Source organism: Nonomuraea africana (genome assembly GCF_014873535.1).
Lineage (GTDB): Bacteria > Actinomycetota > Actinomycetes > Streptosporangiales > Streptosporangiaceae > Nonomuraea > Nonomuraea africana.
In genome coordinates, this window is record NZ_JADBEF010000001.1 from 343,315 (window position 1) to 456,716 (window position 113,402).

A 113,402-nucleotide genomic window follows, 5' to 3' on the forward strand; every position below is an offset into this window, starting at 1 on the left:
CGCGTGCAGCACGTGCGCCTTCGGATCGAAGCCTTCCGGTGGGGTGAACCGGCGTGGCAGCTCGGTGGCGTCGGTGATCCGGTCCAGGCGGAACATGCGGATGGCGTCGCGTAGGTGGTCGTGGCCGACCAGATACCAGTGGCGCGTATGAACCACGAGCCCATAGGGGTCCACGTCGCGGACGCGATGGGCGTGTTCGATCCGGACGGTCTGGCGCGCGTGCACGGCTGCGGCCAGCGTCAATGCCAGCTCTGGCTCCGGCGCGAGCGGGCTCGCGCTGGAGACGGAGGTTGCAGCGGCGAGCCTTTGCACGCGTTCACGAAGTGCCACGGGCAGGACGCGGTTGAGTTTGATGAGCGCGCGGTCGGTCGGGGTGGGTTCGCCGACGTTCTCTCGCCGGCTTGCGGTGGCCAGTGCGACCACCACGGCGACCGCCTCTTCGTTGGCGAGCATCAGCGGGGGCACGCGGTAACTGCGGGAGAGCCGGTAACCGCCGTACCGGCCGCGAACCGACTCAACGGGGATGTCGAGCTCGCGCAGGGCGGTGATGTAGCGGCGAACCGCTCGGGCGTCGACCTCGAGCCGCCGGGCGAGTTCGTCGGCGGACACCAGTCCGCGATCCTGCAGGAGCTCGAGCAGCGCCAGAACGCGGGTCGCGGGTCGGGACACGAGCGGCATTCTAAACAGGGCAGAAAGCGTCCACAATTACTTCTAGCCTTCCTCCCATCGAAACTTGATCGAAAGGGAGTCGGCCATGTCCACCATCGTTCTCGTCGGTGGCTCGTTCCTTGGCGCCTGGGCGTGGGAGCGGGTCACACCGGTGCTGACCGCAGCCGGTCACGACGTCCATCCACTGACGCTCACCGGGTTCGGTGAGCGCGCGCACCTCGCTTCGGCGACGACGACCCTCACCACGCACGCCACCGACATCGCAGCCGCGATCGAGGTCGCCGGGCTGCGGGACGTCGTACTCGTCGCACACTCCTACGCCGGCGCTCCGGCGACGATCGCCGCCAACAGGATCGCCGACCGCATCGCCCGCATCGTCTACCTCGCCGCCGTTCTCCCGCAGGCGGGTAAGACGCTGTTCGACATCGCCCCGCCGGGTGTCGAAGAGGCGATCATGCAGACCGTCGAGGACGGCCGGATACCCGTGATGAGTGACGAGGTCATCGACGCCAACTTCGGCGAGCACGGGCTCACCGCCGAGGATCGGGAGTGGCTTCGGGCCAGAGGAGTCGGCCAGCCGATCAACACCTACCGCGACCCTGCGCCGGCCGACCTCGGCGCGGTGGAGGGGCTACCGCGCACCTTCATCGCGTGCCTGGGCGATCTTGGCGACCCGCCCCACCTGCCAGGCCATGACCTGGTCACCATCGACACCGGGCACTGGCCGATGATCACCAAGCCGGTGGGGCTGGCCCAGCTGATCGACAAGGCGGCCAGGACGTGATGCGGCCGTTTCGCGTGGAGATACCGCAAGCCTGCCTGGACGACCTGGCCGATCGCCTGGCCCGGACCCGGTTCACCCGTCCGCTGCCCGGCAAGGATCACGGCGTGCCCGCCGACCGTCTCAGGAGGCTGGTGGCGTACTGGCGCGAGGAGTACGACTGGCGGGCATGGGAGGCGCGGATCAACGCCCACCCGCAGTTCACCACCGAGATCGACGGGCTGGACGTTCATTTCCTGCACATCCGCTCAGCCCGGCCTGATGCCTTCCCGCTGATCCTCACGCACGGCTGGCCCATGTCGGTCGTGGAGTACCTGCCCGTCATAGCGCCGCTGAGCGACGCGTTCGACCTCGTCATCCCCTCGATCCCCGGATTCGGGTTCTCCGGTACGCCGCGTGAGCCGGGCTGGAACCGCCGTCGTATCGCCAGGGCGTGGGCCGAGCTGATGCGGCGGCTGGGCTATGAGCGATACGGCGTACACGGCAACGACGTCGGCTCTCTCATCTCGGTGGAGCTGGGCCGCCTCGACCCCGAGCACGTCGCCGGAGTCCACGTCACCCAGATATTCTCCCTACCCTCCGGCGATCGGGCGGAGCTGGCGGCACTAGGGGAGGACGATCTGGCGCGAGTACGCTCCCTGGAGCGTTTCATGGCCGAAAGGGGCGCCTACCTCAGGCTGCAGTCCACCCAGCCACAGACGCTCGCACACGCGCTGGCCGACTCGCCGGCCGGTCAGCTCGCCTGGAACCTGCAGTTGTTCGGCGATTCGGTGAGCGACGACTACATCCTGACCAACGCGACGATCTACTGGCTGACCGATACCTCGGGCACTGCGGCCTTGACCGGCTACTACGGAAACGAGCAGCCAGCCGAGCCGACATCGTTCCCGCTCGGCGTGGCCCACTTCGCCGACGACTTCTTCCCTTCCATCCAAGCCCTCGCCGAGCGTGATCACAAAGCGATCGTGCACTGGAGCGAATTCGATCGAGGCGGACACCATGCCGCGCAAGAGGCGCCCCAACTCCTCGCCGACGACATCCGCGCGTTCTTCGCCGCTGCCGAGGGGTCCCGGTAGCAATGCAGAAATTTCCCACGGAAATACCGCTGACCTGCGCTAATGCAGACAGGAGCGCGGCCAGGAAGGCGCGATCCTCAGGAGCAAACCTCACTCTGGTGTCCGCGCCGAGCTGCCGTTCAAGAACGGTGATCTGGTGGCGCAAGGCGAGAATCTCGACGTCTTTGTCTCGATCTCCCAGCGGTAGTAGCGGCGTTCGAGACGGTCAGGTAGGCCAAGCGAAGAAGCACAAGCGATCATCTTGCCGCGACTCTGTACCTTCCGAGCCGGAGCCAACGACGACGAGAGCAGTCAGGCAAGCCGGATGACCTGCACGGATGGCATTATCGGCAGGGCACTCTTCCGGGGCCCCCCTTTGACTACCTCAGCCGAGGCCTTGAGAAAGCCTGTTCAAGCGCGTTGGGAAGATCACATGACCGTGAGGTCTTCGACCAGTGGATCATGGCGCAGCTCGGCAGCGGTGGCATCCGGATCCAGGATTTCGGCCGCCAGGTGGACGCCGGCGGGCACGGAGCCGGTGAACACGGCGCGAGTGGCGAGCGCCATCACCACCCCGCTCAGCGCGTAGGAGTCGATGGCTGTGAGTACGATCCGGCCGGGACCGGGCGACGTACCCGGTCGGGGGCGGGCGGTGAAGAGCATGACGTAGAACGCGCCGAAGTCGGCGTTGTCTTGTAGTGAGGCGCGCACTACGGAGTCGGCGTGCGGGGTGAGCGTGGCGGGATCGATGCCGTCCACTTCGGCCCAGGCCGCCGCGAGGGCTTCGGGGAGCCGGTTGGAGACGAAGACGTTGTAGGAGCGCACCTCGTCGGCGCAGGTGTCGACGGCCAGGGTCTGCGCCTCGGTGGTGAGGTACGGCCAGGCGTGCACGGGGACGGGGAAGCCCGGCAGCCGCACTGCCTGCAGCGGTGCGAGCGCGTTCGGCTCGACCCGGCCCTCACGCCAGGCCGCCATCGGCGTGCCGAATTTCGGCCCTCTGGTCAGTAGCGCGTCCACTGCGGACAGGGGTGTGAACACGGCCGCGCCGCCCACGTACACGTCGAGGCGGCGCAGCGGGCGTCCCTTCGCCAGCAGCCTGGGCAGCAGCCCGGACAGGCCCGGCATCACTCCGGCGGAGAACACCGCGGTCCGGTCACCTGCCATGGCGCGGCTGATGAGCGCGTCCTTGGCGGCCAGCTCGCCGCCGATGTCCACGTAGTCGGCTCCGGCGGCGAATGCGGCGCGGGCCACGGTGTCCAGTACCCGGTACGTGGGCCCGGCGCAGTTGACCACGATCCGGCACCCGTCGCAGAAGGCGGCCAGTTGGCCGGGATCGTCGAGGTCCACGCGCACGGCGTGGGCCGTACCGGGGAGGGAGCCCGCGACGTCGGCGGCGGCTGCCACATCCCTGCCACCCACGCGCAACGGGCCGAGGCCGTAGGCCGCGATGCGCTGCACGGCCGTCCGTCCGACAGCACCGGTGGCGCCGAGCAGCCCGATCACCGCTGGTCTCCGAGACGGGCGCGGACGGCCAGCGCCACGCCGGCCACCGTCGGATCGGCCAGGAATTCGCGCACCGGAACCGGCGTTCCGGCCTCCTTGGCGAGGCGCACCACGGCCCGCACCGCGAGCAGGGAATCCCCGCCGAGGCCGAAGAAATCGGCGCCGCGGTCCAGCACGGGGACCTCCAGAAGTTCCTCGAAGACGTCGGCGACCGCCTGTTCCAGGTCGTCGGCGGGCGGTCCCTCCTGGTGGCGGACGGCCGTTTCGGGCAGCAGGCCGAGACGCAGCATCTCGTCCCGCTCGGGTTCCGCGGCTTCGGGCAGGCCCGGTACCCGATCCCAGCCTGAGCCGTCGGCGAGCGCGTCCACCAGTTCGACGAACTCGGCGAAGGCCGCCGTCACCTGATCGGGTTCGAAGAGCTCCTCGACGAGGGAGAAGACCGCGACCATCTCCGCGCCCAGCTCGAAGCAGCGCACCTCGATCGCGACCTGCGGGGTGCGCAGCTGGTGGAAGTAATCGGAGGCGACCACCCGGCCCAGCGGCCCCGCCTCCTCCGGGGGGTGGCCGCCCATGGCGGCGTCGACGCCGAGCACGCTCTGGAACACAACCGGCCCGACCGGCCGCCAGCTGCCGCGGCGGCGGGCCAGCTCCCGGCCGACCTCTACTCCGGTGACCAGGTTGTGTGCCGCGTGCTCGCCGGACGCCGCCTGCGCGGTGGTGGCGAGCTCGGCGAACGTGCCGGCCGGGTCGAGGTCGAGGGGGAGCAGCATGGTGGCGGCGAAGGCGCCCACGACCCGCTGCACGTCGGGGTGCAGCGGCAGCCGGTTGAGCTGCAGGGAGTTCAGCACCATCCGGCGGTGTCCGGCCCAGCGGGCCAGTACCACGCCGAACGCGGTGAGCATGGCGGTCGACGGGGTGACGCCGCGGCTGGTGCAATGCTGCCGCAGCGCGCTCCAGCGATCGGCGCTCCAGCGATGCTCGCGGTTGCCCATGGTGACCGGCCGCACCTGCTGAGGGTCGGCGGCCAGCGGCAGCGCAGGCGGGCCGGGAAGCGCGTCGAGGCGGGACCACCACCAGTCCCGGTCGGCCTTCCACGCCTCGGTGGCGGGCAGGCCGGCGAGCGAGGCCACGTAGTCGCCGAAGTGGATCTCCAGTGGTGGCAGGGCGGCGTTCCAGTCGGCGACGAAGGTGAGCAGATCGCGACTGAGCACGCTGGACGACCATCCGTCGAAGATCAGCAGGCTCAGGCCCAGGTGGAGCCTGCCCTGGCCATCCGGGAGCAAGGTCAGCCGCACGTCCAGCCCCGGGCCGCGGACGGGGTCGGGGCCGCTGGTGCTCATCTCCTGCCGCACATTTCGCAGCGTGGTGGCGATCTCGTCGGCGTCCGCCTCGCGCAGGTCGTACACCCGTACCCGCGGTACGGCGCCGGGCGCGTCGGCGGGCAGGACGTGCTGGCGGCCGTCGGGGGTGACGCGCGCGCGCAGGGTGGGCTGGTGCGCGGCGAGCCGCTCGATCGCGTCCACGAGCGCGTCGGCGGCCTCGTCGCCGTCGACGCCGGTCAGGGCATAGTCGAGGTAATAGTGGGCCGAGTCGTAGGACAGCTCCCAGCCGTCCTGCTGACCGACGAAATACCCCTGCTGCAGGGGTAGCAGGGGGAATTCGGCGTGCGGGTCCGGGCGTGGGGTGACCGTGATCGGCAGGGCCCGGGCCTTGGGGCCACCGGCCGCGCGCCGCCGGACGAGCTCGGCCAGCTCACCCAGCGTGGTGTCCACGCGCACGTCGGACAGGGCGAGCGCGACGCCGAGGCGCTTGCGCACCAGCGCGGACATGCGCACCGCGAGAACAGAGTCGCCGCCCAGCCGCAGGAAGCCGGTGTCGTGCGGGATCTCCTCGGGTGGCAGGTCGAGCAGCTCCGACCAGATCTCGGCCAGTTCCTTCATGGGCACTCCCATCGTCAGTGATCAGCGGGTGGCGACGAACAGGCGCTGCGACAGCGCGGTCAGAGGGTCCCCCTGTCGGGGCAGGTCCACGTCGACGCGCAGCCCGCTGCCTCCCAGGGCGGCCAGCCACTCCTCGCGGCGCAGGTAGGTGCGGGTGGTGCCCGCACGGGCGTCGTGCCGCTCGGGCGGGCCGCCGGCGGTGGACAGCGCGAACGGCATGGAGGTGAGCGACTGGGGGTGTTCGCGGACGGTCTCGATGAGCAGCACCCGGCCGCCGGGCGCGAGCAGTGCGGCGACCTGGTCGAGCAGGCGGCCGACGTGCGGGGCGTTGTGCGCCATGGTCGCCGCGACGACCAGGTCCAGCCCTCCCGGCTGGTGCGGAAGGTCGCGGGCGATGTCGAGCAGCGCGTAGCGCAGGAAACCGGCGCCGAACCGGCGACGCGCGGTGTCGAGGAAGAACGGCGACAGGTCGGTGAACAGGTAGAACTCGACCGGATGGCCGGCCAGCGCGGGCAGCAGGTCCGCGGTGGTCGCGCCGACACCGGCGCCCAGTTCGAGGATCCGCAGGGGGCGGTTGACACGTTCGGCCAGGTCTCTGAGCACCTCGGCCGCGGCGGCGTTGAGGTAGCGGCTGATCAGGTTGCCGCGGTACACGGCCTCGGCGGTCGTGAGCTCGCCGTCGGGGTAGAGCAGCGCCTGCACGCCGACCTCGTCGCTCAGCAGGGCGGGCAGCAGCCGCAGTGACCGCAGCATCAGCTCGGCGAGTTCGGCCGGGTAGCCGAGCGCCGCCCGGGCGGACCCCATGCGTGTACGGGCCTCGGCCAACTCGGCGCGGCGCGGCGAGTGCAGGCCGTGGTAGCCGCCCGCACCGTTCCGGCTGACCAGGCCGTTCTCGTGGAGGGCGGCGAGCCAGTGCCCGGCGATCCACCGGTGGCGTGGTGCGGCGCCGAGGTCCTCCGCGACCGCGCAGGGATCATGCGATTCGCCATCGCGCAGCCGGGTGCGTCGGTGCAGTTCGGTCGCGATGCCGAGCAGGATCAGCCGGTCCAGGTGGTGGACGGCTTCGGCGGCGCCGCCGGTGCCACATCCGGCGATCGCGGTGTGCCCGGCGCGGTCCGCTCGGTCGTTCAGTGGCGACATGAGGCGAGATCGTATGAAACAACGGTAATCATTTTCAATATCTAGACAAAACCCCCTAGGGCGTGTAGCAATGAAAATCGTTTTCGTCCTGCAGTCTCCGTGGAAGGGGTCTCCCTTGGGTTCCGCCACTGTCGAAGAAGTGCTGGCCTGTTTGGCCGACGTGCTGGAACTCCGGCCTTCGGACCTGGACCCCGACGCCCCGCTCACTGCCTTGGGCCTGGAGTCCTTCACTGCTGTGCGCCTGCGGCGGCGGCTGCTCGAAGACACCGAGCTGAGCCTGCCGCTGACCGCCTTCCTCGGCAACGCGACCGCGCGCACGGTCGCCGCCGGCATCGTGCCCGAAGAGCCGGAAGAAAGGGAGAAGTCGTTCCCGCTCACTCCCATCCAGGCCGCCTACCTGGTCGGACGGGACCCCGCGTTCCCGCTCGGCGGGGTGGCGACCTTCTACTACTTCGAGTACGACCGCACGCCCCAGGACACGCCCGAGGCCGACCTCGACCGGCTGCAGAGCGCCTGGAACCGGCTGGTGCGGCGGCACCCGATGCTGCGCATGGTCGTCGACTCCGACGCCCGGCAACGCGTGCTCGACGAGGTCCCCGACTACGTCATCGCCTGTACCGACCTGCGCGGCGAGTCCCCCGAAGGCGCCGCCGAGGCGCTGGGCACGCTGCGCGCCGAATCCTCACACCAGGTGCTTCCCGTCGATCGCTGGCCGCTGTTCGATCTGCGTGCGGCGTTGCTGCCGGACGGCCGCACCCGGCTGTTCGTCGGTGTGGACGTGCTGGCCCTGGACCTCATGAGCTGGATGCGGCTGATGAGGGAGTGGGGCCTGCTCGTGGCCGACCCCGCCCTGGAGTTGCCCGCTCCGCCACTCGGCTTCGCGGATCTCGTACGGCGCCGGTCGGAGAACCCCGCCGAGCGGCGGAGGCGCGAGACGGACGCGGCCTACTGGGCGCGCCGTGCGCCAGGTCTGCCGGACGGCCCCGCGCTGCCCTGGACCCGGGGCCCGGCGGAGTTCAGCGGGCACCGGCTCACCCGGCATGCCGCCGAGCTGTCCGCCGAGGACTGGACGCAGCTGCGCAAGCAGAGCGCGGCGCATGGGCTGAGCCCGACCGGACTGCTGCTGGCCGCCTTCGGCCTGGTGCTCCAGCGATGGGGCGCCCGCGAGCCTTTCTGCCTGAACACCACCCTGTTCGACCGGGACGACCTCGCGCTCGGCGACGACACCCCCGGCCTGGAGAGCGTCGTCGGTGACTTCACCAGCACGGTTCTGGTGGAGATCCCGGCCGCGGATCCGGGCCGCTGGTACGGCTTCGCCGGCTATGCCGCGTCCGTCAACCGGCAGTTCTGGACCGACCTCGACCATCGGGCCGTCTCCGGCATGGAGGCGCTACGCGCCGCGATCGAGGCCGGGGAGCGGCCCCGGGTGACCGATGCGGCCACCGGCCTGCCCCTGCCCACGCACACCGTGGTCTTCACCAGCGGTGTCGGGCTGGCGGGGGCGGGGGAGACGCCCGCGGCCTGGCTCGGTACGGAGGTCTTCGGCGTGTCACAGACGCCGCAGGTGCTGCTCGACCACATCGTGTGGGACGAGGACGGCCGGCTTCGCATCGCGTGGGACGCCGTGGACGGGGCGTTGCCCGTTGGGTTCGTCGACGGGATGCTGGCCGCGCACGTCCGCCTGCTGCGGCGGCTGGCCACCGAGCCGGAGTCGTGGACCGATCCCGCCCTCGGCTGGGACCCGTCGTTCATCCGTGACGAGGACGTGCCCGGCGAGGCGTTCGGCGAGGCCGGGCCGCTCCTGGACGATCCGATGCGCGCCGCCGCCTCGCGGGACCCCGCCGCGCCGGCCCTGCTCGATCCGGCTCGTGACGTCCCGGCGGGGGAGCTGGCCGAGCGTGTCGCGCGCAGCGGCCGGGCGCTCGCCGCCCTCGGGCTCGGGCCGGGGGAGCTGGTGGCGGTGGCGGCGGACAAGGGCATCACGCAGGTCACCGCGCTGCTCGGGGTGCTCGCCGGGGGAGCGGGGTACGTGCCCGTCGAACCGTCATGGCCGGCAAGCAGGGTGGCCTCGCTGTGCGAGCAGGCGTCCATCCGGCATGCGTTGCTGGCCCCGGAGGCCGACGCCACGCTGTGGCCGGAACAGATCACCGTCCACCGGCTGGACGACGACGGAGTGCTCGTCGGCCCCGAGGCCGAGCCCCGGCGTCCCGAGCCGGACGACCTCGCCTACGCGATCTTCACGTCGGGCTCGACCGGGCGGCCCAAGGGCGTGGCCATCGAGCACCGCGCGGCCCGCACCACCCTCGACGACCTCGCCGAACGCTTCCCCCTCAGCGCAGGAGACCGGGTACTCGCCCTGTCCGCGTTCAGCTTCGACCTTTCGGTCTACGACATCTTCTCTGTGCTCGGCTCGGGCGGCGCCGTGGTGCTGCCCGAAGCCTCCCGCCAGCGCGACCCCGGCCACTGGCTGGAGTTGATGGCGCGCCACCGCGTCACCGTGTGGAACACCGCTCCGGCCCTGCTGGAGATGCTGGTGGAGTACGCCGAGCTGGAACCGGAGGCGACCCGCCGGGCGCTGGCCACGCTGCGACTGGTGTTCCTGTCGGCGGACTGGATCCCGGTGACGCTGCCCGATCGGCTGAGGGCGCTGGCCCCGCATGCCGAAGTGGTCAGCCTGGGCGGGGCGACCGAGGCGTCCATCTGGTCGATCTGCCACCCCATCGGCGAGGTCGATCCGGCCTGGCCGAGCATCCCGTACGGCAGAGCGCTGCGGGGCCAGTCCTTCCACATCCTCGATGAGCACGGCCGGCCCTGCCCGGTCGGCGAGCCCGGCGAGCTGCACATCGGCGGAGACGGGCTGGCCCGCTGCTACGTCGGGGATCCGGCACAGACGGCCGAGCGCTTCATCACGCACGCGATCCTGCGCCGTCGCCTCTACCGGACCGGCGACCTGGGGCGCTGGCGATACGACGGGACGATCGAGTTCCTCGGCCGGCTGGACCGGCAGGTCAAGATCCGCGGGCACCGGATCGAGCTCGGCGAGATCGAGGCCACCCTGGACCGGCTTCCCTCGGTCCGGCAGGCCGTGGCCCGCGCGGTTCCCGGTCCCGACGACCGGCCAAGGCTGGTCTGTCACGTGGTGCCCGCAGATCCTTCCGCGCCGCCGCCGGACGACGACCTGGTAGAGGCGCTACGAGCCAGCCTGCCCGCCTTCATGGTGCCCAACAGATTCCTGATCACGAACGCGCTGCCGATCACCGACAACGGCAAGATCGACTACAAGGCGCTCGCCAACCCGTACCGGCGATCGGACGACCGGCCCGAAGACGCCGCGCCGAGCCTGCCGCCGCGGCAGGCCGCCCCTGCTGCCCAGGTGGGCGGCGCGGGCGGCAGGGAATCGACCGTTCACGAGATCGCGTCGGCCAACCAGGGCGAGGCGAACGGACGCACGTTCACCGCGACAGTGACGCGCGGACTGCGGCTCAGCCTGACCGTGTCCGCCGACGGGGTGATGGAGCTGGTGGTGGAGGGCGGCGCGGGCGGTGCTGCACAGACCGTCGCCGCGACCGCCGAGCCGGAACGGGAACCGCTTCCCGCGCCCCCGGCCTACGGGCCGGCTCCGCTTCCCGAGTCGCCCCGCGCTCAGGGGCAGGCAGAGCCGGATCCTCAGGTGGAGCGGGCCGTGGCCCGGGTGTTCAGCGAGCTGCTCAAAACGCCGGTCGACGTCACCACGCCCTTCTTCCGGCTGGGGGCGTCCTCCCTGACCATCGTCCTCGCCCACCGCATGCTGAGAGCCGAGGTGGACGAAGGGCTCACCGTGGTCGACATGTTCGCCCGGCCCACCGTCCGGGAGCTGGCCGCGTTCATCACGTCCCGTAGGGAGGCATCCCGTGCCGCCCCAGCCGCCGCCCCCGGCGGGCCGAGACCCGGATCGGAACCCGATCCCACCGCCGGTCGGGCCACCGCTCGCCGGGCGGCGCGGGCACACGCCGTGGAGCTGGCCGGATGAGCGCCATGCCGGACACCACCGCCTCCGCGGGTGAGCCCGGGCCGATCGCCGTCGTCGGCCTCGCCTGCCGTTTTCCCGGCGCCCCGGATGCCGACGCCTACTGGAAGCTGCTGCGCGACGGCCGCGCGGGGCTGACCAGGTTCACCGAAAGCGAACTGGCCGAGCGCGGAGTGCCCGGGCGGTTGCGCACACATCCGGGTTTCGTGCCCGTCGGCGGGATCATCGACGGCCAGGCGGACTTCGACCCGGAGCCGTTCGGGTTCAGCGACGCCGAGGCGGCTCTCCTCGACCCCCAGCAGCGCCTGTTCCTCGAATGCGCCTGGCACGCGCTGGAGCATGCCGGTCACGGTGGCGGAAGCGGCGCGGGCGCGGTGGGAGTCTTCGCCGGTGCCATGCAGAGCGCGTACCTGGCGAGCAACCTCGCGGGCCGGTGGGATCCGACCGGCGCCGGCCGGGATCCGCTCGGCAGCCTGCAGACCGCGATCTCCACCCAGGCCGACTACCTGCCCTTGCAGACGGCGTACCGGCTCGACCTCACGGGGCCGGCGGTGGCGGTGGCGACCAGCTGCTCGACCTCGCTGGTCGCCGTGCACCTGGCCGCGCAGTCGCTGCTGTCCGGCGAGTGCGACACCGCCCTCGCCGGAGGGGTGTCGCTGATCGTGCCTCAGGGGCAGGGGTACGTGCACGTCGCCGGCGGTGTGTACTCGGCGGACGGCATGGTGCGGCCGTTCAGCGAGCACGGCACCGGCGTCGTCTACAGCCAGGGCGTCGGCGTGGTGGTGCTGCGCCGCCTGGCCGACGCGCTGGCCGACGGAGATCCCGTGCTGGCCGTGCTGCACGGCTCGGCGATGAACAACGACGGAGCCGACAAGGCCGGGTTCACCGCACCGTCCCTGCGCGGTCAGGCCCGGGCGGTGGCCGAGGCACTCGCCGTCGCAGGCGTCTCGCCACGCGAGATCGGTCTCATCGAGGCGCATGGCACCGCGACCGCGCTGGGCGACCCCATCGAGGTGGCCGCACTGCGGCGGGTGTTCGGGGACAGCGGTCCGGCGTGGTGCGGGCTCGGCTCGGTGAAGGGCAACATCGGTCACGCGAACTCCGCGGCCGGAATCGCCTCCTTCATCAAGGCCGTCCTGGCCGTGCACCACCGCGTGTTGCCCCCGACGCTGCACGCGCACCCGCTCAACCCGCTCCTGGGCCTGGAAGGATCGCCGTTCGAGGTGATCACCGCAACCAGGGAGTGGGACACTCCTTCACTGGCCGGGGTGAGCTCGTTCGGCATCGGCGGCACCAACTGCCACGCCGTGCTCGGGCCCGCCCCGCACCGCCCGCCGGTCCCGGCCGATCCGCGACCTCAACTGCTGGCCGTATCGGCGGCCACTCCTGAGGCGGCGAGCGCCACAGCGCAGGCCCTGGCGGCCCGGACGGAGCCCGACGAGGCCGACGTGGCCTACACGCTGGCGGTCGGCCGCTCCCAGCTGGCCTACCGGGTGGCGGGGGTGGGCCGGGCCAGGCTCGCCGTGGCGGCACCGTACGAGGCGGTCACCCCGGCCCCGCGCGTGGTGTTCGCCTTCCCCGGCGCGGGCAGCGCCTATCCCGGCATGGGAGGCGGGCTCTATCAGGACGAGCCGGTCTTCGCCCAAGCCGTCGACGAGTGCGCGCGCCTGCTGCTCCCGCTACTCGGCGCCGACGTCCGTGACGCCATGGACCCACGGATCCCCGAGGAGCGCGTCCGCGACGTCGCCTTCGGGCTGCCCGCGCTGTTCACCGTGTCGTACGGTGTGGCTCGGCTGCTGCAATCCTGGGGCGTCCGGCCCGACGCCCTCGTCGGGCACAGTCTGGGTGAGTGCACGGCCGCGGTGGTGGGCGGCGCGCTGCCCCTTGCCGAGGCCGCCAGGCTGGTGGCGGCTCGATGCGCGGCCGCCGCCCGCGCGGCCGGCGGCGGCGCGATGCTGGCCGTGCCGCTCGGCGAGGACGACGTCCGCGAACTGCTGCCGCGTCATCCCGAGCTCGACCTCGCCGCCGTCAACGCACCGGTCGCCTGCGTCGTGTCCGGTCCCGCCTTGGCCGTTGACCGGCTGACCGGCGAACTGCAGGAGCGTGGCGCCGCGGGGACGAGACTGCGGGTGACCGCCGCGATGCACTCCCGGCTGATGGAGCCGGAGCTCCCCGGCCTGGGCAGGTTACTCACCGGGCTGACCGGCGGTGTCCCGGCCATCCCCGTGTTCAGCACGGTCACCGGCACCTCGATAGGCGCGGAGTTGGCCCAGGCCGCCCACTGGATGCGGCAGTTGCGCGAGCCGGTGCTGTTCGGGCAGGCCCTGCGGGCGGCTGTCGGCGACGAGGGGGAGGCTCTCGTCGTCGAGGTCGGCCCAGGAGCCGCCCTGTCGGCCCTGACCCGCCGGAACACCCTCCCCGGCGTGCGCTCGGTCATGACCACGCTGGCACCCGACGAGCCCGAGAGCGCAGGAGTACGGCAGGCGGCCGGAACCCTGTGGGCGCACGGCGCGCCGGTGGACCTGGCCGCGCTGTCAGCACCGGGCAGGCGGCGGGTACACGCACCCGGGTACGCCTTCCAGCGCCGCCGCCTGTGGATCGATCCGCCAGCCTCCGGCATGCCCGGCGAGCATCCCGACGTCACCGCGGACGAGCCGCTGCAACTGCCCCTCTGGAGTCAGATTCCCCCTGCCGAGCCCGCCGCCGTGCCGAATGGCCGATGGGCAGTGACCGGAACGGGCGCCCTGGCGGACGCGTTGCGTGCGGAACTGGCGGCGGACGATCTCCCGACCGTCGGTGAGCCTCTGACGGGGCTGATCGTCGTGGTCACGGAGAACGGCGACGTCTCCCCGGACGGCGTCTCCGCTGCCGTCCTCGGCTTCGGAGCGGTCGCGGGTGCGTCGGCCGCACAGGCTGAGCAGCCGGTCCTGTTCTTGGTCACGCGGTATGGCGAGCAGGTGGCAGGCGATCCAGCGCCCGATCCGGCCCGGGCGGCACTGAGGGTGCTGCCGCGTGTGCTCGGCCAGGAACAACCTGGATTGCGGTGGGCCACGCTCGACCTCGGCACGCCCGCCGACCCCGGAGCCGAGGCGGGTGCGGTGCTGCGCGAGCTGGGCGCACTGGTGAGCGGGACGGAAACGGGAACCGAAACGGCCCTGCGGGGCGCGACCCGATGGCGGCGCAGCATGGTCTCCTGGCAGCCGGTCGGCACCGGCGGAGCCGTGCCGAACGGCGGGGAGGGGTCGACGTCACCCGGCACCGTCCTGATCACCGGCGGGCTGGGGGCGGTGGGGCAGTTGTTCGCCAGGCACCTGGCCAGGCGCGGCCATCGGGTAGTGGTCACCTCGCGCACGGCGGCCCGGGGCGGCAGGACACTCAGCGAGGCCGGCGTGGACGTGCGCGTCTGCGACGCAACCGATCCCGCCGCCACGTCGGCCCTGGTCGAGGAGCTGTCCGCCGACGGGCCGCTCGAACTCGTCGTGCACGCTGCCGGGGTGGTCGCCGGCGCGCGGCTGGACCCCATGCGATCCCTGGACGCCGAGCAGGTCGCAGGACAGGTGCGTGCCAAGCTCGGGAGCGCAGTGGCGCTCCGGGACGCGATCGCCGCGCTGCCCGAGGCGAGGCGTCCCAGGACCGTACTCCTCATGTCCTCGGTGACCACGCTGGTGGGCGGCGTCGGCATGGGCCCCTACGCGGCGGCCAACGCCGCGATGGACGCCTTCGCCCGCGCCGCGACCGGCCCGACCCAGTGGGTCAGCGCGGTCTGGGACGGCTGGCGGGTGGCCCTCGACGACGCCGAGACGGCCGTGGTGCTCGCCGGCGCGCTGGACGCGACCACAGGCACCAGAGCGCTGGACCGGCTCCTGACCGCACGGGACTCCGGTCACCTGCCCTCTACCGTGATGATCGCGGCGACCGACCTCGATTCGCGGATCGCCGAGGCCGGCCGCCCCAGGCAGATCGCCGCCGGTGACGCCACGCGACTCAGTACGAGCGAGCGGGCGGTGGCCGAAGTCTGGTCGGAGCTGTTCGGCGCTCCCGTGGCCGATCCGGACGCCGACTTCTTCTCGCTCGGCGGACACTCCCTGCTGGCCGTGCGGATGCTGGCCGCCCTGGGCGAACGCTTCGGCGTCCAGCCCGGAATGCGGGACCTGCTGGCCTCACCCACCGTGGCCGGCATCGCCAAGCTCATCGAATCCGCGCGTCCGCAGGAGAGGACGGCAGAGGAAAACCTGCCGTCCGGGATGGTCGTCGATCCCAGCGGCACCTTCCCGATGACCCGCGTGCAGCACGCGTACTGGGTCGGACGGGACGGCGGCTACCGCTGGGGAGATCTGCCCTGCCACTTCTACCTCGAATACGACTGCGCCGGCCTCGACCTCGACCGCTACGAACAGGCCTGGAACCGGGTCGTGACCCGGCATCCCATGCTCCGCGCCGTGACCACCCCCGAGGGGGAGTTCCGCGTGCTGGAGAGCCTGCCGCGGTACCGGATCCGGGTGCACGACCTGGCCTCGATGACGGAGGAGCGCAGGGCGGAGCGACTGGCCGCCCTGCGGGAGCGCTTGTCGACCAAGCCCGGGCCGCCCGACCGCTGGCCGCTGGCGCAGATCCAGGCCGCCCGGCTGCCCGGAGGCGTGGTGAGGCTGTTCATCGGGGTCGACGTGCTCGTCTGCGACGCGGCCAGCTGGTGGATCATCGAATCTGAGCTGCACACCCTCTACCGGGACCCGGACACCACCCTGCCGCGACTCGACCTCCACCCGGCGACCTGCGTGGCCGCCCTGGAACGACAGGAGGAGCGTGCCGCCCTCTACTGGCGAGAACGGCTCGACACGCTTCCGGGCCCGCCCCGACTCCCGGTCGGCGACCCGGCCGACACGTCGCCCCGATTCGTGCGGCGTGCCGTACGGCTGGACCGCGACGAGTGGGCCGCCCTGCGGACGGCCGCCGCTCATCACCGGGTCACCCCGGCGGCGGTGCTGCTGACCGTCTACACCGACGTGCTGGCCCGCTGGGCGGGATCGTCCGGATTCTGCGTGACGCTGACCCTCTTCGACCGGCCGCCCATCCACCCGCACGTCAACCGCGTCGTCGGCGACTTCACCTCGTTGCTGCTGCACGAGGTGCCGGCCACGCCCGCCGCCACCTTCGCCGAGCGGGCGGCCGCCACCCAGGCCCGGATGTTCGACGACCTGGACCACCGCGGCTTCTCCGCACTGGACGTGCTCACCGAGCAGGCGGCCAGAACGGGTGAGCTGCGGCCGGTGCCCGTGGTGTTCACCAGCGCGCTCGGTGTCGCCGACATGGTGGGGGGAGAAGAGGGCCTGGAATGGGCCGGCGAGCAGGTGTACGCGGTCTCGCAGACCCCGCAGACCTGGCTCGACCACCAGGTGCTGGAGCACGACGGCGAGTTGCGGCTGCAATGGGACGCGCTGGACGGCGTCCTGCCCGGCGACGAACTGGAGGCCTTGATCGCCGAACACGCCGCACGCGTGCGGGAGCTGGCCGATAGACCGGCCGCGTGGACCGGCGCCCGGCCCCGGCAGGCCGCCACCACCGTCCGGCCGGACTCCGTGCGGGACATCGTGCTGCCGTTGCGCGCCGAGCCCGGTGGAGCACCCAGGCCCACTCTGTATCTCGCCCACCCTTCAGGTGGCGACGTGCTCTGCTACGCCGAGCTGTCCCGGCTGCTGGATCCCCGCGTGGACGTGGTCGCGCTGGCCGACCCCGAGCTGGCGGGAGCGGCCGGGCCGGGCGCCGAGACCGTCGAGGGAATCGCCGAGCAATACCTGACGGCGATCGAAGCGGCCGGCGGCCCAGGCGCGGGCCCCTGGTTGATCGGCGGCTGGTCCATGGGCGGCACAGTGGCCCAGGAGATGGCCCGACAGCTGCACGCGGGCGGTCGGCATGCCGCCCTGCTGGTGTTGCTCGACTCCAACGATCCGGCGCTGATCCGCGACGTCCCCGGCCGCGACGCCGGAGAGGTCGCGTGGCAGGTGGCGGTCCGGCATCTGCACGCGCTGGAGGCGTATCTCGGCATCGACCTGGACGTCGGCGACGCGCTGGCCGCCGTCCCCCCGGAAGGGCGCATGACCGCGGTCGCCGAGCGCCTACGCGAGCACCGGCTGCTGGGCCGCGGTGAGGACCTGACCGCCCGCCTGGCCGTGTTCGCCAGGCATCTGCGCGCGCTGGCCGCCCACACCCCGCGTTACCTGGCCGATCCGGACACGACGACCGTGCTGATCAGGGCAGACCGCCCATCTCCCCGCAACTCCGGCATCGGGATGGGCGTCGACGACACCCCGCCAGGCCGGCCCGACCTCGGCTGGGGACGCCACCTCGCCGGAGCGGTCCAGTCAGCCGGTGTCGACGCCCACCACTACGGCATGCTGCACCCTCCGGTGCTGCCCGCCGTGGCCGACCTGATCAACGCCGCGCTCGACAGGGCGCTGGCGCGACTTCGCGAAAGGTAACCATGCACTCCCAGTTCCGCCGCCGGACAGCGGCGGTCGTCACCGCGGTCGCCCTCATGACGGGCTGCGCCGGCAACGCGCCCGCCGCCGCTCCCGCGACCACCGGCTCACAACCGGCGACGACTGGCAGCGGGGGCGACACCGTGCGCTACGCGGCGCCCGGCTCTCCTTCCAATGCCGTCACCGACCCGCACGGTCTGCTGCCCGGCGAGAGCGACATGGTCAGGATGGCCCTGACCTACGACGTCCTCACCGTCCCAGGAGCCGACGGCTCCACCAAGCCACGCCTGGCGACCGAGTGGCAGCCCGACGAGACCCTGACCAAGTGGCGGATCACCATCCGCGGCGACGCGAAGTTCTCCGACGGCCGGCCGGTCAAGGCCGCCGACGCGCTGTTCTCGCTGCGCCGGATGGGCAAGAAAGCGGCGGAGAACTTCGGCCGCATGGCCATGTTCGACCTCGACGCCTCCAAGGTGATCGACGACACCGCCTTCGAGCTGATGACCAAGAAGCCTTACGCCGAGGTGGGCAAGGCGCTGGAGGGCGCGACCTTCGTCGTGCCGGAGGGCAGTGACGACTTCGGCAAGCCGGTCCCAGGCTCCGGCCCGTTCCGGCCGACTGCCAAGGGCGGGGCGCAGGCGGTCGTGTTCGAGCGGAACGACGACTGGTGGGGTCCCGAGCCGCCGTCCAGGTTCATCGAGGTGCGCGCCGTCCCCGACCCGCAGGCGCGCGCTCAGGCTCTGCTGTCCGGCCAGGTCGACCTGGCCGGAGGCGTGCCGGCCACGCTGGCCAAGCAGCAGGAGGGCAATAGTGCGGTACGCCTGCTGCGCAGGCCGGGCGCCACGCTGTACCCGCTGGTCATGCGGATGGACACCGAACCCTTCGACGACCATCGGGTCCGTGAAGCCGTCCGGCTCGCGTTGGACCGCAAGCAGCTCCTCGACACCGTCTTCCTCGGATACGGCGAGGTCGGCAACGACCTCATCACCCCCAAGGACTCGTCCAGCCCGGCGAACCTGCCCGAGCGCACCCGCGACCTCGACCGGGCCAAGAAGTTCATGGCCGATGCGGGACTCGCCGGCGGTGTCGATCTCACGCTGCACACCACCACCGCCTACCCGGGCATGGACAGCGCCGCGACCCTGATCTCCCAGCAGCTCGCCGACATCGGGATCAGGGTCAAGGTGAGCCTGGAGCCGGCGGACACGTACTTCTCCGAGATCTACGGGCGCAAGCCGTTCTACCTCAGCTACCTGGGCGGCATCCCCTTCCTCGACGTGGTCAGGGTGGCGCTCACGCCCGGCTCGCCCACGAACGAGACGGCCTGGAAGGATCCCGCCTGGTTCGCCGACCTCGACGAGGCTCTGGCCGAGCGGGACGACGCCAAGCGGAGCTCCCTCCTGGCGGACCTGCAGGCCAAGCTCCGCGACCAGGGCGGCTACGCGATCTGGGCGCTGAGTGACCGGCTCGACCTCGCCAAGGCGGAGCTGAGCGGCGTGCCCGAGGGGATCGGCTTCGCCTCGGCGTTCATCGACCAGGTGAGCCTGGACGGTTGACGTGCTCCAACTGCCACGGCCGGTCGGCGCGCTGGTCAGAGCAGTGCTGCTGCTGGCCGCCGCGTCCGCGGTGATCTTCCTGTGCACGGCGGCGCTGCCCGGCGACGCGGCCGACGTCCTCGGCGGCGGCCGCGCCACCGCCGAGGAGCTCGCCCGGTTGCGTGAGGAGCAGGGGCTGGACCGCCCCTTGCACGTCCGCTACCTGGACTGGCTGTCGGGAGTGCTGACCGGTGAGCCCGGGGTCTCACTCATCACCGGGCGGCCGGTCGCCGAGCTGGTCGCCGAGCGGGTCGCGGTGACTCTAGCCCTGGCCGTGGCCGCCCTGGCGGTGAGCATCCCGCTCACGACGGCCGTGGCCTGGGCCGCCGTGCGTGGGCCCAGATGGGCGCGGCCCGCCGCGAACACCTTGATCGTCACTTGTGCGGCGCTGCCTCAGGCCGTGGTGGCCGCCGCACTGGTCGCCTGGCTGTCGGCGGCGTGGGGGATGTTCCCGCCGGTGTCGATGCTGCCGGCCGGAGAGCGGCCGTGGCACCGGCTGGACCTGCTCGTGCTTCCCGTCCTCACGCTCGCGCTGCCGACCGCCGCCTACGGCGCCGCCCTCCTGCGCGGGGCGATCGCGGACGTGGTCGCCCGGCCGTACGTGCGCGACGCGGAACTACGCGGTCTGTCACCCGCGGCGGTCCTGTTCCGGTACGTGCTGCCGATGATCGCCGCGCCCGCCACCCGCCTGTTCGCGGTGCTCCTCGGCGGGCTGGTGGCGGGAACCGCGGTGGTGGAGATCCTGTTCGGCCTGGCCGGGCTGGGCGAGCTGCTGGTGACCGCCATCTCGACGCGGGACGTGCCCGTCGTTCAGAGCGTCGCCCTGCTCGCCGCGGCCGTCGTAGTCGCCGGGCTGCTCGTCGCCGATGCGGCCGCGCCGAAGGCGGCCCGTTCGTGAGGCGGCGCCGCACCGGGCTGCTCCTCGCCGCTTCGGCGGGAGCCGCGCTCCTGGTGGCGCTCGGCGGCCGGACGCTGGCCAGGCATGACCCGGCGCGCATCGCGGCGCCCCCGTGGTCCGGTCCCGCTCCCGGGATGCTGCTGGGCGCAGACGGGCTGGGACGGGATGTGCTGTCCAGAGTGTTGGCCGGCGGGCAGGAGTTGACGCTGACCGCGCTGGCCGCCGCGCTGATCGCCTCGGCCCTGGGCGTGACAGGCGGGCTGTGGGTGGGATGGAACCGCGGCCGGCTTTCCCGCGCCGTCGCGGGGGCGGCGGACCTCCTGCTGGCGCTGCCTCTCCTGCTGCTCGCGCTGCTCGCGGTGGTCGCCCTGCCAGGACCGGCCGCAGTGATCGTCGGTACCGTCCTCGGCGGTACGCCGCTGACCCTGCGTGTGGTGGCCGATGCCACCGCGGAGGCCAGATATGCGGGATACGTCGAGGCGGCGCTGTCGCGCGGGGATCGTGGGGGATCCGTCCTGGTGCGCGAAGTCCTGCCGGCTCATGCCGGGATCGTCAGCGCCGATCTCGCCCAGCGGTTCGTGCTGTCCGTACAGCTCGCCGTCGCCCTCAACGTGCTCGGCTTCGGTCCGGCGCCTCCGGCGCCGGACTGGGCCGCCATGCTCCGAGAGAACATTCCGGGCCTCGGCCTCAACCCTGCGGCGATGATCACGCCCGCTCTCGCCCTGGCGGTTCTGACGGGCAGCGTCGCCGCCCTCTCCTACGCCCTGACCGTCCGGGACGGCGCCTCGTGAGCGGGCGAGGGCTGACCGTTTGCGGTCTGACCGTCGCCGACAGGGCGGGGACGGTCATCGTGGACCGGCTGGATCTGCGCGTCGCCCCGGGAGAGGTGCTGGCCTTGGCAGGCTCGTCCGGAGCCGGCAAGACGACGGTGCTGCGCGCTGTGCTCGGCGCGCTCCCAGAAGGGCTGTCGCGTACGGCCGGCCTGATCGAGTGGCACGGTGCTCCCGTACGGTCGCCACGTCGCTGGCGGCGGCGGACCGTCGGCTTCCTCGGGCAGGATCCGGCCTCCGCGCTGCATCCCTTGATGGAGGCGCGGGCCTCGGTGGGCGAGGTTCTGCCCAGAGCCGCACGGGAAAGCGGCGCGGAGCGGGCGCTCGCCGGGGTCGGCCTGGACCCGGCCGACATCGGCCATCGACGTCCGCACCAGCTCTCGGGCGGTCAGGCACAACGCGTGGCGCTCGCCCGCGCCCTGGCGGCCGATCCCGAGTTGCTCGTCCTCGACGAGCCCACCAGCGCGCTGGACCCCGCCGCGCTCGGCCTCGCGCTGGAACTGGTGCGCCGCCGGCGTGGCGATGGCCGGTCGGTGACGCTCATCGTCTCGCACGACATGGGTGTGGTGACCGAGCTGGCCGACCACGTCATACGGCTGGGCGCAGAGAGAGCCGGGGGTCGTCCCACCATGCGTGACCGCCGGCACGTGGGTGGGAACGCGGGCTCGCCGGGAGTGTTGCAGGTGCGCGGGCTGACACTCGCGCAGCCGCCCGGCGGCGCGCCGCTGCTCTCGGACGCCGACCTCACGGTGACGGCGGGAGAGTCCGTGGCGGTGCTCGGGGCGTCCGGCTGCGGGAAGAGCACGTTGCTGCGCGCCCTGGCCGGGCTGCACCCTGCTGAGCACGGTCATGCCACCGTGCTCGGCGAACCGCTCCCATGGGCGGTGGCTCACCGGAATCCGGCCGCGCTGCGCGCGCTCGCTCTCGTCGGCCAGAACCCCGTGGACGCGCTCAATCCGGCGCGCACTGTCGGAACGGCACTTCTTCGTCCCCTGCGCACGCTGCGCGGGCTTTCCCGGATAGCGGCCCGCGCTGAGGCCCTCCGGCTGCTGGCCGCCGTCGGCCTGCCGCGGGAACTGGCGCGCCGCTATCCGGCCGCGCTGTCCGGCGGGCAACGTCAGCGAGCCGCGCTCGCCAGGGCGCTCGCCGGTGGCCCGGCCGTGCTGCTGGCCGACGAGATCACCGCCGCCCTCGACGACCGGACCGCCGACCTCGTCCTCGACCTGATCGACACGCTCCGCCGCGATACCGGGCTGGCGGTCCTGACGGCCACCCACGACCCCGCCGTGGCCGCCCGCGCTGACCGCGTGCTGCGGGTTGAAGAAGGCCGGCTGCACCACTCCCTTGCCCACCACGACGATCGGAGACCTCCCGTTGACGCCCTATGAACTCCTGCTCGCTCACCCGTGGATCGCCCGCGTGGACCACACCGGCGATGGCGGCCTCGTGGTCACCGCCGAGCCCGCGGCACTGACCGTACGACACGAGCCGGGACACCCGCCCGTCCTGGGCGACCTGGTGGCCGAGCACCTCGAACACTGGGGCGAGGTCTACGACTGGACCTACCGATCCAGCCGGGACACCCACCGGCCAGGCCTCGACCTGTCCGGCTGGCGAGCCACGGACACCGGCGAGCCACTGCCCGCCGAGCACATGGCGGAATGGGCCGATCGCACCGCCGAGCTGGTGCTGCGGCACCGGCCTTCCCGGGTGCTGGAACTCGGCTGCGGAACCGGGATGCTGCTGCACCGCCTCCACCCCCACCTCAAGGGCTACGTGGGAACCGACATCGCCGAGCCGGTCGTGGCCCGCCTCGACGGGCTCGGGCTGCCTGGCGTCAAGGTGGTGCGGGCCGCCGCGCACGAGATCAACGGCGAGGCGGTTCGCGCCGCCCTGGCCGGCTTCGGCGAACGGCCCGACTGCGTGCTGCTCAACTCCGTCACCCAGTGCTTCCCGAGCGTGGAGTACCTGGCCGCCGTGCTTCGCGACGCGATCGACGCCGTGGCCCCCGGAGGAGTCGTGGTCGTCGGCGACGTACGCCACTCGGGGCTGCTCGGAGAGCACTGCCGCCGGCTGGAGGCCACGGCGGTCGCGGCGGAGCAGCGCGCCGCCGCCGACACCGAGCTGCTGTTCGACCCGGCGACGCTGGCCGCCGTCGCCGCGGGCGCGAACCGGCGGGTCACCATCAGCCTCTTCGCCAAAACCCTGGCGGCCGACACCGAGCTGACCCGGTACCGGTTCGATGCCGTCCTGCACGTGGATGCGCCGGCGAGCCCGGCCGCCACCGTTCACGCATGGGACACGCTGAGGCCTGACCGGGCGGCTGCTCTGGCCACTCTGGCGGGCGGGGACGATCCCGTCCGGATCACCGGCATTCCCAACGGCCTGCTCCGGCCCGCTACGGGAGCGGAGTCGGGGGCGAGTCTGCGTGCGGTGCTGGAGGGCACCGACGGCGCGGTGCTCCTTGATCCCGACGACCCGACGCTCCTGCAGGTCGCGGTTCCCGCCGCGGCCGCCGCCATGCCCGTCGACGCGCTGGCCGGGGTGGGCAGACCGCACGAGCCGCTGGGCGCGTTCGCCCGCGCGAGGCTCGTCGAGGTGGCCCGGCGAGAGCTCCGGCGCGCGGGACTGCCGGTTCCCGGGGAACTGGCCGCGCGGGTTCCCGACGGTGCGGGCCGTGACGCCGTCAGCTTGGCTGAGGATGCCGCGGAAGCCGACCGTGCCGGACGCCTCGCGCTCGCCCGGACCGGCAGAACCGGAGCCCCCAGGCCCGCTGACCTGGCCGCGGAGGCGGTGCCCGACTCCGCGCTCGCCCACCTCCCGCACGCCATCCGGACCTTCGACGAGATCGCCCTGCGGGCACTGGTCAGTCTGATGAGCGGTGTCCTGCCCCTGGGCGACTCACGGACGGCCGAGGAGCTCATCGAGGCACTCGGTACGGCGCCACGGCATGGGTGGATCGTCAGACGCTGGCTGGAGGTCCTCCGCGTGGAAGGGCTCGTACGACGGCACTCCGGCGGCCGGTACGAGGCCGCGGCCGTTCCGGACCGAGCTCGGGACGACGGAGCCGAGCTTGATCGCGCCTGCGCCGCGCTCGGTTACCCGGACGAGATGGCGGTCTTCTTCCGCACCGCTCTGGCCTGCCTGCCCGAGCTGCTGCGGGACGAGATCATGGCCCAGGCGCTGCTCTTTCCCGACGGCGACCTGCTCACCTCGCTCAGCAAGGACCAGCACAACGTCAGCAACACCTATCTGAACGCCGCCCTGGGGCACGTCCTCGCTCGTGCCGCGGCCACCCGCGCCAGACCACTACGTGTCGTGGAACTCGGAGGGGGAGCGGGAGGGAGCACCACCGCCGCGCTGGACGGGCTCGGGAGCGCAGAGGTGGACTACCTGTTCTCCGACGTGTCGAGATTCTTCACCATGGCAGCGGAGGACCGGTTCGGCGACCGGCTGCGCTACGCGCTGCTGGACATCAACGCCGATCTCGTCGCCCAGGGGGCGGAGCGCGGCGGCGCTGACGTGGTGATCGCCGCCAACGTCCTGCATTGCGCCCGGCACGCGGGACGGTCACTGCGCTGGATCGGGGAACTGCTGGCCCCCGGCGGCCTGGTGGTGGTGACCGAGGCGATCCGCGAGCACTACCTGGTGCTCGCCACGATGCAATTCCTGATGTCCCCGCGCGAGGGGCAGCCGGACCTGGGCGCGGGTGACCGCCGCGGCGGCACGGGCCGGGTCTTCTTCACCGGCAGGGAGCTACCGGCCGAGCTGGCCGAGGCAGGGCTGCGCCCGGTCCTGGAACTGCCGGAGGCCGCTTCCCCGCTGGCCGCCCCCGCACAGCACCTGTTCGTCGCGGCGAAGCTCTGATCCGACAGGACGGGCGGCTCGCGGTAACCCCGCCCGTCCTGTCGCTCAGCCCAGCGCCACCGGCAGCCCTGCACGGAACAGCTCCTGCTCCAGCCACACGGCCGCCCGCACGCCGTCGGCGGCGCTCGGCCCCACCAGCGTCACCGGATCCGGCACCGCCTTCAGATGAGCTGCGTCCCCGGCCGCATAGACACCGGCGACGCTGGTCCGGCCGTACTCGTCCACCTCGACACAGCCGTCCGGCAGCAGCTCGCAGCCGAGTTGCACGGCCAGCTCGGTGTTCGGCCGGGTTGGGGCGCGGTGGTAGACGGCCTCCCGCGCCAATGTCGTCCCGTCGGCGAAACGCAGGGTCAGCGCGTCAAGCTCGCCTTCGATGCCTACAACGGGCGACTCCTTCACCGGGATGCCGCGGGCCTTGATGACTTCGGCCACAGGCTCCGGCATGGCGGCAGGGCCGTTCGTGCACAGGACCACGTCGTCGCTGTAGCGGTCGGCGACGTAGGCCGCCAGCATCGCGTCGGCCCCGTTGCCAATGACGGCGAGCACCCTACCGTTCGTCTCGTAACCGTGGCAGAAGGGGCAGTGGTACACGCTCTTGCCCCACCGCTCGGCCAGTCCGGGAACATCGGCAGGCTGGTCGGTCAGCCCGCTCGCCAGCATCAGGCGGGACGTCTCGACGCGTTCCCCGTCCGCCAGGGTCACCGTGAAGCGGCCGGACTCACCCTCGGCCGAGGTGACGCGTCCTTGCCTGAACTCGACCGTCGGATACACCGCGAGTTCCGCGCGGCCGTCGGACAGCAGAAGCGCCGGGGAGCCGCCGTCCCTGCCGAGGTACATGTGCATCTCCGTGGCGGGCGCGTTGCGGGGCTGCCCGGCGTCCACCACCAGGACACGGCGCCGCTGGCGGCCCAGCACCAGCGCCGCGCTGAGGCCGGCCGGTCCACCGCCGACCACGACCACCTCGTACATCACGCGTCTCCTCTGCGGATGAGATACATGCCGAGCTCGGCCGGGCCGGTGCGCGCGGGCTTGAGGTCGTGCCCGGCGAGCTCCGCAGTGAGCTGTTGCTCGTTGAGGACCCACCAGTCGTAGCTTGCGGTCACCTCGTCGGTGAGCCGGTCGTCGTGGTAGGTGCGGTAGGTCATGTGCCAGGTGATGCGGTCGGGGCCCGCGGGCTCGGCCCGCCCCCAGCCCTCGTACCGTCGCCGTCCCAGGCGCACGTCGGCGGACCGGGTCTCCGGCACCGTCGCAGGTTCGGTGGGCGGTTGCAGGTTCAGCACCGCCCTGCCGCCTGGGACGAGGCGCTCGGCGAGCAGGGTCCAGATCCGTTGCCGGTCGGCCGGGGCGAAGTGGCCGAGGACGTTCATGGCGACGACGGCGCCGAGCCGGTGCGGCAGCTCGGCGTCGAGCAGTCCCTCCGGCAGCACGGTCACCCGATCACGCAGCTCGGCGGCCTCGTTCACCCGCGCCATCAGGACGGACCGCAGTGCGGGAGACGGCTCGACGGCCACGATCTCGGCTTCGACCGCCTTGGCCATCACCCGGGTGCCATGCCCTCCGCCGGCGCCCACGTCCACCACCGGATCGGTGATCCCGCGCAGCGCCTCCTCCAGCGGTGGCCCCAGGACCGCCCAATGCGGGGCGATCATCACGTCGATGAACTCCGCTGATCGCTCGTACTCGTCGGCCACGCGCACCCTCTCGCCTTGTAGTGATAACCATAATCATTTCGTGAGGTTACGGACAGAAGGAAGCGAGCGTCAAGAGTGGGCGGGTGGCCTGGTTTCGACGATGTGACCGCTTTCGAGCAGCACGGGCCGAGGCGTTCAACAGCACTTTCAAGATCGAGTACGTGCACCGCCACCGGTTCCGCACCCGGGCCGAGGCCCGCCTGAAGATCGCCGCCTGGATCTGCGCCTGCCGACAATGCCATCCGCGCAGGTCATCCGGCTCGCAGGCTTCTCTTGGCGTGCGCCCGCTCGGGTCTGGGAGGGGATCGATCGCGGCAGAATGATCGCTCGTGCTCTTTCGCCTGGCTTACTTGACCGTCACGAATGCCTTCGCCGCACTGCGGTTGCTGACGATGGGCGATCGGGACAAGGATGTGGAGATTCTCGTCCTGCGTCACCAGATTGCTGTGCTTGAACGGCAGCTCGGAGCGGATACCAGGGTGAGGTTCACTCCGGAGGACCGGGCCTTTCTCGCCGCACTCCTGACGTCGCCGCCCCGCGAGGTCCTGCGCCGGCTGCGGCTTCTGGGGCGGGCTGCCGGGCGCGATATCTGATCCGTGACCGGGATGGAAAGTTCCCCGCCCTCATGGATCAGATTCTCGCCGAGGCCGGCATTCAGGCCGTGCTCACCGGTATCCGGATGCCCCGCATGCTCTGCGGCCCGGCCCGGCATCACCATCTCATCTGCCAGGTCTGCCGGCTGGTGATCGAGCGCTCACAGGAGAAGGGCATGGAGGGCATTCACGCCGAAGAGATCTTGTACCGCGTCAAAACGTCATTGCGGCGCCTCTGAGCTGTGGTTTGACCGACTCCGGTGCCGCAGACAAGATCACAACTTGTGTCTGTTCGCCTGCTCTACCTCACCATGGTTCGGGTGTTCGGCTGGCTGATGTTGCTGGGCCGCAGCCAAGCGTCGAAGAACGTGGAGAATCATGGTGCTGCGTCACGAGGTGGCGGTGCTACGGCGTCAGGTCGCCCGCCCGAAGCCGGACTGGGCCGATCGGGCCGTTCTCGCAGCGTTGACCCGGTGGCTGCCGGCCGTCTTGCGCGGTCATCGGCTCGTTACTCCGGCGACCTTGCTGGCGTGGCATCGGCGCCTGCTCCGACGGGCCTGGACCTATCCGCATCGTGGCGGACGGCCGAGAACGAGCCCGGAGATCCGGGACTTGATCGTCCGCCTGGCGAGGGAGAACCCTGGGTGGGGATATCGACGTGTGCATGGCGAACTGGTGCGGCTTGGCTACCGGGTCAGCGAGGCGACTGTGCGGCGCATCCTGCGCTCGTGCCGCTTCGGCCCGGCGCCCCGGAATCTCGAACCTCCTGGCGGGCCTTCCTGCGGTCACAGGCCAAGGGACTTGCTGCCTGCGATTTCTTCCACGTTGACACGATCTTTCTGAAGCGCCTGTACGTGTTGTTCGTGATGGAGGTCCATACGCGGCGCGTACACATACTGGGCGCGACCTGCCACCCGACCGGCGCGTGGACCGCTCAGCAGGCCCGCAATCTCCTGCTCGACCTCGGCGAGCCAGCGGTGTCATTCCGCTTCCTTACCCGCGATCGGGACGCCAAGTTCACCGCCGTCTTCGATGAGATCTTCGCCGCTGCGGGCATCACCGTGTTGAAAACACCGCCGCGGACTCCACGGGCAAACTGCTATGCCGAGCGATGGATCCGTACGGTGCGAGCCGAGTGCACCGACCGGATGCTGATCTACGGTGTACGTCACCTGCGTGCGGTCCTGAACGAATATCTCGATCACTACAACGGGCATCGGCCGCACCAAGCGCGCGGACAACGGCCACCCGATCAAGGTGAGCAGGTGGCGCTGCCGATGGAAGGCCGGATCGAACGCCGCCGGATACTCGGTGGAGCGATCAACGAGCCGAGCCGCATGACTGCGCAGGAGAAACCCAGCTCAGACCGTACGCGTGAGTTTTGACGCAGTACACCCTCTCGGCGACGTCACCGACGCCGAGATCCGCGCCGCCCGCCACCGCGGCCGCCGCTGACCGCCACCCAGACGAAGATCGTTCTCAGCGCCGACGGCTGTCCGCAGGTATCGCCAGTGAGGTAACCCCGCGATCGTCCGCTGGACCACCGACCCCACCGTTACGACCCAGCCGAATGGAACAACCAACGCTAGTCCTACGTCGAGACCACGTGATCAAGAGCCTGATCGGTGCATGACGGCATCGCCCTCTACACCCAGTACCTGAACCCGGAGCGGATCGCTGCGATCGTCTACCGGTGGCCGACCCCGCCCACGATCCGCTCTGGCACGCCTGCGGCATGGCCTGCCTACAGATGATCCTCGACCTCGTGCGCGGCTGCCGCGCCTACGGCGGCTACCGCGAAGAAGCCTGCGGGGCGATCAAGGGCCTGTACTACGTGCGCGCCGGGCACAACGTGGACGCGCGGGTGCTACCGCACCTGGTAATCCGGCGGTCATCAGATCGGTACCGCCGCGGGCCGTTCCGTTGTTTGTCGTGACGCCCTGATCGAGCTCGCCCTCTCGTCGAACGATCTGCTCACTGCAGTGTTCGGCGGTCGGCCAGGACCGCGGCGCCACCCACGTAGACGTTGCGGCTCTTCCCCTTGGTCACGGTGAGGACCGCTGAGCGTCCGGCCCGGGTGTACTGGGCGATCTGCAGCTCCTGGCCGTCGCTGACGTGCGGGTCGGCGCTGACCTGGGCAGCGCTCGAGACGCCGGTGGCCCGATCCACGACGAGGCTCCGGCCGAGGTAGGCATTCACCTGGATCACGTGCTCGGGCGACGATGTCGTGCTGTTGCGGCAGAACAGGTGGATTCCGTTGATGTCGAGCTCGCGCTGCAGGGCCATCAACCGGTCGTAGTTCAGACTGTCCAGTTCCCGGCGCAGTCGAGCGAAGGTGGCGGGTGTCACTTCGATGGTCAGCTTGGGTGATCCGACGGACAGGACCGGCAGACCGTCGGCCAGGGATGGCAGTGGCAGGTGGAAGATCCTCTCCAGCGCCTGTTCGTGACCGTACGCAACCCAGGGCTCCTGTGAGACGAAGTGCAGCATGACCGTTCGGGCACGGGGAAGCGAGGCGCGTGCGGAGCCTCCGGCCGACGTGGTGATCAGAAGATCGCGGCCTGGCACGGTGAGCCCGGCCTCGGCGAGCGTGTGTGCGGCGCCGATGAAGCCGTGGGCGCACGCGCCGAGTGTTCTGCCGGTCGGGGTCAGGACAGTGAGGTTGAGCTCGTACCCGTAGGGGTCGTCTGGCCCGCGTGGCTCGCGGACGGCGTCGATGAACACGGTTTCGGGGGTACCAGTGCGGCGGGCCAGCGCCTGGCGCTGTTCCACGTCCCAGGTTCCGACGTCGGCGCCCATGACGACGGCGAAGGGGTTGCCAAGCCCGTTATGCGGATCGCGGATGTCGACGAAGGCCGAGCCGAACACGACGGAGGTCCGGTACGGCAGCGTCACCAGCCGCCCCATAGGCATCGCGGCAGGGGACGACGTCGCCTCGGGCAGTCGGCCCGAGGCGTTCGTGCTGCTCATGGATTTGGCCAGAGGACGAAAAGGGGGTAGGCGCGCCGGCTGGGCCGGTCGCCGATCTCCTTGATCGCCGCGCGGATCTCGTGCAGGTGCCCGGTGGTCATTTGCAGTGGGGGCTCGTCGGGCTGGTAGGTGGTGCGGATCGGGTAGTCCACGCCTGGCTGCCTGGTCATCTCGATGTGGCAGCCGAGCACGTGGGTGACCAGTCGGCGGTCGGAGAAGTCGATCAGGCGGTCGATGGTCTGGGCGAAGGCCGACCAGTCCTGAATGTAGAGACGGCCCGGGTAGACCGTGTCGCCAGTGAGCAGGAACCCGGTCCACCGGTCGTAGAACGTAACCGCCGCCTCGTGGTGGCCCGGGGTGGCCAGGCACTCCAAAACACGGCCTCCCAGGTCGACCTGTGCCACGGCGTCGGGATCCTCGCTGAACCCGAAGTACTCCCAGGCGGTGGCCAGGTCCGCGCCGACCACCGTGGTGTCGGGGCGGTCGGCGAACTGATCGTCGCCCGCGATGTGGTCGCCATGCGGGTGGGTGTGCAGTACCAACAGGTGGTACTCCTCCCGGGGGTGACGGGCGAGCCAGCCGGCGACGAGCCCATCGACCACCCGGCGCAGGGGGAAGAACTCGGCGGATGCCGTGGCTCCGGTATCGATCAACACCGCACGTGCGTTTCCCAACAGCAGGAACAAGAACGGCGCCTCGTAGTCGATCGCCATATTCTGCCGCAAAATGAACGTGTGCTCGTCGTACGCGTGGATTTGGATGTCCGGATCGGTGTTGTGCTTGGCCGACGGTGAGCCGTGAATCCACCGGACATCCAGCGCACAAGGCTGTGGAGTCACTCCAGTGAAATCGACGAGGGGTGTGCCTGCATTCATGACGTCTCCTTCGAGTGCGTCGTCTTTGCAGGCCGGGTACGGCGCACGTCTCGTCCGGGGCAAGCACTTGCGGGCTTCCACGGCGAAACTACCACGACAACGATCAGCTACTCTTCGCCGCCATGGATCGTCCTGGCTCAGTGCCTGTCGCCGCGGCACAGCAGCCCCTGCCGCGTTGGAACCCCTGCGCGGTGGGGGCCAGCCGAGCACTACTCCTTGGGCAGCAAGGCCGCCCTTGCATGTGTGGCCGCAGCGAGTGCGCAGCCCGAAGATGGGAAGCCGCTTCGGTGTCCTGCTGCCCCTCACCGGCCGGAATATCGGAAGTCACATCGGGAGCATGCTTCTGATATTCAGCACAACGCAAGGGTCTCGGCGTAGGCACCGCGGTGCCGGGTGCGGCGCGGTGGCGCTCCAGAAAACAGGCGAGGGCCTCGCCGCAAAGTACGTCAGGTGAACGATCCCTCGCGCCAGCACGACCCCAGACATCTCGCTCACCTTCACCGGCGAGTTCGCAGAAACGGATCCTGCGCTCATCACCGTGAGGATCGACTCCGCGTCCCACCAGATCTCCCAGCGCAGGCGGTGCGTACGTGACTTCCGAACACCACGAGGCCATGGTCCTGTGGGCGATGATCATCCTCATGGGACGACGGCTCGCGCGATCTGCCTCTTCCAAGTCGCCCTAACGATCAGTTTGTACACGCGCACTCAAGCATTGCTCCAGTCCGGCATAGCTCAGGCTTACCGCAAGCCGCCTGCCGAACGCCTCACCCTGGTGGACCGCTGGTCGTCCTCGAGTGGCTGCAGCGGTGGCATTAGCGTCGCCCGCAGACCTGGCCGAGGCATACCGTCTCAGCAACGGGCGCGGAGCGGTGGCCGATCTGCTCGGTGGCGGCCCTCATGATGTGCCGACCGGGACGCGGCCACCGACCCGAGCGCATTCGGCGCTCCACAGGCACCGGTCATCATCGTTCACGGCGACCAACGCCAGGTGCTGCTGGTGGACATGGCTCACCGTTACCACAACGCCCACGGATCCAAGCTGGTCGAGCCGCCGGGCGCCGACCACTTCGACCTCATCGACCCCAGGTCCGCGGCGCCGCCCTTGTCCTGGACGCATCGCGCCGACTCGTCGGCCGAGCGTCACCCGCGTCGAGTTTGTGGCTGCAGCCCCGCCCCAAGCCAGACGAAGGAGGCCCCCATCCCGCCACCTGATCTACGGACATGTCTACAAGTCGGACCTGCGCAGCCCGCGGACTACTGCGGCACATTCGGAGGGTGCCGTATTCCTCTCACTTCATGAAACGGGTGGCTTGCTGGCTCAGACGGTCAAGGCGTAGTTCGGCGACACCGCGAAAGGCGTTGCTCAGGACGCGGGCCAGGGGCCCCTGGTGCTGGAATTCGTGGGTGACCACGGTGCCCCCTTCGTGTGGCCGCAGCCGCCAGGTACCGGTTTCCAGAAACCCGGGGACTCGCCAGGTCGTGTCGATGTGTTGTTCGTCGATGCGCGTGTACTCCCAGCTCCCACTGAGCCCGCCGCGGACGGTAGTGGCGTACTGGACGCCGGCGGAAGCTTCGGCGGGTCCATCAATGAATCGGATTGCCGGGTTCCAATCAGGCAGCGCCTGAGCATCGAGCAGCAGCTGACGAACCCGGGAGGGCGGCGCGTCTACAAATCTCATCGCTCGCTGAATGGTCATGGTCTCTGTCTCCGTTTCTCTTGCTTCGTGCGGCGAGCCACGGCCTGGTCCGCGGGGAGATTGCTGACGAAGGCCCCGGGGAAGCTGGTGATCTGGTCGAGGCCCCGGCCTTCTGCCGCGGTGTTGATCAACGAACTCTTCCTCGATCACGGCAATCTGTGCGACCTACCGGAGCCCGTCCTCGGTGAGGGTCATCTCGATGTGACGGCGGTCGAGCGCGCTGGAACCACACCAGGCTCGATTCGCGGCTCATGGCAATGTAATCATCAGCCCACATTCGGCCGCCTGGCCACCGCCATAGCCGGTGACGGGTGTGGGCAGCCCTGCGGGAAACCCCCTACGGTGAGACGATCACCTAGGTCAGCTTGCCGACCGGATAGGGAAGCCAACCGCAGCCCGAGCCGTGGGCCTGGTCAACGGCATCAATCCGAGCGGCATCATCATTCCCTGCCACCGCGTCGTCGGCGCCACCGGCCAAAATTCCTCCCCGGGTCGCATCTCGCTCAGAGCGGAGCGTGGACAGCGGCGGCCAGGGTGGCGGTCGCGCCCGGGTCGTGGGCGGCCAGAACGGCCAGGGCGGGATTCTGCAGGCGGAGCTCGTTGACCATCTGTGTCGTGCCAGCCAGCTCGCGCTTCTCACCGACCCCCGGCACGATGCCTTTCTCCAGCAGATCCGAGTCGTAGGTCAGGTCGCCGACCATGAGCAGCGGTGTCCGGCCTGGTCCGCGGACTAGCATCGACAGCGACCCGGGGGTATGACCGGGAGTGGGCAGCAGCACCATGCTGCCATCGTCGAACAGGTCATGGCCGGTGGTGAAGGGGGCCAGGGCAGGGTCGGCAAGGGGCTCCGGAGAGATGTGGCGCCAGCGCAGTCCGGGCAGGTCGATGTGGGAGCGCAGCAGGCCGCGCAGTTGCGGTGCCGGCTCCTCGAGGGTCTCCCACTCGTGTCGGCTGACCACGATCTGGGCACCGGTCAGCTCCCGCAATCCGCCGATGTGGTCTTGGTGCAGATGGGAGATGACCGCGGTGTGGACATCGCCGATGTCGTAGCCGATGGCCGCCAGCTGGGCGGTGAGGGTCTGCTCGGGACCGATGTCGAAACGGGCCAGCCGGTCGTACATCACCCCGGTGATGCCGCCGGGGAAGTAGTCGGGGTCGGTCACCGACGCGCGGTCCTGTCCGGTGTCGAAGAGCACCAGCCCGTCGCGGTGCTCGATCACGTAGACGTTGATGGGCAGTGGCTGGGTCCAGCGACGCGAGGTGAACAGCCACCAGTACATCGGCTTGCGGGTGGCGGACACGTGCTCAGGGTGGATCGACACCGATCCGGTGCTGACCATCGATACCCGCTTGATGCCTGCTTCGTTCGTCACGTTCATCTCCTTGATCGAATTAATGCGGAATACCGACGCCGGTGAGCACGGGATGGATGCCGGCGCCTGCGACGATCGCGCCTCGTCGTGTCCTCGATGAAGTGGCAGCCCAGCAGCGCCTCCGCCGGGGACCCCAGGGAGGCAGCCCACGTCGTGGCCGCCCGCTCGGGGCATTGAAGCCAGCCGTGCGGTCAGGAGGGCCTCATCGAATCGCGCCCGGGGCCTTGGCGTCTCCGAGGTGAGTGGCGGGAAAGGTCGACATCAACCTCCTCGGTCTGATGTGGACCATCCACTCCGTCGGCGAACTACTGATCCGCCTGACCGAACACGTCTAGCTTGTTTCGAGGAGCGTTTTGAGGTCGGCCAGGAGGCGTGGCCAGCCGTTGGTGACGGCCTGCAGGACGGCGCTGCCGGGTTCGAAGTCGTCGTGGACCACGGTCAGTTTGGCCGTCTCGCCAAGGTCCTCGATGTCGAAGGTCACCTTGGAGCGGCGCTCGGCGGAGAAGCGGGCCAGGAGTTCGTCGCTGAACCCGCTGACCGCCGCCCATTGCGGGGTGAAGGTGTGCCAGGTGTAGGACAGCCGCTTGCCGGGATCGGACTCGAGCACGACCTGGGCCGGGTCGGCGATCGTCACGTCGTGCTCGGGGTAGCGCACGGTCACGGTCGAGCCGGGCTTCCAGTCCGACTCGAAGGTCAGCCCGCGCCAGCAGCGCCGGGTGATGGCGGGGTCGGTCAGCCCCTGCCAGAGGCGCTCGGGGGTGGTGTTGATGTAGGTCGTGTAGACGAACTCGGGTTTGCCCATCGAGGTGTCCTCCAAAGCTGTTTCCAGGTCGGACAGGGCGCGGACCGGGCGCCGATGGTCGACAGGAACGCGTCAGCGGGCCGCGCGAAGAGGATCACGTCACCCGGGCCGCGCTCGGCCGGGGGACGGGCTTTGTTGGCTGCCGCCGGCGACGGATCGGTGTGCTACCGCAGCCGCTCGGTCAGGAAGTCCTCCCACGTCCGCTTGCCCGTAGCAGCCCCTTCGAGAGACAGATTCTCGCCGGCCCGGTAGGCGCGGCCGGCCTTGCCCGGAATCCGGACCGGCATCATCAGCCGGTGCTTGCCGCGCGCCTGCAGGTATCCGCGGCTCAGCTCGGCCATCCCGTACACCTTGGGCCCGGCCAGGTCGGGCACCAGGCCGGCCGGCTTGTGGAGCGTCAGCTCCACAAGCCTGGCCGCCACGTCGCGCGCATCGACCGGCTGGAACCGCATTCCGCCCGGGACGGGTATCACCGGCAGTTTCGCCATCGCCTGCACGGTCTTGAGGGCAAGGTCATGGAATTGGGCGGCCCGCAGCGTCGTCCATGGCAGGCCGGAGCCGGCCACGGCCCGTTCCGCGCCCAGCTTGGAGCTGAACCAGCTCAGCGGGATCCGGTCCGCCCCGATGACGGAGATGTACACCAGGTGCCGCACCCGGGCTCGTGACGCGGCCCGCACCAGATTCTCGGTCGCCTCGGCATCGCCCTTGCTGCTGCCCGCCAGATGCAAGATGATCTCGACTCCGTCTACCGCGGGCTCGACTCCCTCGCCCTTGCGTAAGTCGCCGCTCACGTACTCGGCGCCGTCGCCGGCGTCGCGGCCGCTCCGGCTGAGCACCCGCACGTCACAGCCGGCATCGTGCAGGAGCGGCAGGATCAGGCGCCCCAGCGTGCCGGTGCCGCCGGTGAGCAGGATGGATGAGGTCATGGCTTCTCCAGACTCGTGGGATCCGGGAGTCGATCTCCCAGTCGGGGTCGGACTCGACCGAGCGTCTGGAAACGCACGCGTTGTTCCCAGTGAGGCGAAACGTAACGGAACGTTCGGTTGAACGTATTAATGCAGTTGGTGGCGCCGCTGTCAAGAACGAAACGTCACGTTCTCCGTGGTACGGTGTCCTGGTGACTGGAAAGGCTGGCGGTGCCGCACGATCGCGCGCCGTGATTCTTCGGGCCGCCCTTGATCTGTGTGCGGAACGGTCCTACGCCGCCGTGACCATGGAAGCGATCGCCACCCGCGCCCAGGTCGGCAAGCCGACGCTCTATCGCTGGTGGCCGTCGAAGGGCGCGTTGTACCTGGATGCGATGACCGAACGGGTGGGCGAGCCGTACTTCCTGATCCCCGACACCGGCGACCTCGCAGCGGACCTGCGCACCTGGGTCCATGCCGTTACCAAGGTCTTCACCGACGGCGCGCTTGGTGAGCTCCTCGCCGGGGTGGTCGGATCGGCGCAGCATGACCCCGAACTCGCCAGCATCCTCCATGAACAGGTCCACATCCCTCTCTCGGGGCGCAACCGGGAACGGATCCGCGCGGCGCAGGAGCGCGGGCAAGTGGCCGACCTCGATCCCTACCTGCTCGAAGACATGCTCGTCGCACCGCTGTGGTACCGGCTGCTGATCACCGGCCAGCCGATCACCCCGCAGTACGCCGACATGGTCGTGAACGCCGTCCTCAGCTTGAACCCCACGCCGACCGGCAATGACTGAGCCGAAAGCCTGTGGGTGCCAGAAACTCGGCCAACGCGGCTGATCTGCGGCTCGACGCTCGCGCGTGCACTGTGCATGATCGTTGCTCATGGCGCTGCGGCTGCTCTATCTGATCTTCCTCTGACTCGCGGGCTGGCTGGTGCTGCGGGTCCGTTCCGAGACGTCGAAGGACGTCGAGATCCTGATGCTGCGCCAGCAACTCGCGGTGCTGCGTCGTCAGGTGGCCCGACCGCGATTGTCGTGGGCGGACCGGGCGATGATCACCGCGCTGGCGCGGCTACTGCCCACAGCCGGTCGGCTGCGGTTGTTCGTGACGCCGGGCACGCTGCTGCGCTGGCACGCTGACGTGGTACGGCGCCGCTGGACGTTCAAACGCCGCAGGCGGGGCCGTCTTCCCACACGGGCCGCGGTGCGATCACTGGTCCTCCGGATGGCCCGGGAGAACCCGCTGTGGGGATATCGCCGTATCGCCGGCGAACTCGCCGGTCGGGGATACCGCGTTGGTGCCTCCACCGTGTGGCTCATCCTGAAGAAGGCCGGCCTCGACCCAGCGCCGCGACGCACGGGGCCGACCTGGAGTGAGTTCGTGCGTGCGCAAGCCTGCGGGATCCTGGCGTGCGACTTCTTCCACTGCGAGACGGTGCTGCTCAAACGCCTGTACTGCCTGGTCGTCATGGAGATCTCCACTCGGAGAGTGCACCTGCTCGGCGTCACTGATCACCCTACTGGGCAGTGGGTCGCTCAGCAGGCCAGGAACCTGGTGATCGAGCCGGGGGATCGGACCGAGGGGTTCAGGTTCCTCATCCGTGATCGGGATGCGAAGTACACCGACATGTTCGACGAGGTGTTCATCGGCGCGGGCGTTCGGGTCTTGAAAACGCCGCCTCGGGCCCCGCGGGCGAACGCCTGCGTCGAGCGGTGGATCGGCGGCCTGCGTCGGGAGGTCCTCGACCGGATGCTGATCGTCAACGCTCGCCATCTGCGCCGGGTGCTGGCCGCGTACGAGGCTCATTTCAACCAGCACCGTCCGCACCGGTCCCTCCGTTGCGAGCCTTGCCCGCCTCGGTCGGAGCCGATATCGAGGTCATCCGCCGCGATCGTCTCGATGGGCTGATCCACGAGTATGCGCAGGTCGCGTAGGGTGGCCGAGTTTCTGGCATCCACAGGTACAGGTGATGTCGAGCATCCAGGCATTGGTTCACTACTCTGTGTTACTGTGTAGTGGTACTCGGTAGTACAAAGTACCAGGAGACCGAAGAGGACCCACGATGGACGACCTTACGGAGATGCTGAAGGGCACGCTTGAGGGCTGCGTGCTTGAAATCATCGGCAGCGAGGAGACCTACGGGTACGCCATCACGCGTCGGCTGCACGAACTCGGCTTCGCCGACGTCGTCGAGGGGACGGTTTACACCATCCTGCTGCGACTGGAGAAGAACGGGCTCGTCCAGGTGACGAAACGACCGTCCGGGCTGGGCCCGCCACGCAAGTTCTATGCGCTCAACGACGCGGGGCGCGAAGAACTCGCGACGTTCTGGGCGAAATGGGAGTACATCACATCACGGATCGACAAGCTCAAGGAGGGCGGGAGATGAACTTCTGGGAGACCATGACAGGCAGCGATCTCACCAGGGAATGGAAGGCGTTCGAAGCTCGGGCCGAGGCATTGCCGGCCGACTACCGGGCGGCGTGGGAAGAGATCAAGGGTCATCTTTTTCCCTACGCGGACTTCACAGGTCGAAACCTGATGCCGATTCTCGACGGTGCTCTGGGGCTGCTCGAAGAGACAGCGGCCGATGGGCAGAGCATTCACGAGGTGCTGGGTGACGACATCGAGGGCTTCTGCGCGGCGCTGGCCGGCGGAGAAGGGGCTCGGAGCTATCGCGACCGGTGGCGCGAGCAGTTGAACAGGAACGTCGCAAGGAAACTGGGCCGGCTAGGAGGCTGACGTGGGCATCCAAGACATCATCGAGGGCAAGAAGCAGTGGCGGGCGCACATGGCGCGGGTCAAGGCGCTCCCGCCGGACTATCAGATCGTCTACAAGGAGATTCAGAGGTACCTCTTCAAGGTTGGACCGATCGACTTGCCTGACGGGCCCCTCCTCTCAGGGATCATCGATTTCTTCGAGGAGGGCGTCGCGGCCAACAGGGGAGTCCTGGAACTCATCGGCAACGACGTCGCTGCCTTCTGCGACGACCTGATCAAGGACTCGCGCACCTACGCGGACATCTATCAGGAGTCCATCAGCGGGAAACCCGGCACGGCCGAGAAGTAACACCCGTCGACCGGTGCTGGCGGAGTTCTTCGATGGGTGAGCCGAAGGAGAACATCGGGCCCCTGACCGTCGACAGCCTGCTTGCCGCTGCGCGCGCCGAGTTGCGCCGGTTGTCTCCCGCCGAAGCCGCCGTCGCGATCGCCCGCGGCGCTCGGCTGGTGGACACCCGCCCGCACTTCCAGCGGGCGGCCGACGGTGAGATCCCGGGCGCGATCGTCATCGAACGCAACCATCTGAAATGGCGTCTCGACCCTGCCAGCCTAGCCCGCATCCCCGAGGCGACCTGCCACGACGCCGGCATCACCTGGGACGAGCTCGCGCCGGTGCTGCGGATCGGCGACCGCCGCGCCGCCCAGCGCCGCCACGCCCGCCTGCTGCAGGCCGCCCGCGACCGCCAGGCCCTCGACGCCGGCGAGGACCACTTGCGTGTCTTCTGCGAGTAGGCGCCGTCCCCTTGGACGGGCCACCGGGAGGGTGCTGGAACACCCCCTCCGAGGCCGCGCCCGCTACAGCAGAGCACGGCGAACGGAACCCCGATCCGCGAAGACGTCGGGGAGGATCCTGTGGACGCCGAACCGCCCCTTGGGAGGCGTGCCAGGCCGGCGGATGTCCCGGCGGTGAGCAGGCTGCTGCGGTGTCGTGTCGGCGGCCGTGTCAGCACCGCAACGGGCCGGTATCAGCGCTTTCGGTGATGGTGGATGCCATGAACAGTTCAGCGATTGCGCACTCGTGGTCGCGGGCGCTCCCGCCTCGTCCGCGACGATCGAACTCTCCATTGAGCCGACGGAGCCCGTCTTCGCCTAAGGAATGACGGACTCGCTCACGAACAGCGATCAGGCCGCCCGCGCCCACACGCTCAAGCTTCCGCTTTACACCTCAGCTATTCGGTGTTGCTAAGTACAAGTAGTCAGTGTTACTTTGTACTGGTAGTCAGCAACACCAAGTAGCTGAAAGGAGGCGTCCCATGGGCAAGCTCGTGACGGAGATGCTCAAGGGAACGCTGGAGGGCATCGTCCTGGCGATCCTGTCCAGCCGGCCCGCGTACGGCTACGAGATCACGGCGCAGCTACGGAATCAGGGCTTCTCCGACATCGCCGAGGGCACCATCTACGCGCTGCTGGTCAGGATTGAGCAGCGCGGCCTGGTCGACGTGGAGAAGGTCCTGTCGGAGAAGGGGCCGCCGCGCAAGGTGTACTCCCTCAACGACCAGGGACGGGAGTACCTCGAAGAGTTCTGGCGAACCTGGAGCTTCCTGGCCGACCGGCTCGAACAGCTCCGCGAGGGAGGCAAGTAGACATGACTACAGGATCGAACGAGCCGAAGAGCCGCTACCTGCAGTACCTGGAGATCGTCACCGGATCGCTGGAGGAGAAGAAGCGCTACCGGCAGTACAAGGCACGCATCAAGCAGCTGCCCGAGAACTACCGCATCGCGGTCCAAGCCTTGGAGCGCTACCTGATGCACTTCGGGCCGGCCGACGGCGCCGACGCGATGGCGATGTACGAGGACCTCGCCGACCTGTTCGAGCAGAGCGCGGCCGACGCCACCCCGATCCGCGATCTCTTCGGTGACGACCCCATCGAGTTCGTCGAGACGTTCATGGCCAACTACCCCCTCGGCCAGTACCGGGCCCGCGAACGCAACCGCTTCACCAGCGCCATCGCCCGCGCCGCCGGCGACACCACCCCACCACAAGACAGGACAGAGTGATGACGACACAGCAAGCCCCGGCGATCCAGGTGCACGGCCTGGAGAAGTCGTACAAGGAGCTGCAGGTGCTGCGCGGCGTGGACTTCGACGTGGCGCGGGGCAGCATCTTCGCCCTGCTCGGCTCCAACGGGGCGGGCAAGACCACGATCGTGAGAATCCTGTCCACGCTGCTCAAGGCCGACGCGGGCACAGCCCGCGTCAACGGCTTCGACGTCGCCACGCAACCGGCGGACGTGCGGGAGTCGATCAGCCTCACCGGACAGTTCGCCGCCGTCGACGAGATCCTCACCGGGCGGGAGAACCTGGTGCTGGTCGCCCGGCTGCGGCACCTCAAGAACCCGGGCAAGATCGCCGATGACCTGCTCGCCCGTTTCTCGCTGACCGACGCGGGCGCGCGCAAGGTATCGACGTATTCGGGTGGCATGCGCCGCCGCCTCGACATCGCCATGAGCCTCATCGGCGATCCGCCGGTCATCTTCCTCGACGAGCCGACGACCGGGCTCGACCCCCAGGCACGCATCGAGGTGTGGCAGGCCGTCAGGGAACTCGCCGGCCAGGGCACGACGGTGCTGCTCACCACGCAGTATCTGGACGAGGCCGAACAGCTCGCCGACCGGATCGCGATCCTCCACCAGGGCCGGATCATCGTCAACGGCACCTTGGCCGAGCTCAAGCAGCTGCTGCCACCCGCCAAGGTCGAATACGTCGAGAAGCAGCCGACCCTCGAGGACGTCTTCCTCACCCTCGTCGGCACGAAGGCATAACAAACTACGAAGGCATAAGGAACAACGATGAGCAAGCATTTCTTCGGCGACACCGCCGTCCTGCTGGGACGGTCCCTGCGCCACATCACGCGCAGCGTGGACACCATCATCACGACCACGATCATGCCGATCGCCATGCTGCTGCTGTTCGTCTACGTGTTCGGCGGCGCGATCAACACAGGGTCGGAGTCGTATGTGAACTACCTGCTGCCCGGCATCCTGCTCATCACGGTTGCTTCGGGCATCGCCTACACGGCATTCCGGCTCTTCCTGGATATGAAGGGCGGCATCTTCGAGCGCTTCCAGTCCATGCCGATCGCGCGGTCGTCCGTGCTGTGGGCGCACGTGCTGACCTCGCTGATCGCCAATCTGATCTCGCTCGTCGTCGTCGTGCTCGTCGCCCTGCTCATGGGCTTCCGCTCGGGGGCGGGAGTGCCGGCGTGGCTGTCGGTGGCGGGCATCCTGATCCTGTTCACCCTGGCGTTGACGTGGATCGCCGTCATCCCCGGCCTGTCCGCCAAGACCATGGAAGGCGCGAGCGCGTTCTCCTACCCGCTCATCTTCCTGCCGTTCCTCAGCTCGGCCTTCGTGCCCACCGCCACCATGCCCGGCCCGGTGCGCTTCTTCGCCGAGCACCAGCCGGTGACCTCCATCGTCAACGCCCTCCGAGACCTGTTCACCCAGCAGCCGGTCGGCACCGACATCTGGATCGCCCTCGCCTGGTGTGTCGGCATCCTCGTCGTCGCGTACGTCTTCGCCATGAGGACCTACCGCCGCAAGATCTCCTAGGTCGGCCGCGTGCCTGCACATCGAAAGGAAAGGTCATGAACGATTTTGTCCACACCCTCACGGCGATGCCGACGGCGCGTCAGTCCGGCTGCCCCTTCGACCCGCCCAAGGAGCTGATCGAGACCCGCGAGCACGGCCCGATCAGCCGCTTCCCCTTCCCCAGCGGTCACCAGGGCTGGCTGGTCACCGGCTACGACCTGGTCCGGGAGGTCCTGGCCGACTCGCGGTTCAGCTCCCGCAAGGAGCTGATGCTCCAGCACCCGCTGATCGACTACGGCGACATCGAGGTCCCGCCGGCGCCACCCGGCGAGTTCCTACTGATGGACGAGCCGCAGCACAGCCGCTACCGCAAACCCCTGGTGGGCAAGTTCACCGTCCGGCGGATGCGGCTGCTGACCGAGCGCGTCGAGCAGGTCACCGCCGAGCACCTGGACGCCATGGAGAAGGCCGGCCCGACGGCCGACCTGGTGACCGCCTTCGCCAAGCCCATCCCCGCCATCGTGATCTGCGAGCTGCTGGGCGTGCCGTACGAGGACCGGGGCCGCTTCCAGGAGAACATCGACAAGTTCCTCGGCGGAGAAGTTGGCGACGAGGAACTGTTCGCGGCCTACCGGGCGACCCAGGAGTACCTCGCCGAGCTGGTGGCCGCTAAGCGCGCCAACCCCACCGACGACGTGCTCAGCGACCTGCTCGACAGCGACCTGACCGATGAGGAGCTGCAGGGCATGGCCCTGATCCTGCTGTCGGCCGGGTTCGACACCACCGCCAACATGCTGGCGCTGGGCACCTTCGCCCTCCTGCAGAACCCGGAGCAGCTGACCGCGCTGCGCGCCGACCCCACGCTGGCCGACCAGGCGGTGGAGGAGCTGCTGCGCTATCTGAGCATCGCCAAGCAGTTCCACCGGGTCGCGCTGGAGGACGTCGAGCTGGGCGGCCAGACCATCGAGGCCGGCACGACGGTCATCCTGTCCCTCAACACCGCCAACCGCGACCCCGAACGCTTCCCCGACCCCCACAGGCTCGACCTGCGCAGGCAGGACGGCGGCCACCTGGCCTTCGGCCACGGCATCCACCAGTGCCTGGGCCAGCAGCTCGCCCGTGTCGAGATGCGGGTCGCCTTCCCCGCGCTGTTCAACCGCTTCCCCACGCTGCGCCTCGCCGTACCCGCCGAGGAGGTCAGCCTGCGTCCGGGGACCGCGGACATCTACGGGGTGACGAGCCTCCCGGTCACGTGGGACGCGTGACCACTGACCCGGCCGCCACCGCTGTGGCTATTCGCCTGTGTGGCGATCGCGTCCGCGCTGCCCGTATTCCGGTGGCACCCGGACGAGGGCAGCTCAGTCACCGAAACCGCAAAGCCGGACGCTTCACCGCCTTTGCATCACGCGCGCTGCTGACCAGCACCTGTCCCATCCCGCACTGCCCACAGGTCGGATGTCCACTGCGGATTCACCGCGGCTCACGTGAACCTCGTATCTCAGGAATCACAGCATGGCAGACACGACAAGCGGTACACCCGAACAGGGACACGTCGGGCGCCGCACCGTGTTAAAGGGCGTGCTGGGCGCCGGCACGCTCGCCGGCGCACACGCCGGCCTCGCCAACGCCTCCGCGAGCGGTGACGGTGGTGACGATGTCGAGCACGGTGTGGAGCACGGCTGGGGAAAGGTCGCCGACGCGTTCCGCAAGAACTTCAGAAACCCCGGCGAGGTCGGCGCGGCGTGCAGTGTCTACGTGGGCGGCCGCCCGGTCGTCAACCTGTGGGGCGGCCTCGCCGATCGCGACGCGAACCGACCGTGGCGCAAGAACACCATCGTCCAGGTCGCATCCACGACGAAAGGCGCAACCGCGATCTGTGCCCATATGCTGGCACAGCGCGGTGAGCTGGATCTGGACGCCCCGGTGGCCCAGTACTGGCCGGAGTTCGGCGCTGCCGGCAAGGACCAGATCCCGGTGCGCTGGTTGCTGTCACACCAGGCCCCTTCCAGGCTTTCAGGGTCGCCGCGGCGCGTTCTCCGATCGCTCGGATGCGGGCGTGGGCGCGGTTGACGGATTTTTGGTTGCATGACAGGCGTGGACGGTACCGGTGGCGCTTGAACGGGGTGCGGATCACACCTCCTGCGCCCTGGTAGCCCCGGTCGGCGAAGGTCGGTACGGCGGCGCGGGTGAGTGCGTCGATCAGGCCGTGTGGGTGCCGAGAACTGCGTCACGTGCTCTGACCTGGCATGCCTCCCTGGGACAGCGGCGGTATACGAGGTGCTGTCGACTCCCGTCCGGCATGCTTGATCGTCGTGGCCTTCCGTCTGCTCTATCTGATCTTCGTCCGGCTGTGTGGCTGGCTCGTTCTGCTCGGCAGATCTGCTGCAGCTAAGGATGTCGAGATCTTGGTGTTACGCCATCAGGTGGCTGTCCTTGAGCGGCAGGTGCAGCGGCCTCGGCTGTCGTGGGCGGACCGGGCGATCCTGTCGGCCTTGACGAGGGCGCTGCCGAGGGGGCGACGTAGCCGGCTGCGGTTGATCGTCTCCCCGCGCACGCTCCTGCGCTGGCACGCCGATCTGGTCAAGCGCCGCTGGACGTTTCCGCGCCGCCGCCCAGGCAGGCCGCGAACGGGTATGACCCTCCAGCGGCTGGTGGTGCGATGGGCTCGGGAGAACGTGGCCTGGGGATATCGGCGCATTCACGGTGAACTGGTCGTCCTGGGCTACGTGGTCGCCCCATCGACAGTGTGGGCGATCCTCAAGGCCGCGGGGATGGAGCCGTCTCCGAAGCGTGCGGGGCCGACATGGCGCGAGTTCCTTGCCGCCCAGGCCAAGACGATTCTGGCCGTGGACCTCTTCCACGTTGACACCATATTCCTGCGCCGCTTATACGTGCTGTTCTTCATCGAGCACGGCACTCGCCGGGTGCATCTGGTCGGCGTGACGGCGAATCCGACCGGTGCGTGGGTCGTGCAGCAGGCCCGCAACCTGCTCATGGATCTCCAGGAAAGCGCCGGTGGTGCGCGGTTTCTGATCCGGGATCGGGACGCGAAGTTCACCGGGTTGTTCGATGCGGTGTTCGCCTCGATCGGGGTGAAGGTCATCATGACGCCGGTGTGATCGCGGCCGCGCAACTGCTGATGGTGATGGACGGCACCATCGTGACCGTGGGCCTGCCCGTCATCGGAACCGGGCTCGGCATCGCCGAGGTCGACCTGGACTGGGTGCTCACCGCCTACGCCCTGGCCTTCGGCGGCCTGCTGCTGGCCGGCGGCCGCGCCGGCGACGTGTTCGGCCGCCGTAGGATGTTCCGCGCCGGACTGGTCGTCTTCCTGGCCGCCTCCCTGCCCGGATCTCCCAAGCGTGCTCGTACACCGTCTGTTGCCGCCGGGCATAGTCGGCGAAGTGCGCCGGATCCATGGCGAGCTGCTCGGCCATGAACGCGACCGCGCCCGGCGGAAACGGCCAGCGGATCATTGGTCAGGAACACCCCGAGCATCCGCACCGTGCCCCATTGCACGGCCCAGCCGAGCTTGGTCGCCGGGCGTCGCTTGGACGCCAGCGCGTCCAACGCGCTGCGGTCCAGCTGGAAGAACTGCTCCAGCTCCGCGGCCGAGGGTTCCCCAGGGAAGCGGCCATAGCGGGCGATCTGCTCATCAGAGAGAAATTCGAAAGGCATGACCCAGGAACGTAGGCCCCGCAACCAGCCCAAACAGGTGCCGTCACCGAACCGGTACGAAGATCAACCCCCTACCGCTAATTCCTGCACTCAGCCTCCTCGAAGGCCTATCGGGCAGCAAACCACGGGAGACGGGGAGCTGCATCTAATGCAGGCCACCCGTCTTGTGGTGCCGCCGAGCGGGACGCGAGCGTGAGCACGTTTCACACAGTTGGCCCCGAAACTTAGTTGCCAAACGTGGCGCGGGCGGGACGGGTGCGGGAGACTGCCTCGATGGCTGCTGATTACGCCCAGAGTGACCAGTTTCGTGGTGCCCGCATCCACCTGTGCGACCTTGCCGGTCTCGAGATCCGCGATTGCGAGGTCAGCGGTCTGAAGATCGTCGACTGCTATGGGAGCGACGTCTACCTCGGTGGCGACTTCGAGCGTCTCGTCGTCAACGACGTCGACGTGACCGCCTACGTCGAGGCCGAGCTCGACCGGCAGCACCCCACGCGGGTGCTGGCGCGTGACGCCGCGTCCCCCGACGACTACCGGGCTGCTTGGGATGCCATCGAGACGCTGTGGGCGGCGACGCTCGACCGCGCCAGGCTGTTGCCCGAGGCCAAGCTGCACGAGCAGGTCAACGGCGAGTGGTCGTTGGTCGAGACCCAACGACACCTGCTGTTCGCCGGCGATGCCTGGCTCGGCAATGCCGTGCTGGAGGAGGAAGCGCCGTACCACCCGTTGGGCTTCCCTGCCGGCGGGATGCCGCCCGACGCGACGGCGAAGCTCGGTCTCACCCTCGAAGCCACCCCGACGCTCGACGAGGTGCTCGCGCCGCGGCTCGCCCGCATGGCCACGATGCGGCGTGTCGTCGACGGGCTCACCGAGGCCGCGCTCGATCGGGTATGCGGTCGCAAGCCGGCGGACCCGTATCCCGACCAGGAGTACGTCGTGGGCCGCTGCCTCAAGGTGGTGCTGAAGGAAGAGGCCGAGCATCACCGTTATGCGGTGCGCGACCTCGCCGTGCTCGAGGCCGGTGCCTGAACTGGCGCTGACCCGGGCCGGAAATGACCTCCAGCCGCATTGCGTGCTGCTACTCCTGGCTCCTCAACACCCATCCCTGCCCGTTCCGACCTGCGGAAACGACCCAGTGATCGTTATCGCGCCGGACTTATCCCTCGATGTTCGAGCCGTAACCCTCGCGCGCACACCTGCCGCGACCAGAGGACTGCCCCTTTCGCCGTTACTTGGTCTGCACCCCGACGCGGTCACGGCGGCCGGTCCAGGTGCCGGGGTCCGGGGCCGCCAGCAGCGCGTCGATCTCAGGGTCGGTGAGGTAGGTGACCAGTGCCCGGTCGAACCGCTTGGGCGGGATGGACAGCACTCGCTGGATGACCGCGGCCAGGCGGGCGTTGCGGGTGCGGACGCCGTTGCCCCGCTCGTCCTCCAGGTGGCGGAGGAAGTCGCCGATCAGCGGGGCGTCCAGGTCGGCGATGGCCAGCCGGGACGGCTCGATGCCGATGTCGCTGGGAGGCGAAAGCCAGCAGCAGTTTGAACGTGTCGCGATAGGCGGCAATGGTGTGCGGGCTGGCCTGCCGCTGGCGGATCAGCCGGTCGGTGAAGAAGGCCTGCGGGTGGGGGCGAGGCTGCTCATGGGGTGCCTGCCAGGAAGTCCTCGAGCCGGTCGCCAGCCAGGGCGAGCAGTTCCGGCGCGGCCGACAGATACCAGAAGGTGTGCTTGGGGTCGGCGTGACCGAGGTAGGTCGCAAGTCTCGGCAGCATGGCGGGCACGTCCTGGCCGGTCCGGTACCAATCCAGAAGGGTGGCGACGGCGAAGCTATGACGAAGATCATGAATGCGTGGACGGCAGTTCGCCGATCGGGGCCGCAGCCCTGCGTCCTGCCGGATCTGCCGCCAGGTCTTTTGAGCTCGGCTATGGTCGAGCCGGGTGCCCGCGGTGGAGATGAACAGGACGCCGCTGTCAGGCAGCCGGCGCCGTTGCAGGTGCTGGGAGCGGCGCCGCAGGTAGTGGCCTATCCCGTCGCTGCTGGTGGGATGGAGCGGCAGCAGCCGACTCTTGCCGAACTTGCCGTTGCGGACGGTGAGGACGCCGGCGTCGGCGTCGAAGTCATCGGTGTTCAACGCAGCGTTGGGGCCGTCGTAGGTCTGCGACCAGATCCGGTAACCGCCCACGGTGTCCACGCGGGCAACCTCGACGGCGGCGTCGGCCAGGGAGTTGTTGTCGAGGAGCTTGCGGATCTCGGCCAGGCGCGCCTCGACGAATGCGCGGTCGTGCTCGCCGGTGTAGGCCCGCATCAGGGCGATGCCCTCCAGGCCCAGCACGTATGCCAAAGGATGCTCGTAGATCACCGCGACACGCTAACGAAGACCGCCGCGCGGAAGCTACCGAAATTCGAACCGGACGGGCTGACCTGGGCGGATGGCAAGTCGCCAATGCGGCTGAGCTTGGCCTTCACGTTGCTCAAGTCGGAGAGCGTCAGCGCCGACGCCTGGAGTGCGAGGGGGTCTCTTTCCCTCGGTAGCCGCATGGTCGGAGACATCGACAATGTTCGGCTCTACCAGCAGGCCTTGGCCGCGGGTGATATCACGTCGCTCTACACCCTTCCGAGCGCCACCGAGAAGCGCGCGGTCCGTAAATCGCCTGCGGAAGCCGAGTCACGGACTTCGCAGGAAGACGAATCGCAGGCCATTGCTGCCCCCCCTTCCTCCGTTCGACTACGACAGGGTGAAAACCCTCGAAGACTGCGCCAGGGCTCGAGCGAATTCTGGTTCGCCGTATGCGACGCCTGGCTGGGCGGACGTTCGTCCTTACAGTGGCTGCTGGACCCACCTGGCAAACATCAAGGGCTACGACGACGGTAAGGAGACGGGTGACTTCGACGACACGAAGTCACTTCAGCTGGACGTCCAGCCGACCGGCAGCGACGGCACCCAGTGCAAGCTCGTCGAAGGCGAGCCGCGCAGGGAGACGATCCGCAAATGGAAGGCCAACGGCTACAACGAGTGGCTCGTCAAGTCCGACGTCGCAGAGGGCGATTCACACAACTGCACGATTCGCCCCCTGCTCTTCGAGTTCGGCGGGATTCCCTACTTCAACGAGGCGATGCCTCTTTGGAACAAGATGGAATACCAGAACGTCCTCAGCAACATCAAATTGCCCTTCGGGATCCAGGCGATCGGACTCCCCACTGCTCCGGGTCGTGAATATGCACCCACGGTCCGCTGCGACGACATAACCTTCTCCCTGAATTTCACAGATCGCCAGCACAGGGGTGCCTGTATCTTCCCGTTCGCGAAGCGAATCTTCACCATGAAGCGCAGCGACGCAGGCATCGATGAAGTCGTGGAGCACATCGATGCGGCTCTGAAGACTCCGGGTGACACAATCCCCACGCTGCCACCGATCGGAGAGTCTGGCCCCCAGAAGAAGATCATGCCCGGCTTCATCGAAGCGCCTCGGGAGTACAACGACCAGGGAAACATCTACGTTAATCCCGCCATGCTGCCTTTGGTGCGGCATACGGACCCGAAGGACACTCCGAAGAGAGAAACGCTCACGTACAAGAATCGAAAGGCGATCGGGCCGGCGTGCCGCGCACGGCGCGCGACGATGGTCTCGGAAGGGACATGGCCGAAGAATGTGATAGTGAACGGGAAGTCCGTCCCTGCGCTGCAATGCGACGAATATCCGTTCGCCTCCACCAAGAACGGCGCACATAACGCGAAGGGGCATTTCTCGGTCCGGTACGTCGACCGGGACAAGAACCACTGCACGGGCAGTACTTGGCTGCCTTCTACTCCAGGTACCGCGTTGGCAACAACAACCAGTTTTATGTGAGAATCACCAACTAAGGGCGGGGGCGCGGAGGTGGAAGCCTCCGCGCCCTCCGGGCCTATTGCTATTCGAACGACTGAAAGGAGGCGCGGATGGATCACGACAAGGATCTCTGGGAGCTGCTCGCCGCGCACGGCATCGACTTCGACACTCCCTTCCGCTCCGTCTGGTGTGAAGGGCTCGCGGTCGAAGAGGTGGCTCGCCGTCTTGGGGCCGATATGGCCACAGCTCAGCCCGCTGGTTGGCGGGATATCTTGACGGGCAGCTACCGCGAGCGCGGGGACGGGATCATCTGGGTCGGCCCCCATGCGCCCGGCTGGGTCCTGGTGATTCAACTCGATGGGAATCACCTATGGCGCTGGGACTCCTGGGCGCAACTGTCCCGAGACGGAGGCCGGATGCTGTATCTCGGATGGCCGCTGTACGAAATCGAGGGTGTCGAAGATCTCCAATACGTCGTCGACGGCGACGTGGTCACATCCCTGGTCGTAGGTGATCCCGAGGAACGAGATGGTAGTGACCCCGATGCCCTGGATGGCTATCTGTCAGGACTGGACTTCTTCGGTGACTCCGCGCGTGCGGAGATAACCTCGGCTCTGCGCCTCATCGGGCGGATCACCGGCAAAGAGATCGACGATGAATGGCTCGATGGTGTGCACACACGTTACGTCATTCGCGGCGGCGATCAGTAGCTCGCCGTCCCGGATGACCTGGAGAGTGCGGGGGCGTGCCACCGCCGTAGGCTGTGAACAAAAGACCAGTCTGTTCATGCGGAGACAAGACGCTCCAGCGTTCACCGACGCGGAGCGGGCGCGGATCGCCACCCAGCTGCTCGACACAGCCACCCGCCTGTTCTCGACGCAGGGTCTGCGCACCAGGAGCCGTCCTGGCGGGCGGCGATTGCCCGGGAGATCGGCCTCTACCAGGCCTGCGTTGACTCACCGACATCTGTGCGCGTGCCGAACCTCGTCGCGGCAGACCCGGATCAGAGCGTGCTCATCACCGAGCGACTGCCCGGGCACCGGCTGGCGGCCAGCCGCTTCCTGCCCCGCCCGCTGGCCGCGAGCGACCTGACTGCGGTGGTGAACACCCTCACCACGCTCGCCCGTCGGCACCCAACGCCGCACCCGGCCGCCGGTTGGGACTACGCTCAACGGATCGACGACTACTGGCGCCACGTCGTCCTCGATGACGCCGACCGTGACAAGCTCCTCCAGCTCCTCGACCAGGCCGGGCCGATGCGCTGCTTTGCTCTTGGGGATTGTGCCTGCCGGGAATGTCATCCGCGCAGGTCATGCGGCTTGCTCGCTCTTCCTGGTTTGTGCCCCGCCTCGGCTCTCGAAGGCGGCCGATCGCGGCATGATGATCGCTTGTGCTTCTCCGTCTGGCTTACCTAACCGTCACGAACGCCTTCGCTGCGCTGCGGTTGTTGCCGGTGGGAGATAGGGACAAGGACGTCGAGATCCTGGCCCTGCGCCACCAGATCACCGTTCTTGAACGCCAGCTCGGCGCGGACACCAAAGTGAAGTTCGCTCCTGAGGATCGCGCCTTCCTGGCCGCGCTCCTGATGCCGTTACCGCGCGAGGTCCTGCGTCGGCTGCGGCTCCTCGTCCGCCCGGACACCATCCTGCGCTGGCACCGCAATCTGCTCAGGCAGCGTCACGCCCGTACCTGTCAGAGGAAACGGCCGGGCCGTCCACCCACCGTGCGCTCCATCCGCGCGCTCATTCTGCGGCTGGTCCGAGAGAACCCCGCGTGGGGTTACCGGCGCGTGCACGGCGAGCTCGCCACCCTGGGCATCAAGGTCGCACCTTCCACCGTGTGGGAGATCCTTAAGCAGGAAGGCGTAGATCCATCCCCTGAGCAGGCATCGGTGACGTGGGCCGGTTTCTTGCGTTCGCAGGCCGACGCTCTGCTGGCCTGCGACTTCATCGAGACCGTCACTCTCACAGCGGGCAGCGCCAGTACGTCTTGGCGGTCATCGAGCATGCCACCAGGCGTGTTCGCGTGCTGGGCGTCACCTCTCACCCGACCGTCACCTGGGTCATCCAGGCGATCCGGAATCTCGTGATGGATCTGGAGGATGTGGGCTGCCGGGCGCGCTTCCTGATCCGTGACCGGGACGGGAAGTTCCCGGCCCTCACATGGAGGAGATCCTCACCGATGCTGGCATCCAGACCGTGCTCACCGGTATCCGGATGCCGCGGATGAACTCCATCATGGAGCGATGGATCCAGACCTGCCGGCGCGAGCTGCTGGACCGAACCTTGATCTGGAACCAGCGCCACCTTCTGTATGCGCTGCGCGAGTTCGAGACCTTCTACAACGAACACCGGCCCCACCGGGCTCTCCAACATGCTGCCCCGCTTCGACCGCTCTCCGACTCCGACATCGACGCTGCCTCGATCACCCTGTTCGACGTCCGCCGACGTGATCGACTCGGAGGTGTCCTGAAGGAGTACCGGCACGTGGCTTGACCTGGCCGGATGATTAATCGGCACCCGCACTACGACCACGACAAGTACCGTGACCTGGTGCGCGAGCTGCAGATCCGCCCGCTGATCGCCCGCTGCGGTACCGAACACGGCTCCGGCCTGGGCAAACACCGCTGGGTCGTGGAGCAGACGTTCGCCTTGCTGCATGCCTTTCGACGCCTGCGCATCCGTTGGGAGGTCCGCGCCGACATCCACGAGGCCTTCCTCAAGCTGGCCTGCGCACTCATCTGCTGGCGACGCCTCACCTCATTGCGTTAGCAGCTCTAAGGCCACCCATGCACGGTCCTGATGAAGTCGCCGATCTCACGGCTCCAATACAGCGGCGATCAGCCGTCAGCGGTTTGATTAGTGAGTATCTCCGAGCTGCCTAACGCCGAAACGAATCCGCAGGTCAAGTGATGTGCCGCGGTTTTTGGCGCCGCACAGGCGGTGGGGGCCAGGTGCAGCAGCAGATCTGCATCATGTCGAGTACACAAATACTTGACGTTCTGTCCAGTGCTGCCATACCGTCGGAATACCACGGTTTGGGAACCGTTCACCCCCTCGTGACTCTCGGAGGCCCCTCCATGTCTTCAGCCATCCCCGAAATCGACATCGTGCACGTCGGGCTTGGCCCGATCGGCAGACAGGTGCTGTCCTACCTCGCCGATCGCAGCAGGTTCAAGAGCGTCGGCGCTGTTGACCCCGCGTTCGCCGGCCAGGAGCTGACCGACGGGCTGCGCGTGGTTGTCAGCCTTGACGAGCTTCCCGAGTGGGGCACCATGGCGATCCACTGTGCGGGCTCGTCCCTGGAGAAGTCGGCGCCCACGCTGGTCGCCCTGATGCGGGCCGGCCATCACGTGGTCTCGACCTGTGAGGAACTGTCCAACCCCTGGCACACCCAGCCGGAGCTGGCCGCGCAGTTGGACAACGTGGCTCGCGAGCAGGGTGTCGTCCTGCTCGGCACCGGCGTGAACCCCGGCTACGCGATGGACTACCTGCCGGTTGTGCTCGCCGCGTCGCAGCGCTCGGTGCGCGCGGTCGACGTCCACCGTGTGCAGGACGCCGCCCTGCGGCGGCTCCCGCTGCAGCGCAAGGTCGGCGTGGGCCTGTCCGTCGAGGAGTTCGAGCAGCGTGTACGGCAGGGCGACATCCGCCATGTCGGCCTACCCGAGTCGGCGAGGATCGTCGATCGAGCCCTCGACCTGGGTTGCACCGACTTCGTCGAGACCATCGACCCGGTCGTCGGCGACGACGGCATGGTGCTGGGCATCGACCAGCTCGTCATCGGCAAGCGCGGTGACAGCACGCTGATCCGCCTCCATCTGCAGATGGCCGCAGGTCTGCCGGACCCGCGCGACATCGTCGTCCTGGAGGGCGAGCCGGGTCTCACCTCGGAGGTGCGCGGCCTGCACGGAGACACGGCCACGGCGGCCGTGGTGGTCAACTCCCTGGGCAGGGCCATGGCGGCGCCGCCCGGCCTGCGTACCGTGGACGAGATCCCGGCCTCGCCGCAGCACCGATGCTGAGCCTGCTCATCCGCGATGCGCTGGTCGTCGACGGATCCGGACAGCCTGGGCGCCGGGCGGACGTCGCGGTCTCTCAAGACAGAGTTGCGGCCGTGGCCGAACGGATCGATGAGCGGGCCGAGCGGGTGGTGGAGGCGGACGGCCGGGTGGTCTGCCCGGGCTTCATCGACCTGCACAGCCATGTGGATTTGACGCTGCCCGACTATCCGCGGGTAGACGGGATGATTCGACAGGGGGTCACCACCCTGGTGACTGGCAACTGCGGGCTGAGCCCTTATCCGGGGTCGATGGATCTGGCCGGGTTCGCGGCCGTGCTCGGGGGCGTTCCGCTGGCCGTACACGTGGCTCCTTTGGTGGGGCACGGCGCTATCCGGGAGGCCGCGATGGCCGACCCCTCCGGCACCCCGTCGGAGGGGGAGATGACGCGTATGGTCGAGCTGGTCGAGACCGCGATGACGCAGGGCGCGCACGGCCTGTCGACGGGCCTAATCTACGATCCGGGCCGGTTCGCCGGCACGGCCGAGCTGGTCGCGCTGGCCAGGGTCGTCGCCGCGCACGGCGGTTTCTACGCCTCCCACGTCAGGGACGAGGGCGACGGGCTGGTCGAGGCGATCGCCGAGGCGATCGCGATCGGACGCACGGCCGGGCTGCCCGTGCAGCTCAGCCACCACAAGGCCAAGCGCAGGCGGAATTGGGGCCGGGTCGCCGCCACGCTGGGCATGGTCGATCGGGCCCGCGCGGACGGGCTGGACGTCATGCTCGACTGCTACCCCTACACCGCCAGCAGTACCGGCTTGTGGGCTTACGCGCCGAACTGGTGGCGCCCGGGCGACGAGGTAGCGCGCGAGCGCGTCCAGGCAGGGTTGGAGGAGCGCTTTCCCGGCTGCACGGGCCGCGACGGCGCGCGCACCGATCTGAGCGATCTCGTCCTCAGTGGACTGACCGGGGTCGGCCGGCTCCAGCGGTATGAGGGCATGTGGTTGGACGAGGCGGCCAGGGAGGAGAACGTATCCCCTGCCGACCTGGTGATCGATCTGCTCTCGACGGCCGAGCACGTTCAGGTCATCGATCATGCGATGAGCGAGGCGGACGTGTGGCGGGTGCTTGCCCACCCGGAGTGCGCGGTCGGCAGTGACGCCCGGCTCATCCATCCGGACATGCCGGGCGTGCCGCACCCGCGGAACTTCGGAACGTTTCCTCGCGTCCTGGGGCGGCTCCCGCTCGAAGAGGCCGTTCGCAAGTGCACGGGGCTGCCCGCTAGGCGGATGGGCTGGTGCGACCGCGGCCTTCTGCGGCCCGGCGCGGTGGCCGACCTGCTGCTGTTCGATCCGGACGCGATCGGCGATCGGGCCACCTTCGAGGAGCCCAGGCGGTATGCGACCGGTATCGACCTGGTCGTGGTCGGCGGCGAGGTCGTCATCGACGGTTCCGACGACACCGGCGCTGCCGCCGGGCGGGTACTCCTGCGAACGGGGTGCGGCTGATGGCCAGGTTCGTGGCGAATCGCCTGCTTGCGCTCATCCCCGTCCTCGCCCTGGTGGCGTTGATCACCTTCGGCATTCTGCACTTCACCCCGGGTGATCCGACGGTGGCCATCCTGGGCATGGATGCCACCCAGGAGCAGCGGCAGGCGTTGCGTGAGGCTCTGGATCTCGACCGCCCGATCGCGGAGCAGTTCGCGAGCTGGGTCGGCGGCCTGCTCTCGCTCGATTTCGGCCAGTCGCTCTACTTGGGCGTTCCCGTCAGGCAAGCGCTGGCGGAGTATCTGGAGCCGACCGTGCTGCTCGCGGTCTACTCCCTCGTGATCGCGCTGCTGGTGGGCGTCCCCGCGGGCGTCGTTTCGGGGGTACGGCGCGGCGGCTTGGTCGACCGCCTGGTCATGGGCGCCTCGGTGCTGATCAACGCGGTGCCGAGCTTCTTCTTCGGCATCTTGATGATCATGTTCTTCGCGGTCCATCTGGACCTGGTGCCTACCGGCGGTTACGTCTCGCCCGTCGAGGATCCGCTGGGACACGTGAGCTCGATGCTCCTGCCGAGCCTGGTGCTGGGCATCTCGCTCACCGGCTTCGCCCGCATCATCCGCTCCTCGGTCCTCGATGTCATGTCGGCCGAGTACATGGAGACGGCCTACTCCAAGGGCTTGACCCGTGGACAGGTCGTGACCAGGCACGTGTTGAGGAACGCGGCCATTCCGTCGCTCACCGTGATCGGCATCTCCTTCGGGCATCTGCTGGGCGGCGCGGTGGTGACGGAGTACGTCTTCAACCTCCAGGGCGTCGGCCAGCTGCTGGTCGAGAGCATCGCGCGCCGCGACTACCCGGTCATCCAGGCGGGTGTGCTGCTGTCGGCGCTGCTGTTCTGCCTGGTCAGCCTCGCGGTGGACGTCATCTACGCCTATCTGGACCCGAGGGTGCGCTATGGCCGTTGACCTGAACGTCGCCGAGGCCCCGGTCGCGGCCAGGGCGGAGGGCTGGTGGCGGAGGTTTCGCACCTCCAGGCGCGGGATGATCGGGCTCTTTCTGCTCGGCCTGATCCTGCTGATGTGCGTGCTGGGGCCCGCGATCTCAGCTCACGACCCCGCCCAGGTGGACCCGCTGGCCAGGCTCGCCTCGCCGAGAGCCGCGCACTGGTTCGGCACCGACCAGTTCGGCAGGGACGTGCTCACCCGGATGCTCGCGGGCGGCCGCGTTTCCCTGATGGTGGCGGCGGCCGTCACCGTGCTGAGTGTGGTGGCCGGCTGCTTTCTCGGTCTCCTGGCCGCTATGTACGCCCGAGCAGACGGGCCGATGATGCGCGTGCTGGACGCGCTGATGGCCTTCCCGTCAGTGCTGCTGGCCATCGCCCTGATGGCCAGGCTCGGGCCCAGCCTGGTCAACGTCATCGTGGCGCTCTCGCTGGTCACCGCGCCCACCTTCGCCCGGCTGGTGCGCGGGTCGGCGCTGGTGGTCAAGTCGGCGCCGTACGTGGAGCTGGCCAGGGCACTCGGCCTGCGCCTGCCTACGCTCATGGTCCGCTACTTGCTGGCCAACTCGCTGAGCCCGCTGATCCTGGCCGCCACGTTCGGCGCGGCGAACGTCATCCTCGCCGAGGCGTCGCTGTCCTTCCTCGGGGCCGGGTTGCCAACCTCGGTGCCCACCTGGGGAAGCATGCTGAACGACGGCCAGACCTACCTGAGGAACGCGTGGTGGCTGGCGGTGGCGCCCGGCCTTGCGCTCACCCTCCTGCTCCTGGCGCTGAACATGATGGGCGACGCCCTGCGTGACGCGCTGGACCCACGCTCGGAGCGGCTGTAAACCCCCACAACGAAAGAAGCCCACCATGTTGCACCGACGGATCTCGCTAGGGTTGGTGGTCAGCGCCCTGCTGCTGGTCAGCGCCTGCGGCGGAGCTAGAGACAAGGCCACGGAGTCCGGCGACGCCGGAGCTCCACGTCAGGGCGGCACCCTGCATTACGCACTCGGCGCTGACCCGCCCACGCTGGATATCCAGCAGACCACCGCCGGGGTGGTGGCCACGGTCGCCTACAACGTCGTGGAGTTCCTGTACGTCAGGGATGAGGCGGGTGCCAATATTCCAATGCTGGCGGAGAAGGCCGAGCCCGACGGCGACAGCCGTACCTGGACCGTGTCCCTGCGCAAGGGCGTGACCTTCCACAACGGCGAGACCATGAACTCGGCCGACGTGCTGGCCTCCTACGAGAGATGGGCGAAGATCAGCCTCATGGGAGCGCAGGTCGCCAAGCGCCTGCAATCGGTCAAGGCCACCGACGACAGCACGCTCGTCTTCACCTTCAAGGAACCCTTCGGCGCGTTCCTGTCGGCCATCTCGATCAACAGCCAGGGCCTGGCGATCTATCCCGCCTCCGTCGTCAAGAAGTCAACCGACACCAAGCTCGCCGAGCTCGTCGGGACCGGCCCATACAAGCTCGACAAGCACGACCCCGGCCGGATGATCAAGCTGGTCAGGTTCGACAGGTACGCCGCCCTGCCGGGTGATGGTCCCCGAGGGTACGGCGGGCGCAAGCCGCAGTACCTGGACGCGATCGAGTTCACTCCGGTCTCCAACGAGGGCGCGCGGCTGGCCGGATTCGAGGCGGGCAAGTACGACCTGGTCCACGGCTCTTCGGCCGACGCGCTGCTGGCGCTGGAGGGGTCGCGGAAGGTCGTCGTGGAGAAGGTCGATCCGACCGGCTTCCAAGCCATGCTGATCAATCAGAAGTCGCCGGTCACGGCCAACGAGAAGCTGCGCAAGGGCATCCAGGCCGCCCTGGACCACAACGCGATCCTCGCCGCGGGGCTCGGCCAGGGCAACTTCCGGCTCGACCCGAGCATCCAGCTCAAGGAGACGCAGTGGCACTCCGAGGCGAGCAAGGAGAGCTACAACGTCCACGACGTCGCCAAGGCCAAGCAGCTGATCGCGGACAGCGGCTACAAGGGCCAGCCGCTGCGCCTGGTCACCTCCCGCGATCTGGTGCGCTTCTACAACCAGGCGGTCGTGGTGGAGCAGCAGCTCAAGGATGTCGGGCTGAACGTGACGATCGAGACCTACGACTGGGCGACCGCGCTGGAGCACCGCGACGACCCGAATGGGTGGGAGCTGTTCATCACCGACTTCGGCGTCAAGAACGATCCGATCGAGCAGCCGTTCATGAAGCTGTGCGCCTACGTCGGCTGGTGGTGCGACGCCGAGGCCCAGCGGATCGTCAACGAGTTGTACGAGGTCGGTGACCAGACGCGTCGGATCGAACTGACCGGGCGGTTCCAGGAGAAGGTCTACGAGCAGGTGCCTTTCATCAAGTTCGGTGACACCGGCGGTGTCGTGGCGCACAGCGCTCGAACGGGCGGCGTCACCCGGCAGGGCGGCAACAGCGTGCTCGCCTGGAACGTCTGGCTGAACCGGCCATGAACGAGCCCGTGCTCCAGATGCGTGACCTGAAGGTCGCCACGACCGGCCGCTCACCCGTGACGATCGTCGACGGTGTGGACGTCGAGGTCGGCCTGGGGGAGACGGTCGCACTGGTCGGGGAATCCGGCTCGGGTAAGACCATGGCCGCCCGGTCCGTGTTGAAACTCCTGCCGGGCAACTTGAGCGTCTCGGCCGGGCAGCTGAACGTCGCGGGCACCAACGTGCTCACGGCCTCGCTGGAGGATCTGCGGCGGCTACGCGGAGACGCGGTCGGCATGGTCTTCCAGGATCCGATGGCAGCCTTCAACCCGGTCCTGCCCGTCGGCCTTCAGGTGACCGAATCCGTGCACATCAGACGGCGAGGTATGTCCAAGCGCGAGTGCTATGCGCTGGCAGCCGAGGTGCTCGACCGGGTCGGCATCTCCGACCCGGAGGCAAGGGCCCGCCAGTACCCCCACCAGTTCTCCGGCGGCATGCTGCAACGCGCGATGATCGCGATGGCTCTGATCAATCGGCCGCGGCTGGTGATCGCCGACGAGCCCACCACCGCGCTGGACGCCACCCTGCAAGTGAAGATCGTCGAGCTGTTGCGGATCCTGCAGGCGGAGATCGGCTCCGGGATCCTGGTCATCACGCACGATCTCGGCCTCGTCGCCGAGCTCGCCAACCGCGCCGTCGTCATGTACGGCGGGCGCGTCCAGGAGAGCGGCCCGGTGGCCGAGCTGTTCACCGATCCGAGCCACCCCTACACCCGGGCCCTGCTCGACAGCAGGCCGGAAGGCAGGACGGCCGCGCAGATCCGCCCGATCCCCGGCGAGCCCGCCACACCGGCCAGCCGCCCGCCCGGCTGCGTGTTCCACCCCAGGTGCCTGCAGCGCGCCGGGCGCAGCACCTGCGTGGACGAGGTGCCGCTGTTGCAGATCACCACACCGGACCGACAGGTGGCCTGCCATTTCGCGAGTGAGGAGCTGCTGACCTCTCCCGTGCCCGCCACCGTCGCGAGCGATGCGCCCCAAGTCGAGCGCCCGGCCGCCGTGGTCGTGAAGGACGTTGGCAAGCGCTTCATCACCAGGTCCCTGTGGTCGGGGAAGGGCAGGTCGGAAATCCAGGCCGTTGACCAGGTCACGTTCACGGTGGCACGGGGCGAGAGTTTCGGGCTCGTGGGGGAGTCGGGCAGCGGCAAGAGCACCCTCGGCCGGTTGATGGTCCGCCTTCACGAACCGGACACAGGCACGATCGAGGTTCTGGACGGCGATGGGCAGCCCGTACCTGATGATCGGCTCCGCCGTACGGTCCAGTGGGTCCATCAGGACCCCTACGGCTCGCTGAACCCGCGCATGACCATCGGGCGACTGCTCGGCGAGGTGCTCGCCCGCTATCGCCTGCACGAGGCGCGCAGGCACGAACGGGTGACCGAACTACTCTCGCTGGTAGGCCTCCCCACCCAGCTCGCGGCCCGCTACCCACACCAGCTGTCGGGCGGACAACGGCAGCGGGTCGCCATCGCCCGCGCGCTGGCCGTCGAGCCGCAGATCCTGGTGCTCGACGAACCGCTGTCGGCACTGGACATGTCCATCCAGGCACAGGTCATCACCCTGCTCGGCCGCCTACGCACCGAGCTTGACCTGTCCTACGTGCTCATCTCGCATGACCTCCATGTGGTCAGGACGATCTGCGACCGAGTCGCGGTGATGTCCAAGGGCCAGGTCGTGGAACTGGGCACGGTCGAGGAGATCTTCGAGCGACCACAACATCCGTACACCAAAACCCTGCTCGCGGCCATGTTGAGCACGGCGAAAACGAAGGCGGTCTAAGCACGTGAGTTACAAGAACGTCGCCCGGGGCCGGGGAGCCGCAGCGGCGGCCGAGGATCCGCGTGTCCTGGACGCCGTCAAGAGGATTCTGGAAGCGGGCGGCAACGCCGTGGACGCCGCCGTGGCTGCTGCGGCGATTCAGGGAGTCTGCCGCCCGATGTCGGGCGGGCTCGGCGGCGGCGGCTTCATGCTGATCCGGCTGCCCAGCGGCAAGACCGTGGTCGTGGAGCACCGCGAGCAGGCGACGGCGGCCTTCGGGCCCGAGAGCCTGGTCGACGACCACGGCGCCGAGCTGCCCAATGCGGACAGGGCCGTGCACGGTCACTCCGTTGGCGTTCCGGGCGCGGTGCGTGCGTGGGATGAGGCGCTTCGCCTGTACGGCAGGCTCAGCTTCGCTGAGGTCCTCGCTCCCTCGATTGAGCTGGCACGCGAGGGTTTCGAGGTCGACGCCACCTTGGGTAGGGAGATCGCAGAGCGGCGCGACGATTTCGCCATGTTTGAGCCGACCAGGCGGATCTACTTGACCCCTGACCTCCAGGCGCTGCCGGTCGGTACCTGGCTGCGCAACCCCGATCTCGCCCGGGCCTACGAGCTGATCGCCGAGCAGGGCGCCAAGGTCTTCTACGAAGGTGAGATCGCCGAGGCCATCGTGCGAACCGTCAACGAGCCGCCCGCCGCGGAGGGGGTGACCCGGCCGGTGCGCGCGGGCCTGATGACGCTCGACGACCTGACCCACTATACGGTCAGGCACCTGGAGCCGGTCCGCTACCGCTTCGGCGACTACGAGATCGCCGGGCCCCCGCTGCCCTCCAGCGGGGCGCTGACAGTGGGCGAGGCGCTCGGCGTGCTCGACCGGCTCGAATCTGGCTCGCTGGTCCACCAGCTCCACCGATACCTGCAGGTCAGCCGCATGGTATTCGTCGACAGGGACGCCTACCTCGGCGACGACCGGCACGTGGACGTCCCCGCGGCCGCGCTGCTCAGCGAGGACTACCTGCGGGCCAGGGCGGCCGGCATCGACAGCGAGACCGCCGTGCCCGGCGACCTGTCCACCGGCGGCGCGCCCTGGATGTCGCAGGAGCCCGACAGCCCGTCGACCATTCACATGACGGTCGACGACGGAAGGGGCATGACCGTCAGCTACACCTCGACGATCGTCAGCATGGGCGGCTCCGGCGTCGTCGTGCCCGGCCTCGGCTTCCTGCTCAACGACGCTCTGGCCGGCCGAACTGCCTTCCGCGGTGGTCTGTACGGCTCTGCCCGCCCGATGTCCCGCATGCGACCACTGAGCAGCATGGCTCCCAGCACCGTGGAACGTGACGGTGAGCTGGTGATGGCGCTGGGCTCCCCAGGCGGCACCACGATCATCACCACTACGCTGCAGATACTGTACCTAACTCTGGGCGCCGGAATGAGTCTGGAAGAGGCACTGGCATTCCCCCGCGTGACGCAACGAAATGAGCCCGGCGGATTGGCGCTGGCCGAGCCGGCCTTTCTCCGGCGCGACTTCGCCGATGAATTGCGCGCTCTGGGACACGAGTTCGACGTTTGGCAACCGGTGGAGGGAATTGGCGCCGCGAACGGTATAGAATTCTCCGCGAATGTCACCGCGGTCGCCGAGCCCGTGCGTCGCGGCGGCGGCGCTGCAGCGGTTTGGGAGCTGTGAAGATGACGCACGACACCAGCCAGGCCCAGGCCGTGGGGGGGCGCATCCGAGCCCGCAGAAAGGAGCTCGGCCGCACCCTGCAGGAGGTCGCCGACGCCGCGGGGCTCTCCAAGAGCTTCATCAGCCAGGTGGAGATAGGCAAATCGGTACCGTCGGTCGCCGCGCTCGAGCAGATCAGCGCGGCCCTGGACGTGCCGATAGGCACCTTCGTCGCCACTCAGATGGCGCGCGAGGACGGGCTTGAGACCGGCGAGGTGCTGGTGGTACGCAGCGACGGCAGGAAGTCACTGCTGTTTCCCAGGGATCGAAATCCATTGCAGCTGCTGACCCCCGATCTGCAGCGGCAGTTCGAGGTCCTGCTGGCCGAGGATTCGCCGGGCGAGTGGCATGAGGTGAAGCGCTACTCGGATTCGGGGGAGGAATTCGGGTTGGTGCTTGAGGGCGCCTACGAGATCCAGGTCGGCGACGAGATGCACACCGTCAACGCCGGTGACAGCATTTACTTCTCCCCGGAGGGCGACTATCGCCTCCGCGCGGTCGGTGACGGGCCGTGTCGCGCCATCTGGGTCGCGACGCCGCCGGCGTTCTAAAAGGGGGGCGGGAATGGTGTCGGAGGCGATCCGCGACGGTGTGCGTGCGGCCGAGCTCGGCAGGCGGCTACGGGCCGCCAGGCGGGAGCGCCGTTACAGCCTGCAGCGCGTCGCGGACGAAGCCGGGTTGTCCAAGAGCTTCATCAGCCAGGTCGAGCTCGGCCAGTCGGCGGCGTCGCTTGGCACGCTCAAGCGCATCTGCGCGGTGCTCGACATCCCGGTGTGGTCGCTGCTCGACGACGAGCCACCGTCGGCGCCTTCCCGCACGGGGGTGACCATCGTCCGTCGTGACCAGCGTAAGGTCCGCAACTCTCCGGGGTCGACGACGGAGATCTCGCTGCTGACCCCCGACCTCAACCGCAAGCTGGAGGTGACGCTGAGCGTCATCCAGCCCGGCGAAGGCTACGGCCACGAGCCTTATTCTCACCGCGGTGAGGAGTTCGGCCTGGTGCTGTCGGGGACCTACGAGGTCACCGTCGAGGGGAAGGCATACGTCCTGGAGCAGGGCGACAGCATCTACTTCTCCAGCCGCCTGCTGCACAGGACGCGGGCCCTCGGCGACGAGCCGGTGACCACGTTCTGGGTGGTCACGCCGCCGTCATAGCCCTAGAAGATCACTGAAGATGTTGGGGTCTGGCCTGCCGCGAATGAGAGCGGGGTCAGACTGGGTGTTATGCAAGGTGAGTGGGCTGGGGAGCCGGTCGGGCCGGATGTGTGGGCCACCTGCCGGGAGCTGATCCCCGCGGGCAGTGTGTTCGCGTTTTTGGCCGAACACCGTGAGGACCTGTTTCCCGGGGCGATGTTCGCCGACATGTATCCCTCACCCAACGGGCGCCCCAGCATGCCGCCACAGGTGCTGGCCGCGGCGGTGCTGTTGCAGACGCTGTATGGGGTCTCACTTCGACGCGGTTCAGCAGCTGCGCTGCGATCTGCGGTGGAAGGCCGCGTGCGGGCTGGGCCTGTATGACACCGCGTTCGATCCGTCGCTGCTGACCTATTTTCGGCGCCGGCTGGCCCGCTCGGCCGATCCAGACCGGATCTTCACCCGGATCAAGGAGGTCGTGGCCGCGACCGGGGTGCTGGGCGGGCCGGCAGCGGCGGGCGCTGGATTCGGCCGTGCTGGAGGACGCGGGCCACCCAGGAGACCGTCACCCAGCTGATCGCCGCGATCCGCCGGGTGATCCGCGAGGTGGGCGGTGCCGTACCGGTCGCCGCCGCTCACTGCACCGCCTGCGACTACCGCGACCCGGGCAAGCCGTGCATCGCCTGGAACGACGAGCAGGCCCGCGCGCACCTGGTGGACGCGCTGATGGGTGATGCGATCGCTCTGCTGGCGAATCTGCCCGAGCAGCCGCTAGATGACAAGATCGCAGGCGCGGTCGGCCTGCTGGTCGACGAGCAAGCACCGGTGCAGCTGTTCGCCGATATCGCCTACGACAGCGGCGACGCGCGGTGCCGCCTGCACCAGACCGGACACCGCCTGGTGATCAAACCGCCCCGCTGCGGTCGGCTGTGCCCCGGCGGGTTCACCCTGGACGACTTCGCATCGACACCGCCGCCGCCATCGTGACCTGCCCCGCGGGCCATACCGTCCCGTTGTCGCCCGCCAGCGGGCGCCACCATCAGCGCAAGGCCCTCTTCGGCGATCGGTGCGCCTGCTGCCCGCTGCGCGAGCGGTGCACCACGGCCGAGGCCGACCGCATCCTGACCATCCGCCCGCACCACGACCTGATGGCCGCCGCCCGCCGCCAGGCCGTCACCGACCCGGCCTGGCAGGCCGACTACCGCCGCTGGCGACCACCCGTCGAACGCGGCGTCGCCTGGATCGTTGCCCGCGGCAACCGCCGCCTGCGCTACCTCGGCACCATCAAGAACGACGCCTGGCTCCCCACCCGCGCTGCCGCCCTCAACCTCCGCATCCTGATCGGCCTCGGACTGACCCGCACCAACGACACCTGGGCGATCAGCCCTTCCAGCGCATAGCAGAGGAGCATCTCAACCCCGAGACGCCCCTCCACCAGCAACATCTTCAGTGATCTTCTAGGGGTGCTGCACCATGGCGCTGCCACCTCCCCTGCGGACCGGTTCCGAGACAGCCTGGATCTCCCCGGTTGGCAGGAAAGCGATCGCGTTGACCGCGCCGATGCCGTAGGTGAGCGCGCTGACGTCGAAGTGGTGGCCGTGCTTGGTCTTGAGTGCGGTGTACTCCGGCGTCGTGGTGAACTCCGGTTCCACCATCGTGTTGCCCAGTGGGCTGTGGTTGCGCTGGCTCAGCCGAGGCGCGGCCACAGCCTGGGGCAGTGTCATGCCGAAGTCCAGGGAGTTCACGATCACCTGCAGCACGGTCGAGACGATCGTGCCGCCGCCCGGTGAGCCGAGCGCCATGACCGGCTTACCGTCCTTGGTGATGATCGTGGGTGACTGGGTGCTCAGCGGGCGCATGCCGCCGCGCGGCCCGTTGGGGTGCCCGACTGGGGCGTCGTCCGGGGTGCGGCCGGAAACCTCGTTGTTCAGCAGGAAGCCGCGGCCCGGGACGACCATCCCGTTGCCGCCGATGGCGCTGAGCGTGTGGGTGTAGGTGACGATGTTGCCGTCCTTGTCGGCGACGGTGAGGTGGATGGTCGACTTCTTCTCGTCTCCGGGGGAGGTCTTCCCGGTCACAGCGGCGTGGTCGAACAGGGTCAGGTCGTCGATGTGGAAGGCGCCGCCGGCTGCCGCGCCGGTCGACTCCGTGGCGGAGATCAGCAGCTTGCCCGGGCCTGGGATCTCGGCGTCAGCCTTCTGCAGCTGCCAATCCTGTGGCTCCTGCTCGCCATCGGTCCAGACGCGGGCCTTGAGTCCCTCGCCGGTGACCCTGAACCGGAGCCATTGCCAGCCTGCGGGCATGGTCCGCTTGACTCCGGCGAGCGCGAAGGCCGCGTTGCCCTGCCGCACGCGAAGAAGCCGGATGTTGTCGACGCTCGTGTCGGTCGTCGACTTGATCTCGATGCCGTAGCCGTGGCTGGGGGTGACCAGCGTGTTCCAGGCGTCGCCGCGCAGCCAGAACCTCAGCCTGCGGTCGCCGCCGGGGTCGGTGACGCGGAATTTCACGAGCAGTTCGCTGTCGGTGAGCTGAGGCGCGTGGGCCTCGGCTCGGGCGTAGGAGAACTGCGGCTTGTCCAGGTAGAGGCGCCCAGTCTCGGATTGCACGTCGATCGCCGCACCCACACCCGGTTTGCTGGCGCCGTTGCCGAACTGGGTGGTGAATCCGCTCCAGCTGGCGCCGTCGGGCAGGCCGGTGAAGTCGGCGTTGAAGGCGACCGGGTGCAGGTCGGTGACCTTGAGGTCGTCGACGCTGAACGCGCCGCCGGCCGCGCCGCCGGTCAGCTTGATCGCCGAGATCAGCAGCTTGCCCTTGCCCGTCACCGAGGCGTCCTGGAGCTGCCCGGTCCAGCTCTGGCGCGGCTCGCTCTGCCCGTCGGCCCAGATCCGGAACTTGAGCGCGCCACCCTCGACGCTGAAGCGCAGCCACTGCCAGCCGGTGCTCCTTGTGAAGGGGAGGGAAGCAAGCTGGTGTACGGCGTTGCCGTCCCTGGTCCTGATCAGCCGGACGGTGTCGGCAGCGGCATTGACCTCGACCGCATAGCCGTTCACGGGGGAGCTGCTGTTGTTCCAGGTGTCGGCGCGCAGCCAGAAACGCAGCCTGCGGTCGCCCCCCAGGTCGTTGATCCGGAACCGGGTCAGCAGTTCGCTGTCGGCGACCGGTTGCATGCCCGACGCGGCTCGCGCGAAGGAGCTGGCGGCCGGACCAACCGTCATGACCCCGGCGTTGTCCCTGACCTCGACGGCGCCCTCAGTGGCGAAACCCGCCCACGTGCCGCCGGAGAAGTCCGCGGCGAACACGCCCTTGCCGGTTGCAGGCTGCGGGGTGACCTGCCGGTTTGGGTCGGCGTCGAACGGCCATGGGTCCTCCGGCGGGACGGCACCCTCGGGGCTGGTCTCGGTGATGCGCTGGCGCACCTGCTCCGCGTACCTCTCTGAGAGCAGGCCGGCGATGGGCAGCGGGTTGGGGTAAGTTGCCGGATCGCCGAGGTAGGCCTGCTGGTCGGCGAATGCGCGCCTGGAGGCCTCCAGGTAGTAGTGCAGCGCCTGCTCACGCGGCACTCCCGTGAGGTCGTAGCCCTCCAGAATGTTCAGCGCCTGCGCGACCGTGACGCCACTGGTCGACGGCGGCGCGACGTGCACCTGGTAGCCGCGGTAGTCCACGGTGGCCGCGCCATACTCCTTGACCGTGTACCCGCTGAGGTCGGCCGTCGTCGCGGAACCGGGGAGGATCTTGAACGGCGGGTTCGCCACCGTCTTCGGATGGTTGATGGTGTCGACGATCGCATCCGCGACCGCGCCCTTGTAGAAGGCGTCGCTGCCGCTCTTGGCGATGAGGTCGTAGGTGGCGGCGAGATCGGGGTTGCGGATCAGCGTTCCCGCGGGCGGGACCGTGCAGTCGGGGTTCAGGTAGAGCCTGGTCGTCTCGGGAAAGACGCAGAACCTGGCGGCGTTCTCGGTGATCTCGCGGACCAGGTTGGCGTCGGAGTAGAAACCCTTCGTCGCGACCTGGATGGCGGGCTGCAGGATCGCATTGAGCGACATGCCGGAGCCGTAGGCATGCACGGCCTGCTCCCACGCCTTGACTACGCCCGGCATGCCGACGCCAACGCCGCTGTTGGTCACCGTGTCCTCGTCGTAAAGGACTCCTGTGGCCGGGTCGATGAAGCTCTGGTCGTCGAAAGAAGAGGCGGCCGTGCTGCGGTGGTCGAGGACGGTGAACTTGCCGGTTTCCTTGTCGTAGACCTGCATGTAGCCGCCGCCCCCAATGCCGCCGGAAAACGGCCGCACCACGCTCTGCACGGCCGAGGCCGCGACTGCCGCGTCGACGGCGTTGCCGCCCGCGTTGAGCACGTCGATGGCCGCCTGCGTGGCAAGGGGGTGCTCCGTGGCCGCGGCGCCGCCGTGACCTGTGGCGGTGGGCTGGCGGGAATAGGGGTCGGGCGCCTGCGCCGTCGCGGGAGACGGCGCGGCTAAGAGGAGAGCGGTTGCGATGGCCAGACAGCGAAACTTGCGCATCGTGCGTCGTCCTTGATTCGGGGGGATGGACAGGCGGCCGCGCAAGAAAAGTACGGTTATAGTGAACTTGAGTCAAGTATTACTGGATTCGAAGCCCTGGTGTGAGCCCTCACGTGATCACGTCGAGAGGCAACCCCGGTTCTGAACTGAAGTGGCAGGCAGCGTGGTGCAGGCGCTGCCCCGCCCACACTTGCCGGGTCGAGCTCGCGACAGATCTCGCGATCGGGCAGGACTGACGGGCCGATCGGGCAGGAGGGTGGAATCTGCAGCCTGAAGGTGGGTGATGCGGGTCCGCTGGTTCGACATCGGCCACTTGGCTCGGGTTCGGGTCAGAACCGGCCCTGCTCGGTACGTGTGACCCGGGATATGGCGCTGAAGCGAGGAGTTCGCGGGTATAGGGGTGCTGCGGATCGGCGAGCACCGCCTCGGCGGGTCCGAACTCCACGATTCGGCCCGAATGCATCACTGCGATCATGTCGCTCACGTAGCGCACCACCACGAGGTTGTGCGAGATGAACAACATGCTCGGCCACAGACAGACCACCTTGACGCCGCGCGCTCGGAGGTCTTTGACCACGGTGAGGACGTGAGCCGCAGAACGGCCGAACCTGTCGGACTTCCAGAACAAGAAGGTGTCTCCCTCTTCGACTGCAGCGAGAGCCTTCTTGAACTCGGGGCGGTCATCCCGGCCGCCGGAGATCTTCTCGTGGAAGATGACGTCGTAGCCGTGGGCGTTGAGCGCGTCCAGTTGGAGTTGAGGATTTTGATCGCGCGATGAGACGCGGGCGTAGGCGATGGCGCGTGGCATGGCAGGCGCTCCCGAAGGCTCTGGACGTCCAGAACACATTCTTGGACGGACGGTCGACCAGGAGCGACACCGTCCAGAAACCTCCGTCCAAGAACCGCCAGGCCGCCCTCACTGATCCTGGCTTGGGGAGAGCCTGCCGGACGCTCACATGATGTCTCGCCGCAACGGTGCCGCGACGGCGATGGCAATCGCGATCAAGGCATAGCAGAGCAGGACGGCGCCGCCCGCGGGCGCGGACAGTAGCTTGGCGGAGGATGTGCCGGTCTGGCTGGCGATAGCGTCCGCCAGGTAGGTGAAGCCGGTCAATGCGGCTGTGGCGCCGCCCGGGAGGTAGGGATAGAGCACTTTGATGCCCGGGATAAGCATCAGCACGGTCTCGATCATGTAGAAGTAGGCGCCGACGGCGACGAGGGCGGTCACCTGGTTGCGAAGGAGGGCGCCCACGGCGACGCCCAGCAGGGTGTAGACGGCCATGGTCAGCGCGATGCGGGCCAGCAAGGCCGCGACCGTGAGGGTCGGGAGACCAAGCGTGATGCCCTTGAACATGGCCACGCCGAACAGGGCGGCGCCGGCCACGGTCGCGGCAATCGCGCCGTAGGCGAGCCCTGTCCCGGTGTAGACCACCAGCTTGGCTGCCAGCCAGGTCCAGCGTCTGGGTGCGAACAGCGTCGTGGTAGTGATAGTCCGGTGCCGGTACTCCGCGGACACGGCGATGGTGCCGAGCAGAGCTGGGGTGAAGACGGTGAAGCCGAGCAGGCCCAGCAGCACTTGAGCGCCTTGGGCGGTGTCCAGCCCGGGGAGCGGTGGGGTGAAGTTTTCCGGGCCGACAAGTGCGAGCAGGCCGACGAGTGCTCCGCTGCCCAGCGCGGCCAGCAGACCCCACAGCCAGAGCCTGGTGCTGGTCAGGCGCGTCCATTCCGCGACCAGGAGCGCAGTCATCGGGAACCTCCGGTGAGGTGCAGGAATGCTTGTTCGAGGGTGGGATGTTCGGGGGTGATCCCGTGCAGCGTGACGCTGTGGGAGGCGGCTGCGGTGGCGACCTCTGCGGTGCTCAGGCCATAGATGCGCAGGTGGTCCGGTTGCGGATGTTCTACCCGGATCCGGTTCTCCATCAGCCTGGCTGCGAACAGGTCCGCTTGCGGGGAGCGGATCAGCACGGTGGCTGTGCCGTACAGGCCGGCGATGGGCCCCGTGGTGACCAGCCGTCCGTCACGGATCACCACGACGTGGTCGGCCATGTGCTCGACCTCGCCGAGCACATGGCTGGAGACCAGGATGGCGCGCCCCTCGGCCGCCAGAACGCGCACGAACTGGCGCAACCAAGCGATACCTTCCGGGTCGAGGCCGTTGCTCGGTTCGTCCAGCAGCAGCACCTGGGGATCGCCGAGCAGCGCGGTGGCCAGGTTGAGGCGTTGCCGCATGCCGGTGGAGAGAGTGCGCGTTTTGCGGTCGCCGAACGCTGACACCCCGGTCAGGTCGGCGATCCGCGTGGCCCGGGCCGCGCCGTAGCGGCCCATGCGGGCGTAGACCCGCAGGTGGTCGCGGGCGGTATGGGCGGGGTGGAAGCCCGCGCTGTCCAGCACGGCTCCAACGGTTGCCGACGGCTTGGGCAGGTCGGCGTAGCGCTTGCCACCGAAGGTGGCGGTGCCGGAGCTCGGCGCGACCAGGCCCAGCATCATCCGCATGGTGGTGGTCTTGCCCGCGCCGTTCGGTCCGAGGAAGCCGGTTACGGCCCCGGGTGCGACCTCGAAGCTGAGATCGGTGACGGCGGACACCGGCCCGAACGTCTTCGTCAGGCCGCGTACCTCGATGTTCACGCCGTCACCGCCGTCAGCCGGCCCTGGAGCTGCTGGGCGTCCGGAACACTGAGGATCAGCTCGTCGTAGCCCGACACCCGGCCCTTCAGGACGATCCGCAGGCCGGCGACCTGCCGGTGGGCGGCGACCAGGCGCTTGACGCCGGTCAGGGACGTCCAGATGCCGACCTTGGTGACGCCGCAGACGAGCATGCCGAAGTGCATTCCCGTGGCGGCCGCGAGGGGCTGGTCGAGGTGGTGCACCTCTGCGATGGCCGCCAGCGGCACGCTCACGGTGCCGGCCCTGGTGAACGGCCGTGCCCACGGGGCGAATCGCACTGTCAGCGTTCCCTGGTGAATCTCTGCCTGCATCATAACTGTCCCCCAAGTCGTATCTGTTCTATTAGTTGTATATCAGATAGACTCGGGGTGTGCACCTGACCCTTGACCTCGACAGCGAGGTCCCGATCTACCAGCAGATCCGGGATCGGATCGTGGAGGCGATCGCCGAACGCCAGGCGCGCGAAGGCGACCCGCTACCCTCGACGCGGCAACTCGCCGCGGACTTCGGCATCAACTTCCATACCGTGAACAAGGCCTACGACCTGCTGCGACAGCAGGGCGTGATCCGGATCAACCGCAAGAGCGGCGCGGTCGTACGGCGTGATGCCGCCACCGGCCCGCCCGAGGCACCCTTTATCGATGACTGGGAGGAACGCATGCGTGTGCTGCTGGCAGAAGCCACCGTTCACGGCATGGACCGGCAGGATGCGCTGCGTCGGTGCGAGGCGCTACTGATCGGTTTTGAGGAGAGCGCGTGATCCCGCTCCTCTGCGCCGGCCTGATCCTCATCGCACTGGTCACGTCCCTAATGCTGGCGCTTCCGGCGCTGGCCAGGCCCACCCTGCCGTTCGGAGTGCGCGTGGGCATCCAGAGGGTGGGCGATCCGGCCATCATCGCTGCGCGTCGGTTCTACGCTCGCCTGACCGTGGTGGTGGCTGCGCTCGCCGCGGTGGTCTCGATCCTGGTGCTGCTGGTCACGGGATCTGCCGCCGCGATCGCCATCCCTACGTCGGTGGTGATGGTCGTGGACCTGCTGTTGCTCTACCGCGCTCATCGCATGATCCGCACCGCCAAGCTCACCGGGGGGTGGACGGCCGAGCGACGTCAGGGCGTCGCCGTGGACACCACCTTCCGCACCGACCCGGTTCGCGTGCCGTGGTTGTGGGGCCTGCCTGCTTTGGCCGTCCTACTGCTCACCGCGGGTATCGGCTGGGCACGCTACGGCGGGCTGCCCGCCACGCTGCCCCTGTTTCTCGCGTTCGGCACGGCCTCCTCGCAGCGTGAGCCCACGACCGTGCTGAGCGCCTTCCAGTCGGTGATCTACCAGATCGCCGTCACTCTGATCGTCGTCGCAACGGTCCTGGCCGTGCTGCGCGCCCGCCCCGACCTTGATGCCGCCAGACCCAAGGGCTCAGCCCGCCGCTACCGCATCTACCTGCGCGGCGTCGCGGTGATGTCGCTACTGTCAGCGGCCTGCCTGAACCTGAGCCTGCTTTTCGCGGCTCTGCAGCTGTGGGAGATCGTCAATCCCGCGATCGTCTGGCAGGTGTCCATCTACGTCCCGCTCATCGTCTTGCTGGGCGGCTGGCTGATGTGGGAGATCAAGGTGGGCCAGGCCGGGCACCGGCTCCCCGCTCTGCCGGGCGAGGAGCGGGAGGACTCGGGACTCGGCCAGCGCGACGACGACCGCCACTGGTTCCTCGCCGGCACCGTCTACGTCAACCGCCGCGACCCGGCACTGCTCGTGCACGCCCGTCTCGGCTCCTCCTCGTGGACCCTCAACCTCGGCCATCCGATCGCCTGGCTCCTGCTCGGTGCCCTCGCCGTTGCCCTGATCGTGCTCGCGGGGCTGGCTCTGGCTGGTGTCGTTGATCTCCCAGAGAAGCACAGCCTCTTCTGATGACTTGCCGGTAACATGTCCCGGCTCAGCTCGGAGTCACACGCGGGTTACGTTTCGGGGGGCCTTCCACCCGAGGACTGGACACGACTTATGCGGCTGGTGCCAGCGTAGTTGAAGGTGCAGGAAGGGCGGTTTCGTAGCTGTGTGGGCTGCGTTGCCCGAGCCTGGAGTGGGGGCGCCGGGTGTTATAGCGGCTGGCCCACCGAAACACCTCCAGACGGGCGTGGCGGGCCGTCTATGCCGGCGCGAGCGCGGATCAGAAGTCCTCGTGCACCCAACTGCCGTTCAAGAACGGTGATCTGGTGGCGGAGGGCAAGGATCTCGGCGTCCTTGTCCCTATCCCCCAGCGGCAGCACCCGCAGTGCGGCAAAGGCGTTCGTGACAGTCAGATTGGCCACGCGAAAGAGCACAAGTGATCATCCTGCCGCGATCGGCCGCCTTCGAGAGCCGAGGCGGGGCACAAGCCAGGAGGAGCGAGCAAGCCGCATGACCTGCGCGGATGACATTATCGACAGGCGCAGTGCCGCGGCCGTCGGCGGTGATGGTGTGGACGCCGGAGCAGACCCGGTTGTTTCTGGAAGAAGCCAGTCGGCATCGGCTGTTTGCCCTGTACCGGTTGATCACGCTTCGAGGTCTACGACGTGGCGAGGCGTGCGGGCTGCGCTGGCGGCAGGTCATCGCACGTCATCCCAGGCCATCGAGCTCATCCTCCAGCCGGCGGGCGTCCGTACGAACTGGGTGGTCTTGCGGCCGGAGCCCTCGAACCACTCTCCGTTGAGGAAACCGGACTTGCGGTACTCGCTGAAGCGGTGCGCGATCGACCCGAAGATCTCGGTCCGCTCGGCCACCTCCCATTCGGTGAACTCGGTCAACGTCCCGTCGGTCAGAATCTTCTCCCGAGGCTCGATGAACGCCTCGAGGTCGTAGATCACGGGCTCGGCCCCGACGTTCTTGATGATCGTTCCTTCTGGAATGAACACCTCACGGATGACGTCGAGGTTCGGCCGACGCCGGCCGGTGTTGGTGAACGCGCCGAGGAAGGCGCGCGTCAGCTGGTCGAGCTCGGGCTTGACGTCGGCGCCCCTTCTATCCGGTTGGACGGATTGCGGCCATTCGGTGGCGAGCACGGACCAGACCTGCTTGTCGTGCCGGAGCCCGTCGGTGCCCGGGACGGATTGCCGCAACGTGCCGTCGAGGCTCATACCCAGTCTTTTGGCCACGTTGATGCTGCGCACGTTGCCGGACAGGGTGCGCCACTCGGCGCGTTTCAACCCGCGCACCCGGAAAGCCCAGTCGATCATCGTATGGACCACCTGGGTGATCAGCCCATGTCCCTCCGCGGCGGGCTCGAGCCAGCAGCCGATCTCGCATACCCCGAGGGCGGGGTCGAAGCCGACGAACATGGTGCCGCCGACGAGGGCGCCGTCGAGCCAGATGCCGTACAGGCGCTGCCGGTCGGCGGCCTGGCCGTCGGCGTAGCGCTGGAGCACCACCCGCGCGGCGTCGAGATCGCCCGCGATGAAGCTCGTGCCCACCCAGGGGGCGATGTGCATGCGGGCACGGTCCAGGTGGGCGAAGAACTCTTCGGCATGATGCGGCTCGAGCGCACGCAGCTCGGCATTGCCACGCAGCGGGGTGGCGAACATGGAACCCCCCATTCACATTACGGATGTTTTGCGAACGTATCCTGTCGGCATGCCACGCCACAAGGGAGATCACCACGCCCGCCGCCGCGACGTGTCAGCGGCCGTGTGGCGTGTGCTGGCCACGTACGGGTTCGGCGGCCTGACCCTGCGCGCGGTCGCCACCGAGATGGGCGCGACGACCGGACTGCTCACGCACTACTTTCCGAACAAGAAGGACCTGGTCGCGTATGCGTTGACGTTGCTGGACGAACACCGTGCGGCACAGCCGAGACGCACCGCGCCAGAAGGGCTCGCTGCCCTGCGCGCGGTGCTCATGGACACCCTGCCGACCACACCGCAGGCCATAGCGGACAACCGGATCTGGGTCAGCTCGTGGGACGCCGCGCTGGCCGACCCGGACCTCGCGGCCGGGCACGCGGCCCGCTATGCGCGATCACGCGAGCGGATCCGCCACCATGTGGAGGCGGCGCAGCGCCTGGGGGAGCTGCCGCCGTCGGATCCGGACGATCTCGCGGTGGCGATCCAATCCTTCGCGCTCGGCCTCATCGTGCAGGCGCTGTTCGACGTGGAGGAATTCCCGCCCCAGCGGCAGATCCGCCTCCTCGACGGCTACCTGGCCACGCTCTCCACCACAGCCGGGGATCTGTAAGCCGCATGTGTCGCGGATCACTTCTGCCTCATGTCACGGACAGACGGGCAACTTGCGTCTGGGGGTCGTCAGTAGGTAGCGGCATCCTTGTCCCATCTCCCATTGGCAGCAACCGCAGACGCGGCGAAGGCGTTCGCGACGGTCAGATAGGCCAGGCGAAGAGGACAGTCGGTTCTCCTTCCGCGTGGCCGGAGCTCGCGCGCGCCATGCGAAGCCCTGCAAGGCCACGACCTGGGCGGATGACATTATCGGCAGGCACAGAGCTGGTGGGCCTGGGCTTCGCGCTCGCCCCATCGACGGTGTGGGCGATCCTCAAGGCCGCTGGGATCGACCCGTCTCCTCAGCGTGCGGGGCCGGCGTGGCGCGAGTTCCTTGCCGGCCAGGCCAAGACGATTCTGGCTGTGGACTTCTTCCACGTGGATACGGTGTTCCTGCGTCGCTTGTATGTGCTGTTCTTCATCGAGCATGGCACGCGGCGGGTCCATGTGGTTGGCGTGACGGCGAACCCGACCGGAACGTGGGTTGTGCAGCAGGCCCGCAACCTGCTCATGGAACTACAGGAACGGGCCGTCGAGGCGCGGGTCCTGGTCCGGGATCGGGATGCGAAGTTCACGACGATGTTCGACGCGGTCTTCGCCTCGATCGGAGTAAGCGTCATCACGACACCGGTGCGGGCGCCACGTGCGAACGCGATTGCCGAGCGGTGGATTGGTAGCGTCCGCCGCGAATGCCTGGACCGGATCCTGATCATCGGTGAGCGGCACCTGCGACACGTCCTGTCGCAGTACGCCGATCACTACAACCGTCATCGACCCATGAGCAGCCGCTCGCCCGGCTTGAGCTCGCCGGACAGGATCGCCTCTCGCAGCTGGCGGTCGACCCACTCGGAACGGGTCATCGGCGGCCTGCCGGCCGCGATGTCAGGTGCCTGCATCGACGGCCCCGCCGCGGTGGCGCGCCCGCGCCTGCTCCCAGAGGTCCATGCCGTCGCTCCTGATGAGGTCCGCGTCGAGGATGGAGAGGTTCGCGTAGACGATGTCGTCGGGCGCCCGCTTTCCCAGCATGGGCAGCTCCTCGGGGATGCCCTGGTTCAGGTCGGCCACGACGAACTCGCGGCCCGCCTCGGTGACGGTCTGGCGGTGCAGGATCTTCCACACTCTTTCGCGACGCTCGAACACGTCGACGTAGCGGCCCTCGATCTGCTGGTCGAGGAAGCGGCCTGAGCCGTCGGCCAGCTCCATGTGGTGCAGGACGTACCACTGGCATTCTACGAACGCGCGATCACCGTGCAGCTCGATGATCGGGTTGGTGATCGAGTGCTGGAAGTTGCTGATCTGCGCCAGAAGCGGGATCACGTAGTCGGCGAAGGCGTGGGCGTTGCCGGTGAAGAACCAGTGGCAGTCGGTCGCGTCCTCCGGCAGCACGTCGCCGTCGACGACCGGCAGGAAGGCCATCCCCGCGGCGGCGGCCTCGCCGAAACGCTCCGCGTCTACGTCGGCGAACGCGTCGTCGCAGAGCCTGCGCTGGGCCTGAAGCAGCTTCGCGCGTGGCACTGCGGCCAGGGCTGCCGCGTCGTGCGCGGGGATGCCGAGCAGCTCGGCGAGATGGGCGCTGACCCGGGCCGCCGACTCCCACGGTACGGCCAGCGGGGCCATCGCCGACTGGACGATCGCACGGTGGATCAGGCCGGTGGCGCGCGGTGAGGTCAGCAGGCAGGCGACCGCCATGGCGCCGGCCGACTGCCCGGCCAGCGTGATCAGTGCCGGGTCCCCGCCGAAGCGCTCGATGTTGTCGCGCACCCAGGCGAGCGCGGCCAGCTGGTCCAGCAGGCCGAGGTTGGCGACCCTGTCGGCCGGGTCATCGATCACGGCGTACCCGTCGACCCCGAGCCTGTGGTTGACGGTCACCTCCACCACGCCGTCCCCGGCGAAGGCGCCACCCTGGTAGACGGGCTCGCCTCCCGAGCCCACGGCGAAGCCGCCGCCGTGCAGCCAGACCAGGACGGGCAGCCCCGCCGCGCCCAGGTCGGGGGTGCGGACGGTCAGGGACAGGCAGTCCTCGCCTTGCGCGAGCACGGTGCCGAAGAGCGTGCCGTAGAGACCGCCGAGATCCTGGAAGTCCAGGATCTCGCCAGGCTCTCCCACCGGCGCCGGCGGGTGCGAATCACGCCAGGTCCATCTCCCGGTCTTGGGCTGCTCCTTGCCGATCTTTTTTCCGCGCTGCCAAGATGATGAGTGCCCCGGAGACGACCCCGGCGAAGTACGGGGATGGCACAAGAAGGACGCCGCCCAGCACACACCATGTCGCGAGGCCCCAGCCGATCCAGGCGGGCACAGCCACCCTGCGTCCAGCGAGGTGCCATGTCAGGCCACCCAAAAGAACGAGGGGCACGGAGAAGCCTCCCGGACCGGCCCAGAAGGTGATCTTGTTCTGAAGGGACTCCACCGGCTCAACGGCGCCCCCATCGGTGAGCACGAGAGGGACCGCTGCCCACATCCCCCGATCCACCCAGCCGGTGATGGCTTCCCAGTCGACCAGTGCCAGCAAGGACAGGTGTCCTATGCCCAGCACGAGCATGATCCCGCTCGCCCAGCGGAGCAGCCGCTTTCTGGAGTTCATCGTGACGTCCCTTCTTGGTACTCCGCCTCCGCATGGCTGCGGTCGCGCCAGGCTTGTTCCGATTGCGGCAGGTTCACGAGAGCCCTCTTTCGGCCATCATGGCCATCAGCGTCATCTGGTCCAGCTGGGGTGTGGTGGTGGGGTCGAGTTCGCGGTAGCGGCGGTAGAGGTTGACCACGATCCGCTCGGCGTCCAGCCAGGTGACGTACTCGTCGAGGTCCACTGCGGCGAGCGCCTCGGAGTAGGACAGGCCGCGGGCGTGGGCGGCGTCCGCCTGCGCGACCACGTGGGTGAGGTAGCCGCGCACCGCGCGGATCCCGTCGGGGTCGGTGATCGGGCCGTGGCCGGGGACGATCGTGCTGGCGCCGGTGTCGATCATCTTGTCGCAGGCGGCGATCCAGTTGGCGATCGGGCCGCTCCACACGATCGGGGTGCAGCCGACGAACAGCAGGTCGCCCGCGAAGAGCACGCCCGTGTCCGGCACGTGCACGACTGAGTCGGCGCCGGTGTGGGCGGGGCCGAGGTTCATCACCCGCACCTCGCGGCCGCCGACGTCGAGGGTCAGTTCCCATTCATAGGTCAGGTCGGGCAGCCGCAGGCGGATGCCGCTGAAGTCGAAGGCACCGAAGCGTTCGCGAAAGTAGCCGGTCGCCGGTCCCATGTCCGCGACCTGGGTGGCGGTCAGCATCTCAGGAGGCATCTCATGCCGCATCTCGGTGCAGGTGGCCTCCGCGGCGATGATCTGTACCTCCTCGTCCAGCAGTTGGTTGCCGTGGGTGTGGTCGCCGTTGGAGTGGGTGATGACGGCGTGGGTGAGCGGGTGCCGATCGGTGATGCCGCGCATGGCGTCCAACATCTCGGCCGTCAGCGGCAGGTCGAACAGCGTGTCGACCAGGAGGGAGGCGCCTTCGCCCGCGATTAGTCCCGCGTTGCTCCAGCCGTACCCGCCATCGGGCAGCAGCCAGGCCCACACGCCCGCGCCGACCTCGTGCAGGCCGCGCGTGTAGGGCAGTTTCGACGGGGCGCGGTTGACGCGCGGGCGTGGCGTCCGCCGGTCGGGGTTGTGCCGGGGGGTCAGCAGGTACGGCGCGGCGGACGCGCGGACGGTCTGGCGGGTACGGCCCAGCCCCTCGACCGTCAGCTCGACGACGTCGCCGTCCCGCAACCAGCCGGGGAAGGCGGCCGGATCGGTGAGGGACAGGTGCTCGATGAGGCAGCAGCCGGGTACCGTACCCGAACCGAACACGTCACCGGGCAGCAGGTCCACACCGCGCGAGGCGTAGGAGATGACCTCGCCGAAGCTCCAGTCCATGGCGTCGGTACGGCCCGAGCCGATGGTCCTCCCGTTGACCTTCGCCTCGACCCGCAGGGCGAGCCTGCCGTCGCGGCGGTAGGGCTCCAGCTCGTCCGGGGTGACCAGGTACGGACCGAGCGTGGTCGCGCCGTCCTTGCCCTTGGCCTGGCCGATCGCCAGCGGCGTCTCGCGCATCTGGAGGTCGCGTGCCGACCAGTCGTTGTAGATGGTGTAGCCGATGATGTGCTCCTCAGCCTGCTCCGGCGTGAGGTCCCGGCCGCCCGGGCCGATGACCGCGGCGATCTCCAGCTCGAAGTCGAACCAGGCGCTGCCGGGCGAGATCGTCACATCGTCGTACGGGCCGGCGATCGTCGAGGGGCAGGCGAAGTAGAAGGCCGGGATCTGGTACCAGGCGTCCTTGAGCGTGCGTGGCTGACCGGCGGCCTGCAGGCAGTTGCGCATGTGGTCCAGGAAGCACAGGCAGTCGCGGACCGAGGGCGGGCGCGGGATCGGCGCGCGCAGCCTGGCCTCGGTCAGCGGAACCGTCTGTGCCGCCGAGGCCAGGGCCGCTTCCCCGGTCGCTCTCAGCTCCTCGGCGCCCCTGCCGATGAGCTCGATCAGGCTGACGTGCGATGCGGCGGGATGGATCCGGTCTTCGCCGATCACGCCGACGCGGTCTCCGTTGTCCGTCGCGTAGGTCACCCAACGCATGGAGAACCTCCTTGAGTTCTATGTTCGCCAACACAGGCTATATCGGGCAGCATTTGGTCTGCCATCCGGCATACCTGGTTAGATGGACCGCATGGCCACGCGACGTATCGAGAGGACTCAAGAGTCCCGCCGACTGCTGGTGGCGGCCGCCGCCGAGCTCTTCGCCGAGAAGGGATACCGGCAGACGAGCTTCATCGACATCGCCGACAAGGCCGGCATCAGCCGCGGCTCCATCCCCTGGCACTTCGGCAACAAGCTGGGCCTGCTGGAAGCGGTGGTCGACGACCAGCTCCAGACCGTGCTGACCGGTTTCCCCTCGTCCCCAGGCGAACTCCCCGGCGACTCGCTGGACCAGGTCATGAGCTTCATCCGCCTGCCTGCCACGCGCTTGTTCATCACTCTGCTCGCCGAGGTCGTGGAGGTCGACTCGCCGATCCGCGAGCACTATGCGCGGCTGCATGCAGCGCTCCGTCAGACGGTACGGGCCCGAATACCGGCGGAGGCGCTACCCCCGGGAACCACCCCGGAGGCGTTCACAGTCCTGCTGGTGGGGGCCATCATCGGCGTTCACGCCCAGTGGCGGGTCGCTCCCGAGGCGGTGGACCTCGAGGCCGTCCGCGCCGCAATCCGCGCCCTGCTGCCGGCGGGCCTCCGCCAGCCCTGACACCGCGCCGCCTTCACGGCTCACGGCACCCCTGGCGCATCCCTCCGCAGGTGAGCGCGGCGAGCCTGCCCAGCCCGCTCCGGGCGTTGACCAGGCGGGGCTCATCACTGAGTGTCGAACGGCGGACGATCCATCCCTACAGATCTGCGGGTGCCGAAAATTCATCCGCGCAGGCCAGAGTGCTGACTGGTGATCACGTACCTCGGATCTTGGAGTCGTGAGGCTTACGTCGCCGCGGCATGATGACCTGTCGTGCTGCTGCGCCTGGTCTACCTCACCGTGACAACCGTCTTCGCGTTCATGCGGCTGCTGCCGGAAAGCGATCGTGACAAGGAGATCGAGATCCTGGTGCTGCGGCACCAGGTGGCGGTCCTGCAGCGCCAGGTGGCCAAGCCCGCCCTCACGCCCGGCGACCGCTTCCTGCTCGCCGGACTGCTCGGCCACCTGTCGATGGACAAACTGCGCCACCTCACGCTGCTGGTACGCCCGGAGACCATCCTGCGCTGGCACCGCGATCTGCTCAGACGCGGCCACTCCGCAGCCTGCACGCCTCGGCGCCGAGGACGGCCGCGCACCATCTCCTCCATCCGCCTGCTGGTGCTGCGCCTGGCTCGGGAGAACCCCTCCTGGGGGTACCGGCGCATCCACGGCGAGCTGGCCGCGCTCGCTATCACGGTCGCCGCCTCCACCGTGTGGGAACCTTGAAGGTTCACGGCATCGACCCAGCCCCCGAGCGGCAGCACACCACCTGGTCCGGCTTCCTGCGCAGCCAGGCGGATGCGTTGCTGGCTTGTGACTTCTTCGAGGTCCGCACCTTGACCGGGGGCACGGCTGTACGTCATGGCCGTCATTGAGCACGCCACCCGGCGTGTCCGGATCCTCGGCGCCACCGTGCACCCCACCGGCCAGTGGGTCACCCAGCTCGGACGGAACCTCATCATGGACCTGCAAGAGGCGGGCAGCGCGGCCAGGTTCCTCATCCGTGACCGCGATGCGAAGTTCTCTGCGGCCTTCGACGCCGCGCTGGCTGATGCCGGGATTCGAGTCGTCACGACTGGTATCCGGATTCCCCGGATGAACGCCATCATGGAGCGGTGGATCCAGACCTGCCGGCGTGAACTGCTGGACCGCACCTTGATCTGGAACCAGCGCCACCTGCTTCATGCCCTACGCGAGTTCGAGACGTTCTACAACGGTCACCGGCCACACCGGACCCTCCGGTAGGCCGCCCCGCTCCGACCGCTCCCCGGCCCGGGCGCCGACCGAGCCCAGATCGCTCAGCTCGACGTCCGTCGACATGATCGTCTGGGCGGTGTCCTCAGGGCGTACCGACATGCCGCTTGACCTGAACGGATGAATTTTCGGCACCCGCAATGCCGCGGATGAACTCCATCATGGAGCGATGGATCCAGACCTGCCGGCGCGAGCTGCTGGACCGAACCTTGATCTGGAACTAGCGCCACCTTCTGTATGCGCTGCGCGAGTTCGAGACCTTCTACAACGAACACCGGCCCCACCGGGCTCTCCAACATGCTGCCCGCTTCGACCGCTCTCCGACTCCGACATCGACGCTGCCTCGATCACCCTGTTCGACGTCCGCCGACGTGATCGACTCGGAGGTGTCCTGAAGGAGTACCGGCACGTGGCTTGACCTGGCCGGATGATTAATCGGCACCCGCAACCACGCCAGCTCCAAAGATCCACAGCTTGGCGTACGTTCTTGCTCCGTGCGGGCCGCGTCCTACCTCGAGTGTCGCCGGAGCTTCGAGACTCTTGGATCTAGGTGGCGGTTGGGGACACGCTCGCGAGAAGACCCCCGTATCCCGAAGTCGAGAAGAAGCGTGGGCCGGCACAGGCCGGCCGCGCTCCCGGGGTCCGTCCGGGTCATTTGCCGACGAAGGCCAGCATCGCCTCGTTGACCTCGGCGGCGTGCGTCCACAGCAGGCCGTGCGGCGCGCCCTCGATCTCGACGTACTCCGCCTCCGGGAACGCCTCGTGGAAGGGGCGTCCGGTGGCGTCGATAGGGAGGATGTTGTCCTGGGTTCCGTGCAAGATCAGTGACGGCTTGCCGGCGGCGCGGACCGCGGCCACGTCCTCGCGGAAGTCCTCGATCCAGGCGGACACCACCGCGTAGGCGGCGACCGGGGCGGAGGTGGTGGCGGTGTTCCAGTTGGCGGTGACGACCTCCTGGCTGATCCTGCTGCCCAGGTTCTCGTCCAGGTTGTAGAAGTCCTTGTAGAACTGGGTGAACCAGGCGTAGCGGTCGGCCCGGGCCGTGTCGGCGATGCCGTCGAACACCGACTGCGGCACTCCGGTGGGGTTGTCGTCGGCCGCCACCAGGAACGGCTCCAGCGACGCCAGGAACGCCAGCTTGGCCACCCGCTCGTGGCCGTAGGTCTTCACATAGCGGGCGAGTTCGCCGGTGCCCATGGAGAACCCGACGAGGATGACGTCGCGCAGATCCAGCGTCTCCAGGAGGGTGTTCAGGTCAGCGGCGAAGGTGTCGTAGTCGTAGCCGCTGCCGACCTTGCTGGACTGGCCGAAGCCGCGGCGGTCGTAGGTGATGACCCGGTAACCGGCGGCGAGTAGCTCGCGGGTCTGGAGCTCCCAGCTGTGCCCGTTCAAGGGATAGCCGTGGATCAGGACGACCGGCTGACCGGATCCCTGGTCCTCGTAGTACAGCTCGATGGTGGTGCTGTTCTCGGTACCGACCCTCATGTAGCCCATGAAGCCGCTCCTCTTGGATCCGGAGAACGCTCGTTCTCGCGATCAGACCGTGTTGACCGTCTATGCCGGGACTTCTCCGTGAAAGCGAGACCCGGGTCACGTTGACGCCGCGCCGGGGATCGGCTCTGCGTTGCCCGACGGTCCCGCTTGTGATGCCCGGCACCAGCGGGAACGATTCTCCGAACGCCATCCTCCCAAGTAATTTTCAGGCCAGATTCTCCGCCCGACCATCACCGCCCTGGCTCACCGCCACTCCTGCCCACGCTTCTTGGTTGCCCGCCACCACCACCGCTGGTGCGGGGTCAGAACCGGTAGCGGAGCATGCGCAAGCGGCTGGCCGAATGCCAGGACGAACTGCTGGCTCCGCTGTCACCCGAGGAGCGACAGCACACGATCGCGCCACTGATCGTTCCATTGCTCCCCGAGAGCCTACGCCCGGGGACTCGCTGTTGAGCTCCAGAAGGATCTGGTCTGGCAGAACGAGGAACCCGGCTGGCCTGGCCACTGGAAGGTGGGCGACAAGAAACTCATGTCCCCTCTTTGGGGTCTGACGGCTGCTGCGCTGGAGTTCTTCCGGCAGTACGCAGGGCCCGAGAGCTACTGGACCGAGCGCGCAAACCAGATCTACGCCGAGAAGGGTGACTACCAGTCACTCGAGACTGGCATTCATGCGATCGCGGACTTGCTGAGAGCCTGGTGCGACCAGGTCGAGGCGGGTATCACAGAGATTCTCGGCGCGCATGCTTGGCAGGAGTACGGCGAGGCCAGGACCGACCTCATGGAACAAGCTCGCCGGCTGCTCGAGGATCGGAAGACCCACCCTGCAGGGGAGTGGATGAGGCAGTCCGAGCAGGTGCTCGCACGGGTGCTGGAGTGCGTCGAGCGGATCGAGGCGCGTGTCATCGACCTGGAGCGGCGCTTGGGCGGCGAGGTGGAGGTGCGCACCTTTGACGGGCGCGTGCGCACCTTCGACCTTCCGAGGGCAGGTGTCGAGCGGGGCCGGTCGATATGTGACGTTCGTTGCCCGGCTAACCCCCGTCCGGCCGGGTATGACCCCCTTGCGCGAGAACGGCGCACGACCGATCCGGCCGAGGGGGACGGCGATGGGACGGCAGGTCTGGCCGCGGCTGCGCGTGGCCGAGTGGCACGAGACCCGCGACACCTTGCAACGAGGCCGCCGCCGAGCTCGCCCACTGGGACCGGGACGCCCTGGAGGCCGACCCCGCCCGCTGGGCGCACAAAGCGCACCACAACCTGTGAGGGGATGAGCATGGTCGACCGCGAACAGCTGCCCGCGCCCGTCGAGGGGCTCGTGGTCACGCACTTCCTGACCGTCCGGGACGTGGCCCGCTCGCGCGCGTTCTACGCGGACGTCCTGGGCGGCGAGGTCGTCCTTGAAGAGAACCCGGCGATCGTGAAGGTCGCCAACACGTGGATCATCATGAACCCCGGTGGCGGCCCCACCCCGGACAAACCGGACGTCACGCTGCGGGCGCCCGAGCCCGGCGACCCGGTGACCGCGTTCATGAACGTCCGCGTCGCCGACATCGCCGCCTTCCACACGCACGCGACGTCGCTCGGCGTCCGGTTCCTCACCGAGCCGATCGACCGCAAGGCCGAGATCCGCTGCTACATGCGCGACCCGGACGGGCACCTCATCGAGGTCGGCCAGGCCACCGGCATGCTGCACGGCGTCTACGCCGACTCGCCCGCCTGACCCCGTCCGGCCGGGGACGGGCGCGAGGGCGCATGCCGAGGTCAGCGGATCATCCTCGCATGAGCCAGGTGCGGGCGTCGCGCCACGGCGCGTCCGGCGCGGGCAGGCTCGCGGCGTCGGCGGCTCCGGTGAGGGGCAAGACAAGATGGTCGCGGCCTGCCTTTACACGAGACGGGCCCTCAGGGGGTGCAGAACCTCGACGTGCGCCCCGGAGGGCGAACCGGGTCATGGGCTGCGGCCGAACCAGTCGAGGAGTCCCCACAGGGTGGCCCCGCCGGCGGTGAGTCCGCCGAGGAGTGCGGCGAGCCACTTGGCGCCGTCCGCTAGAAGGGGTGCCGGTAAGAAATGTGTCAGTGCGCCATGGGAAAGCGCTGCTTGTCCGAACGGAGGTGGAAGACCACCGTCGCTCTGCCGTCGTAGCGGTGGGGTGAAGCGGGGGCGCACAACCCGACCTCGTTCACACCTCCTCGCACCGTGAGGCAGTTTGCCGGCCGAGGCAAGGCGTCAGATCCACACCGATCAATCCGACTTCCGGAATCACTTAAGTGGACTCCAGGAGTGACTTCGGAAACACAATCCCAGAGATCGCGCAGACCCCCTGAACAGCTTCTGGAAACACAAACTGGTCCCGGACCGTCGCGCTCCCCGGCCCATATGCGGCGATCCTCGACCAGTACGCCACCGCGCTCGAGCGCTCACCGCTGGCCGACTCCAGCAAGACCAAGTTCCACTCCCGGCTGCGCGGCTACCTGGCCTGGCTCGCTGGCCAGGCCGACGCCGACGTGCTCGACGGCGACCCGCTCACCGACCCCATCGCCGCCACCGGCGCCGTGCGCGACTTCCGCCGCCACCTGAAGAACGGCCGCCGCGCCCCCAACACCATCGACACCTACCTGTCGGCCATCGACGACTTCCACGCCCGCCGCGGCCTCGGCAAACCCCAGGCCCGCCGCGAACGCGACTCCCGCCGCACCGCCCCCCGCACCCTGGACGAACGCCGCGCCCGCCGCTACGTCCGCCACGTCCAGCTCACCGCCACCCCGCGCGACAAAGCCCTCGCCCTGCTGCCCTACTTCGCCGGCCTGCGCATCGCCGAAGTCGTCGTGCTCGACCTGGCCGACATCCGGCTATCGGCCTGCAAGGGCGAGTTGCGGATCCGCGGCAAGGGCCGCGACGGCGGCGGGCTCGAGGACGGGGGTGGGGTTGGTCTGCTTCTCGGACATCTTGCTGCTCCTTGTCGTACGATCGGCCGCGAACCACAGGCGGTGGCGGCCATCTGTGTTTGCTACTGCGTGAGGGCGTGCGTGTCGAAGACGTTCTCGAATCGCTGGATGACGCCGTCCTCCAGGAATTAGATGTGCACGAATGTGGCCGCTCCGACCTTGCCGGTGACCTGGTGCACGTCCCAGCTCTTGCCGAGCACGAAGACTCGGCAAGAGCTGGGGTGAGTCGAAGGGGGTGTATTCGAAGTCGTCCCACTCCGCCAGCGGTCGCGCTGCTGGCCAGCCGCCGGGTGGGGTTTTACAGCCCGAGGTCGGACAGACCCGGGTGATCGTCGGGCCGGCGGCCCAGCGGCCAGTGGTACTTGCGCTCCTCCTCGGCGATGGGCAGGTCGTTGATGCTCGCGTGGCGCGCGCGCATGAGGCCGTTGTCGTCGAACTCCCAGTTCTCGTTGCCATAGGCGCGGTACCACTGGCCGGAGTCGTCGTGGTACTCGTAGGCGAACCGCACCGCGATGCGGTTCCCGTCGAACGCCCACAACTCCTTGATGAGGCGGTAGTCCAGTTCCCGGTTCCATTTGCGGGTCAGGAACTTCACGATCTCGTCGCGGCCGGTGACGAACTCCGCGCGGTTGCGCCAGCGCGAGTCGGGCGTGTAGGCGAGGGCGACCTTTTCGGGGTCGCGGGTGTTCCAGCCGTCTTCGGCCAGGCGGGCCTTGGTGATCGCCGTTTCCCGGGTGAACGGCGGGAACGGGGGACGCTGCTCGGACATGAGGCACTCCTCTGGGAAGCCATACGACAGCGAGAACGCTCGTTCTCGCGATGTGCCCTGATACTATGAGAACGATGGTTCTCATGCAAGGGGGCAGAAATTTTGGACACCGATCTGGCACGCGAGCGCATCCTGGACGCCGCCGAAGACCTCTTCTACGCCCGAGGTATCCAAGCTGTCGGCATGGACGTGATCCGCGACGCCTCGGGCGTCACGCTGCGGCGCCTCTATCAGCTGTTCCCCTCCAAGGGCGACCTCGTCGAGGCCTACCTGACCCGCAGGGACACCCGCTGGCTCCAAAGCCTTGCCACCCATGTCGACACAGCCGCGGAAACCCCGCAGGAGCGGCTGCTCGCCGTCTTCGACTGGCTGGAAGACTGGTTCATCCAGCCCGACTTCCACGGGTGCGCCTTCGTCAACTCCTTCGGCGAGCTGGGCGGCACATCACCCCAGGTCGCTGCCGCGGCCCGCCACCACAAGGACACCTTCCACGCCTACCTGCGGGAACTGGCAACAGCTGCGGGAGCAGCAGCAGATACCGGCACCCAGATCGCCCTGCTGGCCGAGGGAGCCATGACCACCGCCGCTATCTCAGGCACACCCGCAGCGGCCCGCCAGGCCAAGCACGCGGCGCAGCTTCTGCTGACGCTCGACATGTCAACACTGGCCTTCCCCTCGTAGCGGGGAGGCACAGGCGCCTTCGCCGTGCGGGAGGGTGACGGTGCGGGACGGTCGCGACTTCTGAGAACACGCACGGCTGAGAGGTGAAACCCCAGCTCGGCGCCTCCGAGAAGAGGACCGCGTCGCTAGTTGGCGGCGGGGGACACGTTCGGGAGGAGGAGGCCAGCAAGTCGTCCATCCTGCGCTGCATCTCCGGGGAGGCCTCGCGGCCGAATTCGACGACGTCCGGGTCGAAGGAGTGCTTGCCGGGATGGCCGTCGAACAGCAGGCATCGCTCGGGGTCGTCGACGGGGCCGTCCTCGGCCAGGCAGGGCGGCAGGTCGACCAGCTCCCGGACGCCGCGGTCGACCCAGCGAAGCCAGGTGTCGCGATCAGCGAAGGACTGGGCCAGCGACAGGTGCGGGCGCGGGTCGGGCCTTGAGCAACAACGGAACGGCCAGTGGCGTTAGACACCCCAGGAGCTAAGTGGGTCAAGCTGCGAGGTGTTGGCAGCAGCAGCGGGACCAGCCGTGCCTGGTGCACGATGTCGGGCTCCAGCACCAGCCCGGGGTCCGGCCCTCTGCCGGTGGACGGCGCCCCTCGTTTCGGCGGTCTTACATCGAGTAGGCGCCGGAGGCGAGGGCGATGACGCCGACCACGGTCATCAGCAGCGCCGAGCCGGGGTGCATGGCGATCGAGATGCGGATGTCCTGCTTCTTCCAGGCGAGCCAGACGCCCGGGTAGAGGAAGACGAGCTTCGACAGGACCGTCCAAGGGGCCCAGAAGTGGTACACCGAGAAGAAGAAGGTGTTGAAGAACGGGGCCCACTTGCCGAGCTGCGGGAGGCGGGGCAGCAGGAAGCCGCGGAAGTAGTACTCCTCGAGCAGGGGCAGGGTGAAGCCGGTGAACGGCGCGCAGATGAGTAGCGTGGTGAGCACGAGGTCCTGCGAGTAGCCCTGGAGGTAGGTGGTGCCGTCGGGGCCGGCGCCCTGGTAGTCCACCCAGGTGAAGAACCAGTCGTAGACGATGTTGTCCAGCGGGGTCAGCGAGAGCGAGACCACGGTCATCCACACGTGAAAGGCGTAGGTCACGGCGGGTGCGGACCGGACAGAAGCTATCGGGTCGCTCCCGCGTCGCGGGTTCGACGGGGATCGGAATTATCTCCAGGAGCTGCTGTACGGCGACGCCTGTACCGCGTCAAAAAGCCGTCGTGGCCCCTCTGAACTGGGGCTTGACCGTGTCCGGGACTGCCCTCAAGATCACGGCTTGTGTCTGTTCGCCTGCTCTACCTCACCACGGTTCAGGTGTTCGGCTGGCTGATGTTGCTGGGCCGCAGCCAAGCGTCGAAGAACGTGGAGATCATGATGCTGCGTCACGAGGTGGCGGTGCTACGGCGTCAGATCGCCCGTCCGAAAACAGGACTGGGCCGGGGCCGTTCTCGCGGCGCTCAGCGAACGACAGGTCGCGGTCCGACGGCGGATCCGGTCCGGTCCTCCCCGGAAGGCCGTTAGCCAAGCCGACCGCCATCTGAACGTCCATGGAGAGGGAAGGTCCCCGCCCGAGTCCCGGTGCTTCCGCGGACCGGGCAGCTACCGGTCAAGAGAAGGACGGCCGGGACCAGGCGGGGACGCGCCGTGGGCGATGATCCCACGGCTCGCGATCAGTTCCGGGATGCGATGCGGTAAGCCCGGATGACGGTCTGCTCGACGATGTTGCCCGCGGTGTCGGCGGCCTTGGCGCGCAGGGAGACGAACCCCTCCACGGCCGGGTGGTTCACCACGACCTGGCCCTTGCGGATCTGGGCCGGGCTCCAGGTGGCGCCGTCGTCGAAAGAAGTCTCCACGGTGAGGCGGCGCACCCCGCCGCCGCTCGAGCCAGGCTGTCGTTCCACGCGGACCGGTATCCGGTAGGTCCCACCGCTGGATGCGGTGTTGCGGGCGTCCAGCTTGGGGGAGAAGCGGATAACGGAGACCGGCAGCGGCAGCGGGTTGTCACCCTCGGCGTGCTCGGAGCGGAACCTCCAGGCAGTGGAAGTGCGGGTCGACAGGGTGGCGGGGGCGCCCCGTTCGGCCTCCACGACCAGCCGGTAGTCCGCGGCGCCGGGCGGGACGGGGAAACCCTTCCCCCCGAGCGTGGGCTGTTCGGCGACCAGGTCGCCGTCGCGGTAGAGCGCGGTGCGCGCCCGGGTGATTGCCGCCCGGCCGACGTGCCCGGCGCCGTCGCCGTACATCGGCGCGTTCGCCCGGATCACGTCTCCCGTACGGGTCAGCCCACCGTTCTCGTCCGCCGAGAGGAGGACGGGAGAGAAGACACCCCGGTTCCACGATTCCGGGTAGGTGCGACCGGGTGTGTAGTCGATGAGCGGCGATTCGAGGGCGGTCTCCCCGCCTTCGGGGGCGTTTTCCCAAAAATAGCGCCGCCACTGTGCGCCGCCGTCGGTGTTGACGTACTCGGTGTGAACCGACGGCGTGGTGAACCTGGTTTCGGTCAGGAGGTTGGAAATCCGCCTGCCGGGCAGCCAGGCGCCGCTGGCGGCGCGGCCCTGGCCGCCGGTCAGGTGGGCGGCGTAGTCGGTGTGGATGGCCGCCAGGTCACGGTCGGCGACCTCGCGGCGGAACCTGCTGATCATGCCGCCGTCGTGGAACCACGCGAGGTGGTAGACACGGGGGCTGTTGTCGGTGCTCCCGTCTGCACCGGTCTGCGCCCACGTCCCGCCGACTTTGGTCACCGCCGCGTCGTAGGTCCGGTCGGGGCCGAGCTGCGCGGTCGCCATGTTCTCGAACCGATCCGACGTGAAGTGAAAGGAGGAATTCCCGTCGTGGTAGGTCACTTGGGCGCTGACCTGCACGGCCGACGGGTTGGGCACGGTGACCGAGATCGGCTTGCCCAGGCGGGCGTCCAGTTCCAGGGTCTGGTCCTCGGTGAGGTCCAGGTCCGGGTGGACCAGGTGGGTGGTGTGCTCGCCGTCGAAGAGGTCGCTCCTGACCAGCCATCTGCCCTTGGGCAGCCGGACCGTGACGGAGCTGTCGTCGGGGTCCTGCACGGGGATCTCGTAGGCGGGGCCGGAGGGGTCGGCCTGGCGCAGGGTGGTGAGGTAGTGAACGGTCGGACTGCCGGCGCGGCTGGTGTGCTTGAGCGTTAGCGCGTAGGTCTCTTTCTCGCTCTCCACCGCCAGCGGGGTGCTCACCCGGACGTCGCCGCCGCCGGCGATTAGGTGGCCGCCGAGGTTGCCCACCGGGGCTTTGGCGGTGTCGGCGGTGACCGAGACGTCGGCCTGCCCGCCCGCGGGCACCGTGACGGTGGTGGGACTCACCGTGAACGGCTTCGCATCGTCCTGGTTCTCCACGGACAGCTCAAGGGAAACCGGGGTGGTGCCGGGGTTGTGGTATGTGACCTTCCGGGTGAGGGGTTCATCGTCGTCGTGTGGCCATTGCTGCACGCCGAAGCTGACGCCGCCGGGTTCGGCGGTCACCGGCTGGGCCGTGGCCCGCGCCACGTCGATGCGGCCGGCGCCCTGGTCGAAGACGCCCAGCGCCGGGTTCGGGAGCGCCGATCCCATCAGCGCCGCCTTGAGTGTGCCCGCGGTCCAGTCCGGGTGCTGCCCGGCCAGGATCGCCGCGGCCCCCGCGACGTGCGGGGTGGCCATCGAGGTGCCGGACATCGAGGTGTAGGAGCCGTCGCCGTGCGATGCGTCCTTGGCGCGCGCGGCGACGATGTCCACCCCGGGCGCGGTGATCTCGGGTTTGAGCGCCGAGTCGCCGATGCGCGGCCCCCGGCTGGAGAAGTCGGCCAGCGCGTCGGACTTGGTGACGGCGCCCACCGCCAGGGCCGCGTCGGCGCTGGCCGGTGACTCCACCGACCGCTCGTTGCCACTGTTGCCCGCGGCAATCACGAAGAGTGTGCCGTAGCGCTGGGTGAGCGTCGCCACCGCCGACTCCAGCGGGTCGATCTCGACGGAGTCGGTGCCGCCCAGGCTCAGGTTGACCACCTTCGCGCCCTGCTCGCCGGCCCACTGCATGCCCGCCAGAACCGCCGACTCCTCGCAGAAGATCTCGCAGACCTTGCCGGCCAGGATGGTGGCGCCGGGGGCGACCCCCTTGTACTTCAGCGGAGGCCGCGCCACTGCCGGCGATGGTGGAGGCTATGTGGGTGCCGTGCCCGTTTCGGTCAACGGCATCGGGGGCCCCGGTGAAGTTGGCCTGCGCGCCCACCCGGTCGGCCAAATCGGGGTGGGTGGCGTCCACGCCGGTGTCGAGCACCGCGACCTTCACGCCGGCGCCGGTGTGCCCGCTCTCCCACGCGGCGGGCGCGCCTATCTGCTTGACGCTAACGTCCAGCGTGGGCTTGCGCAAACCGTCCAGCCAGATCTTCGTCGCGCCGTCGGACAGGGCCCTCCCGCCGCCGGTGACGCCGTTCCAGAACCGGACCCGGTCCTTCTTCGCGGTCCGGACGGCCAAGCCGTCCACCGCGGTCAACTCCCGGGCCACCCGGGCGCCGCCCGCGGTCATGGTCGAGCGCAACCCGCCTGCGGCTGCCGGGCCCGAACGGGTCACGATGAGCGGCAGGTCGTCGCGGCGGTCGTCGTAGCCGAACTCGACGAGCGTCGTCACGTCGAACAGTCGTGGATCAAGTCGTCCCTGGCGCAGCAGCGCGGCGGCGTCGCTGGGCAAGACTCGTAGCCGCCCGTCCCGCTCGTCGGTGACGAAGGAGATCCCGGTGCGGCCCGCACCCCGTTCGACCAGGACGCCGCCGTTCGAGCCGGTCAGCGTCACCCGGTCTCCGGTGATCAGGGTGACGGTGACCGGGGCGGTGCCTTCGCCGGTCGGCCGTGCCGGCGTGGGGCCGCCCTCGGCCGCTGCCTGCGGCGCGGCGAGCGCCATCATCACGACCCCCGCCACCAGCGCGCCCGCCGTTCGTCGTCTGCTTGTCATATCGTCCTTCCAGCCGGAGTACATCTGGTCCGCCTCGAATGACGGACCACATGTACTCCGCCGGATACGCCTGCGGCTTTCACCGGTGGGGTCGCCGGCGGTGGAGCGACGTCCTGGGTGGAGGTGCCAGCGTCGCCCATCGGCAGAGGCGCGGATGGTTCACCGTACGGAGTGCGATGACCCGATGTCCCCAGACGGTCACTGAGCTCGATCTTTATCGTGGGTGGTCCGGGAGACGACTTCGGATGATCAGTGGGCTTAAGCCGCCCAGCGTGGCAAGCACGTTCCTCAGCCCATGCCCACCGGAATCGCCAAACGGCCGGCGTGAAAGCAGAACGCCCCATCGGTTGAGTAAGGGGTGTGACTGCCAATATGACGGCTCCGGATCTCACCGAACCATCGGAGACGATCAGCGACGCGGCCCTGCTGGAGCTGTCGCGCCGAAGACCCGAGCGGTTCGGGGAGATCTATGACCGGTACGTGAGCGAGATTCACGCGTACCTGGGACGGCGACTCGACCGGCAGGCTGCCGACGATCTCACCGCGGAGGTCTTCCTGGCCGCGTTCAGGAAGCGCGAGGCGTTCGATCCCGAGCGTGGAGAGGTCCGCCCGTGGCTGTACGGCTTCGCCACCAACCTGATCTCGTCGCACCGGCGTACCGAGACCAGGCGGCTGGCCGCGCTGCAACGCAGCGCCACCGCGCACGACGGCGCAGAGCACGGACACGAGGAACGCGTGGTCACCCGCGTCGACGCCGTGAGCGCGCAGGGGCGGCTCGCGGCCGAGCTGCGCGCGCTGTCCGAAGGAGACAGGGACGTGCTGCTGCTCAGCGCGCTGGGCGAGCTGAGTCATGAAGAGGTGGCCAAGGCGCTGGACATCCCGTACGGCACCGTCGGATCCCGTCTGTCGCGGGTGCGCAGGAAGCTTCGTGCCGCCCTGGGCGGCGTCAACCCCTTGCTTGGAGGCTCTGATGGATGATTACCAGGCGGTGCGGGAGCTGCTGCCCGCGCCGCCCCTGTCGCCCGAGGTCGAGCGGGCCGGGCGCGAGCGGCTGGCCGCCGCGTTCGCCCATGAGCGGGTACGGCGGGGCCGCAGAGCAGCCAGGTGGAGCGCGTTCGGGCTCGTCCTGGCCGGGGCCGCCGCGGCGGCCATCGCGATCGCGCCGACGGCGCCCCCGAGAGCGCCCGCCACCTCTGGCACGGTCGCTCAAGCGGATGGCAAGCGGTTCCTGCTGGTCGCGGCGGAGTCGGTGGCCTCCATGCCCGACGAGGGCGCGTGGTGGGGCCGTACGGAGGTCAACGGCCGGCAGTTCCACGAGCCTGGCGGCCGGTACGTCCTGCGCGAGAGCGAGTCGGTCGAGACCTGGATCCCCGCGGACCCTGAAGGGCGCAGCTGGTACCGCCAGACACCTCAGGGAACCAAGCCCGCGACGCCCCAGGACGAGGCGGCCTGGCGCGTCGACGGCTCGCCGACGTCATGGACGTACGACAAGACCTCGGAAACGGGACACTCCGGTGCCGTACGGGCGGAGCCCGGCGAGCAGTCGACCTGGTCGACCGAGGACTGGGACTTCCGCATCCTCACAGCGGGCAAGCCGCTGACCAAGATGAGCGAGATGCCCGATACCCCCGAGGGGCTCAAGGCGCTCTTCGACGCCGACGACCGCACCACCATCGACACCGCGGCGCGGCTGCTGTTCTTCGCGCCGGTGACGAGCGAGACCAGGGCCGCCGCGTACCGGCTGCTCGCCTCAGCGCCCGGCGTCACCACCGTCGGGCAGGTAAGTGACGCGCTGGGCCGTGCCGGGCAGGCGATCGAGTACGAGTCCGGCGAGTTCGCCCCGCCGAACTACGCGGGGGCGACCAGGACCCGGCTGGTGATCGACCCCCTCTCCGGCAGACCACTTTCCATCGAAACCCGCGCCGTCGCAGACGGCCTGCTCCTGACGTACACCGCGATCCAGGACAGCCGCTGGGCGGACGACAACCCGTTGAAGGAGAACGAATGAGATCCACCCTCGCCCTTACCGTCGCCGCTGGGCTGATCTTCGCTGGCGCGGGCGCCGCTCCGGCGTCCGCCGACGCGCCGGAGGGGGCGTACTGGCGGGTCGAGACAATCTTCACCACGACTCATCCCCACGCGGTCGGCAGTGGCTACTACCTGACGCAGCGCAGGATCAGCACCGAGTGGCTCTCGCCCGAGGGCAAGAGCTGGAACGGCTTCCGTGAACTGGGCGCGAAGCCCGCGACCGGGAAGGACGAGGCGGCCTGGCGCGCCGACGGGTCGCCGACCACATGGGACTACCGCACGGAGGGCATGAAGATCCATCTGTCCACCAAACCGGACAAGGGCTCCATCGCGGCGGCCAAGGGCAGGCCTGACGGGTTCCGTCTGGGCGAGAAGTTCGTGACCTTCCAGCAGCTCCAGTCACTGCCCACGGACGTCGAGGCGCTCAGGACGTACCTCGCCGCGGACGTCAACGCCTGGATCGACAAGTCCGCGGAAGAGGCCAAGACCACCGCCCCGAAGTCCACGAAGAACGACTGGCTGGTCAACTTCGACCGATACGTCGCCGAGTGGGCCACCCAACTCCTGTACGCGAACCCCGCGCCCGACAAGGTCCGGGCCGCCGCCTACCAGGTACTCAAGACCACCAAGGGGGTCAGCGACCTCGGCCGGGCCGAGGACCCGCTGGGCCGCTCCGGCCAGAAGCTTGTCCTGCCCGTCGCCTCCAGCAAGGGCACATTGCTCAAGCAGCAACTCCTGGTGGACACCAAGACCATGACACTGCTGGCCGAATACACCGACCTCAAGGACGGCGGCAAGGCGGTGCTCGGCAAGTCCGGCGTGCAGACGTTCAAAGCTGGTTGGACGGATGACAAGCCCGCCGTTCCAGGCGTGAGCTGACCCTTTGCCGTAGCCCTGACGTCGGCGTCAGGGCTACGGCCTCCATGGCCGTCGCCGACTGCCACCTCGGGCTGCTCGACCTGCATCCCGTCCGACGGCTGCACGATGTACTTGTACACGGCAACCCGATGCTCCTCTACGCGCGGACGGCTGAGATCCGCACCAGGGTCAAAGTCCGAGGATGACATCACCCATGTGACTCCGTCCTTGTGCGGCCGCGGACTGATCGTCTCCGGGCCGCAGACCACGGCAAGAGCACCGCGCTCAAGCAGCTGGGACGCACGCACGAACTCATGGTGGCGCCCATCACCGCCGCGATCGCATATGGAGCATCAGGCTGACACCCTGACTCGACCCCGTAATCGGGTCTGTCTAGTTAACGGTGTAACTCGATCTTGATTGGGTTATCGGGTGGTCGGGGTGAGACGGCCTTCGAAGGTGATAGCGAAGGCGTTGAGGGCGGCCTTCCAGCGGGTGATCCAGCGTTTGCGGCCCTTGCCGGTCGGGTCCAAGCTCATGATCGCCATGTAGACGCACTTGAGCGCGGCCTGCTCGTTCGGGAAGTGGCCGCGGGCCTTGACCGCCCACAACATCGCCTCGGGCACTCAGGCGAGCATCGCCGTCCCGGCGGGGCAAGCTCGCCGACGGGTGGAAGGTGCGCTGGCGCCTGCGCGCGGTCTCTGACCAGGCCGCCTCGGCCTGGTCGGACTGGCGACAGGTCACCGTCGACGTCACCCAGCCCGGCGAGGAGCCCCTGGCGCAGACCGCTGGACCGGTGATCCGCACCGACCAGAGCTTCACCGCTGCCGCCTGGCTGCGGTGGAGCGACAAGGACGGCGAGTTCACCGCCATCGAACAGCGCGGTACACAGCAGTCGGCCTTCCGGTTGGGGAACAGCCGGGACAGAGGCCTGTTCTTCACCCTTACCTCCGGCGACACGCCTGACGCGGCTTCTGCAGGTGTGTTCTCAGATGTGGAGCCTCCGGTCAACGAATGGTTCCACCTCGTGGGCGTCTTCGATGCGACCGCCAAGAGCGTGGCTCTGTATCTGAATGGCACGTTGCTCAAGTCGGAGAGCGTCAGCGCCGACGCCTGGAGTGCGAGGGGGTCTCTTTCCCTCGGTAGCCGCATGGTCGGAGACATCGACAATGTTCGGCTCTACCAGCAGGCCTTGGCCGCGGGGGATATCACCTCGCTCTACACCCTTCCGAGCGCCACCGAGAAGCGCGCGGTCCGTAAATCGCCTGCGGAAGCCGAGTCACGGACTTCGCAGGAAGACGAATCGCAGGCCATTGCTGCCCCCCTTCCTCCGTTCGACTACGACAGGGTGAAAACCCTCGAAGACTGCGCCAGGGCTCGAGCGAATTCTGGTTCGCCGTATGCGACGCCTGGCTGGGCGGACGTTCGTCCTTACAGTGGCTGCTGGAGCAAGTTCCTTGCCTACGGCGACTGGACCTTCCATCCGTCGGAGCCGGACAAGTACCCGCCCGTGCCGGATGACGGGTACAAGGTCGAAGCCACGGTGGTCATGCACACCTACCTCGGAACCGCCGACGGTTCCGCAGCTGTGGGCGATGGAAGCCGCGACCCCGATCAGATCAAGGTGTGGACCCACCTGGCAAACATCAAGGGCTACGACGACGGTAAGGAGACGGGTGACTTCGACGACACGAAGTCACTTCAGCTGGACGTCCAGCTGACCGGCAGCGACGGCACCCAGTGCAAGCTCGTCGAAGGCGAGCCGCGCAGGGAGACGATCCGCAAATGGAAGGCCAACGGCTACAACGAGTGGCTCGTCAAGTCCGACGTCGCAGAGGGCGATTCACACAACTGCACGATTCGCCCCCTGCTCTTCGAGTTCGGCGGGATTCCCTACTTCAACGAGGCGAGGCCTCTTTGGAACAAGATGGAATACCAGAACGTCCTCAGCAACATCAAATTGCCCTTCGGGATCCAGGTGATCGGACTCCCCACTGCTCCGGGTCGTGAATATGCACCCACGGTCCGCTGCGACGACATAACCTTCTCCCTGAATTTCACAGATCGCCAGCACAGGGGTGCCTGTATTCATGCCTGAGATTGTCACTCCACGGCGCGACGCTCGTCATGTTCGAGCAGGTGTTCGACAGGGTCGATGTTGGCGGTGACCGATCTACCCCGCGTCTGGCACGACGGCCGCAGGCGCAGCCTCCTCGCATGGGAACGCCGCGCGGATGGCTGGTGGGCGCATCTGCGGCATGTCGAGCTGACTCCGCAGCCGCGCTCCATCGACGAGGTTTACACGCCCGTCGAAGACTGGCAGCCCGCCTCGGCCGTCCAGAAGATCGAGGGCGAGGACTACAGCCACGTGGCGCGCAAGCTCGCCGCCGACTGAGACCTTCAGATGCTCTCGATCTTGGTGGGCTGCTCGCACCTGCCAGCCTAGGCGTCGGCTCGCCACAGAGCGCGGCGCGGCGGGCACAGCGGCACGGCGTTGCTGAGCTGGGTGTGCCACACGTAGGCGGCCCGCAATTGCTTGGCGGACCAGGTCGAGGCTTGCGTATCACTGAGGCCGTTGTGGTCTATCAGATGATGGCCCTCGCTTTCTCACATCAGTAATCAAGTCCAGTTGTTTCCATAATGTCCAATCTGTGACCCTGTATCCGAACGACCGAATTTCACACGCCTTCACTCAAGGGGATCAGCCGTGAACCTCGCACCCATCGACAAGTCCAAGCTCGCGCGCAACGGTGAAGAGTTCCTCGCACTGGCTGCCAGCGACGCAGACTGGATCATCCGCTCCGTAGACGATCTGCGCTATGTTCGAGAAAACGACAAGGAAGGACCGTTCGCCACGCTCCCCGAACCTGACTTCAATGCGTTCGCCAACAGCCTTCGATTTAACAAAGGGGCCGTCTCTGGCGGGTCCTACAGATTTCTGATGCCATCGCTGACGCTAACCCAGATCTACGAAGTTTTCGAACGGTTTGGAATGGCGAAGCAGTACTTCAATGAAATACACGAATGGAGGTGCACGGCAGCAGGCTGGAAGTTCGACTTCTGGGAGTTCTGCCCGTCTACCTGCTAGGACCCTCCTTTGGTAGGTCCTCGGGCACCCCCTGCGCAGCGAGGCGAGGACTACAGCCACGTGCCGCGCAACCTCGCCGCGGACGGGCGCTAGAACTCGTCGTCCTTACGTGGCCGGCCCCCGCCGGCGCCTCGGCCTGGCCGCGGCCAGCTGGTGATCGTGGCGGGTTTCCAGACGGGCGTGCGTCCGATCATCTTGTCCTCGGGCGGCAGGCCGTTGGGGTCTCCGTCCTTGCGGCGCTGCCGGTAGGTGTGGACCGTGCGGAGCTTGACCTCGAGGTAGTCGGCGATGTCCGCCATGGTCCAGTAATCCGCGTCCATGTCTGGATGAGCCATACAAAGATTATGGGGTCGGCGTCTGGCGAGGACGAAGGCTGGCATGGGCTGGGTCCTTCCTGGCATGCCTGAGGGCCGGAAGCGAGTCGGTGGGACGTGGTCCCGGTCGCGTATCCGGCCCCAGGGGTTCGGGGTGGTCAGTGTGGTTCGCGGTAGTGCATGTCGCCCTCGTCGTCCTGCTCGGCGTGCGCGTCGATCCAGGTGGCGCCGAGGTCGTGGCGGCCGAGCGCGGGTCCGGGATGATCACGTGGGTGCTCCGTTCCGGGAGGGGCGGGGGCGGCCCGAGGGCCGCCCCCGAGGTGGGTCAGCGGCGGACGAGCTGCATCAGGCGCTTGTGCGTCTTGGACTTGATGTCGTCGTCCGTCCCCTCCAGGAGGGCGGTGGCGCGGGCGATCTCCTCGCTCATGGTCTTGCCGGGGCGGCGGGGCGCGAGGTGGTCGAGGTAGTCGGTGACGGCCCGCTCGGCGGCGTAGGCGGTGCGGCCGACGCGCTTTGCCTCGGCCTTGAAGATGACCGTGAGGTCGTCGCGGCGGCGGTCGGCGGCGTTGCGGGTGCGGACGGTGGCGTCGGCCTCGACCGGCCAGAGGTCGGCGACGACCTTGTGGAACGCGCCGAGGGTCAGGTTGGTGCGGGCGAGCGCGGTCTCCTCCTGGGCCCAGCGCTCGTAGTACTTCACGGTCAGGCCGAGGGTGCGGAGTGCCTCGTGGATGCGGTCCAGGGCGTTGGCGGTGTGGCGGACGGTCCAGCGGGTGTGAGCGTCGCGGACCGCGAATCGCTCGGTGTTGGCACACCGGCCGCCAGGGGGTGACGAGGGCCTGGGCGGGCGACGATCCGTCGTGGCTGTTGAGCATCACGAGGAACGGGATGATCTCGTCGTTGATGCCGTCGGCGTCCACGGTGACCGACTCGGGCAGGCGCATGGAGACGAAGACGCGGCGGCCGCCGCGCAGGGACCCGGCCGACTCCCAGATGACGTCGTGCTGGTCGACCAGCTCTTCCAGGAAGGTGAACAGGTCGCGGTTCTGGATGACCTCGTACCGGCTGCCGACGACGCCGAGCGGGCCGCCGGTGTCGGTGCGGACGGTGACGTACTGGTCGGCGAAGGAGCGCAGGCTGGGCGTGGTCTCGTGCTCGCCCATGAAGGAGTAGCGGACCTCGCGCTTGGTCACCTCGAATCCGATGCCGCCGAGGTCGAGGACGGTGTCGATGTCGCCGACGCCGCCGGGGATGATCTGGCCGAGTCCGTGCCAGGCCGGGACGGCGCTGTAGAGGGAGGCTTTGCCGTTGGTGTCGACGTCGAGGCCGTGGTTGGCGACCACCTCGACCTGACCCAGGGCGTTGCGGTTAATGGTGAAGACCTCCCCCGCGTCCCAGCCCTGTGTGACGCGGAAGCGGTTCTCGCCGATCGGCGTCATGCGTCCGGCGGCGACTTCGGCTCGGATCCATGCGGCCTTGTTGGTCTGGCGCTGAATGGCGGCGTCGCGGGCGGCGCGGCGGTCGGCGAGCTGCTGGGTCTTCTCGGTGGCGAACGCGGCGTTGACGTCGATGGCGGTCATGTAGCCTTCTGCAAACTTTGACTGATTGACTACTACAAAGTATGCGCAGGGCAAGTGAGCATGTCAAGCTCACTACTACAAAGATTTCAGAGAGACCGCCCGGCCCGCAGCTTCCCCAGCACGGCGCTGACCGGATCGACGAACATGGGCCCGAAGGGCGTCCTGATCGCCCGGAGCTCCGTCACGTACAGCGGACCAGGCGCTCTGCGGAGCGCCTCCTCCAGCAGCTGCCAGTTCACTGGAGCTCGCCCAGGTCGACGCCCTCGAACTGGTACGTCACCGTGACGTCGCCGCCCACCAGCTGCTTCACGGGGATGTCCAACCCGAGCAGCTTCGCTCGCCGCTCCTGAATCTTCAACATGCGATCGATCGCCGCCAGCACCGGCGCATCGTCCTCGAGCGGCTCGCCGCGACCGTCGTCCACCGCGGCATTCCCGTCGTCGTCGATGAACGGCTGGCCCAGCCGTACAACCCGCCCCTGGGACACGGTCACGTGCCGCCGCTCCAGGACCTCGCGCGACTCAACCCCGAAGCCCGCGAGGCTGCACGCAAGGCCCGCGCGGCGAAGAAGGGACCGTGTTCGCGGATCTGCTGGCGGATGTGGGCGTTGAGGTCTTCGGCGCGGGTGGTCCCGAGGCGGGCGAAGACGCGTTCGTAGGCGGTCCATGCGTCGCCGGGGACGCGACACTGCCTGGGCTTGGTGGAGTCTCCAGTCCCGACACCCCGGAAGACATCGCCCTCCTCGACCAGGCGGAGACCGAACTCGCCGAACGCCGCTCCCGCAAGGGCGGCCGGCCAACTGGTCTTGTTCGGGGGCTTGCGCGCCAAGACGAAGGTCCCGTCGTCTGCGCGAACGGCCCGCCACTGCGACAGGTTGATGTTCCACAAGGGGCGTTCGTTCTGAATGGCCATCCTCTCCGCCTGCTCGGTGGCGGCGCGAGTGTCGTCCCACTCGATCGAGCGCGTGACCACGGTTGGCCACCAGCTCTTGGTGTGCTTGTGGCCCTTGAAGCGGCTCTTCGTATTCGCTGCGATCCCTACGTAACTCGCCCAGTGAGTGAACGAACCGCTCTGTACCGGCTCTACGACGCCAACGACGTGCTTCTGTGGCCTGGCGGATGGCTTCCCGGCTCATTTCGGTGAGACGGACGAGGTCGACCTGCTTGCGGCCGGAGTCGATGGCGTTCTGTAGACGTGTGTCGCGGCGCTGCATCGCGGCTTCGATGTCTTCCTTGTAGTCGCGGATGATCTTGCGGATTTCGTCGCCGCTCATGGGCTGCGGCATCCTCCCCACCAGCCGCCCGGGCTCTACACCGCCGTCAGCTCGGACGGCACCACCACCTACCTCGTCCACCGCGCGAGCTGCACCTGCCCGGCCGGGCAGCGCGGACGCTACGCCTGCTACCACCGGGCGGCCGTCGCCATTCTGAGCGCCGCGCCCGCCCGCCGCACGGCCTGACCACCTCGGCGGCCCGCAACCCGGGCGGGCCGCCACCCACCGAAGGGAGAGCACCAGATGGCAGAGCACGACCCGCCCCCCGCCGCCCGTCCTGTGGTGACCTGAAGAGGCGGACCCGAGCTGGACCCGGCGACGGAGTGGGAGTACGACCGGGAGCGCGAGACCTAACCCCGCGCCGAGGCCCCTGCCCAACACGGGCAGGGGCTTCTGCGTCCCAGACCCCGACTTGGCCCAATCAGTGACCCTGCTGGTTAACTCGGATTTGCCAGTCTGCTTCGTGATCTGATGGTGCCTGTCCTGGATCATGAGCGTTGTGGCAGCAGTCGTCGTCGTTGTCTTCGTCCTGGCTGCCGAGGTGGATGGAGGCGGCGATGTCGATGCAGCCCAGGCCGTGGCCGGAGCCGACACCCGAGGTCGCGGCGGCGGTTCGGGCGATCTACCAAGGGAAGCGGCAGGTGCCGTTACCGGTCCGGGTGCGCGATGAATTAGGCGAGGTGTTCGCCGATGAAGTGTTCGCCGCCGCGTTCGGGCGCGAGGGCAGGCCGGGCTGGTCGCCGGGCCGGCTGGCGTTGATCACGGTGTTGCAGCGGGTGGACAACCTCACAGACCGGCAGGCGGCCGAGGCGGTTGCCACCGATCTGACCTGGAAGTACGCACTCGGCCTGGACTTGAACGATCCCGGCTTTGATGCCAGCGTGCTGAGCGAGTTCCGCTCCCGGGTGATCGCCCACGGGCTGGAGGAAAGGCCCCTCGATCTGCTCCTGGCGGCGTTGCAGGAGCGGGGGTTGCTGCAGGTGGGCGGTAAACAGCGCACCGACTCCACGCACGTGATCTCCGCGGTGCGGGATCTGAACCGGGTGGAGCTGGCCGGCGAATGCGTCCGCGCCGCGCTGGAGGCGCTGGCGGTGGCCGCTCCCGGCTGGGTGCAACAGGTGCTGGAGGTGCCCGGCTGGGCCGAACGCTATGGGCTGCGGGTCGATTCCTGGCGGATGCCCACCTCCAAGACCAAGCAGGAAGAACTAGCGCGGGCCTACGGGGCCGACGGGTATGCGCTGGTCGAAGCTGTCTACGCGCCGTTCTCCCCGACCTGGCTGCGCCACCTGCCCGCCATCGACACGCTGCGCGTCATGCTGATCCAACACTATGTGCGCACCACCGACAGGCGGGGACGGCAGGTGATCAAACGGCGGCGGGACCTCACCCAGGGTGGCGAGGGCTTGCCGCCGGGCAGATACCGGCTGACCTCCCCGTATGACGTTGATGCCCGCTGGGCGGCCAAGGGCAGCGAGCTGATGTGGAACGGCTACAAGGTGCACATCAGCGAGACCTGCCACACCCCCACCGACGCCCAAGCCGCCACCGACAGCAGGCACGGCATCGACGGCATGAACGGCGTGAACGGCGTGAACGGCGTGAACGGCGTGAACGGCACGGACAGGACGCCGCCGAATCTGATCACGAACGTGGCCACCACCAACGCCACCGTGCCCGACGTGGCGATGACGTCGGTCATTCACCACGGTTTGGCCCGGCGCGGCCTGCTGCCCACCGAGCACTACCTGGATGCCGGCTACGCCTCAGCCGAACTGATCGTTCAAGCACGTGAGCGGCACCAGCTGGCTCTGATCACCCCGCTGCTGACCGATAACTCGGTCCAAGCCCGTACCCGCAACGGCTATGACCGCGCCGCCTTCACCATCGACTGGGACAACCAGCAGGTCACCTGCCCGCAAGGACAGACCAGCACCTCCTGGACACCCTGCCGACAGCGGGGCACCCCGCTGATCGTGGCTGCCTTCCCGACCAGCGTCTGCCGCCCCTGCCCCGCGCGAGCCTTATGCACCAGCGCCAAGCACGGCGGCCGTCACCTCACCCTGCGCCCGCGACCGATCCAGAAAACACTGGACGCGGCCCGCGCCGCACAGACCAGCCCCGCCTGGCGCGACACATACAAGATCCGGTGCGGCATCGAGGGCACCATCCACCAAGCCGTCGCGGCCTGCGGCCTACGCCGCGCCCGCTACCCAGGCATCAAAAAGGTTCACTTCGAACACGTCGTCTCCGCCATCGCGCTCAACCTGATCCGCCTGCACGCCTGGTGGAACGGACACCCACTGGATCGGACCCGCACCAGCCATCTGGCCCGACTCGAACCGGCCCTGACCGCCTGAAACGAGTTAACCAGCAGGGTCCTACAGGGCTCGCTCAGCGCGGCCAGGCGTCGCGGCGGGGGGGCGCGGTAGAGGACGCGTGACGTCGCGAACCAGTCCCGGTCGAGGAACCGGCCCGTGATCCGCCCCGCCAGGATGAGGTAATACTCCACCTGCTCCCGGAACCCGGCGTCATCCAGGTCCAGGTCCCGCGCGTAATCCTGGAACGCCTCCTCTCCCACCCTGCCCACATACTCTCCGTCGTGGTAGTAGACCATCCCCTCGTCGGCAAGCTCGTACAAGCCGGCCATGTGCCAATGAGCGAGGATGCCCCTTCCTCCCGCGCTCGCTTCCTCGGACAGTGTGAAGCCCCTGTTCATGGTGACTGAGACAGACCAGCCCGGAGAGTGCGTCCCGATCCAGACCAGAGTTTCCTGCTCGTCATTGTCGATCAGGTCGAATGCGGTGAGCAATGCTCAGAACCTGTGGATCGGCTCGGGGGCGTACCCTCCCGAGTGATCGATTCGAAGGTCACTGAGTAGGCCGACGTTGGCGCGTCGGCTGGGAGGGCACACCCATGCTTACCGTAGTCAATGCCGATGGCACGACGTCGAATGGTTCCTTGATCGATGAGATCGTCCGGGAGGGAGCGCGGCGGATGTTGGCCGCGGCCCTGGAGGCCGAGGTCAACTCCTATCTGGCCGAGCTGGCCGACGCTCGTGACGCCGATGGCCGTCGTCTGGTGGTGCGCAACGGGTTCCATGCCGAGCGGACGATAGCCACTTCGGCCGGGCCTGTGCAGGTCAGGGCCCCGCGGGTGAACGACAAGCGGGTAGATGCCCAGACTGGCGAGCGTCAGCGGTTCTCTTCGGCGATCCTGCCACCGTGGGCGCGCAGGTCCCCGAAGATCTCCGAGGTGCTTCCGCTGCTGTATCTGCACGGCCTGTCCACCGGCGACTTCGTCCCGGCCCTGGAGCAGTTCCTCGGGTCGGCCGCCGGGTTGTCGTCGGCGACGGTGTCGAGGCTGACTGCGCAGTGGACCGACGATCACAAGGCGTTCCAGAAGCGCGACTTGTCGGCGACCGACTTCGTCTACGTCTGGGCCGACGGCGTGCACCTGAAGGTCAGGTTGGACCAGGCCAAGGCTTGCGTGCTGGTCCTGGTGGGCGTCCGCGCCGACGGCAGCAAGGAGCTGATAGCCCTGGACGAGGGCTATCGGGAGTCATCGGAATCGTGGGCGAACCTGCTGCGCGACTGCGCACGGCGCGGGATGCGCGCCCCGCATCTCGCGGTCGGCGACGGGGCCTTGGGCTTCTGGAAGGCGCTGCGCGAGGCTTTCCCCGAGACCAAGGAGCAGCGCTGCTGGGTGCACAAAACCGCGAATATCTTGGACTCCCTGCCGAAGTCGGCGCAGCCGGCGGCCAAGGCCGCGATCGCAGACATCTACAACGCCGAGGACAAAGACCAGGCCACCAAGGCCATCAGGACATTCGAGCGGCAGTACGGTGCGAAGTTCCCCAAGGCCGTCAAGAAGATCGTCGACGACGCGGACGTGCTGTTGGCGTTCTACGACTACCCGGCCGAACACTGGATTCACCTGCGCACCACGAACCCGATTGAGTCGACATTCTCCACCGTCCGACTGCGCACCAAGGTCACCCGCGGTGCCGGCTCCCGCGCGGCAGCCCTGGCAATGACGTTCAAGCTCATCGAGTCCGCCCAACAACGCTGGCGCTCGGTCAACGCGCCCCACCTGGTCGCTCTCGTGCGTGCCGGAGCCCGCTTCGAACGCGGCGTACTCGTCGAACGTGACGAGGTCAGCGCAGCATGACCGGCCATACCGAGCTCCCGCTGCTCTTCCTCGACGTCGACGGGCCGCTTCTCCCATTCGGCGAGGACCCGCAACGCGCACCGCGGGTTGCTACACCGGACTCGCGCTTGGCCCGGCTCACCTCCGAGGTGAGGCGTCGGCTGGCAGCGCTGCCCTGCGAACTCATCTGGGCGACAACCTGGGAAGACGAGGCGAATGCCGAGATAGCACCCCGAATTGGGCTGCCGCGGCTGCCCGTCGTGAGCTGGCCGGAGTCAACCGACCAGCATGCTCGTGAGGACCAATGGTTCGGGCTCCACTGGAAGACCCGGCCCCTGGTGAACTGGGCGGGCGGGCGCCCGTTCGCCTGGGTCGACGACGAGATCACCGACGCCGACAGGGAGTGGGTCTCCGCGCACCATAGCGGCCAGGCTCTCCTCCATCACGTGGAGTCATACCGGGGACTCGCAGACGAAGACTTCGCAGCCCTCGATCAATGGCTTCGAGCCCTGTAAATCACCCGCAATCCACAGGATTTGACAATTGCTCAATGCGGTATCGAGATCGCAGAGAACTCCAGAGCCCGGATCCACCCGGAAACGCTCTGCGGCTTCATCGATCTTCTCCGTGTCGATCCATGCCACATCGAAGCGGCTGTTCAGGAGGTACTCCTCCAGGAGATCCCACTGGCTCTCCGCGGGCATCGCTCGTGACAGGTTCAACGGACAGTTCCTTTCGAGGTTCGAGCAAGTCTGTGAGTGGAGGCGGATGACCGCCTCCACTCACAGACGTTCAGCTGGGCTACCTGAGCTTTGTCCGGATCAGCTCACGATCTTGACCCAGAACTGATTACCGGGCACGACACGATAGTCGGCGTAGAAGCTGTCGAGGGCGGCCCCATGATCCAGGTTGTGCTGCTTGGGAACCGCTTGGATGGAGTAGTTCCCGTCCTTCTTGCCGGCGCCTTCCAGCGTCGACGCGAATGGATACTCGTCACACTGGAGCCAGCCCGCCTGCGGAACCCCGTAGGCCCATTTCTTCGCTGTCTTGTACTCATCCCAGAAGTAGTACTTGCAGTGGTTCACCCCTATGAGCTGTTTACTCGTCGGCTTCGGCCTGGTGCCGTCGGGAGCCAGGGGAAGATCCGGCCAGTGTTTCTCGTCAGCTGTACCTCGGTCCGTGACCGGCGCGCCGCAGGCATGTTGTCTTCCGTGAGGCGTGCAGGTGACGCCGTGAAACGCTGCTCCAAGTCGCCCACGCGCCACTCAGCACGAATCTGCCGTGACGGCATCGCGTGTGGGGTGTGAGCAGCGTCGGAGGAGAGCCGCCGGTGGATGGCAAGGGCCTCCTGCTCCGATCCCGGAGCAGGAGGCCCACCGGCTACATGGTCAGCGCAGCTTTCGGAAGGTCTCCTGGACGTCGTTGGTGAAGGCTTCGGGGTTCTCGTAGTGGACGAAGTGGCCGCCCTTCATGTGGGCGTTGACGTTGATCACGTTGAAGGAGCTGCGTGTGGGGCCGTTCTCAAAGGCGGCGATACGCCCTTCGACGGTGTCGACGCCGGGCGGGTAGGCGTCGCCGAGGAGGAAGGTGAAGCCGGCCGGCGGCTCGACGACGGGCTGGCGGTTGTGGGAGGGCACCCACGGATAGCGCACCGCGTTGCGGTACATGCGGATGGAGGACCCGATGGCCTGGTTCACCCAGAAGGCGGTGGCCTCGGCGAGGATGAAGTCGCGGGGGAAGTTCTCATCGAAGTCACTCCTCTTGTCGCTCCACTTCTTCCACCTCCGCAGGAGCCAGGCGAGCATGCCGATGGGGGAGTCGTTCAGGCCGTGGGTGAGGGTCGATGCGTCGAGCATGTGGACCGCGACGTGGGAGACGTAGGTGCTGACGAGGTTCTCCAGGCCCGCCCGCAGCTCCGGTGTGGCGTCCTCGGGAATCTTGGCGCCGTCGGTCAGGTCCCAGAACCGCTCGTTCGCGAACTGGCCCGGAGGCATGTCGTGACCGTAGTGCAGGCCGATGATGCTGTCGGCGTACTTGTGGCCGAGCGCGCTGGTGACGAGGGCGCCGTAGTCGGAGCCCGCCGCGGCGTACTTCTCGTAGCCCAGCACCTCGGTCATGAGCTTGTGAATGATGTCGGCGATCTTCCAGTAGTTCAGGTCGCCCCTGCCGACGGGGGTGGACCAGGCGAATCCGGGCAGGTCGGGGATGATGACGTCGAAGGAGTCGGCCGGGTCACCGCCGTGGGCGGCGGGGTCCGTCAGCGGGCCGATGAGCGGGAGGCTGAACCCGCTGGACCACGGCCAGCCGGAATGAACGGCGAGCGGGACCGGGTTCGGGCCCTTGCCGCGCACGTAGTAGAAGTGCACGGGCGTGCCGTCGATCTCGACCTTGTACTGGTCGTAGGTGTTCAGCCGCTGCTCCTGCGCACGCCAGTCGAAGCCGTCCGCCCAGTACTCCACGAGCGGCTTGAGGTAGGCGGTGCTGATCCCGTAGTACTCCTCCTCGTTGTCCAGGTCATCGAAGAAGCGGGTCTTGTTCAGGCGGTCCTTGAGGTCGTCCAGGGCCTCCTGGGGGACATCGATCTTGTACGGTTCCAGCGCGCTGGGCTTGTTGTTGTTGCTCACGGCAAGGCTGCTTTCCTGTAGTGGTGGATGAGAAGTCGCTGTCCGGCACGTGGGTGCCGCCTGCCGGTGTTCTGATCGCGCCGTGTCGGATGTGACCGGCCGCCGGGCGAGGTGTGAAGGGGCCGCAGGTAGCGTCAGTTGGTGAAGTCCAGGCGAACCCGGGTCTGCTTGAGCTCGGCGATGTACCAGGAACCGTTCGTCTTGACGAAGCGTGCGTGGTAATGGCCGAACCCGTGCATGCCTCTGAAAGGGATGTGCTCGGACACGGCGGCGTCCTCGGGCCGGGTGATGATGTCCTCCATCGCCCATACGCCGTGGGCGGCGGTCGCCGAGTCGACGTCGATCTCGTCGGAGAACAGGTGGTGGACCAGGGTGACGCCGGGGCCGCCGCTGGCTCCGACCGTGGCGGCGATCCCTTCCCGGCCCTCCATGCGCAGCCACACCGATCCGTCAGGCTTGTGCGGGGTGAACGTGCCGTCTGGCGTGAACAGATTCGCCAGGTCCTGCCAGCGCTGATGATCCGCGTAACGGACGTAGCGAGCCATCAGACGACGAAGATCCTCAGTAATGCTCAGACGCTCAATGGCATCCATAATCGATCATCCCTTCCAGTGATGTGGACGGACATCCCGCCGGTGCTGCGCCTCGGCCGGCCGTGCCGTCAAGCGCGTTACTTTGTGTCGTGTCTCACAGGCGACAGACGCGCTCTACTTACGCGTCCTCGCCGAGCTCGGCATCGCGTCATTGAGATCCAGCGCCGTCAGCACCCGGTCCAGGTCGGCGGCGAAGGTGTCGTAGTCGTACCCGGTACTGGGCCGGTCCGAGCGACCGAAGCCGCGGCGGTCGTACGTGATCAACCGGAAGCCGGCGCCGAGCAGCGCCGCGGACTGCTTCTCCCACGAGTCACCGCTCAGCGGGAAGCCGTGGACGAGCACGACCGGTTGCCCCGCGCCGTGGTCCTCGCAGTACAGGTTGATGAGCGACGGCCCGGTTCCGCCCGCGGAGGCGGCGGCCTACCGTCGCGGATCGAGCAGCAGCTTCCCCGAGGTGCGCCGCGATTCGATGTCGATATGGGCCTGCGCGGCCGCATCCAGCGGGTAGCGCCCGGTGATGTCGACGCTGAGCTTGCCCTCGCGGATCTTCTCGAAGAGGTCCCCGGCGTGACCGAGCAGCAACTCCCGGCTGTGGATGTGGTCCGCGAACACGGCGTAGGTGATCCGGATGCTCCTGGGCAGGTCGAACATCCGCACCGTGGGGATCTCGCCGATCAGCGGACCGTAGTAGACGAGGGTGCCGACCCGCCGCAGGACCTCGATCGACCGCCAGAAGGTGTTGGCACCCCCACCGTCGAAGACCGCGTGCACGCCCTCGCCGTCGGTGAGAGCCAGGACTCGGTCCACAAAGTCGCCGTCCGAGGAGACGAGTACTTCGTCGGCTCCTGCGGCCTTGGCGGCCGTGACCTTCTCCTCCCGGGAGACCAGTCCGATCACGCGGGCGCCACGCAACTTGAGCAACTGGGTGACCATGCGCCCCACGCCGCCGGCCGCCGCGTGCACGAGGGCCGTTTCACCCTCCGCCAACGGCGCCGACTCGGTCACGAAGTGATGCGCGGTCAGCCCTTGCATCATCGTGGCGGCGGCGACGTCGCTCGGGATATCGTCCGGAATCGGGACCGCCTGGTCGGCAGGCATGGCGATCTTCTGCGCATAGCTGCCGAAGACCGAGACCCAGGCAACCCGGTCGCCCACCGCGAATCCGCTGACGTCTTCGCCGACTGCGGCGACCCGGCCTGCGCCTTCGACTCCGAGGACCGCCGGAACCTCGCCGACCAGACCGAATCCGACACGAGAGCCGGTGTCCATGAAGTTGATCCCTGCGAAGTCGACGTCCACCAGGAGATCACCCGGACCCGGCTCGGGGTCGGGCCAATCCTTCACCTTGAGGACTTCGGGGCCGCCGAACTCTTCTACCACTACTGCGCGCACAGCGCGCACCTCCTTCTACCGGTCGACAACCGCCGCTGGGGAGGCGGCGATTGTTTCGTGGGGCAACTCGCCCCGGGGATTGACAAGGGACAGCCTGCGCGCTCCTCGCGCTGAGCAGCCGGATCAGGCCTGCAGGAGCGAGGCGGCGTAGGCGGGATTGGTGTAGTCGCGCCAGGCCGCGATCTTGCCGCCGCGGAGCTCGTAGACGGCCATGTTCATCACGGGGACCAGCTTTCCTCCCGCCAGTGCGAGCCCGTGGATCTGCTCGGCGATGACCACGTCGCCGTTCACCGCCTGGTGCACGGTCTCGAAACGGACCTGGGCGAAGTTCGCGAACACGCCCCTCCACAGGGCGATCACCGCTGCGCGCCCGTGAACCGGCTTGTCGCCGTACGCGGAGAAGGTCACGTCCTCGGTCAGGAACGAGGCGAGCCCGTCCGCGTCCTTGGCGTTGAAAGTGCTGACGAAGTCGCGGACGAACGCGTCGTGCTGAGTGACATCGGACATGGCAGAGACCTCCAGAGGATTGGGTGGTTCGCCGGCGTCGGCGAGCCGTTTGGGTGAAGTGCGCGCCACCAGGCAGCGCATCATCGAAGGCACGTCGGCGTACCTTCGAAGCGACAGCCGGAGAACCGTGACCCTGAACGATGTCAAGGGCGATCACCGGGCTCCCGCCTTTGCGGACCGTGCCGCGGCCGCCTTCATCGCGGGTATTCAGGGGCGTCCAAGAAGGACAGCAGTCATCGGAAAGCGGTGGTCGACCTGCTGATCGACCATCTTCCAGGGAACTTGTATCGCCCTCGGGCTGCCGCACGGAACAGGCCGCGCTCTGGGTGCCGGCCCGTGGCCTCGTGCACCCCGATTGTGCCGTTGTCAGCCCCGAGACACCTGACTGCGCGCCTCGATGGCCCTGATCGTGTTCTTCAGCGCCTTCTCCAGCGTGCCTTTGCCGATGCTGCCCAACAGCAGTCCGATGACGCGGCCTTTGAGGTTCTTGCCTTCGCGGACCACGACGACGTCCAGCTGTGTCGTCCCGTCGGGCAAGGGGGTGAACGTGTAGATGTGGCCCGAGCGGCCGCCCCAGACGTTCGAGTCGATGGCCGTCATCACCACGCGGTGCGGGTCGGACCAGTCGTACCGCAGCCGTTCCCAGATGCCGCCCGATCCCTCGGTGACGTCGGCCGTGTCGGCGCCCTTCGCGTGCACCTTCAGGTAGTCGTCGGAGCTGTTGCCGAACAGCTGCCGGCGGCCCCGGCCGAAGTCGGTGAGGCCGGCCAAGAACTGCTCCGGCGTCGCGCTCGTCTGCTCGGTGAAGTGGATCGTTGCCATGGCTTTCTCCCTGCGTTCCTCGCATCGGTGTGGTGATCGGCTGCACCAAGACTGCCGGGGCGGCAAGCCTCGTCGAGCCCGTACCGGACCCTGGTCCCCAGGCGCCGTACCCCTGGCCCGGCCCCGGGGACCCCTGGCTCGGGCCAGGGCTCGCCCCTGGTGAGACGGGGCACCGTGGTCGGTGGGTGCCGACCGGCATCCCCTGTTGAGAAGAAGCTGATGGTGGACTCCAAGATCGAGGTGTGGTCGTCCCTGTCACGGACGTGGACCGGGCCAAGGCCTTCTCCTCGGGGATCGGCTTTCGCGAGGACGCCGACTTCTCAGGCCCGGGCGGCTTCCGGGTCGTCCATCTCACCCCGCCTGGATCGACCGCGTCGATCAACATGGGCACCGGGGTGACCGACGCGGCACCGGGGTCCGAGCGCGGCGTGCACCTGGCATCGAACTGCAGTCACGCGGCGTCGAGTCAGCGAGGTCTTCCACGATGCCGGTGGACGCCGTGCACATGGTGCGGGGCGCGGGCCCCGACATCTGAGCTGACTCCGCAGGAGTCTCAGGTCGCACGCGGGCGCCCGCCCCGACCTGGCAAGGCCGTGTCGCCCTCATGCTGCCGGCCAGGGCCGGGACGCTGCCGTCGGGGTCGGAGGGCCGGGCACCGTTCCGGCCGCCGAAGCGCGCGCTACACCCACTCACCGAACCGCAGTCCGTCGCCCCACTCGGTGACGAGCGCCGTGAACCGGTGGCGCCGCCACCCGCGGCAGCGCGCCCCCACCGTGATCCACCATGTGCCGGAACCGTTGCGCGATTCGGTGAGGCGCAGCCTGCGGCCGAAGGGCGCCTGGCACTTGTCGCAGGCACTGCGGTCCACGACGAACTCGTAGGTGAGCCGCGTGATCCACAGGTCCGTCTCGGTAGGGCCTGCTTCGACCCAGGCTGGAGGAGCTTGCGGAACGTACGGGACTCCGAGGTATATCGAACAGATCGTATTGAGCAACATCCAGTCCATGACGCCACGATCTCGCCGGAGTGGGGGCGTCGGCCCCGGTGAAGGACCCTGGCCGTGCGGCGCCAGGGACGGGCCCGCAGACCCGTGGGGGTGGACTTGCCGGCAGGGAGAGACCGTCGAGTACGCGCCGACCGTCAAGCACGTGGACCAGGTCGCGGGCGAGCAGGGAAGGTTGGAGCATAGGAGGCCTCATGGCCCACCGCGCCGACGCGCACATCGCCTGAGGTGGCCGCATGCCACTCGGTCGTCGTCTCCCATCCGGATCTCGTCGCCCGCGTCGTCGAGGAAGCCGCGAACACCACCTGCTCGATCAGGTGATCTCGGCTGCCCGGGCCCGCTGTTGGTGACGGTTCCGGTGCAAAACCTGCGTGCGACCGCCAGGGCGCGCTGGGGGTCGGTGGTCCAGATGCCTCAGGACAGGCCGTAGTCGGAGTCGTTGGCGATGACGACCAGGACTGGGCCGAAGAGCTCCTCCTGGGCGATGTGCATGGAGTTGTCGACCCCCTTGGACGCCACCCCTGACGGGCTCACGCGCTCGCCAGGTCGGGGAGCCGACCCAGTGCGTCGCGCAGTGCGGCGCGTGATGTGATGCCCAGCTTGGGAAAGACACGGTAGAGATGCGAGCTGACGGTTCGAGGAGACAGGTGTGTTCGTTCGCCGATCTCCTTGTTGGTCAGGCCGCTGGCGGCGAGATCCGCGATGCGGCGCTCCTGCCAGGTCAGCGAGGTCAGGGGGATCGGCGAGGTGCGGGAGGAGTTGTCGATGGTGCGCAACTCGGTGCGCGCCCGCTCGGCCCACCCTGTGGCACCGAGCTGTTCGAAGCAGGTGGCAGCGCTGGCCAGCAACTGCCGTGCGGCCTTGCGGCCATGATTGTGCCGCAGGCGGATGCCGTGGGCCAGGCGGATCCGGGCCAGCTCGAAGGGGAAGTTCGCCCCCGCCGGGTGCGCTTCGGCCCGCGCGTACATCTCGGCGGCCTCCCGATCGTTGGTCGCCGTCATCGAGAGAACTCCGTAGGTGAGCAGGGCCAGCCGGGGCGAGATGTCCGGGAGCCCGGCGGTCTGGGCTGCCAGCGCGTGCCGTCGGGCCTGTTCCGTGCGACCCGTGTGGAGGGCGGCTTCGACGAGGTCGAGCAGGGTCCCCGAGGCCTGGTGAAGATACGGCTCGAACGTGCCGGGATGGGTGATGCCGCTGGCATGGAGATACGCCGCTTCGTAGTCCCCTTCGCTCAGCGCAGCGACTGTGCCGGCGGTGTCGGCAAGCTGGGTCAGGAGGCCTATCCCGCGTGGGGCGGCCCAGGAGTCGACCATGGCCTGCAGCTCACGTGCTTGCTCGACTCGACCTCGCATGGCCGCGAGGACGGCCAGATAGGCGCGGCTCTGGTAGGCGAAGAGGGTGAGTCCGCGAACCGTTGCCA

General features: G+C 68.5%; 112 protein-coding genes, 9 pseudogenes and 1 riboswitch (2 of these 122 only partly in view). Of the genes and pseudogenes, 71 read left to right on the forward strand and 50 right to left on the reverse strand.

The window, feature by feature from the left end; translation table 11 throughout:
* Positions 1-669, reverse strand: the 5' portion of a protein-coding gene (locus tag H4W81_RS01535) for a helix-turn-helix transcriptional regulator (protein ID WP_192773135.1). 285 nt of this gene lie to the left of the window's left edge; only the first 669 of its 954 coding nucleotides appear in the window; it begins with the start codon at positions 667-669; its stop codon lies beyond the left edge, outside the window.
* A gap of 85 nt (positions 670-754) precedes the next feature.
* On the opposite strand from H4W81_RS01535, the gene H4W81_RS01540 reads away from it, so the two are divergent.
* Both H4W81_RS01540 and H4W81_RS01545 read left to right on the forward strand, forming a co-directional pair.
* Entirely contained in the window at positions 755-1,453 is a 699-nt protein-coding gene (locus H4W81_RS01540) for an alpha/beta fold hydrolase (RefSeq protein ID WP_192773136.1), read from the forward strand.
* Positions 1,453-2,526, forward strand: coding sequence for an epoxide hydrolase family protein (locus tag H4W81_RS01545; protein WP_192780544.1), 1,074 nt, complete (start codon positions 1,453-1,455; stop codon positions 2,524-2,526). Before H4W81_RS01540 ends, H4W81_RS01545 begins: the two co-directional genes overlap by 1 nt.
* A gap of 408 nt (positions 2,527-2,934) precedes the next feature.
* Here the strand turns inward: H4W81_RS01545 and H4W81_RS01550 are convergent, their stop codons facing one another.
* From H4W81_RS01550 to H4W81_RS01560, 3 genes are read right to left on the reverse strand one after another with little or no spacing between them, the layout of a single operon-like run.
* Positions 2,935-4,008: a saccharopine dehydrogenase NADP-binding domain-containing protein gene (locus tag H4W81_RS01550; RefSeq protein ID WP_192773137.1), complete on the reverse strand. Its 1,074-nt coding sequence runs from the start codon at positions 4,006-4,008 to the stop codon at positions 2,935-2,937.
* Positions 4,005-5,948 (reverse strand): phosphopantetheine-binding protein, encoded by a 1,944-nt coding sequence (locus H4W81_RS01555; protein WP_225958396.1) that lies wholly within the window; start codon positions 5,946-5,948, stop codon positions 4,005-4,007. Before H4W81_RS01555 ends, H4W81_RS01550 begins: the two co-directional genes overlap by 4 nt.
* A gap of 21 nt (positions 5,949-5,969) precedes the next feature.
* Positions 5,970-7,088 (reverse strand): class I SAM-dependent methyltransferase, encoded by a 1,119-nt coding sequence (locus H4W81_RS01560; protein WP_192773139.1) that lies wholly within the window; start codon positions 7,086-7,088, stop codon positions 5,970-5,972.
* A 115-nt stretch (positions 7,089-7,203) separates the two neighbouring features.
* Here H4W81_RS01560 and H4W81_RS01565 point away from each other — a divergent pair, with 115 nt between their 5' ends.
* The 7 genes from H4W81_RS01565 to H4W81_RS01595 are packed head-to-tail and all read left to right on the forward strand — an operon-like array spanning position 7,204 to position 24,760.
* Positions 7,204-11,097 (forward strand): non-ribosomal peptide synthetase, encoded by a 3,894-nt coding sequence (locus H4W81_RS01565; protein ID WP_225958397.1) that lies wholly within the window; start codon positions 7,204-7,206, stop codon positions 11,095-11,097.
* Positions 11,094-17,570: a type I polyketide synthase gene (locus tag H4W81_RS01570; protein WP_192773141.1), complete on the forward strand. Its 6,477-nt coding sequence runs from the start codon at positions 11,094-11,096 to the stop codon at positions 17,568-17,570. Before H4W81_RS01565 ends, H4W81_RS01570 begins: the two co-directional genes overlap by 4 nt.
* Before the next feature lie 2 nt (positions 17,571-17,572).
* On the forward strand, positions 17,573-19,126 hold the full coding sequence (locus H4W81_RS01575) for an ABC transporter substrate-binding protein (RefSeq protein ID WP_192773142.1): 1,554 nt from the start codon (positions 17,573-17,575) through the stop codon (positions 19,124-19,126).
* 1 nt (position 19,127) lies between these two features.
* Positions 19,128-20,063 carry an ABC transporter permease gene (locus H4W81_RS01580; protein ID WP_318781458.1) on the forward strand — a complete coding sequence of 312 codons (936 nt, stop codon included), beginning with the start codon at positions 19,128-19,130 and terminating at the stop codon, positions 20,061-20,063.
* Positions 20,060-20,854, forward strand: coding sequence for an ABC transporter permease subunit (locus H4W81_RS01585; protein ID WP_318781459.1), 795 nt, complete (start codon positions 20,060-20,062; stop codon positions 20,852-20,854). Before H4W81_RS01580 ends, H4W81_RS01585 begins: the two co-directional genes overlap by 4 nt.
* On the forward strand, positions 20,851-22,281 hold the full coding sequence (locus tag H4W81_RS01590) for an ABC transporter ATP-binding protein (RefSeq protein WP_192773143.1): 1,431 nt from the start codon (positions 20,851-20,853) through the stop codon (positions 22,279-22,281). Before H4W81_RS01585 ends, H4W81_RS01590 begins: the two co-directional genes overlap by 4 nt.
* A complete protein-coding gene (locus tag H4W81_RS01595) occupies positions 22,268-24,760 on the forward strand; it encodes a class I SAM-dependent methyltransferase (RefSeq protein ID WP_192773144.1) in 2,493 nt (830 codons plus the stop codon). Before H4W81_RS01590 ends, H4W81_RS01595 begins: the two co-directional genes overlap by 14 nt.
* Before the next feature lie 45 nt (positions 24,761-24,805).
* Here H4W81_RS01595 and H4W81_RS01600 read toward each other — a convergent pair whose 3' ends face one another.
* Positions 24,806-25,729, reverse strand: a complete 924-nt coding sequence (locus tag H4W81_RS01600; RefSeq protein WP_192773145.1) for an NAD(P)/FAD-dependent oxidoreductase — start codon at positions 25,727-25,729, stop codon at positions 24,806-24,808.
* A complete protein-coding gene (locus tag H4W81_RS01605) occupies positions 25,729-26,457 on the reverse strand; it encodes a class I SAM-dependent methyltransferase (RefSeq protein WP_192773146.1) in 729 nt (242 codons plus the stop codon). The genes H4W81_RS01600 and H4W81_RS01605 overlap by 1 nt, the downstream gene beginning before the upstream one ends.
* A gap of 323 nt (positions 26,458-26,780) precedes the next feature.
* Between H4W81_RS01605 and H4W81_RS01610 the strand changes: the two genes are divergently transcribed.
* The 5 genes from H4W81_RS01610 (at position 26,781) to H4W81_RS01625 (ending at position 28,980) form a co-directional block, all read left to right on the forward strand.
* Entirely contained in the window at positions 26,781-27,044 is a 264-nt protein-coding gene (locus H4W81_RS01610; protein ID WP_192773147.1) for a hypothetical protein, read from the forward strand.
* Between the two features lie 32 nt (positions 27,045-27,076).
* Positions 27,077-27,283, forward strand: a complete 207-nt coding sequence (locus tag H4W81_RS46580) for a hypothetical protein (RefSeq protein WP_225958398.1) — start codon at positions 27,077-27,079, stop codon at positions 27,281-27,283.
* A gap of 139 nt (positions 27,284-27,422) precedes the next feature.
* On the forward strand, positions 27,423-27,887 hold the full coding sequence (locus tag H4W81_RS49775) for a helix-turn-helix domain-containing protein (RefSeq protein WP_225958399.1): 465 nt from the start codon (positions 27,423-27,425) through the stop codon (positions 27,885-27,887).
* Complete coding sequence (locus tag H4W81_RS46590) at positions 27,773-28,429, forward strand: integrase core domain-containing protein (protein WP_318781460.1); 657 nt, start codon at positions 27,773-27,775, stop codon at positions 28,427-28,429. Before H4W81_RS49775 ends, H4W81_RS46590 begins: the two co-directional genes overlap by 115 nt.
* A gap of 308 nt (positions 28,430-28,737) precedes the next feature.
* Positions 28,738-28,980: a hypothetical protein gene (locus tag H4W81_RS01625; protein ID WP_192773148.1), complete on the forward strand. Its 243-nt coding sequence runs from the start codon at positions 28,738-28,740 to the stop codon at positions 28,978-28,980.
* A gap of 38 nt (positions 28,981-29,018) precedes the next feature.
* Here H4W81_RS01625 and H4W81_RS01630 read toward each other — a convergent pair whose 3' ends face one another.
* The 6 genes from H4W81_RS01630 to H4W81_RS01660 form a co-directional block, all read right to left on the reverse strand.
* Entirely contained in the window at positions 29,019-29,912 is an 894-nt protein-coding gene (locus H4W81_RS01630; RefSeq protein WP_192773149.1) for a PhzF family phenazine biosynthesis protein, read from the reverse strand.
* Positions 29,913-30,010: 98 nt separating this feature from the next.
* Positions 30,011-30,889, reverse strand: a complete 879-nt coding sequence (locus tag H4W81_RS01635; protein WP_192773150.1) for an MBL fold metallo-hydrolase — start codon at positions 30,887-30,889, stop codon at positions 30,011-30,013.
* A gap of 13 nt (positions 30,890-30,902) precedes the next feature.
* A riboswitch (guanidine-III (ykkC-III) riboswitch) is annotated at positions 30,903-30,965 on the reverse strand.
* Positions 30,966-32,181: 1,216 nt separating this feature from the next.
* Positions 32,182-32,589 carry an SRPBCC family protein gene (locus H4W81_RS01640; protein ID WP_192773151.1) on the reverse strand — a complete coding sequence of 136 codons (408 nt, stop codon included), beginning with the start codon at positions 32,587-32,589 and terminating at the stop codon, positions 32,182-32,184.
* A 503-nt stretch (positions 32,590-33,092) separates the two neighbouring features.
* Positions 33,093-33,962: an N-acyl homoserine lactonase family protein gene (locus H4W81_RS01650; RefSeq protein WP_318781461.1), complete on the reverse strand. Its 870-nt coding sequence runs from the start codon at positions 33,960-33,962 to the stop codon at positions 33,093-33,095.
* Positions 33,963-34,293: 331 nt separating this feature from the next.
* Positions 34,294-34,764 carry an SRPBCC family protein gene (locus tag H4W81_RS01655; protein WP_192773153.1) on the reverse strand — a complete coding sequence of 157 codons (471 nt, stop codon included), beginning with the start codon at positions 34,762-34,764 and terminating at the stop codon, positions 34,294-34,296.
* Between the two features lie 164 nt (positions 34,765-34,928).
* Complete coding sequence (locus tag H4W81_RS01660) at positions 34,929-35,690, reverse strand: SDR family oxidoreductase (RefSeq protein ID WP_192773154.1); 762 nt, start codon at positions 35,688-35,690, stop codon at positions 34,929-34,931.
* A gap of 230 nt (positions 35,691-35,920) precedes the next feature.
* On the opposite strand from H4W81_RS01660, the gene H4W81_RS01665 reads away from it, so the two are divergent.
* The 12 genes from H4W81_RS01665 (at position 35,921) to H4W81_RS01720 (ending at position 44,057) form a co-directional block, all read left to right on the forward strand.
* Positions 35,921-36,469, forward strand: coding sequence for a TetR/AcrR family transcriptional regulator (locus tag H4W81_RS01665; protein WP_318781462.1), 549 nt, complete (start codon positions 35,921-35,923; stop codon positions 36,467-36,469).
* A gap of 139 nt (positions 36,470-36,608) precedes the next feature.
* Positions 36,609-37,583 (forward strand): integrase core domain-containing protein, encoded by a 975-nt coding sequence (locus tag H4W81_RS01670; RefSeq protein ID WP_318781463.1) that lies wholly within the window; start codon positions 36,609-36,611, stop codon positions 37,581-37,583.
* A gap of 154 nt (positions 37,584-37,737) precedes the next feature.
* The gene (locus H4W81_RS01675) at positions 37,738-38,064 is read left to right on the forward strand and encodes a PadR family transcriptional regulator (RefSeq protein WP_192773156.1); all 327 of its coding nucleotides are present in this window, start codon (positions 37,738-37,740) and stop codon (positions 38,062-38,064) included.
* Entirely contained in the window at positions 38,061-38,417 is a 357-nt protein-coding gene (locus H4W81_RS01680) for a DUF1048 domain-containing protein (protein ID WP_192773157.1), read from the forward strand. Before H4W81_RS01675 ends, H4W81_RS01680 begins: the two co-directional genes overlap by 4 nt.
* A 1-nt stretch (position 38,418) precedes the next feature.
* Complete coding sequence (locus H4W81_RS01685) at positions 38,419-38,745, forward strand: DUF1048 domain-containing protein (RefSeq protein ID WP_192773158.1); 327 nt, start codon at positions 38,419-38,421, stop codon at positions 38,743-38,745.
* 32 nt (positions 38,746-38,777) lie between these two features.
* A complete protein-coding gene (locus H4W81_RS01690) occupies positions 38,778-39,188 on the forward strand; it encodes a rhodanese-like domain-containing protein (protein ID WP_192773159.1) in 411 nt (136 codons plus the stop codon).
* A gap of 521 nt (positions 39,189-39,709) precedes the next feature.
* A complete protein-coding gene (locus H4W81_RS01695) occupies positions 39,710-40,039 on the forward strand; it encodes a PadR family transcriptional regulator (RefSeq protein WP_192773160.1) in 330 nt (109 codons plus the stop codon).
* Positions 40,040-40,041: 2 nt separating this feature from the next.
* The gene (locus H4W81_RS01700; RefSeq protein WP_192773161.1) at positions 40,042-40,455 is read left to right on the forward strand and encodes a DUF1048 domain-containing protein; all 414 of its coding nucleotides are present in this window, start codon (positions 40,042-40,044) and stop codon (positions 40,453-40,455) included.
* Positions 40,455-41,219, forward strand: a complete 765-nt coding sequence (locus H4W81_RS01705) for an ABC transporter ATP-binding protein (protein WP_192773162.1) — start codon at positions 40,455-40,457, stop codon at positions 41,217-41,219. The genes H4W81_RS01700 and H4W81_RS01705 overlap by 1 nt, the downstream gene beginning before the upstream one ends.
* 27 nt (positions 41,220-41,246) lie before the next feature.
* A complete protein-coding gene (locus H4W81_RS01710; protein WP_192773163.1) occupies positions 41,247-42,008 on the forward strand; it encodes an ABC transporter permease in 762 nt (253 codons plus the stop codon).
* 35 nt (positions 42,009-42,043) lie between these two features.
* Positions 42,044-43,252: a cytochrome P450 gene (locus tag H4W81_RS01715; protein ID WP_192773164.1), complete on the forward strand. Its 1,209-nt coding sequence runs from the start codon at positions 42,044-42,046 to the stop codon at positions 43,250-43,252.
* A 247-nt stretch (positions 43,253-43,499) separates the two neighbouring features.
* Complete coding sequence (locus H4W81_RS01720) at positions 43,500-44,057, forward strand: serine hydrolase domain-containing protein (RefSeq protein ID WP_225958400.1); 558 nt, start codon at positions 43,500-43,502, stop codon at positions 44,055-44,057.
* Here H4W81_RS01720 and H4W81_RS01725 read toward each other — a convergent pair.
* Positions 43,990-44,193: pseudogene (locus tag H4W81_RS01725) on the reverse strand (transposase family protein); the annotation flags it as partial. The gene H4W81_RS01720 and the pseudogene H4W81_RS01725 overlap by 68 nt on opposite strands.
* A 106-nt stretch (positions 44,194-44,299) precedes the next feature.
* Here H4W81_RS01725 and H4W81_RS01730 point away from each other — a divergent pair.
* A complete protein-coding gene (locus tag H4W81_RS01730; protein WP_192773165.1) occupies positions 44,300-45,106 on the forward strand; it encodes an integrase in 807 nt (268 codons plus the stop codon).
* A pseudogene (locus H4W81_RS01735) lies at positions 45,103-45,321 on the forward strand (MFS transporter); the annotation flags it as partial. The gene H4W81_RS01730 and the pseudogene H4W81_RS01735, both read left to right, overlap by 4 nt.
* Here H4W81_RS01735 and H4W81_RS49780 read toward each other — a convergent pair.
* Positions 45,215-45,463, reverse strand: a complete 249-nt coding sequence (locus H4W81_RS49780) for a DUF4158 domain-containing protein (protein ID WP_420538738.1) — start codon at positions 45,461-45,463, stop codon at positions 45,215-45,217. The pseudogene H4W81_RS01735 and the gene H4W81_RS49780 overlap by 107 nt on opposite strands.
* Before the next feature lie 4 nt (positions 45,464-45,467).
* A pseudogene (locus tag H4W81_RS49785) lies at positions 45,468-45,665 on the reverse strand (DUF4158 domain-containing protein); the annotation flags it as partial.
* A gap of 273 nt (positions 45,666-45,938) precedes the next feature.
* Here H4W81_RS49785 and H4W81_RS01740 point away from each other — a divergent pair.
* Positions 45,939-46,694 (forward strand): DinB family protein, encoded by a 756-nt coding sequence (locus tag H4W81_RS01740; RefSeq protein WP_192773166.1) that lies wholly within the window; start codon positions 45,939-45,941, stop codon positions 46,692-46,694.
* 199 nt (positions 46,695-46,893) lie between these two features.
* Here the strand turns inward: H4W81_RS01740 and H4W81_RS01745 are convergent, their stop codons facing one another.
* Positions 46,894-47,226, reverse strand: coding sequence for a hypothetical protein (locus tag H4W81_RS01745; protein WP_225958401.1), 333 nt, complete (start codon positions 47,224-47,226; stop codon positions 46,894-46,896).
* A 74-nt stretch (positions 47,227-47,300) separates the two neighbouring features.
* Positions 47,301-48,020 (reverse strand): tyrosine-type recombinase/integrase, encoded by a 720-nt coding sequence (locus H4W81_RS01750; protein WP_192773167.1) that lies wholly within the window; start codon positions 48,018-48,020, stop codon positions 47,301-47,303.
* 376 nt (positions 48,021-48,396) lie between these two features.
* Here H4W81_RS01750 and H4W81_RS01755 point away from each other — a divergent pair, with 376 nt between their 5' ends.
* The 19 genes and pseudogenes from H4W81_RS01755 to H4W81_RS49800 all read left to right on the forward strand — a co-directional run bounded on the left by H4W81_RS01755 (position 48,397) and on the right by H4W81_RS49800 (position 64,467).
* Positions 48,397-49,509 carry a NucA/NucB deoxyribonuclease domain-containing protein gene (locus H4W81_RS01755; RefSeq protein ID WP_192773168.1) on the forward strand — a complete coding sequence of 371 codons (1,113 nt, stop codon included), beginning with the start codon at positions 48,397-48,399 and terminating at the stop codon, positions 49,507-49,509.
* A gap of 89 nt (positions 49,510-49,598) precedes the next feature.
* Entirely contained in the window at positions 49,599-50,198 is a 600-nt protein-coding gene (locus H4W81_RS01760; protein ID WP_192773169.1) for a DUF6461 domain-containing protein, read from the forward strand.
* Positions 50,199-50,462: 264 nt separating this feature from the next.
* On the forward strand, positions 50,463-50,903 hold the full coding sequence (locus tag H4W81_RS01765; RefSeq protein WP_192773170.1) for a hypothetical protein: 441 nt from the start codon (positions 50,463-50,465) through the stop codon (positions 50,901-50,903).
* Positions 50,879-51,577, forward strand: coding sequence for a helix-turn-helix domain-containing protein (locus H4W81_RS46600; RefSeq protein ID WP_318781465.1), 699 nt, complete (start codon positions 50,879-50,881; stop codon positions 51,575-51,577). The genes H4W81_RS01765 and H4W81_RS46600 overlap by 25 nt, the downstream gene beginning before the upstream one ends.
* 73 nt (positions 51,578-51,650) lie before the next feature.
* Positions 51,651-51,983 (forward strand): integrase core domain-containing protein, encoded by a 333-nt coding sequence (locus H4W81_RS46605; protein WP_225958402.1) that lies wholly within the window; start codon positions 51,651-51,653, stop codon positions 51,981-51,983.
* A gap of 72 nt (positions 51,984-52,055) precedes the next feature.
* Positions 52,056-52,259: pseudogene (locus H4W81_RS01775) on the forward strand (transposase); the annotation flags it as partial.
* 308 nt (positions 52,260-52,567) lie between these two features.
* Entirely contained in the window at positions 52,568-53,509 is a 942-nt protein-coding gene (locus tag H4W81_RS01780; protein ID WP_192773172.1) for a dihydrodipicolinate reductase, read from the forward strand.
* A gap of 92 nt (positions 53,510-53,601) precedes the next feature.
* The gene (locus H4W81_RS01785) at positions 53,602-54,993 is read left to right on the forward strand and encodes an N-acyl-D-amino-acid deacylase family protein (protein WP_192773173.1); all 1,392 of its coding nucleotides are present in this window, start codon (positions 53,602-53,604) and stop codon (positions 54,991-54,993) included.
* Positions 54,993-55,937: an ABC transporter permease gene (locus H4W81_RS01790; protein ID WP_192773174.1), complete on the forward strand. Its 945-nt coding sequence runs from the start codon at positions 54,993-54,995 to the stop codon at positions 55,935-55,937. The genes H4W81_RS01785 and H4W81_RS01790 overlap by 1 nt, the downstream gene beginning before the upstream one ends.
* Positions 55,927-56,802 (forward strand): ABC transporter permease, encoded by an 876-nt coding sequence (locus tag H4W81_RS01795; protein ID WP_192773175.1) that lies wholly within the window; start codon positions 55,927-55,929, stop codon positions 56,800-56,802. Before H4W81_RS01790 ends, H4W81_RS01795 begins: the two co-directional genes overlap by 11 nt.
* Positions 56,803-56,827: 25 nt before the next feature.
* Positions 56,828-58,414, forward strand: coding sequence for an ABC transporter substrate-binding protein (locus H4W81_RS01800; RefSeq protein WP_192773176.1), 1,587 nt, complete (start codon positions 56,828-56,830; stop codon positions 58,412-58,414).
* Entirely contained in the window at positions 58,411-60,228 is a 1,818-nt protein-coding gene (locus H4W81_RS01805; protein WP_192773177.1) for a dipeptide ABC transporter ATP-binding protein, read from the forward strand. The genes H4W81_RS01800 and H4W81_RS01805 overlap by 4 nt, the downstream gene beginning before the upstream one ends.
* A gap of 4 nt (positions 60,229-60,232) precedes the next feature.
* Positions 60,233-61,894, forward strand: a complete 1,662-nt coding sequence (locus H4W81_RS01810) for a gamma-glutamyltransferase family protein (protein WP_192773178.1) — start codon at positions 60,233-60,235, stop codon at positions 61,892-61,894.
* 2 nt (positions 61,895-61,896) lie between these two features.
* A complete protein-coding gene (locus H4W81_RS01815) occupies positions 61,897-62,484 on the forward strand; it encodes a helix-turn-helix domain-containing protein (protein WP_192773179.1) in 588 nt (195 codons plus the stop codon).
* 13 nt (positions 62,485-62,497) lie between these two features.
* Positions 62,498-63,088 carry a cupin domain-containing protein gene (locus tag H4W81_RS01820; protein ID WP_192773180.1) on the forward strand — a complete coding sequence of 197 codons (591 nt, stop codon included), beginning with the start codon at positions 62,498-62,500 and terminating at the stop codon, positions 63,086-63,088.
* Positions 63,089-63,157: 69 nt separating this feature from the next.
* Positions 63,158-63,451 carry a transposase gene (locus tag H4W81_RS50315; RefSeq protein ID WP_475717183.1) on the forward strand — a complete coding sequence of 98 codons (294 nt, stop codon included), beginning with the start codon at positions 63,158-63,160 and terminating at the stop codon, positions 63,449-63,451.
* On the forward strand, positions 63,372-63,644 hold the full coding sequence (locus tag H4W81_RS49790; protein ID WP_420538706.1) for a transposase: 273 nt from the start codon (positions 63,372-63,374) through the stop codon (positions 63,642-63,644). The genes H4W81_RS50315 and H4W81_RS49790 overlap by 80 nt, the downstream gene beginning before the upstream one ends.
* Positions 63,645-63,661: 17 nt before the next feature.
* Positions 63,662-64,054, forward strand: coding sequence for a hypothetical protein (locus tag H4W81_RS49795; protein WP_420538707.1), 393 nt, complete (start codon positions 63,662-63,664; stop codon positions 64,052-64,054).
* On the forward strand, positions 64,051-64,467 hold the full coding sequence (locus tag H4W81_RS49800; protein ID WP_420538708.1) for a transposase: 417 nt from the start codon (positions 64,051-64,053) through the stop codon (positions 64,465-64,467). Before H4W81_RS49795 ends, H4W81_RS49800 begins: the two co-directional genes overlap by 4 nt.
* Positions 64,468-64,524: 57 nt before the next feature.
* On the opposite strand, the gene H4W81_RS01830 is transcribed toward H4W81_RS49800, so the two are convergent.
* From H4W81_RS01830 to H4W81_RS01850, 5 genes are all read right to left on the reverse strand, one after another.
* Complete coding sequence (locus H4W81_RS01830; RefSeq protein WP_192773181.1) at positions 64,525-67,584, reverse strand: gamma-glutamyltransferase; 3,060 nt, start codon at positions 67,582-67,584, stop codon at positions 64,525-64,527.
* 109 nt (positions 67,585-67,693) lie between these two features.
* Positions 67,694-68,392, reverse strand: a complete 699-nt coding sequence (locus H4W81_RS01835; protein WP_225958404.1) for an oligopeptide/dipeptide ABC transporter ATP-binding protein — start codon at positions 68,390-68,392, stop codon at positions 67,694-67,696.
* Positions 68,393-68,536: 144 nt separating this feature from the next.
* On the reverse strand, positions 68,537-69,331 hold the full coding sequence (locus H4W81_RS01840) for an ABC transporter permease (protein WP_192773182.1): 795 nt from the start codon (positions 69,329-69,331) through the stop codon (positions 68,537-68,539).
* The gene (locus H4W81_RS01845) at positions 69,328-70,209 is read right to left on the reverse strand and encodes an ABC transporter ATP-binding protein (protein ID WP_192773183.1); all 882 of its coding nucleotides are present in this window, start codon (positions 70,207-70,209) and stop codon (positions 69,328-69,330) included. Before H4W81_RS01845 ends, H4W81_RS01840 begins: the two co-directional genes overlap by 4 nt.
* Complete coding sequence (locus H4W81_RS01850; protein WP_192773184.1) at positions 70,206-70,526, reverse strand: hypothetical protein; 321 nt, start codon at positions 70,524-70,526, stop codon at positions 70,206-70,208. The genes H4W81_RS01845 and H4W81_RS01850 overlap by 4 nt, the downstream gene beginning before the upstream one ends.
* Before the next feature lie 92 nt (positions 70,527-70,618).
* Between H4W81_RS01850 and H4W81_RS01855 the strand changes: the two genes are divergently transcribed.
* Together H4W81_RS01855 and H4W81_RS01860 are read left to right on the forward strand one after the other, a co-directional pair.
* A complete protein-coding gene (locus tag H4W81_RS01855; protein WP_192773185.1) occupies positions 70,619-71,008 on the forward strand; it encodes a GntR family transcriptional regulator in 390 nt (129 codons plus the stop codon).
* Positions 71,005-72,150, forward strand: coding sequence for a DUF1648 domain-containing protein (locus tag H4W81_RS01860; protein WP_225958405.1), 1,146 nt, complete (start codon positions 71,005-71,007; stop codon positions 72,148-72,150). Before H4W81_RS01855 ends, H4W81_RS01860 begins: the two co-directional genes overlap by 4 nt.
* Positions 72,151-72,238: 88 nt before the next feature.
* On the opposite strand, the gene H4W81_RS49805 is transcribed toward H4W81_RS01860, so the two are convergent.
* Both H4W81_RS49805 and H4W81_RS01870 read right to left on the reverse strand, forming a co-directional pair.
* Complete coding sequence (locus H4W81_RS49805; protein ID WP_225959167.1) at positions 72,239-72,367, reverse strand: integrase core domain-containing protein; 129 nt, start codon at positions 72,365-72,367, stop codon at positions 72,239-72,241.
* 457 nt (positions 72,368-72,824) lie between these two features.
* On the reverse strand, positions 72,825-73,796 hold the full coding sequence (locus tag H4W81_RS01870; protein ID WP_192773187.1) for a GNAT family N-acetyltransferase: 972 nt from the start codon (positions 73,794-73,796) through the stop codon (positions 72,825-72,827).
* 49 nt (positions 73,797-73,845) lie between these two features.
* On the opposite strand from H4W81_RS01870, the gene H4W81_RS01875 reads away from it, so the two are divergent.
* Together H4W81_RS01875 and H4W81_RS49810 are read left to right on the forward strand one after the other, a co-directional pair.
* On the forward strand, positions 73,846-74,445 hold the full coding sequence (locus H4W81_RS01875; protein ID WP_192773188.1) for a TetR/AcrR family transcriptional regulator: 600 nt from the start codon (positions 73,846-73,848) through the stop codon (positions 74,443-74,445).
* A gap of 617 nt (positions 74,446-75,062) precedes the next feature.
* Positions 75,063-75,209 (forward strand): annotated as a pseudogene (locus tag H4W81_RS49810) (hypothetical protein); the annotation flags it as partial.
* Positions 75,210-75,250: 41 nt separating this feature from the next.
* Here the strand turns inward: H4W81_RS49810 and H4W81_RS48285 are convergent.
* The 4 genes from H4W81_RS48285 to H4W81_RS01895 form a co-directional block, all read right to left on the reverse strand.
* Positions 75,251-75,379, reverse strand: a complete 129-nt coding sequence (locus tag H4W81_RS48285; RefSeq protein WP_264083125.1) for a hypothetical protein — start codon at positions 75,377-75,379, stop codon at positions 75,251-75,253.
* Positions 75,366-76,589: a carboxylesterase family protein gene (locus H4W81_RS01885; protein ID WP_192773189.1), complete on the reverse strand. Its 1,224-nt coding sequence runs from the start codon at positions 76,587-76,589 to the stop codon at positions 75,366-75,368. The genes H4W81_RS48285 and H4W81_RS01885 overlap by 14 nt, the downstream gene beginning before the upstream one ends.
* 19 nt (positions 76,590-76,608) lie before the next feature.
* Positions 76,609-77,064: a DUF6463 family protein gene (locus H4W81_RS01890; RefSeq protein WP_192773190.1), complete on the reverse strand. Its 456-nt coding sequence runs from the start codon at positions 77,062-77,064 to the stop codon at positions 76,609-76,611.
* A gap of 73 nt (positions 77,065-77,137) precedes the next feature.
* On the reverse strand, positions 77,138-79,069 hold the full coding sequence (locus tag H4W81_RS01895; protein WP_192773191.1) for a fumarylacetoacetate hydrolase family protein: 1,932 nt from the start codon (positions 79,067-79,069) through the stop codon (positions 77,138-77,140).
* Positions 79,070-79,151: 82 nt separating this feature from the next.
* Here H4W81_RS01895 and H4W81_RS01900 point away from each other — a divergent pair, with 82 nt between their 5' ends.
* The 3 genes from H4W81_RS01900 (at position 79,152) to H4W81_RS46625 (ending at position 80,957) form a co-directional block, all read left to right on the forward strand.
* Positions 79,152-79,733 carry a TetR/AcrR family transcriptional regulator gene (locus H4W81_RS01900; protein WP_225958406.1) on the forward strand — a complete coding sequence of 194 codons (582 nt, stop codon included), beginning with the start codon at positions 79,152-79,154 and terminating at the stop codon, positions 79,731-79,733.
* A gap of 252 nt (positions 79,734-79,985) precedes the next feature.
* Positions 79,986-80,438 (forward strand): hypothetical protein, encoded by a 453-nt coding sequence (locus H4W81_RS46620; protein ID WP_225958407.1) that lies wholly within the window; start codon positions 79,986-79,988, stop codon positions 80,436-80,438.
* A 135-nt stretch (positions 80,439-80,573) separates the two neighbouring features.
* Positions 80,574-80,957: an integrase core domain-containing protein gene (locus H4W81_RS46625; protein WP_225958408.1), complete on the forward strand. Its 384-nt coding sequence runs from the start codon at positions 80,574-80,576 to the stop codon at positions 80,955-80,957.
* 660 nt (positions 80,958-81,617) lie between these two features.
* On the opposite strand, the gene H4W81_RS01910 is transcribed toward H4W81_RS46625, so the two are convergent.
* Entirely contained in the window at positions 81,618-82,460 is an 843-nt protein-coding gene (locus H4W81_RS01910) for an alpha/beta fold hydrolase (protein ID WP_192773192.1), read from the reverse strand.
* A 1,264-nt stretch (positions 82,461-83,724) separates the two neighbouring features.
* Between H4W81_RS01910 and H4W81_RS01915 the strand changes: the two genes are divergently transcribed.
* Both H4W81_RS01915 and H4W81_RS01920 read left to right on the forward strand, forming a co-directional pair.
* Positions 83,725-84,177 carry a VOC family protein gene (locus H4W81_RS01915; protein ID WP_225958409.1) on the forward strand — a complete coding sequence of 151 codons (453 nt, stop codon included), beginning with the start codon at positions 83,725-83,727 and terminating at the stop codon, positions 84,175-84,177.
* A gap of 782 nt (positions 84,178-84,959) precedes the next feature.
* Entirely contained in the window at positions 84,960-85,532 is a 573-nt protein-coding gene (locus H4W81_RS01920) for a site-specific integrase (RefSeq protein WP_192773193.1), read from the forward strand.
* Between the two features lie 166 nt (positions 85,533-85,698).
* Here the strand turns inward: H4W81_RS01920 and H4W81_RS01925 are convergent, their stop codons facing one another.
* A complete protein-coding gene (locus tag H4W81_RS01925; protein ID WP_192773194.1) occupies positions 85,699-86,169 on the reverse strand; it encodes a nuclear transport factor 2 family protein in 471 nt (156 codons plus the stop codon).
* Positions 86,170-86,271: 102 nt separating this feature from the next.
* Between H4W81_RS01925 and H4W81_RS01930 the strand changes: the two genes are divergently transcribed.
* Positions 86,272-86,850, forward strand: coding sequence for a TetR/AcrR family transcriptional regulator (locus H4W81_RS01930; RefSeq protein ID WP_225958410.1), 579 nt, complete (start codon positions 86,272-86,274; stop codon positions 86,848-86,850).
* A 250-nt stretch (positions 86,851-87,100) separates the two neighbouring features.
* The gene (locus H4W81_RS01935) at positions 87,101-87,271 is read left to right on the forward strand and encodes a hypothetical protein (RefSeq protein ID WP_192773195.1); all 171 of its coding nucleotides are present in this window, start codon (positions 87,101-87,103) and stop codon (positions 87,269-87,271) included.
* Between the two features lie 172 nt (positions 87,272-87,443).
* Here the strand turns inward: H4W81_RS01935 and H4W81_RS01940 are convergent, their stop codons facing one another.
* Positions 87,444-87,920, reverse strand: coding sequence for a CPBP family intramembrane glutamic endopeptidase (locus H4W81_RS01940; protein ID WP_318781466.1), 477 nt, complete (start codon positions 87,918-87,920; stop codon positions 87,444-87,446).
* 177 nt (positions 87,921-88,097) lie between these two features.
* Between H4W81_RS01940 and H4W81_RS01945 the strand changes: the two genes are divergently transcribed.
* Positions 88,098-88,340 carry a hypothetical protein gene (locus tag H4W81_RS01945; RefSeq protein WP_192773196.1) on the forward strand — a complete coding sequence of 81 codons (243 nt, stop codon included), beginning with the start codon at positions 88,098-88,100 and terminating at the stop codon, positions 88,338-88,340.
* Positions 88,341-88,489: 149 nt separating this feature from the next.
* Here H4W81_RS01945 and H4W81_RS01950 read toward each other — a convergent pair whose 3' ends face one another.
* Both H4W81_RS01950 and H4W81_RS49815 read right to left on the reverse strand, forming a co-directional pair.
* On the reverse strand, positions 88,490-90,952 hold the full coding sequence (locus H4W81_RS01950) for a S8 family serine peptidase (RefSeq protein WP_192773197.1): 2,463 nt from the start codon (positions 90,950-90,952) through the stop codon (positions 88,490-88,492).
* Between the two features lie 22 nt (positions 90,953-90,974).
* Positions 90,975-91,100, reverse strand: a pseudogene (locus H4W81_RS49815) (S8 family serine peptidase); the annotation flags it as partial.
* 67 nt (positions 91,101-91,167) lie between these two features.
* Here H4W81_RS49815 and H4W81_RS46630 point away from each other — a divergent pair.
* From H4W81_RS46630 to H4W81_RS01970, 4 genes are all read left to right on the forward strand, one after another.
* Positions 91,168-91,416 (forward strand): hypothetical protein, encoded by a 249-nt coding sequence (locus tag H4W81_RS46630; RefSeq protein ID WP_225960915.1) that lies wholly within the window; start codon positions 91,168-91,170, stop codon positions 91,414-91,416.
* A 716-nt stretch (positions 91,417-92,132) separates the two neighbouring features.
* On the forward strand, positions 92,133-92,738 hold the full coding sequence (locus H4W81_RS01960) for an RNA polymerase sigma factor (protein WP_192773198.1): 606 nt from the start codon (positions 92,133-92,135) through the stop codon (positions 92,736-92,738).
* Complete coding sequence (locus H4W81_RS01965; RefSeq protein WP_192773199.1) at positions 92,731-93,768, forward strand: hypothetical protein; 1,038 nt, start codon at positions 92,731-92,733, stop codon at positions 93,766-93,768. Before H4W81_RS01960 ends, H4W81_RS01965 begins: the two co-directional genes overlap by 8 nt.
* Positions 93,765-94,667, forward strand: coding sequence for a hypothetical protein (locus H4W81_RS01970; protein ID WP_192773200.1), 903 nt, complete (start codon positions 93,765-93,767; stop codon positions 94,665-94,667). Before H4W81_RS01965 ends, H4W81_RS01970 begins: the two co-directional genes overlap by 4 nt.
* Before the next feature lie 404 nt (positions 94,668-95,071).
* Here H4W81_RS01970 and H4W81_RS01975 read toward each other — a convergent pair.
* Positions 95,072-95,251, reverse strand: a pseudogene (locus H4W81_RS01975) (IS256 family transposase); the annotation flags it as partial.
* 71 nt (positions 95,252-95,322) lie between these two features.
* Here H4W81_RS01975 and H4W81_RS01980 point away from each other — a divergent pair.
* From H4W81_RS01980 to H4W81_RS01990, 3 genes are all read left to right on the forward strand, one after another.
* Positions 95,323-96,744, forward strand: coding sequence for a LamG domain-containing protein (locus H4W81_RS01980; RefSeq protein WP_192773201.1), 1,422 nt, complete (start codon positions 95,323-95,325; stop codon positions 96,742-96,744).
* Positions 96,745-96,810: 66 nt separating this feature from the next.
* On the forward strand, positions 96,811-97,041 hold the full coding sequence (locus H4W81_RS01985; RefSeq protein WP_192773202.1) for a hypothetical protein: 231 nt from the start codon (positions 96,811-96,813) through the stop codon (positions 97,039-97,041).
* A 312-nt stretch (positions 97,042-97,353) separates the two neighbouring features.
* A complete protein-coding gene (locus H4W81_RS01990) occupies positions 97,354-97,734 on the forward strand; it encodes a hypothetical protein (RefSeq protein WP_192773203.1) in 381 nt (126 codons plus the stop codon).
* An 89-nt stretch (positions 97,735-97,823) separates the two neighbouring features.
* Here H4W81_RS01990 and H4W81_RS01995 read toward each other — a convergent pair whose 3' ends face one another.
* The 5 genes and pseudogenes from H4W81_RS01995 to H4W81_RS02015 all read right to left on the reverse strand — a co-directional run bounded on the left by H4W81_RS01995 (position 97,824) and on the right by H4W81_RS02015 (position 100,597).
* Positions 97,824-98,069: a hypothetical protein gene (locus H4W81_RS01995; protein ID WP_225958411.1), complete on the reverse strand. Its 246-nt coding sequence runs from the start codon at positions 98,067-98,069 to the stop codon at positions 97,824-97,826.
* Between the two features lie 304 nt (positions 98,070-98,373).
* A pseudogene (locus H4W81_RS49820) lies at positions 98,374-99,625 on the reverse strand (DUF932 domain-containing protein).
* Positions 99,626-99,711: 86 nt separating this feature from the next.
* On the reverse strand, positions 99,712-99,864 hold the full coding sequence (locus H4W81_RS02005; RefSeq protein ID WP_192773204.1) for a hypothetical protein: 153 nt from the start codon (positions 99,862-99,864) through the stop codon (positions 99,712-99,714).
* On the reverse strand, positions 99,861-100,118 hold the full coding sequence (locus H4W81_RS02010; protein WP_192773205.1) for a hypothetical protein: 258 nt from the start codon (positions 100,116-100,118) through the stop codon (positions 99,861-99,863). Before H4W81_RS02010 ends, H4W81_RS02005 begins: the two co-directional genes overlap by 4 nt.
* A complete protein-coding gene (locus tag H4W81_RS02015) occupies positions 100,115-100,597 on the reverse strand; it encodes a hypothetical protein (protein ID WP_192773206.1) in 483 nt (160 codons plus the stop codon). Before H4W81_RS02015 ends, H4W81_RS02010 begins: the two co-directional genes overlap by 4 nt.
* A 304-nt stretch (positions 100,598-100,901) precedes the next feature.
* Between H4W81_RS02015 and H4W81_RS49825 the strand changes: the two genes are divergently transcribed.
* From H4W81_RS49825 to H4W81_RS02035, 4 genes are all read left to right on the forward strand, one after another.
* A complete protein-coding gene (locus H4W81_RS49825; protein ID WP_225959170.1) occupies positions 100,902-101,084 on the forward strand; it encodes an SWIM zinc finger family protein in 183 nt (60 codons plus the stop codon).
* A 377-nt stretch (positions 101,085-101,461) separates the two neighbouring features.
* On the forward strand, positions 101,462-103,255 hold the full coding sequence (locus H4W81_RS02025; protein ID WP_420538739.1) for a transposase: 1,794 nt from the start codon (positions 101,462-101,464) through the stop codon (positions 103,253-103,255).
* A 556-nt stretch (positions 103,256-103,811) separates the two neighbouring features.
* Positions 103,812-105,065: an IS256 family transposase gene (locus H4W81_RS02030; protein WP_192773208.1), complete on the forward strand. Its 1,254-nt coding sequence runs from the start codon at positions 103,812-103,814 to the stop codon at positions 105,063-105,065.
* Positions 105,062-105,559, forward strand: coding sequence for an HAD domain-containing protein (locus H4W81_RS02035; RefSeq protein ID WP_192773209.1), 498 nt, complete (start codon positions 105,062-105,064; stop codon positions 105,557-105,559). The genes H4W81_RS02030 and H4W81_RS02035 overlap by 4 nt, the downstream gene beginning before the upstream one ends.
* Here H4W81_RS02035 and H4W81_RS02040 read toward each other — a convergent pair.
* The 11 genes and pseudogenes from H4W81_RS02040 to H4W81_RS02090 all read right to left on the reverse strand — a co-directional run.
* Complete coding sequence (locus H4W81_RS02040; protein WP_192781454.1) at positions 105,497-105,766, reverse strand: hypothetical protein; 270 nt, start codon at positions 105,764-105,766, stop codon at positions 105,497-105,499. The genes H4W81_RS02035 and H4W81_RS02040 overlap by 63 nt on opposite strands.
* Positions 105,767-105,865: 99 nt before the next feature.
* A complete protein-coding gene (locus H4W81_RS02045; RefSeq protein WP_192773210.1) occupies positions 105,866-106,129 on the reverse strand; it encodes a NucA/NucB deoxyribonuclease domain-containing protein in 264 nt (87 codons plus the stop codon).
* Positions 106,130-106,432: 303 nt separating this feature from the next.
* Positions 106,433-107,668: an epoxide hydrolase family protein gene (locus tag H4W81_RS02050; RefSeq protein WP_192773211.1), complete on the reverse strand. Its 1,236-nt coding sequence runs from the start codon at positions 107,666-107,668 to the stop codon at positions 106,433-106,435.
* A 134-nt stretch (positions 107,669-107,802) separates the two neighbouring features.
* Complete coding sequence (locus H4W81_RS02055; RefSeq protein WP_192773212.1) at positions 107,803-108,261, reverse strand: nuclear transport factor 2 family protein; 459 nt, start codon at positions 108,259-108,261, stop codon at positions 107,803-107,805.
* Between the two features lie 141 nt (positions 108,262-108,402).
* Positions 108,403-108,645: pseudogene (locus H4W81_RS02060) on the reverse strand (alpha/beta fold hydrolase); the annotation flags it as partial.
* A 36-nt stretch (positions 108,646-108,681) separates the two neighbouring features.
* Positions 108,682-109,653, reverse strand: a complete 972-nt coding sequence (locus H4W81_RS02065) for a quinone oxidoreductase family protein (protein WP_192773213.1) — start codon at positions 109,651-109,653, stop codon at positions 108,682-108,684.
* Positions 109,654-109,776: 123 nt separating this feature from the next.
* Complete coding sequence (locus H4W81_RS02070; protein WP_192773214.1) at positions 109,777-110,160, reverse strand: nuclear transport factor 2 family protein; 384 nt, start codon at positions 110,158-110,160, stop codon at positions 109,777-109,779.
* Between the two features lie 366 nt (positions 110,161-110,526).
* On the reverse strand, positions 110,527-110,982 hold the full coding sequence (locus H4W81_RS02075) for an SRPBCC family protein (RefSeq protein WP_192773215.1): 456 nt from the start codon (positions 110,980-110,982) through the stop codon (positions 110,527-110,529).
* Positions 110,983-111,661: 679 nt separating this feature from the next.
* Entirely contained in the window at positions 111,662-111,988 is a 327-nt protein-coding gene (locus tag H4W81_RS02080; protein ID WP_192773216.1) for a hypothetical protein, read from the reverse strand.
* A 411-nt stretch (positions 111,989-112,399) separates the two neighbouring features.
* Positions 112,400-112,519, reverse strand: coding sequence for an aldehyde dehydrogenase family protein (locus H4W81_RS02085; protein WP_225958412.1), 120 nt, complete (start codon positions 112,517-112,519; stop codon positions 112,400-112,402).
* A protein-coding gene (locus H4W81_RS02090) for an AAA family ATPase (protein ID WP_192780555.1) crosses the window boundary here: on the reverse strand, positions 112,516-113,402 show its 3' portion. Its footprint extends 1,870 nt past the window's final position; only the last 887 of its 2,757 coding nucleotides appear in the window; its start codon lies beyond the right edge, outside the window — the gene reads right to left on this strand; the stop codon is at positions 112,516-112,518. Before H4W81_RS02090 ends, H4W81_RS02085 begins: the two co-directional genes overlap by 4 nt.

Bases quoted from the DNA above. Each gene is read 5' to 3' on its own strand.
- H4W81_RS50315 (WP_475717183.1), top strand. From the start codon at position 63,158: ATGCAAGGTGAGTGGGCTGGGGAGCCGGTCGGGCCGGATGTGTGGGCC.
- H4W81_RS46580 (WP_225958398.1), top strand. From the start codon at position 27,077: ATGGATCAGATTCTCGCCGAGGCCGGCATTCAGGCCGTGCTCACCGGT.
- H4W81_RS01540 (WP_192773136.1), top strand. From the start codon at position 755: ATGTCCACCATCGTTCTCGTCGGTGGCTCGTTCCTTGGCGCCTGGGCG.
- H4W81_RS01575 (WP_192773142.1), top strand. From the start codon at position 17,573: ATGCACTCCCAGTTCCGCCGCCGGACAGCGGCGGTCGTCACCGCGGTC.
- H4W81_RS01700 (WP_192773161.1), top strand. From the start codon at position 40,042: ATGACTACAGGATCGAACGAGCCGAAGAGCCGCTACCTGCAGTACCTG.
- H4W81_RS01835 (WP_225958404.1), bottom strand. From the start codon at position 68,392: ATGCCACGCGCCATCGCCTACGCCCGCGTCTCATCGCGCGATCAAAAT.
- H4W81_RS01570 (WP_192773141.1), top strand. From the start codon at position 11,094: ATGAGCGCCATGCCGGACACCACCGCCTCCGCGGGTGAGCCCGGGCCG.
- H4W81_RS01895 (WP_192773191.1), bottom strand. From the start codon at position 79,069: ATGCGTTGGGTGACCTACGCGACGGACAACGGAGACCGCGTCGGCGTG.
- H4W81_RS01640 (WP_192773151.1), bottom strand. From the start codon at position 32,589: ATGACCATTCAGCGAGCGATGAGATTTGTAGACGCGCCGCCCTCCCGG.
- H4W81_RS01795 (WP_192773175.1), top strand. From the start codon at position 55,927: ATGGCCGTTGACCTGAACGTCGCCGAGGCCCCGGTCGCGGCCAGGGCG.
- H4W81_RS01935 (WP_192773195.1), top strand. From the start codon at position 87,101: ATGGCCGTCGAACAGCAGGCATCGCTCGGGGTCGTCGACGGGGCCGTC.
- H4W81_RS02030 (WP_192773208.1), top strand. From the start codon at position 103,812: ATGCTTACCGTAGTCAATGCCGATGGCACGACGTCGAATGGTTCCTTG.
- H4W81_RS49780 (WP_420538738.1), bottom strand. From the start codon at position 45,463: ATGATCCGCTGGCCGTTTCCGCCGGGCGCGGTCGCGTTCATGGCCGAG.
- H4W81_RS01790 (WP_192773174.1), top strand. From the start codon at position 54,993: ATGGCCAGGTTCGTGGCGAATCGCCTGCTTGCGCTCATCCCCGTCCTC.
- H4W81_RS02075 (WP_192773215.1), bottom strand. From the start codon at position 110,982: ATGGCAACGATCCACTTCACCGAGCAGACGAGCGCGACGCCGGAGCAG.
- H4W81_RS01675 (WP_192773156.1), top strand. From the start codon at position 37,738: ATGGACGACCTTACGGAGATGCTGAAGGGCACGCTTGAGGGCTGCGTG.
- H4W81_RS02035 (WP_192773209.1), top strand. From the start codon at position 105,062: ATGACCGGCCATACCGAGCTCCCGCTGCTCTTCCTCGACGTCGACGGG.
- H4W81_RS01960 (WP_192773198.1), top strand. From the start codon at position 92,133: ATGACGGCTCCGGATCTCACCGAACCATCGGAGACGATCAGCGACGCG.
- H4W81_RS01695 (WP_192773160.1), top strand. From the start codon at position 39,710: ATGGGCAAGCTCGTGACGGAGATGCTCAAGGGAACGCTGGAGGGCATC.
- H4W81_RS02055 (WP_192773212.1), bottom strand. From the start codon at position 108,261: ATGGATGCCATTGAGCGTCTGAGCATTACTGAGGATCTTCGTCGTCTG.
- H4W81_RS01760 (WP_192773169.1), top strand. From the start codon at position 49,599: ATGGATCACGACAAGGATCTCTGGGAGCTGCTCGCCGCGCACGGCATC.
- H4W81_RS02070 (WP_192773214.1), bottom strand. From the start codon at position 110,160: ATGTCCGATGTCACTCAGCACGACGCGTTCGTCCGCGACTTCGTCAGC.
- H4W81_RS01805 (WP_192773177.1), top strand. From the start codon at position 58,411: ATGAACGAGCCCGTGCTCCAGATGCGTGACCTGAAGGTCGCCACGACC.
- H4W81_RS46625 (WP_225958408.1), top strand. From the start codon at position 80,574: ATGGCCGTCATTGAGCACGCCACCCGGCGTGTCCGGATCCTCGGCGCC.
- H4W81_RS01715 (WP_192773164.1), top strand. From the start codon at position 42,044: ATGAACGATTTTGTCCACACCCTCACGGCGATGCCGACGGCGCGTCAG.
- H4W81_RS01545 (WP_192780544.1), top strand. From the start codon at position 1,453: ATGCGGCCGTTTCGCGTGGAGATACCGCAAGCCTGCCTGGACGACCTG.
- H4W81_RS48285 (WP_264083125.1), bottom strand. From the start codon at position 75,379: ATGCAGGCACCTGACATCGCGGCCGGCAGGCCGCCGATGACCCGTTCC.
- H4W81_RS02025 (WP_420538739.1), top strand. From the start codon at position 101,462: ATGCAGCCCAGGCCGTGGCCGGAGCCGACACCCGAGGTCGCGGCGGCG.
- H4W81_RS01800 (WP_192773176.1), top strand. From the start codon at position 56,828: ATGTTGCACCGACGGATCTCGCTAGGGTTGGTGGTCAGCGCCCTGCTG.
- H4W81_RS01995 (WP_225958411.1), bottom strand. From the start codon at position 98,069: ATGGCTCATCCAGACATGGACGCGGATTACTGGACCATGGCGGACATC.
- H4W81_RS01555 (WP_225958396.1), bottom strand. From the start codon at position 5,948: ATGAAGGAACTGGCCGAGATCTGGTCGGAGCTGCTCGACCTGCCACCC.
- H4W81_RS01915 (WP_225958409.1), top strand. From the start codon at position 83,725: ATGAGCATGGTCGACCGCGAACAGCTGCCCGCGCCCGTCGAGGGGCTC.
- H4W81_RS01560 (WP_192773139.1), bottom strand. From the start codon at position 7,088: ATGTCGCCACTGAACGACCGAGCGGACCGCGCCGGGCACACCGCGATC.
- H4W81_RS01875 (WP_192773188.1), top strand. From the start codon at position 73,846: ATGCCACGCCACAAGGGAGATCACCACGCCCGCCGCCGCGACGTGTCA.
- H4W81_RS01690 (WP_192773159.1), top strand. From the start codon at position 38,778: ATGGGTGAGCCGAAGGAGAACATCGGGCCCCTGACCGTCGACAGCCTG.
- H4W81_RS01655 (WP_192773153.1), bottom strand. From the start codon at position 34,764: ATGGGCAAACCCGAGTTCGTCTACACGACCTACATCAACACCACCCCC.
- H4W81_RS49775 (WP_225958399.1), top strand. From the start codon at position 27,423: ATGGTGCTGCGTCACGAGGTGGCGGTGCTACGGCGTCAGGTCGCCCGC.
- H4W81_RS49790 (WP_420538706.1), top strand. From the start codon at position 63,372: ATGGGGTCTCACTTCGACGCGGTTCAGCAGCTGCGCTGCGATCTGCGG.
- H4W81_RS01925 (WP_192773194.1), bottom strand. From the start codon at position 86,169: ATGTCCGAGCAGCGTCCCCCGTTCCCGCCGTTCACCCGGGAAACGGCG.
- H4W81_RS01900 (WP_225958406.1), top strand. From the start codon at position 79,152: ATGGACCGCATGGCCACGCGACGTATCGAGAGGACTCAAGAGTCCCGC.
- H4W81_RS01870 (WP_192773187.1), bottom strand. From the start codon at position 73,796: ATGTTCGCCACCCCGCTGCGTGGCAATGCCGAGCTGCGTGCGCTCGAG.
- H4W81_RS01705 (WP_192773162.1), top strand. From the start codon at position 40,455: ATGACGACACAGCAAGCCCCGGCGATCCAGGTGCACGGCCTGGAGAAG.
- H4W81_RS01910 (WP_192773192.1), bottom strand. From the start codon at position 82,460: ATGGGCTACATGAGGGTCGGTACCGAGAACAGCACCACCATCGAGCTG.
- H4W81_RS01965 (WP_192773199.1), top strand. From the start codon at position 92,731: ATGGATGATTACCAGGCGGTGCGGGAGCTGCTGCCCGCGCCGCCCCTG.
- H4W81_RS01890 (WP_192773190.1), bottom strand. From the start codon at position 77,064: ATGAACTCCAGAAAGCGGCTGCTCCGCTGGGCGAGCGGGATCATGCTC.
- H4W81_RS01600 (WP_192773145.1), bottom strand. From the start codon at position 25,729: ATGTACGAGGTGGTCGTGGTCGGCGGTGGACCGGCCGGCCTCAGCGCG.
- H4W81_RS01780 (WP_192773172.1), top strand. From the start codon at position 52,568: ATGTCTTCAGCCATCCCCGAAATCGACATCGTGCACGTCGGGCTTGGC.
- H4W81_RS01740 (WP_192773166.1), top strand. From the start codon at position 45,939: ATGGCTGCTGATTACGCCCAGAGTGACCAGTTTCGTGGTGCCCGCATC.
- H4W81_RS01635 (WP_192773150.1), bottom strand. From the start codon at position 30,889: ATGAATGCAGGCACACCCCTCGTCGATTTCACTGGAGTGACTCCACAG.
- H4W81_RS01830 (WP_192773181.1), bottom strand. From the start codon at position 67,584: ATGCGCAAGTTTCGCTGTCTGGCCATCGCAACCGCTCTCCTCTTAGCC.
- H4W81_RS01660 (WP_192773154.1), bottom strand. From the start codon at position 35,690: ATGACCTCATCCATCCTGCTCACCGGCGGCACCGGCACGCTGGGGCGC.
- H4W81_RS01710 (WP_192773163.1), top strand. From the start codon at position 41,247: ATGAGCAAGCATTTCTTCGGCGACACCGCCGTCCTGCTGGGACGGTCC.
- H4W81_RS01815 (WP_192773179.1), top strand. From the start codon at position 61,897: ATGACGCACGACACCAGCCAGGCCCAGGCCGTGGGGGGGCGCATCCGA.
- H4W81_RS01720 (WP_225958400.1), top strand. From the start codon at position 43,500: ATGGCAGACACGACAAGCGGTACACCCGAACAGGGACACGTCGGGCGC.
- H4W81_RS01820 (WP_192773180.1), top strand. From the start codon at position 62,498: ATGGTGTCGGAGGCGATCCGCGACGGTGTGCGTGCGGCCGAGCTCGGC.
- H4W81_RS01840 (WP_192773182.1), bottom strand. From the start codon at position 69,331: ATGACTGCGCTCCTGGTCGCGGAATGGACGCGCCTGACCAGCACCAGG.
- H4W81_RS01680 (WP_192773157.1), top strand. From the start codon at position 38,061: ATGAACTTCTGGGAGACCATGACAGGCAGCGATCTCACCAGGGAATGG.
- H4W81_RS02080 (WP_192773216.1), bottom strand. From the start codon at position 111,988: ATGGACTGGATGTTGCTCAATACGATCTGTTCGATATACCTCGGAGTC.
- H4W81_RS46605 (WP_225958402.1), top strand. From the start codon at position 51,651: ATGGAGGAGATCCTCACCGATGCTGGCATCCAGACCGTGCTCACCGGT.
- H4W81_RS01970 (WP_192773200.1), top strand. From the start codon at position 93,765: ATGAGATCCACCCTCGCCCTTACCGTCGCCGCTGGGCTGATCTTCGCT.